Annotated in this window: 102 protein-coding genes and 9 pseudogenes (1 of these 111 running past the window's edge); 56 read left to right on the forward strand and 55 right to left on the reverse strand. The window is 59.4% G+C overall.

Annotation, left to right across the window (positions count from 1 at the left end):
- The 3 genes from repA (at position 1) to repC (ending at position 3,604) form a co-directional block, all read left to right on the forward strand.
- Entirely contained in the window at positions 1-1,215 is a 1,215-nt protein-coding gene (repA, locus tag N2601_RS32155; RefSeq protein ID WP_260305975.1) for a plasmid partitioning protein RepA, read from the forward strand.
- Positions 1,212-2,201 (forward strand): plasmid partitioning protein RepB, encoded by a 990-nt coding sequence (repB, locus tag N2601_RS32160; protein ID WP_260305976.1) that lies wholly within the window; start codon positions 1,212-1,214, stop codon positions 2,199-2,201. The genes repA and repB overlap by 4 nt, the downstream gene beginning before the upstream one ends.
- Before the next feature lie 188 nt (positions 2,202-2,389).
- Complete coding sequence (gene repC, locus N2601_RS32165; protein WP_260305977.1) at positions 2,390-3,604, forward strand: plasmid replication protein RepC; 1,215 nt, start codon at positions 2,390-2,392, stop codon at positions 3,602-3,604.
- Positions 3,605-3,786: 182 nt separating this feature from the next.
- On the opposite strand, the pseudogene N2601_RS32170 reads toward repC, so the two are convergent.
- A pseudogene (locus N2601_RS32170) lies at positions 3,787-4,822 on the reverse strand (IS5 family transposase); the annotation flags it as partial.
- A 779-nt stretch (positions 4,823-5,601) separates the two neighbouring features.
- Here N2601_RS32170 and N2601_RS32175 point away from each other — a divergent pair.
- The 5 genes and pseudogenes from N2601_RS32175 (at position 5,602) to tnpC (ending at position 9,563) form a co-directional block, all read left to right on the forward strand.
- A complete protein-coding gene (locus tag N2601_RS32175) occupies positions 5,602-6,039 on the forward strand; it encodes a transposase (RefSeq protein WP_260305979.1) in 438 nt (145 codons plus the stop codon).
- Positions 6,040-6,788: 749 nt separating this feature from the next.
- Positions 6,789-6,968, forward strand: a pseudogene (locus N2601_RS32180) (hypothetical protein); the annotation flags it as partial.
- 89 nt (positions 6,969-7,057) lie between these two features.
- Complete coding sequence (gene tnpA / locus N2601_RS32185; protein WP_260304103.1) at positions 7,058-7,501, forward strand: IS66-like element accessory protein TnpA; 444 nt, start codon at positions 7,058-7,060, stop codon at positions 7,499-7,501.
- Positions 7,498-7,851, forward strand: a complete 354-nt coding sequence (gene tnpB / locus N2601_RS32190) for an IS66 family insertion sequence element accessory protein TnpB (protein ID WP_260304104.1) — start codon at positions 7,498-7,500, stop codon at positions 7,849-7,851. The genes tnpA and tnpB overlap by 4 nt, the downstream gene beginning before the upstream one ends.
- Before the next feature lie 64 nt (positions 7,852-7,915).
- A pseudogene (gene tnpC, locus N2601_RS32195) lies at positions 7,916-9,563 on the forward strand (IS66 family transposase).
- 429 nt (positions 9,564-9,992) lie between these two features.
- On the opposite strand, the gene N2601_RS32200 reads toward tnpC, so the two are convergent.
- Positions 9,993-10,406 carry a DUF5615 family PIN-like protein gene (locus N2601_RS32200; RefSeq protein WP_260305980.1) on the reverse strand — a complete coding sequence of 138 codons (414 nt, stop codon included), beginning with the start codon at positions 10,404-10,406 and terminating at the stop codon, positions 9,993-9,995.
- Positions 10,403-11,053: a DUF433 domain-containing protein gene (locus tag N2601_RS32205; protein WP_260305981.1), complete on the reverse strand. Its 651-nt coding sequence runs from the start codon at positions 11,051-11,053 to the stop codon at positions 10,403-10,405. The genes N2601_RS32200 and N2601_RS32205 overlap by 4 nt, the downstream gene beginning before the upstream one ends.
- Before the next feature lie 734 nt (positions 11,054-11,787).
- Here N2601_RS32205 and N2601_RS32210 point away from each other — a divergent pair.
- The 4 genes and pseudogenes from N2601_RS32210 (at position 11,788) to N2601_RS32225 (ending at position 19,168) form a co-directional block, all read left to right on the forward strand.
- Positions 11,788-12,777, forward strand: coding sequence for a DUF3991 and toprim domain-containing protein (locus tag N2601_RS32210; protein ID WP_311319478.1), 990 nt, complete (start codon positions 11,788-11,790; stop codon positions 12,775-12,777).
- A 112-nt stretch (positions 12,778-12,889) separates the two neighbouring features.
- Complete coding sequence (locus N2601_RS32215) at positions 12,890-13,495, forward strand: DUF1419 domain-containing protein (protein WP_260305982.1); 606 nt, start codon at positions 12,890-12,892, stop codon at positions 13,493-13,495.
- Positions 13,496-13,513: 18 nt separating this feature from the next.
- A pseudogene (locus N2601_RS32220) lies at positions 13,514-13,914 on the forward strand (DUF3085 domain-containing protein).
- A gap of 130 nt (positions 13,915-14,044) precedes the next feature.
- On the forward strand, positions 14,045-19,168 hold the full coding sequence (locus tag N2601_RS32225) for a DEAD/DEAH box helicase family protein (RefSeq protein ID WP_260305983.1): 5,124 nt from the start codon (positions 14,045-14,047) through the stop codon (positions 19,166-19,168).
- A gap of 66 nt (positions 19,169-19,234) precedes the next feature.
- Here the strand turns inward: N2601_RS32225 and N2601_RS32230 are convergent, their stop codons facing one another.
- Complete coding sequence (locus tag N2601_RS32230; protein WP_260305984.1) at positions 19,235-19,438, reverse strand: hypothetical protein; 204 nt, start codon at positions 19,436-19,438, stop codon at positions 19,235-19,237.
- A 468-nt stretch (positions 19,439-19,906) separates the two neighbouring features.
- On the opposite strand from N2601_RS32230, the gene N2601_RS32235 reads away from it, so the two are divergent.
- The 12 genes and pseudogenes from N2601_RS32235 to N2601_RS32290 all read left to right on the forward strand — a co-directional run bounded on the left by N2601_RS32235 (position 19,907) and on the right by N2601_RS32290 (position 28,439).
- Positions 19,907-21,628 carry a ParB N-terminal domain-containing protein gene (locus tag N2601_RS32235; protein WP_260305985.1) on the forward strand — a complete coding sequence of 574 codons (1,722 nt, stop codon included), beginning with the start codon at positions 19,907-19,909 and terminating at the stop codon, positions 21,626-21,628.
- A gap of 92 nt (positions 21,629-21,720) precedes the next feature.
- Complete coding sequence (locus N2601_RS32240) at positions 21,721-22,197, forward strand: hypothetical protein (protein WP_260305987.1); 477 nt, start codon at positions 21,721-21,723, stop codon at positions 22,195-22,197.
- Positions 22,194-23,069 carry a DUF7007 domain-containing protein gene (locus N2601_RS32245; RefSeq protein ID WP_260305988.1) on the forward strand — a complete coding sequence of 292 codons (876 nt, stop codon included), beginning with the start codon at positions 22,194-22,196 and terminating at the stop codon, positions 23,067-23,069. The genes N2601_RS32240 and N2601_RS32245 overlap by 4 nt, the downstream gene beginning before the upstream one ends.
- A 9-nt stretch (positions 23,070-23,078) precedes the next feature.
- Positions 23,079-23,267 (forward strand): hypothetical protein, encoded by a 189-nt coding sequence (locus tag N2601_RS32250; protein ID WP_260305989.1) that lies wholly within the window; start codon positions 23,079-23,081, stop codon positions 23,265-23,267.
- 390 nt (positions 23,268-23,657) lie between these two features.
- Positions 23,658-23,840, forward strand: coding sequence for a hypothetical protein (locus N2601_RS32255; protein WP_260305990.1), 183 nt, complete (start codon positions 23,658-23,660; stop codon positions 23,838-23,840).
- Positions 23,841-23,855: 15 nt separating this feature from the next.
- On the forward strand, positions 23,856-24,335 hold the full coding sequence (locus N2601_RS32260; protein WP_260305991.1) for a thermonuclease family protein: 480 nt from the start codon (positions 23,856-23,858) through the stop codon (positions 24,333-24,335).
- A 770-nt stretch (positions 24,336-25,105) separates the two neighbouring features.
- Positions 25,106-25,693, forward strand: coding sequence for a hypothetical protein (locus N2601_RS32265; RefSeq protein WP_260305992.1), 588 nt, complete (start codon positions 25,106-25,108; stop codon positions 25,691-25,693).
- Positions 25,694-26,025: 332 nt separating this feature from the next.
- The gene (locus N2601_RS32270) at positions 26,026-26,952 is read left to right on the forward strand and encodes an ArdC family protein (protein WP_260305994.1); all 927 of its coding nucleotides are present in this window, start codon (positions 26,026-26,028) and stop codon (positions 26,950-26,952) included.
- Positions 26,953-27,116: 164 nt separating this feature from the next.
- Positions 27,117-27,323 (forward strand): annotated as a pseudogene (locus N2601_RS32275) (hypothetical protein); the annotation flags it as partial.
- A 56-nt stretch (positions 27,324-27,379) separates the two neighbouring features.
- Positions 27,380-27,661 (forward strand): hypothetical protein, encoded by a 282-nt coding sequence (locus N2601_RS32280; RefSeq protein ID WP_260305995.1) that lies wholly within the window; start codon positions 27,380-27,382, stop codon positions 27,659-27,661.
- A gap of 96 nt (positions 27,662-27,757) precedes the next feature.
- Positions 27,758-28,024 (forward strand): type II toxin-antitoxin system Phd/YefM family antitoxin, encoded by a 267-nt coding sequence (locus tag N2601_RS32285; RefSeq protein ID WP_260305996.1) that lies wholly within the window; start codon positions 27,758-27,760, stop codon positions 28,022-28,024.
- Positions 28,017-28,439 carry a hypothetical protein gene (locus tag N2601_RS32290; RefSeq protein ID WP_260305998.1) on the forward strand — a complete coding sequence of 141 codons (423 nt, stop codon included), beginning with the start codon at positions 28,017-28,019 and terminating at the stop codon, positions 28,437-28,439. Before N2601_RS32285 ends, N2601_RS32290 begins: the two co-directional genes overlap by 8 nt.
- Positions 28,440-28,562: 123 nt before the next feature.
- Here N2601_RS32290 and N2601_RS32295 read toward each other — a convergent pair whose 3' ends face one another.
- Positions 28,563-28,781, reverse strand: coding sequence for a hypothetical protein (locus N2601_RS32295; RefSeq protein WP_260305999.1), 219 nt, complete (start codon positions 28,779-28,781; stop codon positions 28,563-28,565).
- Positions 28,782-29,064: 283 nt separating this feature from the next.
- On the opposite strand from N2601_RS32295, the gene N2601_RS32300 reads away from it, so the two are divergent.
- Together N2601_RS32300 and N2601_RS32305 are read left to right on the forward strand one after the other, a co-directional pair.
- On the forward strand, positions 29,065-29,379 hold the full coding sequence (locus N2601_RS32300; RefSeq protein WP_260306001.1) for a DUF736 domain-containing protein: 315 nt from the start codon (positions 29,065-29,067) through the stop codon (positions 29,377-29,379).
- Between the two features lie 320 nt (positions 29,380-29,699).
- A complete protein-coding gene (locus tag N2601_RS32305) occupies positions 29,700-29,867 on the forward strand; it encodes a hypothetical protein (RefSeq protein WP_260306003.1) in 168 nt (55 codons plus the stop codon).
- 174 nt (positions 29,868-30,041) lie between these two features.
- Here the strand turns inward: N2601_RS32305 and N2601_RS32310 are convergent, their stop codons facing one another.
- On the reverse strand, positions 30,042-30,311 hold the full coding sequence (locus tag N2601_RS32310; RefSeq protein ID WP_260306005.1) for a WGR domain-containing protein: 270 nt from the start codon (positions 30,309-30,311) through the stop codon (positions 30,042-30,044).
- A 504-nt stretch (positions 30,312-30,815) separates the two neighbouring features.
- On the opposite strand from N2601_RS32310, the gene N2601_RS32315 reads away from it, so the two are divergent.
- The gene (locus N2601_RS32315) at positions 30,816-31,283 is read left to right on the forward strand and encodes a hypothetical protein (protein WP_260306007.1); all 468 of its coding nucleotides are present in this window, start codon (positions 30,816-30,818) and stop codon (positions 31,281-31,283) included.
- Between the two features lie 489 nt (positions 31,284-31,772).
- Here the strand turns inward: N2601_RS32315 and N2601_RS32320 are convergent, their stop codons facing one another.
- From N2601_RS32320 to N2601_RS32330, 3 genes are read right to left on the reverse strand one after another with little or no spacing between them, the layout of a single operon-like run.
- Positions 31,773-32,174: a hypothetical protein gene (locus tag N2601_RS32320; RefSeq protein ID WP_260306008.1), complete on the reverse strand. Its 402-nt coding sequence runs from the start codon at positions 32,172-32,174 to the stop codon at positions 31,773-31,775.
- Positions 32,175-32,216: 42 nt separating this feature from the next.
- Positions 32,217-32,597, reverse strand: a complete 381-nt coding sequence (locus N2601_RS32325) for a hypothetical protein (protein ID WP_260306009.1) — start codon at positions 32,595-32,597, stop codon at positions 32,217-32,219.
- A gap of 12 nt (positions 32,598-32,609) precedes the next feature.
- Positions 32,610-33,284 (reverse strand): ParA family protein, encoded by a 675-nt coding sequence (locus N2601_RS32330; protein ID WP_260306010.1) that lies wholly within the window; start codon positions 33,282-33,284, stop codon positions 32,610-32,612.
- Positions 33,285-33,816: 532 nt separating this feature from the next.
- Between N2601_RS32330 and mobC the strand changes: the two genes are divergently transcribed.
- The 3 genes from mobC (at position 33,817) to N2601_RS32345 (ending at position 41,064) form a co-directional block, all read left to right on the forward strand.
- Entirely contained in the window at positions 33,817-34,206 is a 390-nt protein-coding gene (mobC, locus tag N2601_RS32335; protein ID WP_260306011.1) for a plasmid mobilization relaxosome protein MobC, read from the forward strand.
- Positions 34,199-37,786, forward strand: a complete 3,588-nt coding sequence (locus N2601_RS32340) for an LPD7 domain-containing protein (protein WP_260306015.1) — start codon at positions 34,199-34,201, stop codon at positions 37,784-37,786. Before mobC ends, N2601_RS32340 begins: the two co-directional genes overlap by 8 nt.
- 509 nt (positions 37,787-38,295) lie before the next feature.
- Positions 38,296-41,064, forward strand: coding sequence for an ATP-binding protein (locus N2601_RS32345; RefSeq protein WP_260306016.1), 2,769 nt, complete (start codon positions 38,296-38,298; stop codon positions 41,062-41,064).
- Between the two features lie 2 nt (positions 41,065-41,066).
- Here N2601_RS32345 and N2601_RS32350 read toward each other — a convergent pair.
- Together N2601_RS32350 and N2601_RS32355 are read right to left on the reverse strand one after the other, a co-directional pair.
- Positions 41,067-41,156, reverse strand: a pseudogene (locus tag N2601_RS32350) (integrase core domain-containing protein); the annotation flags it as partial.
- A gap of 309 nt (positions 41,157-41,465) precedes the next feature.
- Entirely contained in the window at positions 41,466-42,719 is a 1,254-nt protein-coding gene (locus tag N2601_RS32355) for an ATP-binding protein (protein WP_260306017.1), read from the reverse strand.
- A 197-nt stretch (positions 42,720-42,916) separates the two neighbouring features.
- Here N2601_RS32355 and N2601_RS32360 point away from each other — a divergent pair, with 197 nt between their 5' ends.
- On the forward strand, positions 42,917-43,612 hold the full coding sequence (locus tag N2601_RS32360; protein ID WP_260306018.1) for a hypothetical protein: 696 nt from the start codon (positions 42,917-42,919) through the stop codon (positions 43,610-43,612).
- A 218-nt stretch (positions 43,613-43,830) separates the two neighbouring features.
- Positions 43,831-44,901 (forward strand): restriction endonuclease, encoded by a 1,071-nt coding sequence (locus tag N2601_RS32365; RefSeq protein WP_260306019.1) that lies wholly within the window; start codon positions 43,831-43,833, stop codon positions 44,899-44,901.
- A 56-nt stretch (positions 44,902-44,957) separates the two neighbouring features.
- Here the strand turns inward: N2601_RS32365 and N2601_RS32370 are convergent, their stop codons facing one another.
- Genes N2601_RS32370 through N2601_RS32435 form a run of 14 tightly spaced genes read right to left on the reverse strand, consistent with a single transcriptional unit; the run spans position 44,958 to position 58,750 of the window.
- Positions 44,958-46,151 (reverse strand): DUF1173 domain-containing protein, encoded by a 1,194-nt coding sequence (locus tag N2601_RS32370; RefSeq protein WP_260306021.1) that lies wholly within the window; start codon positions 46,149-46,151, stop codon positions 44,958-44,960.
- 21 nt (positions 46,152-46,172) lie between these two features.
- On the reverse strand, positions 46,173-48,557 hold the full coding sequence (locus tag N2601_RS32375) for a type IV secretory system conjugative DNA transfer family protein (protein WP_260306023.1): 2,385 nt from the start codon (positions 48,555-48,557) through the stop codon (positions 46,173-46,175).
- Entirely contained in the window at positions 48,554-49,630 is a 1,077-nt protein-coding gene (gene virB11, locus N2601_RS32380) for a P-type DNA transfer ATPase VirB11 (RefSeq protein ID WP_260306026.1), read from the reverse strand. The genes N2601_RS32375 and virB11 overlap by 4 nt, the downstream gene beginning before the upstream one ends.
- Positions 49,590-50,825 (reverse strand): type IV secretion system protein VirB10, encoded by a 1,236-nt coding sequence (virB10, locus tag N2601_RS32385; protein WP_260306027.1) that lies wholly within the window; start codon positions 50,823-50,825, stop codon positions 49,590-49,592. Before virB10 ends, virB11 begins: the two co-directional genes overlap by 41 nt.
- Positions 50,815-51,645: a TrbG/VirB9 family P-type conjugative transfer protein gene (locus N2601_RS32390; protein WP_260306028.1), complete on the reverse strand. Its 831-nt coding sequence runs from the start codon at positions 51,643-51,645 to the stop codon at positions 50,815-50,817. Before N2601_RS32390 ends, virB10 begins: the two co-directional genes overlap by 11 nt.
- Entirely contained in the window at positions 51,642-52,373 is a 732-nt protein-coding gene (locus N2601_RS32395) for a virB8 family protein (RefSeq protein WP_260306029.1), read from the reverse strand. Before N2601_RS32395 ends, N2601_RS32390 begins: the two co-directional genes overlap by 4 nt.
- 17 nt (positions 52,374-52,390) lie before the next feature.
- Entirely contained in the window at positions 52,391-53,395 is a 1,005-nt protein-coding gene (locus N2601_RS32400) for a type IV secretion system protein (RefSeq protein WP_260306030.1), read from the reverse strand.
- Between the two features lie 13 nt (positions 53,396-53,408).
- Positions 53,409-53,597 carry a hypothetical protein gene (locus N2601_RS32405; RefSeq protein WP_260306031.1) on the reverse strand — a complete coding sequence of 63 codons (189 nt, stop codon included), beginning with the start codon at positions 53,595-53,597 and terminating at the stop codon, positions 53,409-53,411.
- Positions 53,598-53,605: 8 nt separating this feature from the next.
- The gene (locus N2601_RS32410) at positions 53,606-54,349 is read right to left on the reverse strand and encodes a type IV secretion system protein (RefSeq protein WP_260306032.1); all 744 of its coding nucleotides are present in this window, start codon (positions 54,347-54,349) and stop codon (positions 53,606-53,608) included.
- Positions 54,349-55,005: a hypothetical protein gene (locus N2601_RS32415; RefSeq protein ID WP_260306033.1), complete on the reverse strand. Its 657-nt coding sequence runs from the start codon at positions 55,003-55,005 to the stop codon at positions 54,349-54,351. Before N2601_RS32415 ends, N2601_RS32410 begins: the two co-directional genes overlap by 1 nt.
- Positions 55,002-57,410, reverse strand: a complete 2,409-nt coding sequence (locus N2601_RS32420) for a VirB4 family type IV secretion/conjugal transfer ATPase (protein WP_260306034.1) — start codon at positions 57,408-57,410, stop codon at positions 55,002-55,004. Before N2601_RS32420 ends, N2601_RS32415 begins: the two co-directional genes overlap by 4 nt.
- A gap of 11 nt (positions 57,411-57,421) precedes the next feature.
- Positions 57,422-57,715 carry a type IV secretion system protein VirB3 gene (locus N2601_RS32425; RefSeq protein WP_260306036.1) on the reverse strand — a complete coding sequence of 98 codons (294 nt, stop codon included), beginning with the start codon at positions 57,713-57,715 and terminating at the stop codon, positions 57,422-57,424.
- Positions 57,715-58,059 carry a TrbC/VirB2 family protein gene (locus tag N2601_RS32430; protein ID WP_260306037.1) on the reverse strand — a complete coding sequence of 115 codons (345 nt, stop codon included), beginning with the start codon at positions 58,057-58,059 and terminating at the stop codon, positions 57,715-57,717. The genes N2601_RS32425 and N2601_RS32430 overlap by 1 nt, the downstream gene beginning before the upstream one ends.
- A 13-nt stretch (positions 58,060-58,072) precedes the next feature.
- On the reverse strand, positions 58,073-58,750 hold the full coding sequence (locus N2601_RS32435) for a lytic transglycosylase domain-containing protein (protein ID WP_260306038.1): 678 nt from the start codon (positions 58,748-58,750) through the stop codon (positions 58,073-58,075).
- A gap of 79 nt (positions 58,751-58,829) precedes the next feature.
- On the opposite strand from N2601_RS32435, the gene N2601_RS32440 reads away from it, so the two are divergent.
- The 6 genes from N2601_RS32440 to N2601_RS32465 all read left to right on the forward strand — a co-directional run bounded on the left by N2601_RS32440 (position 58,830) and on the right by N2601_RS32465 (position 62,229).
- Positions 58,830-59,339 carry a hypothetical protein gene (locus tag N2601_RS32440; RefSeq protein ID WP_260306039.1) on the forward strand — a complete coding sequence of 170 codons (510 nt, stop codon included), beginning with the start codon at positions 58,830-58,832 and terminating at the stop codon, positions 59,337-59,339.
- 48 nt (positions 59,340-59,387) lie between these two features.
- Complete coding sequence (locus N2601_RS32445) at positions 59,388-59,741, forward strand: hypothetical protein (protein WP_260306040.1); 354 nt, start codon at positions 59,388-59,390, stop codon at positions 59,739-59,741.
- Positions 59,742-59,746: 5 nt separating this feature from the next.
- The gene (locus tag N2601_RS32450; RefSeq protein WP_260306041.1) at positions 59,747-60,211 is read left to right on the forward strand and encodes a hypothetical protein; all 465 of its coding nucleotides are present in this window, start codon (positions 59,747-59,749) and stop codon (positions 60,209-60,211) included.
- The gene (locus tag N2601_RS32455; protein ID WP_260306042.1) at positions 60,208-60,876 is read left to right on the forward strand and encodes an acyltransferase; all 669 of its coding nucleotides are present in this window, start codon (positions 60,208-60,210) and stop codon (positions 60,874-60,876) included. The genes N2601_RS32450 and N2601_RS32455 overlap by 4 nt, the downstream gene beginning before the upstream one ends.
- A 3-nt stretch (positions 60,877-60,879) precedes the next feature.
- Positions 60,880-61,437, forward strand: coding sequence for a thermonuclease family protein (locus N2601_RS32460; RefSeq protein WP_260306043.1), 558 nt, complete (start codon positions 60,880-60,882; stop codon positions 61,435-61,437).
- A gap of 135 nt (positions 61,438-61,572) precedes the next feature.
- Positions 61,573-62,229 (forward strand): hypothetical protein, encoded by a 657-nt coding sequence (locus tag N2601_RS32465; RefSeq protein WP_260306044.1) that lies wholly within the window; start codon positions 61,573-61,575, stop codon positions 62,227-62,229.
- 71 nt (positions 62,230-62,300) lie between these two features.
- Here the strand turns inward: N2601_RS32465 and N2601_RS32470 are convergent, their stop codons facing one another.
- From N2601_RS32470 to N2601_RS32490, 5 genes are all read right to left on the reverse strand, one after another.
- The gene (locus N2601_RS32470; RefSeq protein WP_260306045.1) at positions 62,301-62,579 is read right to left on the reverse strand and encodes a hypothetical protein; all 279 of its coding nucleotides are present in this window, start codon (positions 62,577-62,579) and stop codon (positions 62,301-62,303) included.
- A 943-nt stretch (positions 62,580-63,522) separates the two neighbouring features.
- Positions 63,523-64,023, reverse strand: coding sequence for a nuclear transport factor 2 family protein (locus N2601_RS32475; protein ID WP_260306046.1), 501 nt, complete (start codon positions 64,021-64,023; stop codon positions 63,523-63,525).
- A gap of 127 nt (positions 64,024-64,150) precedes the next feature.
- Complete coding sequence (locus tag N2601_RS32480; protein ID WP_260306047.1) at positions 64,151-64,939, reverse strand: nuclear transport factor 2 family protein; 789 nt, start codon at positions 64,937-64,939, stop codon at positions 64,151-64,153.
- Positions 64,940-65,161: 222 nt separating this feature from the next.
- Positions 65,162-65,542 (reverse strand): glutathione S-transferase N-terminal domain-containing protein, encoded by a 381-nt coding sequence (locus N2601_RS32485; RefSeq protein ID WP_260306048.1) that lies wholly within the window; start codon positions 65,540-65,542, stop codon positions 65,162-65,164.
- Positions 65,539-66,387 (reverse strand): DODA-type extradiol aromatic ring-opening family dioxygenase, encoded by an 849-nt coding sequence (locus N2601_RS32490; protein WP_260306049.1) that lies wholly within the window; start codon positions 66,385-66,387, stop codon positions 65,539-65,541. The genes N2601_RS32485 and N2601_RS32490 overlap by 4 nt, the downstream gene beginning before the upstream one ends.
- A 158-nt stretch (positions 66,388-66,545) precedes the next feature.
- Between N2601_RS32490 and N2601_RS32495 the strand changes: the two genes are divergently transcribed.
- Entirely contained in the window at positions 66,546-67,442 is an 897-nt protein-coding gene (locus N2601_RS32495) for a LysR family transcriptional regulator (RefSeq protein ID WP_260306050.1), read from the forward strand.
- A gap of 397 nt (positions 67,443-67,839) precedes the next feature.
- Here N2601_RS32495 and N2601_RS32500 read toward each other — a convergent pair whose 3' ends face one another.
- Entirely contained in the window at positions 67,840-68,412 is a 573-nt protein-coding gene (locus N2601_RS32500; RefSeq protein WP_260306051.1) for a 5-formyltetrahydrofolate cyclo-ligase, read from the reverse strand.
- Between the two features lie 373 nt (positions 68,413-68,785).
- On the opposite strand from N2601_RS32500, the pseudogene N2601_RS32505 reads away from it, so the two are divergent.
- Positions 68,786-68,926: pseudogene (locus tag N2601_RS32505) on the forward strand (IS3 family transposase); the annotation flags it as partial.
- Positions 68,927-68,961: 35 nt separating this feature from the next.
- On the opposite strand, the gene N2601_RS32510 reads toward N2601_RS32505, so the two are convergent.
- The 11 genes from N2601_RS32510 to N2601_RS32560 all read right to left on the reverse strand — a co-directional run bounded on the left by N2601_RS32510 (position 68,962) and on the right by N2601_RS32560 (position 78,154).
- Positions 68,962-69,660 (reverse strand): helix-turn-helix transcriptional regulator, encoded by a 699-nt coding sequence (locus tag N2601_RS32510; RefSeq protein WP_260306052.1) that lies wholly within the window; start codon positions 69,658-69,660, stop codon positions 68,962-68,964.
- 60 nt (positions 69,661-69,720) lie between these two features.
- Positions 69,721-70,830, reverse strand: a complete 1,110-nt coding sequence (locus N2601_RS32515) for an epoxide hydrolase family protein (RefSeq protein WP_260306053.1) — start codon at positions 70,828-70,830, stop codon at positions 69,721-69,723.
- Positions 70,831-71,051: 221 nt separating this feature from the next.
- Positions 71,052-72,059, reverse strand: a complete 1,008-nt coding sequence (locus N2601_RS32520; protein WP_260306054.1) for a GlxA family transcriptional regulator — start codon at positions 72,057-72,059, stop codon at positions 71,052-71,054.
- A gap of 300 nt (positions 72,060-72,359) precedes the next feature.
- Positions 72,360-73,082 carry a CbtA family protein gene (locus N2601_RS32525; RefSeq protein WP_260306056.1) on the reverse strand — a complete coding sequence of 241 codons (723 nt, stop codon included), beginning with the start codon at positions 73,080-73,082 and terminating at the stop codon, positions 72,360-72,362.
- An 11-nt stretch (positions 73,083-73,093) separates the two neighbouring features.
- Positions 73,094-73,279 (reverse strand): CbtB domain-containing protein, encoded by a 186-nt coding sequence (locus N2601_RS32530; RefSeq protein WP_260306057.1) that lies wholly within the window; start codon positions 73,277-73,279, stop codon positions 73,094-73,096.
- A 35-nt stretch (positions 73,280-73,314) separates the two neighbouring features.
- A complete protein-coding gene (locus N2601_RS32535) occupies positions 73,315-73,641 on the reverse strand; it encodes a nitrile hydratase accessory protein (RefSeq protein WP_260306058.1) in 327 nt (108 codons plus the stop codon).
- Positions 73,642-73,651: 10 nt separating this feature from the next.
- Entirely contained in the window at positions 73,652-74,269 is a 618-nt protein-coding gene (nthA, locus tag N2601_RS32540; RefSeq protein WP_260306059.1) for a nitrile hydratase subunit alpha, read from the reverse strand.
- A gap of 18 nt (positions 74,270-74,287) precedes the next feature.
- Entirely contained in the window at positions 74,288-75,031 is a 744-nt protein-coding gene (gene nthB / locus N2601_RS32545; RefSeq protein WP_260306060.1) for a nitrile hydratase subunit beta, read from the reverse strand.
- A gap of 24 nt (positions 75,032-75,055) precedes the next feature.
- Positions 75,056-75,556 (reverse strand): DUF1097 domain-containing protein, encoded by a 501-nt coding sequence (locus N2601_RS32550; RefSeq protein ID WP_260306061.1) that lies wholly within the window; start codon positions 75,554-75,556, stop codon positions 75,056-75,058.
- A 37-nt stretch (positions 75,557-75,593) separates the two neighbouring features.
- Positions 75,594-76,568: a CobW family GTP-binding protein gene (locus N2601_RS32555; RefSeq protein WP_260306062.1), complete on the reverse strand. Its 975-nt coding sequence runs from the start codon at positions 76,566-76,568 to the stop codon at positions 75,594-75,596.
- 572 nt (positions 76,569-77,140) lie between these two features.
- Complete coding sequence (locus N2601_RS32560; protein WP_260306063.1) at positions 77,141-78,154, reverse strand: helix-turn-helix transcriptional regulator; 1,014 nt, start codon at positions 78,152-78,154, stop codon at positions 77,141-77,143.
- Positions 78,155-78,831: 677 nt separating this feature from the next.
- On the opposite strand from N2601_RS32560, the gene N2601_RS32565 reads away from it, so the two are divergent.
- Entirely contained in the window at positions 78,832-80,646 is a 1,815-nt protein-coding gene (locus N2601_RS32565; protein WP_260306064.1) for a methyl-accepting chemotaxis protein, read from the forward strand.
- Between the two features lie 204 nt (positions 80,647-80,850).
- On the opposite strand, the gene acs is transcribed toward N2601_RS32565, so the two are convergent.
- The 3 genes from acs to N2601_RS32580 all read right to left on the reverse strand — a co-directional run bounded on the left by acs (position 80,851) and on the right by N2601_RS32580 (position 85,501).
- Positions 80,851-82,824: an acetate--CoA ligase gene (gene acs / locus N2601_RS32570; protein WP_260306065.1), complete on the reverse strand. Its 1,974-nt coding sequence runs from the start codon at positions 82,822-82,824 to the stop codon at positions 80,851-80,853.
- A gap of 210 nt (positions 82,825-83,034) precedes the next feature.
- Positions 83,035-84,657 carry an MFS transporter gene (locus N2601_RS32575; RefSeq protein WP_260306066.1) on the reverse strand — a complete coding sequence of 541 codons (1,623 nt, stop codon included), beginning with the start codon at positions 84,655-84,657 and terminating at the stop codon, positions 83,035-83,037.
- A 13-nt stretch (positions 84,658-84,670) separates the two neighbouring features.
- Entirely contained in the window at positions 84,671-85,501 is an 831-nt protein-coding gene (locus tag N2601_RS32580; protein WP_260306067.1) for an alpha/beta fold hydrolase, read from the reverse strand.
- A 255-nt stretch (positions 85,502-85,756) separates the two neighbouring features.
- Between N2601_RS32580 and N2601_RS32585 the strand changes: the two genes are divergently transcribed.
- The 9 genes from N2601_RS32585 to gabT all read left to right on the forward strand — a co-directional run bounded on the left by N2601_RS32585 (position 85,757) and on the right by gabT (position 97,403).
- Entirely contained in the window at positions 85,757-87,106 is a 1,350-nt protein-coding gene (locus N2601_RS32585; protein ID WP_260306069.1) for a sigma-54 interaction domain-containing protein, read from the forward strand.
- Positions 87,107-87,991: 885 nt separating this feature from the next.
- Positions 87,992-89,146, forward strand: coding sequence for a PAS domain S-box protein (locus tag N2601_RS32590; protein WP_260306070.1), 1,155 nt, complete (start codon positions 87,992-87,994; stop codon positions 89,144-89,146).
- Entirely contained in the window at positions 89,146-90,579 is a 1,434-nt protein-coding gene (locus N2601_RS32595) for a sigma 54-interacting transcriptional regulator (RefSeq protein WP_260306072.1), read from the forward strand. The genes N2601_RS32590 and N2601_RS32595 overlap by 1 nt, the downstream gene beginning before the upstream one ends.
- A 2-nt stretch (positions 90,580-90,581) precedes the next feature.
- Positions 90,582-91,640, forward strand: a complete 1,059-nt coding sequence (locus N2601_RS32600) for an ABC transporter substrate-binding protein (RefSeq protein WP_260306073.1) — start codon at positions 90,582-90,584, stop codon at positions 91,638-91,640.
- 71 nt (positions 91,641-91,711) lie between these two features.
- Complete coding sequence (locus N2601_RS32605) at positions 91,712-92,809, forward strand: ABC transporter ATP-binding protein (protein ID WP_260306074.1); 1,098 nt, start codon at positions 91,712-91,714, stop codon at positions 92,807-92,809.
- On the forward strand, positions 92,806-93,675 hold the full coding sequence (locus N2601_RS32610; RefSeq protein ID WP_260306075.1) for an ABC transporter permease: 870 nt from the start codon (positions 92,806-92,808) through the stop codon (positions 93,673-93,675). Before N2601_RS32605 ends, N2601_RS32610 begins: the two co-directional genes overlap by 4 nt.
- Before the next feature lie 10 nt (positions 93,676-93,685).
- Positions 93,686-94,474 carry an ABC transporter permease gene (locus N2601_RS32615; RefSeq protein ID WP_260306076.1) on the forward strand — a complete coding sequence of 263 codons (789 nt, stop codon included), beginning with the start codon at positions 93,686-93,688 and terminating at the stop codon, positions 94,472-94,474.
- 21 nt (positions 94,475-94,495) lie between these two features.
- Positions 94,496-96,001, forward strand: a complete 1,506-nt coding sequence (locus N2601_RS32620; protein ID WP_260306077.1) for an aldehyde dehydrogenase — start codon at positions 94,496-94,498, stop codon at positions 95,999-96,001.
- 94 nt (positions 96,002-96,095) lie between these two features.
- Positions 96,096-97,403, forward strand: coding sequence for a 4-aminobutyrate--2-oxoglutarate transaminase (gene gabT, locus N2601_RS32625; protein ID WP_260306078.1), 1,308 nt, complete (start codon positions 96,096-96,098; stop codon positions 97,401-97,403).
- Positions 97,404-97,462: 59 nt separating this feature from the next.
- Here the strand turns inward: gabT and N2601_RS32630 are convergent, their stop codons facing one another.
- On the reverse strand, positions 97,463-98,359 hold the full coding sequence (locus N2601_RS32630) for a LysR family transcriptional regulator (RefSeq protein WP_260306079.1): 897 nt from the start codon (positions 98,357-98,359) through the stop codon (positions 97,463-97,465).
- A gap of 149 nt (positions 98,360-98,508) precedes the next feature.
- On the opposite strand from N2601_RS32630, the gene N2601_RS32635 reads away from it, so the two are divergent.
- Genes N2601_RS32635 through N2601_RS32655 form a run of 5 tightly spaced genes read left to right on the forward strand, consistent with a single transcriptional unit; the run spans position 98,509 to position 103,500 of the window.
- On the forward strand, positions 98,509-99,702 hold the full coding sequence (locus N2601_RS32635; RefSeq protein ID WP_260306110.1) for an acyl-CoA dehydrogenase: 1,194 nt from the start codon (positions 98,509-98,511) through the stop codon (positions 99,700-99,702).
- The gene (locus tag N2601_RS32640; protein WP_260306080.1) at positions 99,702-100,880 is read left to right on the forward strand and encodes a CaiB/BaiF CoA transferase family protein; all 1,179 of its coding nucleotides are present in this window, start codon (positions 99,702-99,704) and stop codon (positions 100,878-100,880) included. The genes N2601_RS32635 and N2601_RS32640 overlap by 1 nt, the downstream gene beginning before the upstream one ends.
- Entirely contained in the window at positions 100,877-101,752 is an 876-nt protein-coding gene (locus tag N2601_RS32645) for a 3-hydroxybutyryl-CoA dehydrogenase (RefSeq protein ID WP_260306081.1), read from the forward strand. The genes N2601_RS32640 and N2601_RS32645 overlap by 4 nt, the downstream gene beginning before the upstream one ends.
- A 15-nt stretch (positions 101,753-101,767) precedes the next feature.
- The gene (locus N2601_RS32650; protein ID WP_260306082.1) at positions 101,768-102,562 is read left to right on the forward strand and encodes an electron transfer flavoprotein subunit beta/FixA family protein; all 795 of its coding nucleotides are present in this window, start codon (positions 101,768-101,770) and stop codon (positions 102,560-102,562) included.
- Complete coding sequence (locus N2601_RS32655; protein WP_445945078.1) at positions 102,448-103,500, forward strand: electron transfer flavoprotein subunit alpha/FixB family protein; 1,053 nt, start codon at positions 102,448-102,450, stop codon at positions 103,498-103,500. Before N2601_RS32650 ends, N2601_RS32655 begins: the two co-directional genes overlap by 115 nt.
- A 425-nt stretch (positions 103,501-103,925) precedes the next feature.
- Here N2601_RS32655 and N2601_RS32660 read toward each other — a convergent pair whose 3' ends face one another.
- The 7 genes and pseudogenes from N2601_RS32660 to N2601_RS32685 all read right to left on the reverse strand — a co-directional run bounded on the left by N2601_RS32660 (position 103,926) and on the right by N2601_RS32685 (position 111,696).
- Positions 103,926-104,948 (reverse strand): AraC family transcriptional regulator, encoded by a 1,023-nt coding sequence (locus N2601_RS32660; RefSeq protein ID WP_260306083.1) that lies wholly within the window; start codon positions 104,946-104,948, stop codon positions 103,926-103,928.
- Positions 104,949-105,086: 138 nt separating this feature from the next.
- Positions 105,087-105,275 (reverse strand): annotated as a pseudogene (locus tag N2601_RS34360) (aldo/keto reductase); the annotation flags it as partial.
- Positions 105,276-105,438: 163 nt separating this feature from the next.
- On the reverse strand, positions 105,439-105,813 hold the full coding sequence (locus N2601_RS32665) for a COG4315 family predicted lipoprotein (RefSeq protein WP_260305873.1): 375 nt from the start codon (positions 105,811-105,813) through the stop codon (positions 105,439-105,441).
- A 26-nt stretch (positions 105,814-105,839) separates the two neighbouring features.
- Positions 105,840-106,469, reverse strand: coding sequence for a YbhB/YbcL family Raf kinase inhibitor-like protein (locus tag N2601_RS32670; protein WP_260305874.1), 630 nt, complete (start codon positions 106,467-106,469; stop codon positions 105,840-105,842).
- A gap of 54 nt (positions 106,470-106,523) precedes the next feature.
- Entirely contained in the window at positions 106,524-106,835 is a 312-nt protein-coding gene (locus tag N2601_RS32675; RefSeq protein ID WP_260305875.1) for a putative quinol monooxygenase, read from the reverse strand.
- Positions 106,836-107,403: 568 nt separating this feature from the next.
- Positions 107,404-109,488: an EAL domain-containing protein gene (locus N2601_RS32680; protein WP_260306084.1), complete on the reverse strand. Its 2,085-nt coding sequence runs from the start codon at positions 109,486-109,488 to the stop codon at positions 107,404-107,406.
- A 51-nt stretch (positions 109,489-109,539) separates the two neighbouring features.
- A complete protein-coding gene (locus tag N2601_RS32685) occupies positions 109,540-111,696 on the reverse strand; it encodes a putative bifunctional diguanylate cyclase/phosphodiesterase (protein WP_311319479.1) in 2,157 nt (718 codons plus the stop codon).
- Between the two features lie 612 nt (positions 111,697-112,308).
- Between N2601_RS32685 and N2601_RS32690 the strand changes: the two are divergent.
- Positions 112,309-112,488 (forward strand): annotated as a pseudogene (locus N2601_RS32690) (transposase); the annotation flags it as partial.
- 587 nt (positions 112,489-113,075) lie between these two features.
- Here the strand turns inward: N2601_RS32690 and N2601_RS32695 are convergent.
- Together N2601_RS32695 and N2601_RS32700 are read right to left on the reverse strand one after the other, a co-directional pair.
- Entirely contained in the window at positions 113,076-114,803 is a 1,728-nt protein-coding gene (locus N2601_RS32695; RefSeq protein ID WP_260306085.1) for a GMC family oxidoreductase N-terminal domain-containing protein, read from the reverse strand.
- A 154-nt stretch (positions 114,804-114,957) separates the two neighbouring features.
- A protein-coding gene (locus tag N2601_RS32700) for an aldehyde dehydrogenase family protein (RefSeq protein ID WP_260306086.1) crosses the window boundary here: on the reverse strand, positions 114,958-115,343 show its end. The gene runs 1,114 nt beyond the window's last position; only the last 386 of its 1,500 coding nucleotides appear in the window; its start codon lies beyond the right edge, outside the window — the gene reads right to left on this strand; it ends in the stop codon at positions 114,958-114,960.

Here is a 115,343-nt window from a genome sequence, read left to right on the forward strand (position 1 = left end):
ATGAAGCGGACGGCTGAACAGAAAACTGCAGCACAAGAGACGTTGGTCGACCTGATCGAACGACACTCGTCGGCGCTTGCGACCCAGCTCCAAGCCCACCACATGAGCACCTTCCCCCCTGTTGCGGAGAAGGGGATTCGTCATTTCCAGCCATCTGAAGCGGCCAAGCTCGTTGGTGTCAAGGAAGTCTATCTTCGTCAGATTGCCAACGACATTGAGGACCTGGAGGTCAGCACGACGGCCGGTGGCCGTCGTTCCTATTCCGTGGAAGATATCGACAAGATCCGACGCCACCTCGACCGCGTTGGCCGGGCTGACAGACGGTATTTGCCTCACAGGCGTGATAGTGAAGCACTGCAGGTCATCTCCGTTATGAACTTCAAGGGTGGCTCCGGCAAAACCACAACCGCCGCACACCTAGCGCAGTATCTGGCGCTGCGTGGCTATCGGGTTTTGGCGCTTGATCTGGATCCCCAGGCCAGTCTCTCGGCTCTTTTCGGCAACCAGCCCGAGCTGGATGTCGGTTCGAACGAGACGATGTATGGCGCCATCCGCTACGATGATGGGCGCCGGCCAATCCAGGAGATCATCCGCTCGACCTACATTCCGGATCTACATCTGATCCCGGGCAATCTAGAGCTCATGGAATTCGAGCATGACACGCCGCGGGCGTTGATGAAGCGCCAAGCGGGCGACGTGATGTTCTTCGACCGCGTTCGCCAAGTCTTGGACGAAGTCGAAAGCAACTACGACATTGTCGTGATCGATTGCCCGCCGCAACTTGGCTATCTCACTTTGTCGGCCCTCACCGCGGCAACATCGGTGATCGTCACTGTTCACCCCCAGATGCTCGACGTCATGTCGATGAACCAGTTCCTGGCGATGGTGGCCGATCTTCTTCGTGAAGTCGCGAGTGCCGGAGGCAACGTCGACTTTTCATGGATGCGTTATCTGATCACACGCTTCGAACCGGCCGATGGGCCGCAGAATCAAATGGTCGGCTATCTACGGTCGATCTTTGGTTCGCATGTTCTGAATTTTCCAATGTTGAAGACGACCGCTGTTTCGGACGCAGGACTAACCAATCAGACCCTTTATGAGGTCGAGAGAGGTCAATTCACGCGCAGCACCTATGATCGCGCCCTTGAGGCGATGAACAACGTCAACGAGGAAATCGAGACCCTGATCAAGAAATCGTGGGGGAGAGCCGCATGAGCCGGAAAAACCTTCTTAATCTCGTCTCTGTCGATGCCGCACGCCCGGCAAAGCCACAAGGCAGACCCCTGCTTTCACCGACCATCCAGTCCGAGGAAGCTTCTGCCGACAACAAGCTCGTCAAACAGGTCGGCAGCACTATTCGTGAAGAGAAGGCCCGTCAGGCGCGTGCTGATCAGATCGAACGACGGCTTGCCGAGGGGCGGACCATCATCGAGATCGACCCGGCCGAGATCGAACCTTCCTTCATACAAGACCGAATGCCCGGCGATATCGAGGGACTAATCGCTTCGATAGAGGAAAGCGGTCAGCAAGTACCTATTCTTGTCCGCCCCCACCCGGATCAGACAGGCCGCTATCAGGTCGCATTTGGTCACCGACGGCTCCGTGCAGTTCAGGCGCTTGAACGGCCGATCAAAGCGATCGTTCGTGATCTCACGGATGAGCAACTCGTCGTGGCGCAAGGACAGGAGAACAACGAGCGTCAGGATCTGACCTACATCGAAAAGGCACTTTTCGCGGACAATCTGCAGCAACGTTTCTCCAGGGATGTCATCATGTCAGCCCTGTCGGTCTATAAGAGCGATCTATCCTACATGCTGTCCGTGGTGGTCAGGATCCCTCGGGAAGTGATCAATGCGATCGGCCCTGCTCCCGGTGTTGGTCGGCGGAGCTGGATTGAACTTGCGGACCTACTGGCAAAGGACGGTTCGTTAGAATTGGCCCAAGTGTTTCTTGACACCGGCGAGGCCAAGGCCCTCCCCTCGGAGGCACGGTTCAAGGCAGTCGTCTCACGTTTGAAACCGCAGTCGGCTTCCGTGCCTGCTGACGTGTGGACGGCCGACAACGGAAAACGCCTTGCAAAAGTGCTGAACACCGACGGGAAACTGGAAATTGCCATCGACAGGAAGGAAGCACCTGAGTTCGCCGCGCTCGTCTTGGAGACGCTTGAGACGCTTTATCGCGAGCACAAGTCGACGAAATAGTACACTGGATCAACAAACCACGGAGTGAACCCCGCAAAAGAAAAGAGCCCCCTCAACGTTGCCGTCGTGGAAGCCCTCATCTGTTCTGTAGCAAGACAGAGAATCGCATTTCCATGAATCTTCGTCAAGAGTCTTTGGCACCGTTTTGGGTGAGCGGATTTCTTTTGCCTTCTGAAAGGTAAAAGACGATGCATACGGGAAGTGTGACGACGCCGTTCGGGCGGCGGCCGATGACGCTTGCCCTCGTGAAACGGCAGGTGGCCGCGACCGAGATCAAGCCGGGTAAGTCAGTTGAGAAGTGGAAGGTCTTCCGTGATGTTGCGGAGGCTAGGGAAACGCTGGGCCTGCAGGATCGCAGCATCGCCATCCTGGATGCACTTTTGACGTTCCATCCGACCAATGACCTTCAGCAGGACAAGCCCTTGGTCGTATTTCCTTCGAACGCCCAGTTGACACTGCGTGCCCATGGCATTGCCGGCGCGACGCTGCGCCGGCATATCGCCATTCTCGTGGATGCAGGACTTATCGTTCGAAAGGACAGCGCCAACGGCAAGAGGTTCGCGCGAAAGGATCGTGACGGAGAGATTGAGTCGGCTTTCGGTTTCGATTTGTCACCGCTCCTCGCCCGCGCCGAAGAGTTCGCGCTGATGGCACAGGAAGTCGTTGCGGCCCGCATCGCGTTCAGAAAGGCGAAGGAGGCCCTCACTATTTGCCGCAGGGACGTCAGAAAGCTGATCAGCGCTGCCATCGAGGAAGGTGCTGAGGGTGATTGGCAGGCGATCGAGGACATCTATCTTGACCTGATAGCCCGCCTCCCCCGGACACCATCGCGCGCCGACGTTGAAGGCATCTTGGACGAGATGCAGCTTCTCTATGCCGAAGTCCTTAGCCTCCTGGAAATTCAGAAAGAAACCGCATTTAATAGCACCAATGCTGCTCATGATGAGCGTCACATACAGAATTCAAAACCCGAATCCATCAATGAACTTGAACCAAGCTCCGAAAAGGAGCCGGGGGCAAAGCCGGGCGAAATCGAACCGCTAAGGCGCGAGCCGTTAAAAACATTTCCGTTGGCAATCGTCTTGAAGGCTTGCCCGCAAATTGCTGACTATGGTCCGGGCGGCGGAATTGGAGGCTGGCGTGACCTAATGTCGGCCGCCGTCGTTGTGCGATCGATGTTGGGGGTTAGCCCGTCCGCTTATCAGGATGCGTGCGATAGTATGGGACCGGAAAACGCGGCCGCCACGATCGCTTGCATCCTCGAGCGCGCTAATTTTATCAACTCGCCCGGCGCCTATTTGCGGGATCTGTCACGCCGAGCTGACCGCGGGGAGTTCTCTCTTGGTCCGATGCTTATGGCCCTGTTGAAGGCGAACAATGAATCAGAAGTTAGGCGCGCCTAACTTGTTAGGGCGCACTGTGATTCCAGCCAATCTTGCGTCGGATAGACCGACAACGTTACACCATAGGGGATTGTTGCATAAACGCGAGCGGAGACACGGCTTAAGGGTTGGGGCGGAGTTTTTGGGTCCGCTATGTTGGTGAGCGGGCTGTTTTTAGGTGGCTGTTTTGGTTTTGAGCGGGTGGCGGTCAGCGTCACCCAGCGGCGCATGTTGAAGGCGATTGCCGTCATCAGCACCTGGGCTTGCGCCTTGATCAGTCCGCGATAACGAATGACCGAAAGACCCATGCGGCGACTTCCATGTGGCAAAGGTCGTCTCGACGGCAGCGAGCCGACGGGCGATCAGATCATTCAAGCGTTGCAGCTTCGGTGGCAGTGTACGGTGATGTTTGTTGGGCCGGCGCATCAGCCGCGCCTTGATGCCCCTGGCCTTCAGCGTCTTCTCGCGGCATGGGTATGATAAGCGCTGTCGGCCAATACCGCTGTTCGTCACCGCAGATCAGATCATCGGCACAGATCGTATCGTTGACATTGGCCGGGGTGGTGATCAGCCGGCGGACCAGGCCCGAGCCCTCAACGCCGACATGGGCCTTGTAGCCGTAGGACGAGCCCCGCCGGCCCTTGCGCCGCGTGAAACGGGCATCCGGGTCCTCAGCTTCACCGGCGGCACCGTGTCCACGCCATCGTCATCTCCCCCACGCTCGCCAATCTCCTGTCCGGGCTCCCGTCCGGGCAGGCGCCACTTCGGCGGCCGAGCCGCTCCCGTCTCGATGATCGGGGCGTCCAGCATCGTGCCACGCCGCAGTATCAACCCGGCTTTGTCCAATTGACCGTCGAGTTCCGCAAACAGCGCCTCCAGCAACCGCGCCTCGATCAGATGGTTGCGGAACCGGCACAAGGTCGTGTGATCGGGAACAGTCTCTTCCAAGCTCAGGCCAACAAAGCGGCGGAACGACAGCCGATCATACAGCGCTTCTTCCAGCTCCATGTCCGACTGGCCGTACAGCGACTGCAAGAGCAGTGCCTTGAACATCATCAGCGGCGGATAGGCCGGGCGGCCGGCAGCCGCATCATTGCGCAGCCGCTGCAGCACCTTCTCGAACCGGTACCATTTGACAAGGCCCGATAACCGGTCCAGACGCTGGTTGCCGCCACCGGCCGGCATCAACGCATCCACAAAACTGAACTGACCTGTCCGCTTCAGCGCCATGACAATCATCCCCGTTCAACAACAGGGAATCATATCCACTCAATTTTGCAATAGTCCCTTGTGGGGACAGCTGAGACCTTCAGCGTGCGGAGTTTGAGGCATTCGAAAGCCGGGGAGGGTGAATTCCAGCCTTGGACCGATGCTAACCAAACTTCAAAGCGCGGGAACCGAACTCGGACAGCGCTCGATTTGGCTCGCGGGTGTACGGAAACCGCGGCTTTGGCCGCGGAGGAATTCTCGACAATTTCGTCTCCCCCAATCTCGTAGCTGCAGCGAACCCCGCGGTCCGGAAGGGCAGGAAACAGAGGGGCGATTTATCTCTTCGCTCAGCGTGACGGCGCAAGGAGCTCCAGAAGACTGACGGCAGATGGCTCCGGCCGCGTGAATAGCTCTTGAGATTTGTGCCCGGGCCGACGGACATCGTCGAGCGAGAGTTAATCGAATTGGGCTTGTGATGGTCGGCCTGAGCGACGTTTGGATAGCGGGTGCGGCACCGAGGGGCTGAAGGTCAGTGTTGGGGATTTGGGCCGAGTTAGGCGCGCCTAACTCGCGAGCTACCGTCGCGAGCCCTTCAGGGCTTGCGCTCGTTCTTCCTCAAGTTAACGTGAACGGGAAGGATCGATCCGCGCGCTACCTCGGAGCTGAGCCAGGATCCGACGGGCGATCGTACCGATGGACCTTATGCGCGGTCGAGGTAGATTTCGGCCCAATTTATAGCGCCGCAGGCCCGGAACGTTGACTCTTGGGTCGAGCTGACAGAGAAAGCGCTAATTCACAGAGGACGACCAATGGCTGACGAAGAGATTCAGACCCTGCAGGACGGTACCGTTTCCATGCCGGCTGCTCCGAAAAAGACTTCAAGAGCAAAGAACGCAGCGGCGGAAAAGGCCCGTGTGGACACGCCCAAACCGGCAAAGCCCAGAATCCGCGGGCTCAGCGATCAGGAGAAGATGGAGAAGATCGGCAAGATCGAAGCTCAGGTTGCTGGTGGGACAACTCTGAAGGATGCCGTTAAGAGCGCCGGGATTTCGGATCAGACCTATTATCAGTGGAAGAAAACTGCCGCTCAGCTTGTCACAGACACCCGGACCGTGTCTGTTTCGGTCGACGATGAGCTCGACGAGTTCATCCAGCTCGAGGAAGAAAACCGGCGGCTGAGAAAACTGCTCTCCGAGAAGCTGCGCGCGGAAAACGCTGATCTACGCAAAAGACTTGGAATGAGCTAGCGGGGCGACCCTGGCTAGTTCACCTCGACGCCGATCCTCGATATGAATGCCTTCAAAAATCTTTGCGCATTCTGATGGTCGCATCACTATCATCCAATCCCGATCGTCTGACACATGAGAACACCACGACGCAATTTCGTCGTCGAATACAAGACGAACAGGCGCCAAACCAAATCCCCACCAATCTCGATCTGGGGCAATCTGGATTTGCAGGCGGTAGCCCGCGCGGTCGAGGCCGACGGTGCGATGCCCGAGGTTGACCTGCCTCAAGCTCCTTCAGTCTTGGAAGGCGTAGCGGCAGTCGAACCCAGGGTGGTCGCTTCTGCTGCTCAGGTCGACGCTGACGGTCCTTCCGGGAGGTCCGCGGCAACCTCTTTGCGAAATGAGAGTCCCATCGCGCCGGCAGCTATTGGGGACGACGCGTTCGAAGACCTGCCTTCCTCCCCAGATCAACCGACTTTGACGCCGGCTGCGAAACCTCGAGCCAGAACCCGCGCAAGTACGTTACGCTCTGACGTCCCGGAAACGCTCGATGAGCTTCCGGGTCCCGCAAAGCACCCTGGCTCGCAGGAGGAACTCGCGGTTCTTGAGGCTGAGAACCGCCATCTGAAGCGCCTGATGGTCGTGAAGCTCCGAGAGGAGAACGAGAGGCTTAATTCCATGCTTCGGCGCGTTAGAGGCGCCTGAATACCAAAGACAGCGCGTTACGCGCGTCTTATTTCTCTCAAGCCAAATATCACTGCCCAAGAAGGGCGCGGTCTTATGACTGGGGATGCGAGGTAATCTTGTGCCTCTTCAATCCGGGGCGGGGCGACCCAAATGCCGAATGCCGGCTACCGATCCAGAAGCTTTGGAACGAGCTTGCAAAAGGGCACTCGTTTCCAACCTGCAGCGGCGTGGGGTTTCACAGTTTGAGGCCAGGTTACGAGGTAAGCGCCGCCTCCGCCCCATTGGATTGGCTATATTTTGAGGCTTGCTGCGTGTGCGAGAAGGTTTCCAGGACTATCTGGAGATTTGCATGGCAGATGATGGATTTGTTGGGCGCTACGAAGTTGTCCAGCCGCGCCGCGGAAACCGGCGTTGGCCAGATGATGTGAAGGCGCGGATCGTAGCGGAAAGCCTTGAGCCTGGTGCTCGTGTCGTTGATGTCGCGCGCCGTCATGACGTTGTTCCGCACCAGCTTTCCTTGTGGCGCCGGCAAGTGCGCGAGGGCACTCTGGCCCTGCCTTTTGAGTCTATGTCGGGGCTGTCGGAGAGCGGCGATGCCGAGCCTGCATTTGTGCCTTTGGCGATTGCGGCAGAGCCGAGCGCGGCTGTGAATGTTTTGGCGCCGCCGCTGCCGGAGGCGGCTTCGTCGGTCCTGACGTTGGAGATCGGCCCGGACGTTGTGATGCGGGTTCCCGACGATGTGCCGGTTGAACGTGTGGCGGCTCTGGTGCGAGCCATGCGAGGGGCGGCATGATTGTCGCGGGCCAACGACTGCCGATCCTGATTGCAACGCGTCCGGTGGACTTCCGCTGTGGGCATCAGGCGCTGGCTCTGATGGTGCAGACCGAGTTGAAGCTCGATCCGCATTCCGGGGTGACCGTGATCTTCCGGTCGAAGCGCGGCGATCGCCTCAAAATCCTGGTGTGGGATGGCACCGGAATGGTGCTGACCTACAAAATTCTGGAACAGGGTAGCTTTGCCTGGCCCAAGGTTCAGGATGGGACGATGCGTCTTTCCAGGGGTCAATACGAAGCCTTATTCGAAGGGCTTGATTGGCGACGGGTCATGGCGCAACGGGTAACAGCGCCGACTGCGGCAGGATGACTCAGCCGTCCTGTTTTTGTATTGTTTTATTGGGTTTTTCTGCTTCGATTTGCTATGAAGCTGCATGTCGCAGCCGATCGATCTTAGCCAGTTCCCGGACCTTCCTCCCGAGGTTTTGAAAGCCTTTGCGGACGTGCAGTTCGAGCTGTCGGTCGAGCGTGCGGCACGTCAGCATGAGCAAGCGGTGGTCGCCGAAAAGGACGCGTTCATCACCGAGCTGAAGGAACTGATCGAGAAGCTTGAGGGCAGGTTCACGACTATCGGCGCACGAAGTTCGGGCCGAAATCGGAAAAGCTCGATCCGGCGCAGATGGAACTGGCGCTGGAAGACCTTGAAACGGCGATTGCCGAAACACAGGCGCGGATTGCCGCCGTCGAGAAAAAGATCGAAGCCAGCGCATCCGATCCGGACAAGGCCGTTCCTCGCAAGGAGCGTAAGGCCCGTGCACTGCCCGAACACCTGCCGCGGGTCGAGAGAGTGATCGAGCCCGAGAGCATCGTTTGTCCCTGCGGCTGCGGCAACATGGTCCGGATCGGCGAGGATCGGACGGAACGGCTCGACCGGGTTCCGGCGCGCTACGAGGTGATCGTCACGATCCGCCCGAAATACGCATGCCCCAAGGGTCGAACGGGCGTCATCCAGGCCAGAGCGCCAGCGCATCTGCTGGAAGGGAGCTGGCCGACCGAAGCCCTTCTGGCTGAGATTGCCGTCGCCAAACATTCCGAACATATGCCGCTCAACCGGCAGGCCGAGGTCATGGCGCGACACGGGGTGCCGATCGACCGCACGGTCCTGTCCGACTGGCTTGGCGCACGGGCAGCGAAATCGCACCGGTGGTCGACCACATGGCTGAACGGCTGCTGTTTGAAAGCACGCGGCTCTATGTCGACGAGACAACAGCTCCGGTTCTTGATCCGGGGCGAGGCAAGACGAAGACAGGTTATCTCTGGGCCGTGTTGCGTGACGACCGTGGCTGGAATGGCTCCGCGCCGCAGGGCGTGGTGTTCCATTACCGGCCCGGGCGTAAGGGCGAATATGCCGCTGAAATCCTTGACGGGTTCAACGGGACAATCCAGGTCGATGCCTACGGTGGTTACTCTCACCTCGCCACGTCGGCCCGGATGGGCGGCGATCCCTTGAAGCTGGCTTTCTGCTGGGCGCACGGGCGCAGGAAGCTGATCAAGGCCACGCCAAAGAGTGGATCGCCCATCGTCGACGAGGCGCTGGTGCGGATCGCCGCGCTCTACAAGGTCGAAGACAGTATCCGGGGCTCAGATCCCGAACATCGCCGGGCAGTTCGACAGGACCTGTCCCTTCCGCTCGTGGACGAGTTCTTCACCTGGCTGGCAGCGCAAGCCAAGCGCGTCTCACGCAAGTCTGATCTCGGAAAAGCCCTGGCCTATATGCTAACGCGACAGGACGGCTTCCGGCTGTTCCTGGACGACGGCCACGTCGATATTGACTCCAACCTGGTGGAAAACGCCATCCGCCGACCGGCCATGAACCGCCGCAATGCGCTCTTTGCCGGGCACGATGAAGGGGGCCGAAATTGGGCCCGCTTTGCCAGCCTGATCGGCACGTGCAAAATGAACGGCGTCGAGCCATACGCCTACCTGTGCGACCTCTTCACCCGCCTCGCAAATGGCCACCTCGCCAAAGACATCGATGCGCTGATGCCATGGGCCTATGCCGCCCGCATCAAGGCCTCATAATGAGCTCGTCAGATACTATCCGGTGAGCTCACATCTGGCCCTTAGGCAGCCTTACCCGGTAGCTGAAACTCTAAAATCAATGGGGCGTAGACGGCGCATACGACGAGCCCTACTATTGTGACGCAGGATACAGGCTTTCGGGCAGCTACGGTCCGCGCGGCGAGCAGGCAACCTGCCTCGCTCCAACGCGTGAGCAACTCACTGTGCTCTAATGAGCGCGAAAACTACGGCAACGACTCCAACGCGCTATCGCTGCGAATTACTTCGCGCTCACGCAAACGAACAAGCATCGCTGCATCGGAGTTCGCAAACGGATCGCCTCGAACTCGATGACAGCGTCTCGTGGCCACCGGCATAGGATTGGAGTGCTGGATTTCCGATAGGTGCCGCGTCAATCTTCGCGAACGCCAACCGAGACTCTTGCGTGAGTCACTCAGGAAGCGAGAACATCTGCGCTTCGATGCCTTCCTCGGTGAGGGTGACTTCAATGAGCTTGTTTATGATTTCACCGCCATTAACCTCAATAACCTGCAATGCCGCATCGAGCATTTCGAGTTGCTCCTTTCTGCCGATTCCGTCGGGCGCGTTGAAGCAGATCAGGCCGGCATGAAGGTCGACATCCGCGTATTGGCCGGCCGCGCCGGGATTTGACTGGGGACCACGAAAATCGACCGAATTGATAGTCACGAACGTCCAGTCTTCACTCAAGATAAATTCTTTGAGCTGCCAGTCCTTCCAGCCTGCTTTGTTCATCCAGACGACGTGCGACGACTGGCCAAAGCCCGCTTGCTGTGCCCGAGTTGCCAAGTGAGGGCTCAGGCATTCGTCGATCAATAACTTCATTGCGCCTTGCTGCGCGGAAAACTCTTGCGCGTCTCCAGCCTCGTGCCACTCGGCAGCTTAAGTTGCGCGGAAGGACGACCACGCCGCGGATTGGCCTTAGCATAGATCGTTGCGAGATCCAGGCTTTCCTTGTTCAGGCTTGGATAGTCTTCCAGCATCTCATCGTGGGAGATGCCCTCCGACAACATTGCAGCAACCGTATATACGGGGACACGTGTGCCTTTCAGCACCGGTGTTCCGTTAAGGATTTCTGGATCGGATACGACCGCCTCTTGCGCGCGCTCCAGCGCAGCGAGCCTGCGTCTCGTGTCGGCAATGACCTCGTCGAAATCAATGATAACGAACTTGTTGTGCGTAGCCCACTTCTGCCAAGCGTGGTGATCGATGTTAACAGCCCAAAGATCGCGTAGCCGAGGTACCAGCGTAGCAATAGCTTTTCGGCGCAGTTGAGCGTCGAGCGTATCGGCCGTGTGGACATAGAAATTGATAGCGACGCATCCGCCCGGCAGCACACGTCGCGCATGGTTCTGCACGAAGAGCTCCGTTGGTAGAATACCCTCGTCGATCAACTTGTCGACTTGGCGTACGTCGACGTTGGCAACGACCGCAGCTTCGGTCGTTTTCAATAGCTTAGGTTCGTGGAGCATCTTGCTCTCCAAAAATATTCCCGCAGCCGAGAAGATATAATTTCTCGCGCATTTTTTCAACCGTCGACTCGCATACCGCAGTTGCAACGGTAAGGTGTGCGGCGGTTTGCGATGTCGAACAAATCGGGCTGACGGCGTTCCCATAGCAATCCGCCAGAAAAATAGGGCCGCCGGAAGACCGGGGCCCTTTAGGTGTGAAGGTCAAAACCTCCAGAGGGGAACAGCTAACGCGATGGCACTGGGAGGAGGCCATCAAATGCATCAGCTGTCCTCCGTATGTCTAGAAATTGTGCTGCGGGCAATCAATTATTGTGCATTGCAGATATGCGATCCGCAAAGGGCGGCCGCCAGCCTCCCATAAAGTGGCGGCATGGATCGAGCCATTCCACACAAATATGAAGCCCACCGTGTCACCGCTCGGCGACCGCGCCGACTAAAATCATCAATCTCTCTCAGCATATCGAAGGATATCGGACTGCTTCTTCCGGCCGTCCCGACTGGCCCCTTGGCAAGCCGCATCCGTTCGCGCTGACCGACATATCCTCCTTCCACTTTGCGGTTGCGTGCCGCTTGCGATCGGGCGGCCGCAAGGGAAGCTGCGCCGCGGCTCTGCCTGCGGTGGCGAGCCGCGCCCTTGCCCCCGCCGCTCTTCGCGGCTGGCTCAAAGTGTTCCGCGAGGTCCGCGGAGAAGAGCGAAAAGGGAAGGGCAGCCCCATTAGGGCTGGCAAGAGAACATGAGAAGGAAAGAAGTGGAAGACCTCAGGCAGCGAGTGCCCTGCGCCGCAGTTCTGGACAAGGCCGGCTTTGCCGTCGACCTCAGAGAAAGCACGCGTCGCGCCGTCAAATTCCGGCGTGACGGCGATATCATCATCGTCATCCATGACGGTAAGGGGTGGTTCGACCCTCTCGGCGATGCCGAGGCAAAGGGCGATGTGTTCTCGCTGATGAAATATCTCGACGGCGTGAGTTTTCCGGAGGGCCTTCGTCGTGTTGCCGAGCTGGTCGGCTATCGATTTGCCGAACCCGCATGGCAGCCGACGCCGAAGCAACGGGCGCAGATCATCCCGATCGGGGAGCGCTGGGGTCGACGGCGCAAGCCGTGGAGGGGATCGCCGACATGGAAATATCTCGCCGACGACCGTCTTGTCCCGGATGACATTCTTCGCGTGGTGATCAGGCAGGAGCTGCTGCGTGAAGGGCCATACGGCAGCGTGTGGGCGGCCCATGTCGATGATGCCGGCCTGGTTACCGGTTGGGAGGAACGGGGTCCGCATTGGCGTGGATTTGCCAGCGGCGGCGCGAAGGTGCTGTTTCGCATGGGCAGCTCGGATGCGATACGCGCCTGTGTGACCGAGGCCGCCATCGACGCCATGAGCCTCGCGGCCATCGAGGACGCTCGCATCGACAGCGTATACCTCAGCACCGGCGGCGGCTGGGCGCCGGCGACGGAGACCGCAATTCGCACCCTTGCGAATCGCCCTGGGATGCAGCTCGTCGCGGCGACGGACAATAACTTGCAAGGCGAGGTCTATGCCGGTCGCATCGAAGCGATCGCCGGAAGGTCTGGGTGCGCTTTTGAACGGTTGCGGCCGATGACCGGGGATTGGAACGAAGATCTGGGGACAAGAGGAAGAGCGGAGAAAAAAGAAGAGGGAAATTGGGCTGCCGCATGCCCGCCGGTCCGCGTCAAGGGTGAAGCTCCGCCCGGCTGCGCCGGCCCCTGACCCGGCCGGACGGGATGGCGGCCGCCGGGGAGGGTGAGGAAGGTCTGAAGAGAAAGATGGCATCCACGAGGACGAGCCGCGCTTCAGTCCGATGAGGCTGAAAGGAGCCGCTATGAACCCCGCATCCCCCATCCGCAAGATCTTCCAAGGCGTCGCGTCACGCCAGGACATGTTCCGGCTGTTCGACCGCCACAAGCAGCGTCCGAACAGGTTCGAGGGCGACGATAGCGCACTCTATGCCGGTGAATGGTTCGAGATCGGCGGGGCACAGTGCGACTACATGCTCGATGTCCTGCCACCGCTTTGGATCCGCGGCGAGATGTTTGCCATGCGCGAATTCCTCACCGGATTCGTGACGAGCGTGTTCTTCACGCTGAAGATCGACGGCCATATCCGTCACTTCCACAGCTATTGCGATCTCTCTGATCGGTCGTCTCCGGATCGCATGCGTTCCGCCATCATCGAGCGTGAATCCCGCCCGGTGAAGGCAATGTCGCACGAGGAGCGTCTGGAGCACATCTGGAGCAGCACGCACGACGACTACCGCGGCTATGCCGGCGAGCGTTGGCCCGAAGGCGACCGCGGCAAGCGCATGGTGCTGCTCTATGGCGGCAAGGAGGGGACAATCCTGAAGCTTCTCGACCAACTTATGGACGCCGAGATCTCGGCGAAGCTGCCAGTGCATCTTCGCTTCCTCCCCGATGCCATCGCGGCGTGACCAGAAGTGGAGAGCGCGATGTTCACTTTCCCGCTGAACGAGGTCCGTGCGGTGATCGAGCGTGGACGATTGGATGCAGCCGCCAATGGCGGCTTTCGCAATCCGCACTATGGCCTTGCTCCCGGCAAGGACGAGAAACCGGGCGCCTGGTTGGTCGGCGACGAGGGCGTGTATCTGCTCTCCAACGGCAATCTCGTCGAGGGGCAAAGCCGCTCGTTTCGTATGCCGAAGAATGCAATCCGACGACCAATACCGACTACTGGCACTACAAGCGTCGGCATTTCGGGGGCGACGACGGTGTCGAGTTTCTCGATGCCGAAGGATTGCTCGCGCTGATCGCGGACAATCCTGGCGGCACCCACCTGCGTGTCCACCTCACTCCGGAGAACATCGAGTTCTTCGTGGTGAAACGTCCTTAGCAACCCATCCCTGCCGGTCTCGATAGAGACTACCGACGCAGTTCCATCACCAACCTCTCGTGGCTCAACTCCCGCCGGATTGTTCCGGCCGGGGCGATGCCGCGCGCCTTTAGCACAGGAGACATATCCCATGGCGCAAAACGATCCCTTCACACTCAGTCTCTTCGGCGACACCACGCTGAGTTCGGGCCTCGGCCTTGGCATCGACTTCGGCACAGGCGGGTTTCCCGACTATGCCGCGAATGATCCCGGCGACGAGGATCCGGACCCGACATCACCCCCGTCAGCGCCGGCATTGCCGGCGCTTACCCCCACCCGGACGACGGCCCTTGCTGGATCGAAGGTGCGCAGTTCCGATTTCTACCTGGAAGCCGGCCGCGGTCTGGCGAAGGGCTGGAAGGAACGTGCCCACCACAATATCGAAGCGATCCGGTTGGCCGCCGAGCTTGAGGAGGCTGGACGTCCCGCAACCGCGGACGAGCAGGCGCGACTGATCCGCTTCACCGGCTTTGGCGCTTCCGAACTCGCCAACCAGGTCTTCCGCCGCCCCGGCGAGGTCGGCTTCCGTGACGGCTGGAGCGATCTCGGCGAGCAGCTCGAAGATGCTGTCTCTGAAACCGATTACGCGACGCTGATGCGCTGCACGCAGTATGCGCATTTCACACCCGAGTTCATCGTCAGGGCTATGTGGTCCGGCCTGCAGCGTCTCGGCTGGCGCGGTGGCCGTATCCTCGAGCCGGGTATCGGCACGGGCCTGTTTCCGGCGTTGATGCCGACGGAATTCCGCGACATCTCGCATGTCACCGGCATCGAGCTGGATCCTGTCACGGCGAGGATCGTCCGGCTGCTGCAGCCGCGCGCCCGGATCGTCAATGCCGACTTCGCCCGCATGAACCTGCCGGCAAGCTTCGATCTCGCGATCGGCAATCCGCCATTTTCCGACCGCACGGTCCGCTCCGATCGGGCCTATCGCTCGCTTGGCCTGCGGCTGCACGACTATTTCATCAGCCGCTCGATCGACCTTCTGAAACCCGGCGCGTTGGCCGCTTTCGTCACCAGCGCCGGCACGATGGACAAAGCCGACAGCACCGCCCGTGAGCATATCGCCAGGATTGCCGACCTTGTCGCGGCGGTCCGCCTGCCCGAGGGCGCTTTCCGCGCCGACGCCGGCACCGATGTCGTGGTCGATATCCTCTATTTCCGCAAACGCAAAGCGGGCGAACCTGAAGGAGATCTCTCGTGGATCGATCTGGAGGAGGTCCGGCCAGCAACCGTCGATGAGGGGTCCATCCGGGTAAACCGCTGGTTTGCCCGCCATCCGGATTTCGTGCTTGGCACGCATGCGCTCACCACCGGCCCCTTCGGCGAGACGTATACATGCCTTGCTCGCGCCGGCGAGGACCTGGAGATGGCGCTCACGTCTGTCATCGAGCACCTTCCCGAGGATATTTATGACGGTGAGCCCACCGAGATCGACCTCGATCTTGAGGACGATCTTGGCGAAATCATCGAGCTGCATCCCGACAATTCCAGGGTACGGGAAGGCAGCTACTTCGTCGACAGCAAGCGCGGCCTGATGCAGATGGTCGACGGCGCCCCTGTCCAGATCAAAGTACGCAAGGGCCGCTCCACCGACGGTGTTCCGGAGAAGCATGTCCGGATCATCATGAAGCTGATCCCGATCCGCAACGCCGTCAGGGAGCTTCTAAGAGCCCAGGAGCAGGACCGGCCGTGGAAGGACCTGCAGGTTCGGCTGCGCATCGCCTGGTCTAGCTTCGTGCGTGATTTCGGGCCGGTGAACCATACCACGGTTTCCATCTCGGAGGACGAGGAAACCGGCGAGGTGCGGGAAACCCACCGCCAGCCGAATCTGCAGCCCTTCCGCGACGATCCGGATTGCTGGCTGGTCGCGTCTATCGAAGACTACGATCTCGAAACCGATACGGCTCGGCCGGGCAAGATCTTCACCGAGCGGGTGATTTCGCCGCCGACAGCGCCAATAATCACCAGCGGCGCTGATGCACTGGCGGTCGTCCTCAACGAGCGTGGGCGCGTTGACCTCGAGCATATTGCCGAGCTGTTGCATCGTGACCCCGACGATGTCGTCGCCGAACTCGGTGATGCGATCTTCCGCGATCCAGCCGACGGATCCTGGCGGACGGCCGACGCCTATCTCTCCGGTCCGGTGCGAACGAAGCTTGCTACCGCCGAAGCAGCGGCGGCAGTCGATCCTGCCTACGGGCGCAACGTCCGCGCGCTGCAGGCGGTGCAGCCAACCGATCTCAGGCCGTCCGACATCACCGCCCGTCTCGGTGCGCCGTGGATTCCAGCTGCCGATGTCGTCGCATTCGTCAAGGAGATGATGAATGTCGAGATCCGCATCCATCATATGCCGGAGCTTGGTTCCTGGACGGTCGAGGCACGCCAGCTCGGCTACACGGCCGTTGGAACGTCCGAATGGGGGACAAGCCGCCGCCACGCCGGCGATTTGCTGACTGATGCGCTCAACAGCCGGATTCCGCAGATCTTCGACGTCTTCAAGGACGCGAGCGGTGAACGCCGCGTTCTCAACGTCGTCGACACGGAGGCTGCCCGCGACAAGCTGCAGCGGATCAAGGAAGCTTTCCAGAGCTGGATCTGGACCGATCCTGACCGTACCGACCGGTTGGCGCGCGTCTATAATGACCGATTCAACAACATCGCGCCCCGGGCGTTCGACGGCAGCCATCTAAAGCTGCCGGGTGCGAGCGCTGCATTCGTTCTTTATGAGCACCAGAAGCGCGGCATCTGGAGGATCATCGCCGACGGCTCGACCTATCTGGCGCATGCCGTTGGCGCCGGCAAGACCATGACCATGGCCGCCGCCATCATGGAACAGCGCCGGCTCGGGCTGATCGCAAAGGCCATGCTCGTCGTTCCGGGCCATTGCCTGGCTCAGGCCGCACGCGAATTCCTGGCACTTTATCCCGCCGCCAACATTCTCGTCGCTGACGAGACGAACTTCACCAAGGACAAGCGAGCGAGGTTTCTGAGCCGCGCAGCCACGGCGACCTGGGATGCGATCATCATTACCCATTCCGCCTTCCGCTTCATCGCCGTGCCGTCGGTCTTCGAACAACGGATGATCCACGATGAACTGGAGCTCTACGAGGATCTGCTGACCAAGGTCGAAAGCGACGATCGCGTCTCGCGCAAGCGCCTGGAGCGTTTGAAGGAGGGGCTGGAGGAGCGTCTGCAGGCACTGTCTACGCGCAAGGACGATCTCCTCACCATCTCCGAAATCGGCGTCGACCAGATCGTCGTCGACGAGGCACAGGAGTTCAGGAAGCTGAGTTTTGCCACGAACATGAGCACGCTGAAGGGGATCGATCCGAACGGATCGCAGCGGGCATGGGACCTCTACGTCAAATCGCGCTACATCGAGACGAAGAATCCCGGACGAGCCCTGGTGCTGGCATCGGGGACTCCGATCACCAATACACTCGGCGAGATGTTCTCGATCCAGCGGCTGCTCGGCTACGCGGCACTAGCCGAACGGGGACTGCATGAGTTCGACGCCTGGGCGAGCACGTTCGGCGACACGACGACCGAGCTCGAACTGCAGCCGTCGGGCAAATACAAGCCGGTGTCGCGATTTGCCAGCTTCGTGAACGTGCCGGAGTTGATCTCCATGTTTCGGGCATTCGCCGACGTCGTCATGCCGGCGGACCTGAAACAGTACGTCAAGGTGCCGTCGCTCTCGACCGGGCAGCGGCAGATCCTCACCGCCAAGCCGACGCTCGCCTTCAAAGCCTATCAGCGGGCGCTTGACGACCGCATCAAGGTGATCGAGCGGCGCGAAGGCCCGGCCCAACCCGGTGACGATATCCTGCTTTCGGTCATCACCGATGGCCGGCACGCGGCGATCGATCTCAGGTTGGTCATGCCGGCTATCGACAATGAGGAAGACAACAAGCTCAACCTTCTCATTGGCAATGCCTATCGCATTTGGAGGGAAACCGCCGACAACAGCTATGTCCGGCCCGACGGCAAAGCCTACGAGGTGACGGGGGCAGCGCAGATGATCTTCTCCGATCTCGGCACGATCAGCGTTGAGAAGAGCAGGGGTTTCTCCGCCTATCGCTGGATCCGCGACGAGTTGGTCCGCATGGGCGTGCCACCTTGCGAAATCGCCTACATGCAGGACTACAAGCGCACGGAGGCGAAGCAGCGGCTGTTCGGCGACGTTCGCTCCGGCAAGGTGCGTTTCCTGCTCGGCTCCTCAGAGACCATGGGCACCGGCGTCAATGCGCAACTCCGCCTAAAGGCGCTCCATCATCTCGACGTGCCGTGGCTGCCCTCGCAGATCGAGCAGAGGGAGGGCCGGATCGTGCGTCAGGGCAATCAGCATGATGAGGTCGATATTTATGCCTATGCCACGGAAGGGTCGCTCGATGCCCAGATGTGGCAGCAGAACGAGCGAAAGGCCCGCTTCATCGCCGCAGCGCTCAGCGGCGACACCTCGATCCGCCGCCTGGAGGATATGGGCGAAGGCCAGGCCAGCCAATTCGCGATGGCGAAAGCGATCGCCAGCGGGGACGAGCGCTTGATGCAGAAGGCCGGACTGGAGGCGGACATCGCTCGGTTGGAACGTCTGCGTTCTGCCCACGACGACGACCAGTATGCCGTCCGTCGGCAGATCCGCGACGCCGAGCGCGACATCGAGGTGTCGACGCGTCGTATCGGCGAGATCGGCCAGGACATCGAGCGTCTTGTGCCAACCACCGGTGATGCCTTCACGATGAGCGTCATGGACACGGCGTTAGAGGAACGCAAGGAGGCGGGCCGTGCTCTGATGAAGGAGATCCTGACGCTGGTCCAGCTTCAGCACGAGGGCGACCTCGTCATCGCCGCGATCGGCGGCTTCGATCTCGAATATTCCGGCGAGCGCTTTGGCAAGGACGGATACCACTACACCACTATGCTGTTGCGCACCGGCGCTGACTATGAGATCGAGCTTTCGATGACGGTGACGCCGCTCGGCGCGGTCTCACGCCTCGAGTATGCGCTCGTCGGCTTCGAGGAAGAGCAGGATCGCCATCGCCAGCGCCTGGATGACGCCCATCGCCGGCTCTCTTCCTATCGATCGCGCGAGGGCGGTGAATTCGCCTTTGTCAGCGATCTCGCGGAAAAGCGCCGTCAACTCTCCGATGTTGAGAAGGCGCTCGCCAAAGATGTCGAAGGCGCCGAGGGAGCCATCGCGATCGCAGCGTAGTCGCGGGCGCACCGGAGCCGGCGGGTTGCGGGAAACTTATGCCCGCGGTGTCGCCGGCTCCTCACCTCAAGACTTGTTGCGCTCGAACCGCGTGATCTTTGCATCGGGAACTGCCTCGTCCGAAGCGCAGCCGTCGGCACCCTGCTCGGCAATCGCGCGAGCCGTACCGGCGATATCGAGCTTTCCCCAGATGGAGCCGCGGTCCTTTTGTCGCCCCTTGGAGCGTGACGGTTTGATCTCAACGATGAACGGTCGCTTCGGCTGCTTCATGCTCTGACGGAATCCCCAAATTTTATCGAATGACAGCAGGCCAGAGCGGCTGGCGACCGGAGTGGGCCGAAGCTCGGCCTTGATTGCCGGCCTGCCTTATCCGGTGTGCGGCGATTGTTGCGGTGGCGATGATGCAGTTTTCGGCGGCCGTGGCAACCGGCGCTGTCGCGAAATTGGAGCCCACGGCTCGTCCGAAGCTGTCGTGGGCTGAAAATAAAATAAGAAAGGAGAAGGAAAGACCCGCTCGCAGATCAGCCGGGCCGTCAGCGCTCTCGCTCAACCACGGCCTGACGCGATCCCGGCCCGTCGTCCTTCGCAGGGCTGAAGCCCCGCTTGTCCGGCCGGGCAGGGATGCTCGGCCGCAGTTGTGCCGGCCCGGCCGCTCCGCGGTCCGGGAGATGTCTTCGAGAAGAAGACGGAAAAGGACCGGCAAAGGGCCGAGTCCGCAATCCCGAACAGGAGCATCCCATGCACCTCATGAAAGTCGATCCACGCGCTCTGCGCGACAATCCCGACAACACGCGCCAGACGAAGTCGACGCCACAGGCCGACGCACTGCTGCTGGCCACGATCAGGGCGGTCGGCATCATCCAGCCTCCGGTCATCTTTCCAGCGAAGGATGGCGGAAACGACTACGTCATCGAGGCGGGCCACCGCCGCACGCGCCTGGCAATCGCCGCCGGTCTTGAAGAGATCGACGTCGTTGTCGTCGAGGCCGCAAACGACAATGGTGCCATGCGCTCCATGGTCGAGAACATCGCCCGCGAACCGCTGAACCCTGTCGATCAGTGGACGGGCATCGAACGTCTAGTCGCACTCAACTGGACCGAGGAGGCGATCGCTGTTGCGCTGGCACTACCGGTGCGCAGGATCAAGCAGCTCAGGCTTCTCGCCAACGTTCTGCCGGCGATGCTCGATCAGATGGCAAAGGGGGACATGCCGGAAGAGCGCCAGCTGCGGACCATCGCCGCAGCGCCAATCGATGAGCAGAAGGAGATCTGGAAAAAGTACAAACCGTCGAAGGCCGATCCGGAGATCGACTGGTGGCGCGTGGCGCAGGGCCTGACGAAGACCCGTATGTTTGCGAAGGATGCCAGCTTCGGTGACGAACTCGCCCAGGCTTACGGTATCCAGTGGGTCGAGGATCTGTTCGCCCCCGCCGACCAGGATGGCCGCTATACCACGGACGTCGAGGCCTTCCTCGGCGCGCAGCAGGAATGGATGGCGCAGAACCTTCCTAAGCGCGGCGTGATCGTCGAAGCCAGCGAGTGGGGCGGCGGCAAGTTGCCTGCGAAGGCGGAACGAGTCCATGGCAAGCCGCAGAAGTCGGACAGCACCGCCATGTATCTTGACCGCGACGGCAAGGTCCAGACGGTGCATTTCCGGATGCCGGAGGGGAAGAAGGCCAAGGGCAAGAGCGCCACGGGGGAAACTGGAGCCGCGGGGGCTGATGGTCAGGATGTCGTTCTGTCCAAGCCGCGTCCGGATGTCACCCAGAGTGGCCATGACATGATCGGCGACTACCGAACCGATGCATTGCATGCGGCGCTCGGTCGCGCGCCGATCGAGGACGATACGCTGATGGCGTTGCTCATCCTTGCATTCGCCGGACTGAATATTCGCGTCAGCCTGGGTTCGGGCGATGACATGTCCAGCACAAGGCGGATCGCCCGCCACGCCGCCCGACTGTTCGATGTCGACGGCAAGCTCAGCTTCGAGATGGATACGCTGCGTATCGCCGCCCGCTCGATGCTGACGGAAGTGCTGTCGTGCAGGCGCGATGCCTCGAACAGCGGTATCGTTTCCCGCGTTGCGGGCGATACCATCGGCGCGGACAGTTTCCTTCCCAACATGGGGACGGACGACTTCCTCTCGTGCCTGTCGCGCCAGGCGCTCGAAGCATCGTGCAAGGACACCTCGGTCCTTCCGCGCCCGAAAGTTCGCGAAACCCGTGCCGCGCTCGCCACCCACTTCAAGGACGGCCGTTTCGTCCATCCATCGGCGCTGTTCGCCCCTGATATGGTGGAACTGACCGACTGGATCAGGAGGAACGCCGTCGTCGAAGACAACGATCGTGACGATGCAGCCGCGGAACCGAGCGAAGAGACAGCCAGCGGCGAACCTTCCGAAACCCCCGACGACAACTCGGCCGATGAGGAGGCGGAGGGCTTCCGCGAGGCGGCCGAGTAGTCGCCATCGACCATACACCGAACCTTCAGCGCCGCCGCTTTCCCCGGCGGCGCTTCCGTTTCCACCATCCTAAACCTAGCAGGAGAGCACGCATGTCTGCGTCCCTGATTTTCGATATCGCCCCTATCGGTTCGCTTGTGGCCTGGTCTGACGGCACTGTGCAGCCGCCCGAACGGCACAGGAAGAAGCTGTCGGCCTGGAAATCCCGTAACAGTCAGGGCCGGCTGATCCGCAAGCAGGCGGGCAGGACCACCGGCACCTATATCGCCCAGCCAGATTTCACTATTCATGAAGGCGATTTCGGCAGCGCCGGAACGATCGTCCTTCGCGTTTTCCGGACTTTTTCGATCGACAGCGACCTGACGTTCAAGGTTGTCGACCGTCCGGTGATCGGCTCCGTTCGTATCTTCGATCGCCCCGGCGCGGGCGCTGAACTCGTCCACCTCGCCGTCAGCCGCGCGGACGCGGAAACCTGGCTCACGCAACATCGCCATCCCCTCGCAGTTCTCGAAGAGGTGACGGCCGACGAGGCCGCAGCGACTGTCGTCGAGGGGAGGGCCGCAGCATGAGCGCGCTCGCCATCCCGCATCAAGAAGACTCCACCCCTGAAAATTCAGGGGTGGAGTTTGGCAGGTCCGCCGAAGGTTTCCCCGTCGCTCGCCTGGACGATATCGTCATGGCGATGCTTTCGAGCCGCGAAGGCGGCGGCCTCCTTGCCAGCGCCTGGCGCGTCTTCCGGCCGCTCGCCGACCTGACGCGCGCCGACTTCTATGTCTACGACTCGACACTGGCCGACGAGAATGCGTTTCGGGAGCGCGTCCTCGAGACGCTCGAACACAGGCGCGAATTGCGCGGGCTCGATCGTCAGCACATACGGGTTCATTGCAGCACTCCCTGGGGACCATCGCAGGGCGCAACGATCTATGCCGAAGGCATCGTCAGTCACAGCACTGCCGGTCATGGCGGTTTCAAGCTGACCGCCGAGCGCAACGGCAAGGTCCACCCGATGCTGCGCGCCGAGGGTGGCTGGTACGAGGAGGATGCCGCCTGGGCCATCGTCGCGATCACCTATCCGGACCTGTTCACCGGTTATGAGCGCCGGCGCGCGAAGCGCACGATCAAGGATAGCTGGCCGGACGCCTGGGAGACGATGTTCACCACGATCCTGCAGCCGGGCGAGTCCCAGGAGAAGGACCGCCGCGATTTCGACAAACGTCACGCCGGCGACTGGGTCGTCATCTCCGCGATCACCTCGGATCAAGAGAAAGGCTTCGTGCAGGTGGTCGCCACACTTGGCGGCCGGCGCGACGGGAAGGGGGAGGAGCGACGGTTTCTTGTTCCCTCCGACGAATATCGGGTCGGCCGCTTCGGCTTCGTCCTCGATGAAGCGCGCCACCGTCGTCACGACGGCCCGTCGAGTTTTCTCGGCTGGAGCAGGTAGGAGGCGGTGATGCACTGGAAGATCATCGCACTCGCCTTCGGATGGCGCCTCGCACGCGATAACGATGAGGAGGATCTCTTCGTCGTCTATCATCCCGGCCGGCGTGAGCACTTCAGCGGCGAGGGCGCCTGGAGACAGGCCGCGCTTCGCTCCATCCGTGCGCCGAGGACGGACCGGGACAAAGGTCCTCGGCCATGAGCGGGCTGGATGGGCGCCTGCCTTGCTCCCGCACGGAGACAGGTTGTCGGCAGACCCGCGAACATCTCCAGCGGATCGAGCGTCAGATCGAACGCCACGCCGCACGCATGGTGCTGACCGCTCGCGTCAAGAACCGTTCCTTCCGGCGGTCGGTTTCATCCTGGACGCGTGAGGACGAGCGGCGCCTGCAGGAGACCATCGATCGCCTGTGGTTCGAGCGCCAAGGCGAATTTGACATACTGTCGCGCGGGCTTGCGCGGCAGGAGAGAGCCATCGCGACGGGCGTTCCCGCGGGTTCATCCTCCGCGAAAGTGCGAAAGGCCCGGGAGATCGCCGACCTCTCGCTCGCATCTAATCTGAAAGAACAAGCCGAATCGCAAGGAGAGCGATATGAGATTCACGGTCATGGTCACGCAGGTCTATCGCGTCGAGCGAACGATTCTCGTCGAGGTGGAGGCCGAAGACGAGGAAAGCGCGATCGAGCAGCAAAGTCAGGAGGCGGCCCCCGATTTCGATGATCCGGGCTGGAAAAGTGGGTGGAGTCTGGAGAACGAAGCTGTCAGCGCTCGATAAGGGATATGGTTGGAAATGAGAAGGTTCTCGAAGGCCCGCGCCGGGTTTCGGCGTGGGTGCGCCGCCGTCTTCATCTTTGTCATCCTTTGCACCTTCGCTCTCGGCGGTCTTCCTCGTGAGACCAAAGCCGCAGGCGCTGTGCGGTTCGAACTCTGTGGCGGCGGGCCTCGCCAGAATTGCGTGGTCGACGGCGATACGTTTCATATGGATGGCGTCAAGATCAGGGTCGCCGACATCGATGCGCCTGAAACCCACCCGGCTCGCTGCGAGCATGAAGCATGGCTCGGCGCGCGGGCGACGCACCGGTTGCTTCAATTGCTCAATCAGGGGCCGTTTGAGCTGAGAAGCTGGCCCGGTCGGGACGAAGACCAGTATGGCCGCAAGCTGCGCGTTGTTGTCCGCAACGGGCGCTCCCTTGGTGACATGCTGGTCGCCGAAGGGATCGCCCGGACATGGACAGGGCGCCGTCTTCCCTGGTGCGATCAGGACATGTGACAGAGGATCCCGAGTCTCAAGCGACCACCGCCCCTTCAAAGGCAGCTTGCGGCATGCCGAAACCCTGCATCCGATTCATGTCGTCGGTTCTTGCGGGTGGTCGCTTCTCTCCGAATGGACCGTCGAAATTCTCCCGCAGGCAGGCGGATGGTCGTGTCGTCGCGCGCCTCATGACGCCGGCGAGTCGATCCCGCCTTTATGCTTTAATCCACGTGCCAGTCGCGCCGCCGGAGATGGATCCGCATGGCGTTACGGACGACGTCGGTCGTGCTTGCTGTCATCGGCAGGTTTCCTGTCATGCGTCTGTTGTCGTCACCATCGATGACCACGATGCCTCGTTCGGAAGGGCGGTGAGGGGCTCCGTGCGCGGCCGGCCTCCGGGAGGAGCGGGGTGGGCAGCGCTGCGGCGTGGCCGTCGGCTGGGGACTTGCATTCTCCCTCCTGTCGAAATCCGGTTTGCCTCGTCGTCACGGCGGCCAACCCTGCCGGCATCCCCTCGGGTTCGTGCGGTCTGAACCGGACGGCGGATCGGTTCAAGGCCGCGTGCCGCGCCGCAAAGCGGCCGGAGCCCGCCGATCGCGCAAGGCGGCCCGCGGTCCGCGCAGGGCCTTTGGCCCCGCTTTTCCCGCAGACCTGCCTTTCTCGCCTGGCAACCCCCGGACCCTGATCCGCTCCGCTTCGCCGGTTATTTTTTTTGACCGCACCCGAGGGGACGCCGGCAGGGCCGGTCGCTTTCGGGGTTTCGGCAAACTCAAGAAGGATTTTACGACATGACGAAGAACACGCGCCCCGCAAGACCCGTTGGCCGCCAGCAGGCTACCCGCCGCGGCCCGACCCTCGAAATGGTCCGGTTGACTTGCCCGGATACAGCCCAGGCGACCCTGATCTCCGAAAGCTTCGGCCTAGTGGTCATCGATGGCGCCGGCATCCGAACGGGTCACGAGAACCTGCTCGTCGACACCGCGGCTCTCCTCTCCGAAGGTCTCGGCGAGCGCGCAATGCAGATCCACCTCCAGCGGATCGTTGGCTCCTATGTCGGCTCGGCGCACGGGGCGGGGCAGTTCTATTCGCGGGCCGTCACGGAAGCGCGCGACGTCACCGCCAAGGCCGCCAACGATCTGCGCGACGAAGATATCGACGGGCCGGTCGGGTTCACCGGCAATGCCCAGCGCAAGCGCGAGTTCGCCGCCGACATGGGCTTGCAGGCCTATTCGCTCCGCATGGCGGCTGAAGGCGCGGTGGCCGCCTACGAAGAGATCGTCGGCGAAGCGTGGAAGCCGTTCGACCGGCCGATGGAAAACCCCGGCCAGAGCCTCGACCGCAAGGCGACCGAGGCGCAGATGGCTGCCTTCGGGTAACCGCCGCCGGCGGGGCTTCGGCCCCGCCAGCTCCTCCCTCCGATCACGTCCCGACAGGTCTGTTTCCCTCGAGACCGGCCTGTCGGCGTGTCGCGGCGTCGCCGCCGCCGAGGAAAGAGAAAAAGAAAGGAGAAAAGAGAAGATGGACTGATCGCCCGTCGCGGCCCGCCCCGGACGGTGGGCCTGCCGGGGCCGGCAACAAGCGCAACGGCTGCGCCGTCCTCCACATTCGTTGCGGCCCTGCGGGTGCGCTCGCTGCCTGAATTCCCCGGCTTCGGACCTCCGTGACGAGGCCGCGATGGGCGCGGCCTCTACAACGGAGGTTCAAGGAAATGAGCAGAAACGAGGAAAAGCAGCGCAGCGACATCCACGCGCGGGTCACCGAGCGCATCGTCGCCGATCTGGAAAAAGGCGTGCGCCCATGGGTGCAGCCGTGGAGCGCCGCCCGCGCCGGCGGCCCGGTCACCCGGCCGCTGCGCCACAATGGCGAACCTTATTCGGGGATGAATGTGCTGCTCTTGTGGGCGGAGGCGATGTCCCACGGCTTTGCCTCGCCGACCTGGATGACCTACCGGCAGGCGAGCGAACTGGGAGGTCAGGTCCGTAAAGGGGAAAGCGGCAGCCTCGTCGTCTATGCCGGCCAGTTCACCAGGACCGAGGTCGACGCCCGCGGCGACGAGGTCGAGAAGGGCATTCCCTTTCTCAAGACGTATTCTGTCTTCAACGTCGAACAGATCGAAGACTTGCCCGACCGCTTTTACGAACCGCCGACGGTGGTCGTCGATCCCGTGGAGCGGATCGAACATGCCGAGCGCTTCTTTGCCAATACGGGCGCAGTCATCCGCCACGGTGGCTCGCAGGCCTATTATTCTCCCGTCAGCGACCACATTCAGATGCCGCCGCGTTCCGCGTTCCGGGACGCCGCTTCCTATGTGGCCGTGCTGGCCCATGAGGAAGTCCATTGGACAGCGCGAGCCGATCGCGTCGGCAGGGATCTTAGCGGTTATGCCAAGGACAAGCGCGAACGCGCCATGGAGGAGCTCGTGGCCGAAATAGGGTCAGCGCTCGTTTGCGCCGATCTCGGCATCGTCCCGGAAACGGAGCCTCGTCCCGACCATGCGGCGTATGTTGCAAGCTGGTTGACCTTCCTTGGCAACGACACGCGCGGCATCTTCCGCGCAGCGGCCCATGCGCAGCGCGCCGTCAATTTCCTCCATGGCCTGCAGCCGCAGTCGGGCATGGCGCGGGAGGCAGCGTGATGGTTCACTCCTCTCACCGATTGCTGATCCTCGCCTGCTCGGCGACCAAGCGCGATAGCCCGAAATACATGCCGGCGATCGACCGTTATGACGGGCCGCTCTGGCAGACATTGCGCACGGTCGACCCTGCGGGACCGAAGGCGAAAGTTGCCGTTCTCTCGGCGCGGCAGATGCGCGACGAGGATCCCCAGGCATGGGCCGACGTCGTCGCGGTCGACCGGGCGATCCGCAGCGGACTACGCGGCATCCGCGGGCAGGTCTACCTGCACCGATCGGACGTGCCGCTCGACGTGGCCGATCTGTCGACCAGCGCGGATCATGGTCGGCTCGATCTCTGGCCTAATGAATGCGAGGGGATGTGCGGTGTCTGACCATCCCCATTCCCAAACCCGAACGCCTGCGACATTGCCGGGGGGAGGTCGCAACGATGGTTGAGCGCTCCTCGCAGGCCGACGTCCGAAATCCGCTGCTGCGCCTGCCGTCGGCGCGGCGAATCCAATCCCTGCCGCCGGAAGTCCGGCGGGAGCTCGCGGACTTGCTTCGCGAGCTTTCCATCGATGCGCGCGAGCGAGCGCAATGCAGCTGGGAGAAAAACAAAGCGCCGATGGCCGTCTACTGGAAAGCAGTGGGTGCCTATGCGACCCACCTTCATCGCGTCGTGCGACCACAACGCGGTGCAACAGATGATATGGCGGGAGGAACGTCATGAGCGGCCTCGTCTTTCCGGACGTTTCTTTCGAACTGCCGTGATTGCCGTTTTCTGACTTTTCTGTATAATACAGAAAATCTGACTATGGAGCCAGTCATGGATACCAAGACCATCAGCACCGTCGAATTCATGCGTCACTTCGGACGCTATCACGACGAAGCGCAGCGCGGCCCGATTACACTCACCAAGCACGGCCGTCCTTCGGTCGTGGTACTCTCCGTCGAAATCTACGAGCGCCTTCTGCGCGATGACCCGCGCCGCGTCTATGCCGCCGGCGAGACGCCGCCCGAGCTTGCCGACCTGTTGCTCGCCGAACTCGACCGTCAGTCGGCCGAGTATCAGGAAGGGGGCAAGGATGACTGATCGCTTTTCGAACGGGACCATCCTCAGCTATCCGTACCTGTGGCGATGGCAGGCCGAGGAGGGTCGCGAGCATGGCGAGAAAGATCGACCCGTCTGCCTGGCGCTGACGGTTCCCGATCCTCGTCAGGGGATCACCCATCTGGTGATCCTGCCGATTTCGGGCACGCCGCCGCGCTCCGATCAGACGGCGTTGGAAATCCCCGACCTCGAGTTGCGCCGCGCCGGGCTTTCGGTTTTCAAGCGCGGCTGGATCACGGTCAGCGAGTACAACTACGATATCGCCGAGCGGTCGTTTTATTTCGAGGCCGCACAGACGCCGCGCGGTCGCTTCGGTCCGAGTTTCCTCGAGGACGTCCGCCAGGCGCTAAGACCTGTCCTCGCCGCCCATCGAGGACGCATCGACCGCACCCGATGAGCGGCGGGTATGACCCCGCCTTGCGGGAGACCCGGGCACTGTCTCAGGAGTGCTCGGCGGGCGTGACCAACGAGGGGATTTCCGTCGATTTCGATCGGGCGCAGAGGGTGATCGGCGGGCAGGTTACGGCGGTCGGGCATGAGCGAGGGGCGCGGCCGATAGCGTCGAGATCGCCCATACCGGCAGGGGCTCGTCCGAGGGACGGGGAGGGCCGGGCGAATCCAGTGGCAAAGTGCGAGCGACGGCTTCAGGCGGCTTGATGTAAACGTGCCGCGCGATGAACCAGCAGCCTTGAATGACGTTGCCGTCGCCGGTGAGCAATTGCGGATGATATTGTGCCATGCCAGGTCCCTTGCACGTCGAATATCGGCGCACCCACGCAGACCTCGATGGACCTGGTGTGACCGGAGGACGACTGCGTCTCGCCCGCCTGACCGCAACGGCCGGCCCGGACTATTTTCCGCCGGCGGGACGAGCCCGCCTTTGCATCGCGAAGCAAAATAGCCCTGTCCGCCCGCCTTCCACGCTGTTCCAGCCCTGCGGGTGCGGTGGCGATCGCCCCCGGTCCTCACACCGCCATCGAGGCCGCGATGGTGCGACCCGAGCAACGGAAAGGAACCAAGTCATGGCAGTCATCGGCGAATTCACCACCAACGGCAACGTCATTCAGGGGACGGTTCGGACCCTCACGGTCGGTACCAAGGTACGCCTGACCCCGATCGAACGCACCTCGCGCGACGCCCCCGACTTTCGGGCGCTCGCTCCCAACGGCGCCGAGCTCGGCGCGGGCTGGAAGGCGGTCTCTGACGACGGCGAGCCCTATATCTCGCTCAAGCTCGACGATCCGAGTTTCCCGGCTCCGATCAGCGCGGCCCTGTGGCCGGCTGAAACCGACGGAGACTACGCCCTCGTCTGGAACCGCCCGCGCAAGGCGGCCTGATCCGGGCTCCCGAGGCCCCGCCGAAAGGCGGGGTCATCCCCGTTGATGAAGCAGAAGCCGGGCATCGAGCCCGGATTCTGCTTCTCGGGTACCATGCGGAGAGGGGATGTCTGCTCAGTCCGTCCGAGGATGCCATGTCGGGACGAAGGCCTCAAGGACGAGTGGTCATCCCCCAATTTTGCCTCCGCTCCGGTTCCCTCCGCTCCGACAAAATCGGTTCCCCCACTCGCCGGCTCCGCCGGTCGCGTTCCGCGATCCTTGACCCCTCCATCCCGCCATGACCGCGGGGGTCGTCTTTCACAAACGTCACGGAGACGACAATGACCTACGACCTCGACCTGAACATCGACGAACTCAAGGCCGAACTGCGAAATGCTGACCCTGACGAGCGCCGCCAGATCAAGGCGGAACTCGAACTTGCGCTGGCCGAACGCGAGGTCTTCATAGCCGAGCAGGAGGGCCGCGTCAGCGCCGCGCCGCCCTTCTGAGGGCGGCTTCTGCCATGTCCACTGGTCCGACGCGCCGGATTGACCGGCGCGTCGGCCGCGAAGCATCGCTTCGCCAACGATGATTGCCCAAAACAAGATCCCGTTCTTCGTCGAACGCGAAATCTTGTTGGAGACCGATTGGAGCCGGGACGGAGGCCGCCATTCCGCCAGCGATCAGCCCGTGCCGCCTTGCTCGACCTGAGATTTCGGTCTGTATCCGTGCGAGCGTCTTTTCCTGAGCAGTTCAAGGAAGAGCTTGACCGCCTCTTCCTCCCGCGTGAAATGATGAACTCGCTCCTGGCCGTTTGCGCCGATGCGACCCCATCGCCGAACGAGACAGGCTTGGCCGAACAAGTTGGGCTCGATCGACATGGCATAGAAGCGGGCCATGTTTTTCGTGGCGTCCGTACGTTCAACATAGAGCTGATAGGGTTGCGTGATCATGGTAGGCAGAATCGGACAAGGCGGACTTTGCGTCCAACGAGATATTTGAATCGGTCCGTTCTGATCGATTCACGACGGTGATGGGTTGTCGGGCATGTGATCCGGGCGAGCCGCCTGTGGCGGACGGTGCTATTCGCTGGCGCTCACGGAGCCCGCAAGCGGTCTCCGCCCATTCGGGTGACGCCCCTCTCGCGACTGCGGCACCGTCAGCGCGATCGTCCGGCGGGGCGTGGCGGCGAGGAGAAAAGGCCGGCTGCGCTCGGCACACGGACACGGCGCCTCCGGCGCCGTGGGCTATCTCTCTCTGACGTCCCATTGTCGCATCAGCCCTTGCGGCCTCAAGGACGAGCGGTTATCCCCCAATTTTGCCTCCGCTCCGGTTCCCTCCGCTCCGACAAAATCGGTTCCCCCACTCGCCGCCGCTGGCGGTCGCGTTCCGCGATCCTTGACCCCTTGGGGCTACAATGCGGGCTCCTTTCCGTCAGAACGAAAAGGAGGCTTCTTATGTCTGATATCGATTTTCTTAAACTCTATGCCGACGCCGCAGCGCTGCGAATCGACGTGCTGGTGAGCCGGCTCGAATGCAACACCGCTCTGGAGAAGGCGCTTCACGATTACCTCGAAAACTTCCTCGCCCAATTCATCAACTACACGCGGGAGGCACTGGCGGCCGAGCGCCGGTTCGTCCGAAACACCGATCCGACCAAGTTGGCAGAACTGGATGAGAATTTCGGCAATCACCGCGAAAACTACGAATACTACTGGTGCGAGACGAGGGGCAACGACCTGTGGGATTACGTGCCTTTGCAGATGGCGGGCTTTCGCCGCATCCTCAGGGCAATCCACCGGAAACTCGGCATTTCGATCGATGGAATGGATCTGGACATTCCCGAAGAGTGGGGACTGTTGAGGCCCGTCGACTACAATCAGGTCGACCTCGATCCCGACTGCTACGAGGACGAGACGGAGTGAGACCCGGACGATAGACGGCATCCGCCGTCTATCGTCTTTGCCTCGACGGAGAGCCAAGCCAGCTGGATCGACCGGCCAGCATGGCTGATGAAAGAGGGCTGAGCCCCTCTCAACACTCTCCCCATGAAGGAAGGGCAAGCCCCTCCTTCACAAAGGAAGGGGTACTCCCTCTCTTGAACCCAGCCGGGCGGAAGAAGGCGGCGGTTCCATCGGCCTCCTTGTTCCCATCAAGCCCCATCCTCTTCTCCCGGAGGGGGAGGGTCAGGCATAGCCCGGCAGAAATATCCGAGACCCACGAAGCCATTCTGCCCTCTGCGATGGTCTCTGCAAGCGCAGATAGGCAGAATCGGCATCATCGCGGTCGATGAACGCCGCTGCCGGCCGTTCCTCGAACCGGCTGTCGCCACCATTCAGGTCGGCTCCGCCAATACGAATGCGTCGGGTCATCGTGTCGTCGTTCTCGAATCCAGCATCGGATCATCTGCGTGCTCAGATAGTTGACGGCTTAGCGTTGGCGGTCCCCGTGCTCTTGCTCTCCTCCCGCCGCTTTCGCCTTCCTGTGGTCGAGCGAATCCGGTTCAGAACCGGGGGCAGGAACGGCACGTCTTCCCACTCGACGTCGCCCTCGAACAGCGTCTCGCTATTCCGGTTGCGCCAGTTCACCTCCACCCTGGTAACAAAGGGCGGCGCGATTTCGGCGAGCGCCGCCAGCGGCGCAAGGATCATGACGCAGAAAAGACCTACGGTCTTTACGAGAGTGTCACCGGTCGGCGGCAGCACACTCAGGCTGACAATGGCTCCGGCAAGGAGGAAAGGCACAAAGATAATGAAGACAACCCAGATCCACAACGGCCCTATCAGCGTGTACCAGGCCTTCTTCCAATGATGCATCATTGTTTCCTTGTTTGCGTTCCAGTCTCGGAAGCACGTGTCTTAGTTGGCCGCAAGGTTCAGATAGCGACGAAGGGCGCGCTCGACGATCTCCGAGGGAGATGTTTTCTGCTGAACGGCGAGCATCTTGGTCGCCATGATGACTGAGGCATCGATGCTGATCCTGAACCGCTCGGGTTTTTGCTCTTCCGATGCGGGGCCATCGTTTGACAGGCTCGGCGTTGGCGCGTCCAGCGGTTCGAATCTATCAGGGGAGGGTGCTGTCTCCTTCATCGAATTCCCAGCTTCAGGATCGGGCTTCGCCTTCTCGCGGGCCGATGTAGCAGCGCCGTATGTGTCGCTCTTGCCGATCGACGCGTCGATGAGAGAATCGAGATCGTTCAGGTTGCGGCGTGAGCGCGGAATGGGTGGCGATTGCGTCATGGGTGTCTCGGATCAGGCCGTCTGCTCTATAGTGGAAGTCATGTCGGTGATGAGGCCGATGATATTGTTCTGCGCCTTCGCGACCTGTTCGGTTTTGGATGGATCCCGCGCGATCCCGCTCAACGTTCCGGCGTCGCGGGCAAACTGCTCGTAGACCTTTCTCGATCGCACGAAGGTCGGCAATGTCGGGAGCTTGTTGTCGCGGATCATCCGCACAGCATCCTGAAACGCCGCCGTGTTCGTGTCGATGCCGTCGACGCGATTGAGCACGAGGCGAAGCGGTGCTCGCTTGAGATTGGTCTCTGCCCATTCGAACAGCTTGACCGTCTCGACCATCTCAATGACGTTGGCCTTCGTCGGGACGAGGGTGAGATCGCTTGCCACGATCGCGGCGATAAGGAGGTCGTTCATCGATCCCTGCACGTCGATCAGAATGACGTCGGCGTCGGTGCGCTTCAGGGCGGACTTCAGCTCTTCCGTCTTGGTCACCGCGACAGCCTGCAGGGTCTCCGGCAGGGTGCCGGCTTGCCTGCAGCGATTGACCCATTGCAGACATGATTGCTGTTTCTGATCGGTGTCGACGATCAGAACATTCGTGCCGCTTCTGGCGAGTTCCGACGCGATGAGGAGGCAGAGGGTCGATTTGCCGACGCCGCCCTTGGTGTGTGCGAATGCGATAATCGTCACCTAATGCAACCCATTTTGCCAAGCATACATATATATCAACTTATCAAGACCGGTTCCGTCTGCCAAGGCCAGAATGGCCGGCTAGCCACAACAGGCCCAGAGGGCGTGTTAGCTATTTTTTTGTCCTCGTGGTCTCCATGCCACGCGGGCCAGCAAGACGTCCTCTGGCTCTGAGGCCATGACTGCCACCGATGGCGTAAGGGCCATTTCCGCGCTTGATGGTCAGCATGGCTGATGAGCCGCGACGTGCCGTCGAGCCTTGATGACCATCTGTGGCCCATGGGTTCGAATGGCCACGAGTGGCAGTCATGGACGCTGTACCAAGCGGGTCATTTTGTCCATCACAGCCACGCCAGCCGGCATAGCCACTAGAGGCCAAATGGCCACTTAAGCCATTGAAATAACATATGTAGTTGGCAGGATAGCAGTTTCCGTGATACGAAAACCGAACAGTGCCCGAAGCGGGCGGTGAGGCTCTCCCGGCAGTCGCAAGACCGCGACCGGGAGAGAAGAGAGGCAGCGGCAAAAGGCTATGGCAAAGCGAACCTCCCGGCAGAAAGTCGTGCATGTCAGGATGAGCGAGACCGAGTTCCTGGCGTTTGAAGCCTTCTGCGCGGATGTGAACCTGACCGTCAGTGAAGCTCTGCGCCGTCTCGTTCGGCAGGCCGCAGGCCTGGGGCCGGCATTCGATGGCGATCTGAAAGAGATCGTGCTCGCCCATGCCGAGGAGTTACGCCGGGTCGGCGTCAATCTCAACCAGATCGCCCGCGCGCTGAACGGGGGGAGGGAACCGCGGTTCGAGGCGCTGCTGGACGGAGTCGTGCGGCTAGCCCGGGTGGTCGGTGCGCAGGCGTCCGATATAAAGGATATGTGCGAGGCTGGCCGCGCCAAGGCGCAGTTGCAGGTCAATGCCGATGCTTGACCTTGATGCCTTCATCACGTTGGTGGACGATCTCGAGCGGAAGCGAACCGCACGATCTGCTGGGGCGGCCGTAAGCTCGAAGCCTGCGGTGTCGCGTCAGACGCCTGGCCCCCGCCCGAAGGGTAGGCGCAGGCAAGCCGATGCAGGTGACACTGGTCTGCCTGCCGTTGGCGGACGTCCCTGGACGGGTCCGGCCGCGCCCCAAGGGGTGCCGCTGGAGGACGAGATGCGCCGCCGTGCCGCGGGTGCTGCCGGGAAGAAGCTGTCGGCTGCCGGTCCGCGCTTTGGAAATGGGCATGGCGGCGAGGCGTCATTGGATCGCACGGGATCGGCGTGGCCTCCTGGTAGCGCCGTCGGCGAGCGTATCGCCCTTGCGTCAGGGTCGCAGCCTGCCGTGGTGAAGCTCGTGAGCTTTGCCGCTGGTCGCGCCCGTGTCGGGAAGCTACTGACCTATCAGAGCCGCGGCGGTGAACTATCCGTCGAGAACGAGAACGGCGGTACATCAGAAGGACGCGACTGGATCGGCCAGCTTGCCGACGACTGGTCGGAAGCGGACGGGCGTGAGCCGTCGAAGGATGTGTTACGCTTGTCAGTGACGGTCGATGCGTCCCGTTTTGCCGACGACGAGGCCGTCGGCGAAGCCCTCGAAACCGTGCTGGCCGGCCATCGCATGGCCTGGCACAGCTCGGCGGCTCGCTCGGGTGAGGGGAGGGAGATCGAGCTGGTGGTGAGTGCCGCGCGCCGCTGGCAGTCCGGAGAGGAGAAGGCCTGGCGCATCTATGACAACCGGAAATCCTTAGCCGCCCTGGACGACCGGCTGATGACCGCCTTCGGCCCGGATACGGCGGTTGACGTTCATGGGTTCGCGCATGGGGTGGAGGGTGTCGCCCGATATATCGGCCAGTTGCGAAAGGGCGGCAGCCGCCGTGTCACGGTCAGCCGCATGGACAAGGCCGGTCAGCCGGTCGGCAATCATATTGTCGACGGAGAGCGCTCTGTTCTCGACGAGGCGAAGGACTGGAAGCGAGATCTGAGATCCCAGGAGCGCCGGGACGTGGCCCATATCGTTCTCAGCGCCCGGCCCGGAACCCCGAAGGCCGCCTTCGTCGACGCCGCCCGGGCCATGCTGGCCCGCGAGTTTGAGGGACATCGCTATCTGTTCACCACGCATGAGGATCGCCGCCACATCCATGTTCATGCGGTGGTGAAGATGCTGTCGGAAACGGGTGTGCGCCTGCATCCGAAGATCGAGGATCTGCGTCGCTGGCGCAGGACGATCGCCGAAGAGGCGCGCGAGCGGGATATCCCGATGGATGCGGTGAGCCGTTTCGAACGAGCGAACCCGCCGGGCTACAAGATGAAGGACATCCGACGCGTCGAGCGCGGTGAGGCCTCGGAAAACACCCGGCGCCGGGTCGAGGCAGTGCGCAACGGCGTCATCCACATCCCGAGCCGAGACGAAGGAAAGCGCCATGCGCAGGCGGTCGCAATCGGCTGGAATGGCGAAGTCGAACGGGTGGCAGCAACGCAGTACCGCCCGGAGCCGCCGCAGCGCCCGGGCATCGTTCGCCTCTATCGGGCGGAGCGGCAGGATGCGCGTTCCTCGGCGCCCCTGTTCACGCGTGACCGTCATGTCGCTGCGCAACGGGTTGTCCGCGACGGCGGGGTGCTTCGTTATATCGATTTCCCCGTCGATGCGATGCAGACGCTCATGCCGTCGCGGCAGGATCCGGAAAATGTCTTCGTCGTGCCCCAGGCGCTTGCCGCGGGCAGCAGGGCGATCGATGTGACAGATCCTGCACTCGTTCGAAATTTCCGCGATCGGGCCGAGGTTGCCGTCGCACAGGGCCGCGAAACGGCGGCCGAACAGAACACCACCAGCACCACGACATCCGCAACGACCAGGGAGCAGGATATGCCGGACCTCAATGTGATGAACACCGCCTTCACCGAGATGGAAACCAGTCTCGACCAGATTGGCCAGAACCTGCCGCCGGAGCGGCTCCAGGAATTCGACGGGTTGCGCAAAAAGCTGAAGGTCAGCCAGACGAAGATGCTGGAAACGCAGACGGACATCGAGAAGAAGCGCGGCAACATCGAGGGCGAAACCTATGTGACACCGGTCCCGCATCAATTCGCTGGCTTCGTCGCGGAGAAGCGCGGTGAGGATGTCCGTTATAGCAATCGCAAGGCCGATGGCCGGGTCGGCGCCGTCGCTTTCACCGATCACGGCGACCGGGTCGAAATCGGAAACTGGAGAGACCGCGAAACCGTGCTTGCCGCCATGCAGCTCGGCGCCGAGAAGTGGGGCGCGCTCACCGTCAATGGAACCGAGCGCTATAAGGCGCTCGCTGTCGAACTTGCGGCGGAGCACGGGTTCAGGTTGACCAATCCGGAGCTGCAAGATGCACTGGCTGCTGCCCGCGACCGGTTTGCGAGCCAGCGTCCCAAGGAGGCAAGTATCACTGCCGGTACCCAGACGCCCGCTGAAACAGCGGTCGAGGCGCAAAAGGCAAATCCGGCTTCCGCCGGGATGCCGGCGCCGGAAACCGCCGCAGCATCGAACGCCGGAGAGGCAGCTCAGCCAGCGCCCACCTTCGTCGACGTCGGCGACAAAAACAGGCTTTCGGATCGCGATCGTGCCGCCATGCTGTCGGCGATGCAGGAAGCTGCGAAGAAATGGGACACGGTCGCGGTCACCGGAAGCGACGGGGACAAGGCGTTCGCTGTCGAGCTTGCAGCGGAGCACGGTTTCAGGATCACCAATCCCGAACTTCAAGACCAGCTAAAGGCCGCACAGGCGGCGTTCGAGGAGCGCCGCGCCCGCGAGGAGGTGTTGGAACAGCAGAAGCTCGGCTTCATCGACGGCGCGAGGATCGCGAAGGAAACGGAGCCGACGCAGGCTGCTTCCGCTCCGGTCGACGTCCCGAAACTCCCCGTCGATACTGGTGACAAGGTCAAGCCCGCCGACCGGGACCGCGACTCCATGCTGGTCGCCATGCGCGCGGCCTCGGAGAAGTGGGGTGCGATCACCGTCAACGGCACCGATCGGGAGAAGGCCGTCGCAGTGGAACTGGCGGCCGAGCACGGCATCCCCATCAGCAATCCGGAGCTTCAGGATCGGTTGAAGGATGCACAGGCGAAGGTCGAGGACCGCCGGGCCAAGGAGGAAGCTCGCGAGCGCAAGCAGCTCGGTTTTGTGGCGGGCACGAACGAGGCGGCTGCGGCTCAGCGCACCGATGCGGAGATAGCCATCGCGCTCGACACCGTTAAGGAGAACACCAGGACCGAAGCGATGCGAGAGACCAGGCAGGCCGAACGTTCCGAACGCACGAACGAGCGCCCGTTCGACGGAGGAGGGGAAGATCACGCTTATCGGACAACGGCAGAATCGTCAGCGGCAAGGCGAGCGGAACGATCGGTCGAGCAGAACCCCGCCACGCCTATCCCGACCGATATCAACCAGTCGCCCGAAATCGAACGTCAGCGGCAGGTGCAGGACGAGCTTCTGGCCGAGAAGGAAGCCAACAAACAGGCTAAGACGTCCAAACAACGGCAGAAACCCCGACAGAAGCAATGAGGGGAGCGCCATCTTCGCGCAGAGACCGTAAGAGTTACAAGTCTTCAGGATGGCGATCAAGGAGTTCGATCAGACCGATTGCCGCGTCGCTTGGTGGTGTAGCGGGTCGGTTCCAGCATGCGAGCCTTACCCCCGACAGTCATTTCGAAGACGAGGTGAAGGTGTGGCTGAGATTGTTCAAAATCGACTTTGATCGTGCCTTCTCTCGGTCCACCGTCCAGAGTGTGGGCGGATGATACCTGTTAGTGCTGTCCGCGACGGGAATCGGCAAACAGGTGGCGTGGATTGGTGAAAACAACGACAAGTCCCATCGTCGCCATGACGGCCGACAGCCATGCCCGCACCTTCTCGGGAGCGAGATGAACTTTACGAGAGACTTCGACTCCTATTACATCCCAAGAAATCCGCGCACGTTGCAGCCGATCACATTTTTTCGTTTTGCGCGATCAACGGCGAGGGGAACTACCACTTCTGCTTCAAAACCTCAGTCCGTAAGGTGGGATGGAAACATGGCGTTCAGTCAGTTGGCGAAAAGGCTTGTTTTTAGCGCCGTCATCGGCGGGCTGGTGGGATTAGCGACCTGGTATCGTCAACCCTCGACCAGCGCACAATCGTTCGTCACCCAGTTTGTGGGCTACCCGGTCGATCTCGCCATTTTCGCCGGAGACTTACTTGGATACGGCGACCAGCTGAGCAACCTGAGGGAAGCGCTCCTTGGTCCACTGCTCGGGCTGACGGTCGGAGTCGTGGTTTTTGTTGGGCTTGCCCTTTCCGGACTACTCCAGCGATTTGTCACAGAAGCCTGGCCATCAGCTCCGGACATCCTGGATAACGACCTTATCCGACAAATGTCGGGCGATCTCAGTCCCTTTTCCAAGGCAGTGCCGTTCATTGGTCGCGAGAAGGAGCTTAGAGAGCTGATGGTGTTCGCGGGGCAGGCGAGGAACGAATCGCCTCGGATAAGGTGGGTACTCGGAAGAGAAGGGATAGGTAAGACGCGATTGGCTGTGGAATGGCTGAGAAAGCTGGAGGCGTCCGGATGGGATGTTGGCGTTTTAAGGCCGGATGTCACGGCAAGGATTATCGCCCGGACAAGGTTTCGCAAAAGGACGGCTATCCTTATCGACGAGCCCGACACATGGCCCGACATCTGGACCCTTCTCGATGCGATCGCCCGAAAAAATAAGACGATCGCTGTGCTCGTGACCGATCATGTCTATCGGGCAATGCCCACGAGCGTTGATACGACCATCTCGATAACCCTAGGCAAGGCGACCGAACCGCCGATGATGTTGTCCGGACTTGATGACAACGCGATCTCGTCCCTGTGGGATGCTGAAGGCGACATGACGATCGAGGATATCGACGGCCGCCCGCTCTACGCGGTTCTGTCGAAATTCGACAGTCAGGAAATTGTTCGCCGCGTTGCCAAACGCATCGAGACAGCAGAAAGCTATGGCGGAACGCGTTCTCTGCTTGTCGCCTGTCTCGCCGCACCGGTCAGACGGGACGCGGGCCTCTCGCGGATCGGAGCTTCTGTGGCCGTTTCGGCGCTCCAGAAAATATTCGAGAGCGAGGATCGCACGTTTTTAAGAGGGACATTGCCGCGCGTTACGCCGTCGCTGGTCGCCGACGAAATAACCTTGCGGCTTGCCAGCGAAGAGGGGCGGCCGGATCTTGAAGCCATACTCTCGGTGTGCGTCGCTGAGAACGTCTCGGCCGTGGAGCATCGGATCGGGAGTCTTTGGCAACGGGAGCTTCCCGCCGAAATGGCAGAGGTGCGGGCGCATCTCCAAGACACTTTCGACGCGCTCGTGCCAGGTCGGCTTCAAGAACTTGTCGCAACGACCGGCGGACTGGTATTCGAAGTCAGCCAGGCGGCCGGGCGGGCCAAAGCCTCGGAAGCTATTTTCAAAACCGCGGTTTCGGTGATCGCCGACGCTGCCGATCGCCGGCCCACCAGCCGTGCCATCCGTCTCTCCGAAATCCGGATGGCTCCCTATGCCGTCGAGTATTTTCTAAGGAGTGACGATTTCCAGAGCATACGTCACTGGGCGCGTAGGAGCATGAGGGTGCTCACCGACCGGCAGCTATCGTCGGACATCGAAATACTATGTAGCGGATTGGAGGCATTGAGGAGCGTGGTCGAGGCGTACGGTCGATCCGGACGGCTCACTCAAATGGAACTCTGGGCGTCGCGATTGCTGGCGGTGGTCCGCAATAGCGAGTTGCGTGATGAAGCGAAGGTCGCGACGTGCGTAGTCAAGTGCTCGGCCGACGTCCTCCGGTTTCTCGATACCGAAGATCCGGACCGGATAAAGGAATGGGCCGAGAGGCTATCGACGATCGGTGACCAGCCGCGGTTCCGGCTCGACAAAGATGTTCGAATGATACAGGCGAGCGGCCTAGGCAACGCCGCTTACAGGCTGGGTTTTCTAAGGCGTTGGGACGATATGGAGACCTATGGGCACCGCGTTCTCGATGTCGCGAGCACTCCAGGGCTTCAAGATGTCGGCAGCCTCGCCTTCGCGCACGGGCAGGCCGCAGTCAACGCGATGTTCCATTACGGCCGGAGCGGAAGGCTTCAGGATTTGGAGCGGTGGTCCAAGATTCTGTCGCCCTTGGTAAAAGACAAGACCCTGCGAACCGTAGAGTCGATCGCGCTACTGATCGGCGAGGCGGCCATTGTCATGACCTACGCCTATCGGAAAACCGCCAATACTAAGGCAATCGATTGGTGGATCGGAACGGCGCGGGATCTGGTCGCATCCCCGGCCTTGAAAGGCTCCGACGCTGTCCGGCTTAAATATTTGCGCGCCGCAACCAACGTACTGGAGCACTATGGCCTCCGCGGCGACAAAGTCCAATTTATCCGCTGGGAGCGAGAAATTCTTCGACTTGTCGACCTGCCACAGTGGAAGGACACTCCGGAGGTTCTCCGGTCTGCCGCAACCACGGGATCACACGCCACTTTCTGTTACGACGATTTCAGCGATTTCGGAGCGATCGAAGCGTGGGAGACCCGGCTCGTCGCCATAAGCGAGCACAATTCGGTCGTAAATGACTCCAAGACTCAATTTCAAATCGCGAACGCTTTCGCGAACGCGATCCATAGTTTTGGTCGCGCCGGACGACACGGCGGCCCGCAGACGGCGAGATGGCGTGAGGCGCTGACGAAAATCGGGAGCCGATTTCCCGCCGACAGCGATATTCAGGCGCTGCTGACAAAATGGAACCTCAGTTCGGTCGATCAGTTCTTCGACAGGAATAGGGATTGAGGCAGTGACGAGAACAGTCTTTCGTGGAGGCACTCGTCGCGGAAACTTCCATTGAAGCTTTCCATGAAGCCGTTTTGCATCGGTTTTCCCGGGAGGAAGTTCAGAGGCTCAGGTCAAGTCATCTGGCCGAGCGACGCATGAGCCATGCCATCACCCTGCAATGCCTCGGCCTTGTACGCGGAGGCGGGAAGGTGAGTCTTCCCATGACCTCAAATACTTTCTGTTATACCAGAGTGGCATCTAGGTGACGAACGGTTCCCGTAAATCGATCCACTAACCGAGCCGGAAACTCCGTACTTCCAAAACTCAAAAAGTCTGAAATCATTCGTGACGAACACCATCGAGAAAACCGGACGTCATTTAATAACGGCAAGCGGTTCCATAATTGTTATTATGTAATGTTATAACGTCCATAAGGAAGAGAGTGGGACCGCTGAAATATTTTCCTCAAACGGCGTGATCCGGTCGTGATCATGCAAGACAAGCCCCCGCAGGAAACGGTCCCCTGTCGCAGCCTTGAGTTGGCGCAATCCCTTGATGTCCGAAGGACGTATAGTCGCCGACGCCTTCACCTCGATGCCGACAATTCGGCCGCGACGGTCCTCAATCACGAGATCGACTTCGTCTTGGTCCTTGGTGCGATAATGGGAAAATGACAGCCGGAGGTCCGTCCAGGCTGCGATCTTCAGGGTTTCGGCGACGATGAAACTTTCGAGCAAGGGACCAAAGCGCGCCCGGTCCCGGCGCAACCTTTCCTCATCGTCGTCGCGGACTGCGGCAAGCAGACCGCTATCGATGAAGTGCATCTTCGGGGTTTTGATCAGACGGCTGAGGCTGTTTGTCGACCACGGCGAGACAAGTTTGAGAAGATACAGTCGCTCCAGTATCCCGACATATTTCTGAGCCGTGACGCTGGAGATTGCCAGCGCCGATCCAAAACTCGAATTGTTTGTGAGCTGGCCCGCGTGCTCGGCCAAGACGCTCAGCAACCTTGGCAGGCGGTCGAGTTGGTCGATGTTTGCAATATCGCGGACGTCACGATCCAAAATCAAGGAAATGTAGTCATCGAGCCAGGCTCGCCGGCGACTGGGGCTCTTTCGCCGCAAAACTTCCGGATAACCGCCTTGAAGAACGATCTCAATGAGGTCGCGGGTATTGTCGGGGCGGCCTGTCAGCGCAAAGGGTTCATCCGAAAATGCCCGACGCAGAAACTCTCCGGGCGCGCGGAGAATTTCCGCCTGGGCTAGTGGAAGGAGCGAGATCACGGCCATGCGGCCTGCCAAAGAATCTGCGATGGCGGGCACCGTTGCAAGATTGGCAGAGCCTGTAATTAGGAACCGACCCGGTCTCGTATCGACGTCGACGCTTTCCTTGAGCGCCAGCATAAGCTCCGGTGCCCTTTGGATCTCGTCGATGATTGCCCTATCGAGCCCCCGGACAAACCCGACTGGGTCATTGCGGGCAGCCGCCAAGGTGCCGACATCATCGAGCGTTAGGTATGGCCGATCGTCTGCGACGAACTGCCGTGCAAGAGTCGTCTTACCAGCCTGTCGTGGGCCAGAAATGAGGACAACACGCGTATCCTCAAGTGCCTCGGCAACTTTCGGAGCGACTTTTCGGTCATAATATTGGAGCGACGAATCTTCAGTTATCATTCGTCCATTCTTAAATCAAAATCCGACCGATTTAAAGTGCGGCATCGACTAGTTTGAATTTACCTGGATTTGATGGTAGCTAAGGATCTATTATTCCCCAAGATTTGGCGCCTGTCGGCTGTTTGACTGCCTGCCGCCAGCCGAGCGCGTAAAGTTCTAATATTATGGGCGAAAACTGGCCGGAGGGTGGAACTAAGTTGAACAAGGAAATCAACACGCGGCAAGCGTTCGATCTTTTCGCCGTGGCAAGAATCGAAAACAACAAGCGTCTGCGAGATCTCGTAAGGCGGTTTCATTCGGCGCACTCGGTGGAACTTGACCTCAGGTCGGTTCAAGCATCTTTGGGGTCGATCGATCGTCTCGATCGCGAGGGCATGGACGATGACTCGTCGCATATGGCGGCTGCACTCCTGATGAATGCGATCGTAATCTACTGCCGCGCAACCCATAATGAGGGTAAAGGGCGAAGCAAATTTGATTTCCAGAAGGCCTTCGATGCTCGACAACGGGGTCTGCAGAAGGAGCTAATTGGCCTCCGGAATGAAGCCTTCGCGCATTTTGGTTCGGACACAGCGGATTGGACCTATGAGGCACCGATCTATATGATGACTGAACGCGGAAATGCCGTCACAGTCGTACATCGACGCACAAATTATCGTCGTAAGACAATTGATGACCTTTCCGAATTGACGCGCGTAGCGCTACCCTTCGCTCAAAAGGCCCAAGTGGAGCGTGCCGAAGAGCTTCACGCACAACTACGAGAAATAAGACTATGCGACAGCACCTTTGACAGGGCAAGATTTCATCCCGACGATTTCCTGAAAGATACGCCGGAACTGATTGAAGAATTTTGGATCGGTGCAAATTTCGAGAACACTATTCGGAACGAATAGTGCAGACGCTGAAGTGGGTATTTGTCGATGCGATTTCATTGATGATAGCGTGCTATTCCGTAAACGTTCGCACATGCTCGCCACCTCAACGGATCGGTGGTGATCATGAGCAGTATACTATACCTAACATATCTAGGGCAGGCACACGGCTCACGAGCGTCGTCGAGATCGACTGAATTCGCACTGCCGATGCCGACCGCTTCACTATAGGCGATACTTTGACAAAATCATGGGAAGAATTTGAGAAATTGCAGAGCCGTATTTTCTCGTTGATCGAGGCAGATGCTCAGAAAATTGAATGGAATCACCTGCAAAAAGATCCTGATACCGGGGAAATCCGGCAGATCGACGTCCTCATTATTGATGCCGCTGGGCGACGTATCGATGTCGAATGCCGGCTGCACACATCTCCGCAAGATGTGACTTGGATCGAGGCGCTCCTCGGACGCAAGCTGAGCTTGGGTTTTGACGACATGATCGCGATTTCCGCGTCGGGATTCACTGAGAACGCCATAAAAAAGGCCTTGCGATTTGGAATAAAACTTTACGATCTGTCCGTCCTTTCCGACAACGACATAAGATCGTGGGTAAACAAACCGCTCGTTACAGCGCATTTCCTTACTTTCGATCGACTTAATATCGTCTCGGTAGTTTCAGAATCCGCTGAAGCATCTATTTTGAAGGACCCATCGTTTCGGAGACACGGACAGGACGGATTTATTGCCGTCATGGCATATATTAGGAAAATCGCCGAACTGTATCCTTGCCATGGCCAGAAGATGCGCTTGACGCTGCCGGTCGACCATTTCCTTGTTGGTGGGCAGCCGCTTCGATATCTTCAGTGCCAGTTTCTCGCCACTCAAACAGCCCAAAAAGCGGAATGCACGTTAGCAAGACTGCAGGGGGTGGCGGGCGAGAAGCGGGACATATCGATCGCCTCTTTCGATCATAGCGTGCCTGAGATTATTGAGTTTGAGGGTAACGTAAGCGTCATCGGTTCCACCGAAAAACTAACTGTGCCGCCAGATAGCCTTTTTGATCGAATTCAAATCCTTGTCCCGAAAGGACGAGAGCTGGCGCGAGAGGAGTTTAAATGCACCCGCGTGATTTCAACCCTAGATCCAGAAAAAATTCAACTATGGGGACTGAAGTCCGACGAAGAGCTCACGCCTGATGAAATCTGGGCGTTGGCAGGCAATGCCTCCACCGAGGGGGTACCAATTGTGGATGTCGATGTCAGCGCGGCGGATTTTGTCACTTCTTATCGGGTCGCCGCGTGCGAGATATGAGAGTGCGATGGGAATCCTCATCATCGATCAACTGATAACCCGAAAATAAATCCGCCTCATGGCATCTTCGGTATGTCCCCCTCACCCACATGCCAGATCCATGCCCGCATTTCCGGCCGGGCCTCGATCATGCCAGCGAGCGCGACCTCGTAAGACTCGTCGGCATCCGCCGGCACGATGAACATGGCAACGGGATCCGGCCGCGGCTCCGGCAGGGTGACGCTGACCACGGGCTTGTCGGGGGACAGATTGAAGCGCAGACCTTTCACGCTCTTGCGGCGCAGGCGGGCCAGGCGTTCGAGCAGTTGCCGCTCGTGCGCCGTCTCGAAGGGAATCCAGTTTTCCGTGGTGATCATCAGCGCCATCTCCTCGACCACTGCAAGACCGGCGGAATTGAGCCCGAAGGTCAGGATGGTGACAAGGTGAAGGGCCGGATCGGCGTTCCAGAAGGCGAACTCGGTCGCAAAGGTCTTCTCCAACCGCTTCCATGCTCCGTCCTCAATCACCAGCGGATAGTCCGGCATGTGCTTGACGACAAGCCGCCGGCCGCTGCGCGCCTCGGCAAACTCCTTCACCTCTCCGACCAGAACCATGAGCTTGCGCTTTCCGGTCCCGTTGTTGGCGAGACCGGCCAAAGCAGTCGCCCGCCGACCAGCGATTGCCGATTTTTCCTCCGGATGAAACACTTCCGGCACGAACAGCACTTCGGCGAGCGAACCGCTGCCCACCGTCATGCGTCGGGCGGCCTCCACCAGACTAGCGCGAACCCTGCCCCAGCCCCGCTTTCCAGCCCAGGCGGCCGTCCATTCGGTCAGCTCGCCCTCCTGCCAGAGATAGTGAAGCAAGGCGCGCAGGGAGAGCCGCTTGCTGACATTCTTGACGGTATCGGCAACCGAGGCTTCTGCAGCGGGCGCCGGCCGAGAGCCGGTCTTCGCCAACGGAAAATCCAGCCGTAGCGCGGCGACGCCGTTCTCTTCATCGATGCGGATCGCATCGCCGATCAGGGGGCCGAGACCGGACAGCTCGTGCGGAGGCTGATAGGCGCCGCAGGAGGGATCATGGCTCGCTCCCGAGGACGGCATGCGCTTGACGAGATGCTGTCCGTCGAAGCGGGCGATATACATCGCAACGCCATCGGGCCTGCAAAGGCAAAGCGGCCGGCGTTTCCGGGCAAAGGCGTCGGCGAGCGCCTTTCCCAGCTCCGGAGCATCCTCGGCGTACTCGATCCCATCGATCCGGTAGCGACGCATGACTTCTCCTTCCGACCCCGATCAGAGGGTTTCCCTGGCGGTCGCGACCTCCGCGATCCTGATCTCGTTGACTTCCTGGGCGTCGTTCATCGATTGCTCGTAGCCGGTGCGCAGATTGACGAGGGCACGCGACAATGCGCCGGCGTCTGCAGCGCGGCCGGCATCGATGTCGTCATCCACAAGCTCTTCGATCTCGGCGACGACGGCGCTTCCATCCTGGAAGAAGAGTTCGAGCCGATTGTCCTCGTCGTCTTCTGCCTCATTGCCAATCGGAACTGGGGGCAGAGGCGTGCCCGGAGAGAAGAACAGTTCCGCCCCATTCGCCGTCAGTTCGAGACGTGCGGCGATCGCAGCCCAGCGAGCGGCGGTGATCGCGTCGCGCAAGGGCCAGACGGCATCGAGGGCGGCGGCGCGCACTTGCCGCCCCCTGGCATCGAGCCTGCCACGATTGCCACGCAGGGGGGCGATCGTCTCAGGGGCGGTTCGCAACCGGAACAGCAGATCGGCGACCGCTTGATCGTCGGCCGCCATAATGGCGTGTCTATAGGCGTGCATCAGGGCGGCGGGGTCGGTGAACACGGCCCGCGCCTGCGTCAGCACAATGGCATCATGATCGGGGACGGCGCTCTCGGCCTGCGGTACTTGCTCCGCCTTCGTTGGTTCCGTCGCCTTTGGTCTTGTCTCGAATAGCGGCCATTCCGGCAGCAGTACGATTTCCGGAATGGAGAGGTCCCTGGCAAAAGGCTCGACCTGCCGGCGTCGGGCGATGAACCGGTCCTGGGTGTAGAAGTTCAGTTTGTTGAGGATGGCGCCATAGCCGCTGCGGATCTGCAGGATGGTCTTCTCGTCGTCGAGGCGCTGAACCGCGTCGGGATCCATAAGCGGAACCAGTTCGAAGCGGCCCTGTGATGCTGTCTTCGAGGTCAGGACGCCTCGATTGCGCCCCCACCCTTCCCGCTCCTCGTATTTCCGGCCGAGATGAGTGGAAACGAAGCGAGCGGTGGTCTCGTCGCCGACGGCAATGAATAGCTTGATGTCCATATTGCCGATCAGGGCATCGCGGGTCTTCTGTCCGTAGCGCTCGTCGATCTGCGGGATGTTCTGGGCAACGAGCGCGATAGTGAGCCCGTAGCCGGCCACCAAGGGTGCCCGTCTGACGATCTCCGGAAGACGCTCGAACTGGTAGAATTCGTCGAGCATCATGAGGATCTTGTGCGGCTCTTGCCGGTCTGGCAGCCGGCGCAGCATAACGTCGTGGATCTGCTGGATCAGAAGCCGGATCAACGGTTCCACCGTCCCGAAGTCCGATACGGGACTGGCGATAAACAACGAAAACGGTGCGCGCCTGAGATCTCTGACATCGAAGTCGCTCGCCGCACAAGCCTCGGCCATCAGCAGATTGTTGAAGGGCGCGAGCACCGTAACAATGTGCCCCTCGAAAGACGGCCGCTGATCCTCATCCCGCCCGAGATGCTGCCGAAAACCGGCGAGGATGAAATCGTTCAACCCCGGCTCGTTGGCTATGATCGCTTCGAGCACCTCCGAAAACGGTTTCCCAGTCGAAAACAACCGCAACGCCGAGCGCAGGTTTCGCCGGCCCTCCATCGTCCCGGATTCAAGGACATAGCCGATCAACGAAGCCATCAGGCCGCGGGCCGTCTGCTTCCAGTAACCCTCCTCCTTCTCGCCGATCGGCAGAAGCGTGGTGGCGAGATTGATGAGGTCGGTCGAGCGCTCCGGCCAGTCCCGCACAAAATCCAGCGGGTTCCAGCGGTGCGAATTCTTTGAGCCCGGCGCGAAGACGAAACATTTCTGGCCCATTGCGAGACGGGCTGCACCGGTGAGCGCAAAGTTTTCCAGTTTCACGTCGAGAACGACGACCGAGCCCAGATATTCGAGCAGGTTCGTCATCACAAACCCCCTGCCCTTGCCGGAGCGCGACGGACCGTTGACGAAGAAATGGCTGTCGCCTCTATAGCGGATGTCGACCGCTTTCTTGCCATTGCCGATGGTGCCGAGGAGGATGGATTTTCCGGGCTCGCCCTGGGTCAGTCCGCTCTTTTCCAGATCCTTCAGCGTTGCGAAGCGCGAACCGTCGCCCGGCGGGCGGACCTCCCAGGGGCGGAAGAGCAGCAACAGGATGCCGCCGGTGGCGATAGTCGCTTCGACCAGCGTCGCGATGGTGGCCACGCCGATCAGACTGCGGACCTTCGGGTTTCCCAGATAGACCCAAGCCTGCTTGGCCGGCATAGCCAAGTCGTCAGTCGTAAAACTCTTCCACATTGCTGTGCTTTTCAGGAGGAAGAAGCTGGCCGCCGCATAATTGGTGGACCACGCGAAGAACAGGGCAGCAGCGGCAAGGAATGGACCGGCGACGATCAGGGCGATCTTTTCATAGCGCTTCATGATGCCGGCCATTTGTTGAAATAGATCTCCGTGACACCACGCTTCATCGTGACGGGATCGCGGCTGATCTGCACTACGACGGGCGCGACGAAGCGGACGAATTCGAGAAGCTCGGCCTTGGAAAGACCAAGGCCTGCCTGCATGGTTGCCATCGCCAGACGCTCATAGGCGCCGACGGGATTGTCGGCGTGCAGCGTCGACATCGAGCCGGGATGGCCGGTATTGACGGCCTGCAGGAACGAGAACGCTTCCGCCCCGCGGATCTCGCCCATGAAGATGCGATCCGGCCGTAGGCGCAGGGCGGCTTCGAGGCAATCCTGGATGGTGGTCTTCGCCCTGCCCTGCGCACCCTTGGAGGCGATCAGCGCCAGTGTGTTCGGCTGGGGCGGCCTGAGTTCGCGCGTATCCTCGATGGAGATAAGCCGTTCCCAGAGCGGGACATCCTTCAGGAGGCCGTTGAAGAACGTGGTCTTGCCCGAGGAGGTGCCGCCGGAAATCAGCAGAGTGACGCGGTTTTCGACGGCGAAGCGGAACCAGTCCCGCCTTGTCTTGGGCGAAGGATCGACCAGACGCTCGACCAGCTCGCGATCGAGGTCGGAGAGATCGGCGACGGTTCCGGCCGGGCCGGACACACGAACGCTGTCGAAACCGCCGAGCGCGACATAGTCGTCGAGGCTCATGTCGCGGATGACCTGCTTGCGGATCGCAAAGGCACCGCCCGCTGCCGCAACCGGAGCCAGCACCGCCTGAAACCGTTCGCCATGCGGCATGGCGGCAGACAGCAGCGGTGTTTCCTCATTGACGCTTTGCTGAGTGGAGCCGGCGATCATCTGGGCGAGGCCGCGGATCGCCCGTTCGTCGAGGCTAGCTACCGCATGCCGGACCATCCGTGCCTGGTCGGTGCGCTCGACCCAGACTTCTCCGGGACGATTGCACATGATCTCAATGACGGCGGGATCCTCCAGCAGGAAGCGAATGGGTTGCGCGACCTGCCGGAAGAAGATTGGAAGGGATTGCCAAAGCGAGGCGCCGTCAGCGCCGTTTGCTGGAGAGCTGGGCGCGGCGTAGCTCATTGACGGCCTCCTTCACGGGATCGGGATAGAGGGAAGAGAAATCGAGGTCGCGGCGCACGAAGACGACGATCTGGCTGCCCTGATCGACATAGATGGTCGGCGGAATATTGATCGAATCCTTCAGGGCAGTGTTTGCCATCTCGGCCATCGTCTGGGAGATGGTCTGCTGCGCCTGGCTCTGCGCGTCGGACGCCGTGGATGACGACGATGAGGTCGAACTGCTGCCATCGGTATTGAGGCCGGCAATGAAGGAGGACACTCCGCCCACGAGGCTCAGCACGGAGGCAGCACCGAAACGCTCGAGATAGTGCTTGTCGACGATACCTGGCAGGCCCGACCTGCCGAGATCGTCGGCGCCGTAGGAGCCGAGAGCAACGGAGGTGCCGTCGGCTCTCAGCGCCCGTGTCCAGACGATCAGCACCCGAGTCTGGCCGCGGGCGATGCCGCTCTTGTATTCGCCGGTCAGCATCGTGCCCTTCGGCAGCAAGATGCGGCGACCGTCGAAGGAATAGACATCGGTTGAGATGACCGCCCGGACCATGCCGGGAAGATCGGACTGGATCGCGGTTTCGAGGACACCGCGGATGAGCGTGCCCTGTGGGATCAGCGCATCGATCCGGTCGTTGCGGGTCGCCTTGGCGGTCTCGATGTCCTGGGCGCCGACGGCGGCGACGAATTTGCGGTTCGGATCGTCGTCCGCCGCCCCGACATTCGCTGTTGTGTTCGATGAATTCGCGCCCATGAGGGAGTCAGACGCTTGCCCTTGGTCGACGACCAGCATGTTCGAGCGCAACCGGGCCTGCCGCAGCTCTTCGGCCTTTCGGGCGCGCTCTGCCTCTTCAGCCGCCCGACGGGCCGCGCCATCGTCGACCGGAGGCGCGGCGATGATCACCGGCTCAACCTTTTGTTCAGTCTCGACTGGCGGCGGCGTGATCACCAGCTTGTTGTCTTCCGGTTCGGGCACAGCCTTGGGATCGAGGTTCAGATGACCGGAACGGCTTGCGGTCTTGAACTCTTCCCGTGCCTCTGAAGAAGCCGGCGCCTTCTGGCCGCCGAACGAGACATAGGCGGCGTAGCCGAGAATGGCGAGTGCCGCGGAGCCGAGCAGAAGGGGTGCAAGTTTCCCGCCCCTGCCGCGGGCAGGACGTGCCACGGTTTCGGTGATCTTTGCCTCTTCCTCGAAATCAATGGCCATTGCCGCCTCCGTGGTGATCGTCGGCGACGGTGACGACGGGCTGCCGATGCGCGGTTTTCTTGAGATTGAAGACACAGGTGGCGACATCGCCGTTGCGCAGCGTCCACTGGTCCGCCACCTTGTCGATGACGATATAGTCCCCCTCGCGCCGGAAGTTCACGAGGCTTTCATGACCATCGGATTTCACGGCAAAGAAGGCGGGCAGCTCACCGGAGAACTGGAAAAAGGTCTTGGTGCCGTCGTCGAACATGGCGGTCGGTCTGTTGTCGACCGCGCCCTTGTAGCCATAGTCGTAGTTGAGCCCCGCGGGGTTCGCGAGCGCTGCCTTGATGTTCGGCATGGAAGCATTTTCCTTCGCCGTCGCTAGGAGTTTTACGCTGGCCGCGTCCTCGGGATAGGAGAACCGCAGCTTGATGACGGCATTGCGGGTATTGCCCGGCGTCGCACCCGTCAGCATGAAATTGTAGACCCGCTTCGAGGTGACGACATTCATGTTGGTGACGGCGTTCGGTTCGAGCGGCTTGATGAAGAGATATTGCTTCGACTGGTCGGGGACGGCCTGCCAGGCGACGCTGTCGCCCATGGCGACCGTCGCGATCTTCTCGTCGTCGTTAAAGACGATCATGGTGGATACGCCCATCATGCCGGCGAGATAGATGATATTGTCCCTCTGGAAGGGGACGGTGCGGATCCTGACGTCTGCCTTCACCGCCTGGGGCAGGCTTTCCGCCTTCACGAGGGGCGCACCGATCGCAAGCAGCAGCGTGGCAGTGACGAGGAGTTCTCTCTTGCGCTCGATCCATTTCTTGCACTCGATCATTGGCGATCCTCCGTCGAATTGACGGTTTCCTGGTCACGGCGGTATTCGGTGACCTGGAATCCGAGCGGATTGTCAAAGCGCCAGTCGTTGCGCATCGGCTCGGATGTATACTTGAAGCGGACGTTGGCGACCCAATGATTCGTCTCTGTCTGTCCCGTTTGGCCACTGCGGGTCGTCGAAAATCGAACCGCGGCCGTCCTTTCGTTGAGGAAGATGATGCTCTTGATCGCGACCGAGACAGTGGTGTCGGCGCCATAGACTTTGACGGGATTGTCGGGATTGGAGCCGGAATAGGTGTTGGCGAGATCCTGCGCCGCCTTGCCGGTCGCATAGAGCGAGGCCAGGTCGAAATTATCCCTCAAGCCCTTCGGATCGTAGGCTTCCCTCGCACGGATGAAGCGAACGATGTTGGCGCGCGTCACGGCCTCGTTCTGGGTGAGGTCTCCCGCTTCGGAGAGCGGGCGGCTTGCCTCGACATAGCCGGTGGTCTTGTCGACCTCGAGCACGACGACGTCGAAACTCTTCAGCGGCAGGGTGGCCCATAGTAGCCCGATCATGGCGAGGAGAGCGATGCTGAGCGTGATCGCCACCACCCGCCAGACGGCGCGTGACGCGGCGACCGAGCGATAGACGGCTTTCTCCCAGCGCTCGCCTTCCTGATAGTAGCGGGGGTCTATGCCTGGCGACGCCGATGACGCCGTCGCCCCGGCATTGTCTTCAACTTGCATTCAATATCTCCTGGAAATCACTTGCGGGCGTTGAGCGCCGCCGACATGACCTGAGCGGCCGATGCGCTGCCGTCCGAAACGGTCGCGGTCTGCCCGTAAAAACGGCTCCACAACGCGCGGCTGCCACGCCAAGCGCCTGTCGCGCCGAGAAGGGCGCCGGTGCGCATCATGAGCAATCCGGAGCTGGTGGAACTGTCGATGCGCGGGCCGCCGCCAGCGATCGCTGCGGCAAGGCCGACGACCTCCTTCAACATCAGGGTCGTGGCCATGCACATGAAGATGAAGGGAGTGACCGTTCCGAGCGTCGGTGATCCCGATTGAAGGGCGGTCACGGTATTGCCGAGCAGGGTCGTCATCAGACCGAGCACGGTATAGACGAGGATCGGCAGCAGCGAGTAGGTCGCAAGCGACCGGATCCAGCCGTCGACCACACCTGACGTGATGTTGAAGAGCGCGCAGCAAATTACGATTGGACCGATCCCGAGCAGGATGAACATAGTCATCTTCCCCATGATCAGGATCACGGCCGCTGTCGCGCAAAGGATCAGCACGAAGATGATGATCGCGCCGGCAATGAAATACAGCCAGAAAGCCGTCACGCCACCCTGCGAGGCGACGGCGGATGCGCCCGCCATGCCGGCGTGCCAGATGTCGGAAAGGCTCTGGCCCATCGATGCCCCGCCCGTCCCGCAGCCCTCACCGCCCGCTGCCTCGCAGACGACGGTGGCAACCGCATTCGGCGCCTGAACCAGTGGTGTCACGATTAGCGGCTGGTAGGTCGCCCAGGAGACGATCAGGCTGTAGGCGATGAAGGCGCGGCCGAACTTCCAGACGAAAGCGCCGGCGGTCATCGGCGCCCGGCCGAACAGCATCTCGTAGCCCCACCAGACGACATAGACGGTGAGCGCGGCAAGGAAGAGCGGGCCGAGATAGGTTGCGAGCGCCTGGTACATGCTCTGCACGGCCGAGGTTCCCATGCTGTCGACCTTGCCGAACAGGGTATCGAATATGTCATTGGCCATGGGGATCGCGCTTTCAGAACATGGTAACGCCGTCCTGGCGGATCAGCGGGCCGCAATCAGTCTCTGCGGCATAGGCGGCGGAAGAGAAAAAGCTCGGGCTCAATTGCGCCGAACACGGCGCCTTCAGCTCCTTGTGGCCGGCGCAGCCTGAAACGGACGCAAGAAGTGCGCCAAGCGCGAGGACGATAGTGCATCGAAGCATGGGGATTCCTATTGGCCCGTGAGGGTTACTTTGCTGCTGTCATAGGTCATGAACTCGGCGATGGCGGCTTCCGCGGCGATCTGCTGCATCTGCTGGGCGTTGAGCGCCGCGTTGCCGGCATTGACCGCGCCGACCAACTCGTTAACAGTTTGCGCTGTCTGGGTCTGGACCTGCGAATTCTGGTCGATCGACCCCTTGATGTCGGAGGCCGTGCCGATCTGCCTCTCGACCCCCTGAAACGTCTGGACACGCTGCTCGGTGCTCGCCTGCGTGCCGGAGATCGCCGCCGTCAGTGCGGTCGCGGTATTGACCAGCGCCTGGTAGGATTTGTCGCCGCGCGTGTAGCTCGCGCTATTCGTCTGTCCGGAGAGCGTCTTCACGAGGTTGAGGCCGTTGAGGATCGTCGAGGCGGCCGCTCCGTAAGAGCCGAGCTTTCCCCAGGCCATCTGGCCGGAGAGAAGCGACGAGAAGTCCGGCGCGTTGCCCATCGTGAAGCCAGAGCCCAGCGCCGTGCCGGCGATTTCCGCAGTCGAGCGATTGCCGGTGACGGCAGCCAGCGTCTTGTTGACGGTCTGCAGGATATCGCTGTTGCTGCTCATGATCTGGGCGGTGTTCGAGGCCGTCTCCTTCGCCTGTGACAACGTCGCTTCGTCGATGACGGGCACCTGCGCGAACACCGTTCCGGTGGAAGCCAAGATCGAGAGAATGAATAGTGCTGCGCTGGCGCAGCGGCGAACGGGCAAGACCTGCATTATTGGTTCCCTTCCTGGTGTTGCGGATTGGTCAGCGTCACCTTCGACGGATCGTAGGTCATGACCTTGGAGGTCGCGCTGGCGGCTGCGGCCAGATCGAGGAGCCGCTGGTTGCGAAGCTGATTGGCGGCTGCAACCGCCTGGATCGCCTGATTCCACACCTGCGCGTGGGTGAGCCGGGTGACGGCATTCTGCTCGAAAGCGCCCTTGATCGTCGTAGCCTGGCCGATCGCGCTGGACTGGGTCGAAAGCGATGTCGAATTCGCAGAGATCGCAGCGGCGACAGCCGCAAGCGAGGCGACAGCCTGCCCGACATTCTTCGTCTTGATCGCCTGGATCGTATTTGCAGCGCCAAGCAGTAGCGCGAAGTCATTTCCGCCGATCGTGGTTCCGGTGAGCGCCTTGCCGATCACGGACTGGCCGGACACAGAACGGATGCCGCCGGTGTCGCTCTGGACGGTGACGCTGCCATGAATATTCTTCGTCGGCGTGACCGATCCCTGCTTGAAGGTCCGGGCGCGCTGCATGCAGACGGCGGTATTGGTCTCGGACTTTGCCCGTTGGGCGTCGTTGACCGGCACCTGGGCGAAGGATGGTCTGGGAGCGAGGAGAAGGCTCGCGCCGACAAGGACGGTGAGCGCAAGACGCATGGTCATTCCTCCTTCCAGCCGCAGAAATAGGGAAGCCAGTCTTCGGGCGCGTCGCCGAACTTTTCCCGCAGGCGCTCGCATTCGGCCACCGTCTCGGTGCGCCCCGACAGGACCTTGATGAACTCAGGGAGCGCGGAGAGATCGAGCCTTGCGATCACGCTGTCATGGTCGTGCTTCACGAGGAATTGCCGGCTGGTGGACGAGGTCGACTTCACCCAGTCGAATTCGGTTTCCGACAGACCGAAGGCGCCCATATAGCTGTCGCGATCGGCTTTCGGATTCGGAAAGAAGATATTGGTCGGGCTCTGCTCGAGCAGCGTATGGGAAATCTTCGCCGTGGTGATGTCGCGCGGCGATTGCGTTCCAAGCCCGATGATGCCGTTCTTTTTACGGATCGTCTTGAGCTGATCATTGAGAAACTCGCCGGCTTTTTCGTCGACGACAACCTTCCAACCCTCATCGATGAAGAGCATCATCGGCCGCACGCCGTCGAGCATTCCGCCGATGCGGAAGAAAATGTAGCCAAGTGCGGCGGTGCGGATCTCCGGATCGTCAAGAATGGCGGTCAGATCGAAACCGAAGATACCGCGATCGGCATCCCAGCGGTCGACGGGATTGTCGAAGAGCCAGCCATGCGTGTCGCACCAGACCTCGAAGCGCGATGCGAGATCGTCCCGGCCGGCCATCTCCGCGCCGCGCAGCAGATGGATGACGTCCCGGAACTGCCGCTCGCGGATGGGCGCTGCGAAGATCTGCTCGACGGCGATCGTCAGGATCTTCTCCTGTTCGGCGGAGAGCTTGTCGCCTTCGTTGCGCGGCCGGACGAGATAGGCCAACAGGTCATGGAGGAAGGTCCGGCCTTCGGGCGTGTCTTCGAGCTGCAGGGGATTGAAGCCGGTGGCAATGCCGGGCTTGAGGACCTCGTATTGCCCGCCACAGGCGCGGATGAAGATCTCCCCGCCTCGATCCTTGTCGAAAAGCGCGCAGCGCGGTTGCGGGCTGGTGCGCATCGCCTGGGACAGCAGGAAGAGCAGCCCGACGGTCTTGCCGGAGCCGGTCGGGCCGGTGACGATGAAGTTGCCGACCTCGCCCTTGTGGAAATTGAAATAGTACGGCGTCATCGACGTCGTCTGGAGGAGCGAGATCGCCGGCCCCCAGCGATTGCCGTCCGGCCTGCCGAGCGCGAAATTGTGATAGGAGGCCATGCCGCAGAAATTCCGCGAGGAGATCATCGCGCGTCTGGCAATGTAGCTGAAATTTCCCGGAAGCTGCGCCCAGAAAGCCGGCTCGGCGTTGAGGTCCTCACGCACCACCACCATGCCGGCGTTCTGCAGCTCCTTGGTGACCGCTTGGCCGCAGGCCTCGGTCTCCTTGATGGAATTGCCGAGCGCCATGACGGAAAGATGATGGTAGCCCATCACGGCGCGACCGTTGACCAGCTCGTCCTTGGCGATCGAGATTGCACTTTCAAGGCTGGTGCCGCGCTCGTCGGAGACGCTGATCTGGCGCTCGATCCGGTCCATTTCGGAAAGGACCGGTGCCCGGTCCTGCAGGGCAAAGCTCTGGCTGACGATGAGTTCGCCCGGAACCTTCAGGAGCCCGTCCAGCATCCCGGCAGCGGTATAAGGCGGGTATTCGCGCACCGAAAGCATGGCGCCGAAGCGAGTTTCCGCGTCGTTGCCGCCGCGCATTTCAAGCATCCGCCGCCCGAAAGTGATGCGCCGGGTCGGTAGATATTCGTCGAGCGGCATTCGGGGCAGAAGCATTTTGACCGGTACGCCGCCGTTCAGAAGCTGGCCGAGAAACTCGAGCGGTTCGGAAAAAGCGCTGCCATCGCGCATCGTCGCCTTCAGGAGGCGCGCGCCATAACCTTCCATCCCCTTGACGATGTTGGCGACATGGTCGCGCAATTCCTGCCGCGCCTCGAGATCGAGCGCTCGGCCGGAGATGCCGCTCACCTGGCGGAACCGAGACAGCACGTTATCGGCAAGGCCGACCTTGCCCTGGAAGCCGCGGCGGATGACGGTGAGATAAAGTTCGTTCGAATACATGCGCGTGTTCGACAGCGCCTGCATGTAGCGCTCGTCGAGCGCCTTGCAGAAGGGGAGAGAGAACGCACCGTCGATATCAGGCGGGATGCGCCGGCGTATGATGTGGGAATAGACAGCGAACCGGCTGTCCGAAAGAGCCCGCAGCAGGGTGTTGCGATTGGCGGCTTCGTTGTCGATGAAGGCCTGGTCGGCAGTCTGATGGCAGAAGCCGTCGAACCGGATGATCGAGACCAACATGCCCTCTTTGGTGCGCAACGTCTCTTCGTCGACGTGGCGCAGATACGGAACATGCTTGGAAACCGGCTTTTCCCGGGCGATCTCTCCACCAAAGCGGAGACCCTGACGAACGGCGCTCTGCATGACGTCTCTCCTCAGGGTTGGTAGGAATTACCGCCCCAGAAATGGCGGTTCCGGACCCAGGGGCATTTCGCGAAGCGCATCCTGACCACATTGGCCAGGTGTGGATCACGAACGGTCATCACATAGGCTGCCGCATGAAGCGGCAGGAAGAGCAGGAAGGTCGCCAGGTTCTTGGTGTTGAGGAAGGTCATCACCACGATCATCAACTCGCCGACGAAGAGACCGATCGGGACGCCCCACATCATCCTGGGACGCGTCAGCGCGATAACGAGCGGTGCGATCTGAGGCTTTTCGAGCTCGCTCATCAGTTCCCCAAGCCAGAGGACATCGAGGTGACGAGCTGCGAACCGCCAAAGATGAAGGCGATACCGACGATGATCGAAAAGCACCAGGACCACGGGATCCTGCTTGTGAGCGCGAGATAGCCAACGGCGGCGCACGCGATCGTCGCCGCTGTCGTCGCGAAGGTGCCGGTCATGAAGTTGAGAAGCGTCGTGAACACCGATTGGATCGGCTGGAAGACATCGCCCGCGGCAAAGGCAAGATCCGTCTGGCCGAACAGGATGGCTGCAAGCGCAAGAGCGTGGACGGCAAGCAAACGGTTGCGAGGGGAAACCAGCATCTTCATGGTGCGGCGGACGGTGTTCATCGATGACTCCCTGCTATTGGACATAAAGGACCGAACCGCCGATCCAGGTGGGGACGGCGGGTTCTGTTCTGCTTCGATTGATGGGGATCGGCTGGCCTGAGACAGAGCCGGTGGCGAGAAGGTCGACGCCCGCGGAAGCCTCAGTGGGGGCCACAGCGTCCTTGCGATGGCGGCCGCCCTTCAGCGAATTGTCGAAACCGTAATAGGCATTGGCGACCAGCGCGGTATAGTTCACCGTCTCGGCGATCGCCGGCACCCCGCCAGACCGGATGATTCGGTCTTCGCCGGCGTTGTAGGCGGCGACCGTCAGGAGGATATTGCCGCCGAAGAGACCGCCGAGATCCTTGAGATAAGCAATCCCACCGCGAATGTTCTGGGCGGCATCACATATATCGACCACGTTATAGCGGGCCGCGGTGGCGGACATGAGCTGCATCGGACCACGCGCGCCGGCGGGCGAGTTGACGTTCCGACCAAAGCCGGACTCTTGATCGGAGATTGCCATCGCCAGCCGCGTATCGACGCCTTGCCGCTCACTTTCCTGACGAATCATTTCCTTGATCGCCTCGGGCGCGACGGCGCCGTCGATGCAGGTGGCAACGCCAGGAACGGTGCCATTCTCGGCGGAGACGGCCGGCGTCACAGCGACAGACAGAGCTATGAATGCGAGGGAGAGGAGGTGGGTGTTCATGGTATTGCCCGTGTTATTAACTTTATATATACAAACTTAAAGTGCATAATCAATCGGTAAAAATGCTGTGGAGCAACTAATGGTGAACAGGTGGCAGGCCGGTGTTCTCGGCGCACTATCATTGGCGGCAACGTTTTCGACGCCGGCGCCGGGGCGCGCGGCCGATGCGGAATGGGGATGCCAGGTGCTGCTGTGCGCGGCTTCCGCGAATCCGTCCTGGCATGGCGTGCCCTATTGCGTGCCGCCGATGGTCAAGCTGATCACGGCGATGGCAGAGCCTCACTTTTCCTGGCCGATGTGCCCCAGCGCTGGCACAAAAGCGCCCGGTTATGAAAAATATGCCGACTGCCCGCCGGGTTACGCGGTCGGTTACACCTCATCGGGCGGAGACAACAGCTCCTACAGCGAGCCCAATCTTTGTGTGAAGACGATCAATCATTGCGGATCTCGCGCCTATTTCGGCCACGACGGCGATAGCTGCGTCGAGACGATCTCGCAGCCGCGCCCGGTTCGAGGCCAGCCGTATTATTTCGATATCCGGCAGTCGTCCGGGGGCAAACAACGTTTCTGGTTCGACTTGAACCATTGAGCAAAATAACTTTATATATGTGAAGTTGATTTACGAGGGATGACCGATATGCGCGATCAGAGGATCGTGACCTACGAACCGGTCCGGAAAGCCGATCCGGAGGGCGGGAAATACTGGGGCCTGCTCTGGCTCGCGGTCATCGTCCTGCTGCTGGTATCGTGGGGATTGAGCTGGATGTGGCGGGAGGCCGAAGCCGTGATCCACCACCCGTTCGATGCACCGTTCTACACGTTCGTCGTTCTTGCGATCTTCGCACTCGCCCACGGCATGCTCGTCTGGAGCGCATTTCGAATTCTCCGTCGGCTCTTTAGCTTCGGTCGTGCGGTGATCCTCGCCCTTGCCGATCTCGTCAGCGGTCTGCTGCGCGGGGTCCGTACTCGCCTCTCCAGAATCAGGGATTGATCCGCATGAGACCGAACCGCTTTCTGTTTGCCGGCGCTATTCTTGCCGGTATCGTTTCCGCGATCGTTGTTCCCGCCCGGCAAGGCTATGCCCAGCAAGGCTATGCGTTCAAACTGGAGCGGACGACGCCGGATGCCCGTCACGATCCCGACGGAGTCTGGAGCGATGACGATCTCGCGTTCATCCGGCAACTGGGTCAGACGCCGGCGATCTACACTGCCCGGATCACCACGCCATCAGGGGAATGGCTGCTCTCCCAGACCAACGGTGACTGCAACATGCAGGGCATGTGTACCGCCCTTCTCATCCTGAAGAAGGCGGGTGCTGCGGCGGTTACGATGGCCAACCCCCAGCTCCCGCTCGGCGGCACGGCCATGCTATCGCTCAACTACAAGAAACTCGCCACGAAGGAAGTCGACCAGAACGGCCGTCCCCTCGACGGCTCCTATGACGTGGCGCCGATCCCATGAGCACGTCCCTTCCCTTGTCCATTCTCCGCTGGTTGCGGCCCGGCAGGCGCGATGTCAGCGCCAATACCGGCCTCGTCCTTGGCTTCATCGCATCATTCGCCTTTGCGGGCGAATCCGCCGTCAGCCTGATGGCCGCGGGCATGCCGGCCGACTGCGCCGAATATGCCGCCAACGTGACGCAGAGCGAGGGAAGCTTCGGAAGCATCTCGCCGGCCGTCAACGGCACGCGCTGCTACGGCGCCTTCCAGTTCTGCGATAGCGGCACATTGCAATCTTACTGGTCGGGCTCGACGGAGGACTTTCTCGCCAGTCCCTCCGCCCAGGTGGCAGCCTGGGAGAAATATGAGAACAATCAGTGGGTCCAAGCCAACCGGCTCGGCCTAGCCGGCATGGTCGGCCAGCAGGTCTGCTACAACGGTACTTGCGCTGTCATCTCGCAGTCCTCGATCCTGAAAGCCTGCCAGTTTGGCTGCGGCAAGGGCGGCAAGCTCTATAATCTCATGCAGTCCGGGCTCGATTGCAGCGCGCCGGGAACGAAGGACGGCGCCGGAACAAGCGTCTGCTCCTATTTGATCTCCGGCGCCGGCTACAATGTCAGCTGTATCACCAATTCCAATGACGGTGTGGATTGCCTGCCCGTCGAAGGCGGGACAAAGAGCGAATAGGCCATGGGCAATCAGCGTCGCTTCCTGTGCGTGCTGGGCACGAGCCTCCTGTTCGCCTCCTCTGCATTAGCAGACAATGCCGACAAAACCTTCGTGATCCCGCAGACCGGTGTCACCTTCCTGACGGGCGATAGCTGGCGGCAGGCGGGCCGACGCTTCCGGCTCTATGGTGTTCAGTCGTGCCTGCGAGGCACATTCTATACGGACAGGGTGGGCGAGCATCAGGATTGCGGCGCTGTCTCCACCGCGATGCTCGCGGCCTTCGTCCGCGACCTGAAGCCGGTCTGCGCGCCCGTCGTACAGATCGCCGCCGGACAATCGCAGCCGGCCACCCTTCTGGTGATCTGCACGGGCGATGTCCATGGAAAGAAGCTCGATCTCGGAGCCACGATGATCACCCAGGGCTTTGCCTTTGCCGCCGTCGATAACGAGAGCCATCCCGTCTACCTGCCCTATCTCATCGAGGAAGGCATTGCCCAGCAGGCCCGTAAAGGCCTCTGGGCTTTCGCCGACCTCCCCCACCCCAACAACACTCTCCTGTCCACAACGCCCATGCCTTGAGTTTCCGACTGCGCCCTCTTCGCGATCGATGCCGAATTCCAAGCGTACCCAGAGGCGCCTCGGAAAATGGAATAGCGCGTCCTGCCGAACTCTATTACAACGGTCGCCAAGCAACACCGCGCCGATGGAATGGAGATGACTGCAGGTTCCCATAAACTGGACATTCGGAAGAAATGGTGGTCCGTGACCCTCGACGAGAATCTCGTTGAGTGCCGGGCCACCGTCCCCCGGGAAGGCCACGACCGTATCAAGGTCCTTGCCGGGCTTCTTGGTGAAAAGCTCCCGATCCTGGTCGGTAAGCTCGTGATTTCGGCGCTGACGATGTACGAGCGCGGCGTTGAGGAGGTTCCGGAGATCGCGGCAGCGCCTCAGGCCGCAATGGCGCACCCCGCGTCGAAATCGTCAGTCGGCAATTCCGCCGACGATCTCTGTCGAGCGATCCTCAGCTCGCGCTTCCCGGATGACAATGGTGCGGCCCGCATGCGCCAGTGCGCCATGGTGACAGCGATTGCCGTCGAAGCCGCCGCCGGCCATATGCCCAGCGTCTCGACCATCGCCAGGCTCACCGGCAATCATCCATCCCAGATCATGCTGCTCGCGCAGGTCCTGGAAGATCGCAATGTGTTGCTGCGCATCCACACGCCGAATGTGAAGAAGGGTCGCGCCGCGAAAATGCTCCAGATCCGGGCTGACGCAGTGGTTGCACTGGATAAAATCCATTTAAAGGCGACCGGACGGTCGATATTCCATGAGGCGGAAAGCGGCCCGGTGCAAGATGACGCATCGAAGTAGGTGCATTCCGGAAGGGCCAAGCGGAGGCCGCGCTCAAAGCAATGCCTCATGGAACCGAGCCGAAACAAAAGTCATTCGTCATCGGACGCGTTGACCCACACCGTCACCTCATAGCCAAACCCTGTGCTGGTCCGACCGGGGTCAGGGCCATACGAGGTATCAAGCTCGTCGGACTTCACGACCGAGCCTGTGATCGAGCGACCCTTCTGAAACTGTGCCGCCGCCCATTCCGCGAAACTGTGGAATCCCTGCGCGCGCGCGAACTGGTCAAGCGCAAAGCCCATGCCCGCAATACCTGAAAGACCGTCATATGGAACTTCGAGCGTTAGAGTCGCGAGAACCTCTAGCATTGTGGCAGGCATCCCATGCAGATTAGCCGGTTAAGTCGGTGCTGGGATGCATCGGCCCGCATAGACCAATTTCCTTGATAGAATCGCATGGATTCGACGTCATTCCGCACTCTATAAGCTCGGTTGCCGTCCTTCGCAGCCTGAAGGCGCGCGCTTGAGGCAACTGGCTCGACCATTGTGGGACTGGCGCCTCGCGTTAATCTGCAAAATCGAGTTTCGGTGAGGGCCTAGGGACATCTCGATGCACGCAGGTTCTAAGATTGTCCATTTTTGCAAGGTGTTGGATTTTTCGCCAATGGGTCTCAACATGGCTGCGGCTCCTTGTCGCTTGGGCAAGAGGCACTCCGAGGCGGATAAGCGTCGAAGCTGGTCAAGGTCGCTAAATCGCTTCCCGATTGATGCCCTAAAATCTTTCCTGGTCTTATCGAAGCCATTGCCAAGCCTCCCCTGGCCGATGAAGAAAGGGCTGGCCTCTAACTCGCCAAGCACCCTCCCCCTCGGTGACAACTTTATATACGGAGAAAGCAGATGTGGAAAGAAAAAACATCTATTACGTGTGGGAGAATATAAAAAATATTATCACATATTCGTGATTTATTTAGGATAATGAATGGCTTATTCATCGAATCTTTCGCCAAAAGGGAAAAGCGACAATCCTGAACTTAAAGCTTAAAATTGTAAAATTTAAATCTGGTTATGGAACTGCATGGGTCTGTGTCCGTTCCTGTAGGAGCCCTCATCTTAGAGGTCGATCATCCCACAGCCCAGGAACGCAGCGACAACGCAACTTGTGTGACGCAGGTTAATACTCGCTTCACGCTTACTCCGTCAGATAAATTGTGCCATGCAGACAGAGTCATGGTCCGGATAGTGCTCATATGGCTTTAAGGTGGGCATTTCTGTAAAACTCTGCTGATTGTATGCCTGGGTCGCGACCCAACAATCAGTATTTAGGCGACGAATCCCAATGTTCATCGGCCTTACCGTCAACAAAGCGCCATGTGTCGTACCAAGTAGTGGTGTAGGACTTCGACGCGTCCCTAGGGTCCTTCTCGGTCCTGACGGTCGCCACCGTCACAAGGTCGCCTTCCGCCGTCACGAAAGCAACCGGCAGGCTGATCTTCTCTGGAATTGACACCTTCTTCATTTTCAATACGTTGGTGAAGAAATTGATGACGCCAGTGCGCCCAGAAGCGGCGTTCGGATTATGCTGAATATAGCGTTCAGTGAGATATTTGTCGGCAAGTTCCCAATGATTTGCCTCCAGGAGATCACGCACGATATGATAGGCGGCTTGCTTGTTCGCATTCAGCTTTGGGTCGGGGCTCGTAAATAAGGCTTCCTTGTCGGCCGCGGGAACAACGGCCTCCTGCGCGCCTGCAGAACCGGTCACCGCAACGAACAGCGCGACTACTGCAACATAGGGGAATTTCGCTAATTTCACTGTTGGATCCTTTCAATTTGAAAGCGTCTGGCAGTTTCCAATGTTGCCGCCTGTTGATCGACAAGACGGCAACACGTGGATTCTCTTTGCCGGACGCAAACTTGCGTGCCTTTGCCCCCGCCTTGCATCAAAACATGGTGTTGGTGTTGCGCGAGGTCTCAGGGACGGGCTGATTTGCGTCCCAGTGCTCGACCACCTTGCCGTCGCGGACGCGGAACAACTCAATCACCGCCATGCCGCGGTCGTCCGGGTGAGGCTTGAAATTGGCGTGCACGGCAACCATGTCGCCATCAGCGATGACCCGCTTCACGTCGATGGAGAGGTTCGGCATGGCGGCAAAGGCTGACACGAATCCTTCCCTCTCCGCTGCAACGCCGTTTACCCGCTTCGGATTGTGCTGATAGTAGGGGTCGAGCACGTACCGGTCATATGCGGTGAGGTCGCGCTTGACCGTCAATTCATCGATCAGAGCCATGACCACTTTCTTGCTTTCCGTGGCAGAGCCGTTCGGGTCCGGAGATGACCCCGTCGTTGCGCTGAGCGTGGTGAACATATCATTGCCGCTCACGGTGGTCTCCGGAACCGGCTGTATGACATCCCAATGCTCAACGATCTTGCCGTCAAGCACACGGTAAATATCGATCACGGCCTGCCCGGCGGTGCCAGGTTCCAGAATGGCGTGCGAATGCAACAGAACCAGGTCGTCTTCGGCGAGAACACGATGAACGGTGTGGGTCATGTTCGGATGGGCTGACTTGAAGTACTTTATGAAACCGCGCAGTGATTCAGCGCCGTCGCCTCCGTTTGGGTTGTGGTTGATGTATTCATTGCCGATATACTGGTTGATCACCTCGAGATTGCCGTGAGTGAACAATTGGTCGTAGAAATGCACGACAATTTCCTTGTTGCTGGTCATGGGGTACTGCCTTTCTTTGGGGGATTAAGCTGGTGGCACCTGATGCAGCAACAGTCTGTGGTTGCGGCACGTGCGGATTTTTTCAATGCCTGATGACGACCTTGCCGGGAGCGCCGGCTGCGAGAAGCAAGGCGATGATGCGCAAGGCCGAGAGGACATAGGGCGTCCGTTCGCTGGCAACAGACATTTTGGGCTCCAATGAATGTGATGTGGTGTAAGGAATCAAGCGCTTGAAGCCGCCTTCTTGAGTTCCATGTTTTCCTTCCAGAGTTGCATCGACATGGAAAAGACGCCATCGACATAGTTCCGGTAGACGGTCATTTCTTTCGGATCGCGGCCTGCTATGGCGGCGAAGAAAGCCACGATATCGTCGGACTCGCTTACGTAGCCGCCAGGTTCAAGCTGCGCCGCAGGGAACGAGATCTTTTCCATATGCGGCTGAAGCTCCGCCCGGATCTTCTGTTCTTCATCCGAGCCGGCCGCGAAGTCACGGGTGTCGACCTGTAGCGCCAGTCCCGTTTCCAAAAGAGCGATACGCACCTTGAGGCAGAACGGGCAGTTTTCTTTGAGGTAGACGACTGGCTTGAACGTTTTGCGGGTCATTGAATTTCTCTATTCGTTGGGTTGGCTGACGGGAGCGGGCCAAATCGGAAGCTCGAGGCGGTCAGTCCGCCGAAAAGGTCTTTCTGGTGATAGATGGTCGCGCCCGGCTCTTCCTCAGCAGCGCCGACCACCACCATCAGCGGAATGAGGTGATCTTCGCGGGGATGCGCCGCACGGGCGGCGGGCGCTTTTTCCCAACCGATGAGCCGCTCGGTGCGCGTGTCAGTCGGGCATCGCACGAGCGTTTCATGAAGCCAAGCGTCGAAACGGCGCGACGCGACAGCGCCGCTATTGTCGAACATTGCCGACAAGTTGTGGTAGCTGAGCCCGCTGCCAATGAGGAGCACGCCTTCGTCACGCAGAGGGGCGAGCGCCCGGCCGACATTGAGGTGCAACGCCGGATCGTAGCTTGTGTCCAGCGACAGTTGCACTACCGGAATATCCTCCTCTGGATAAAGCGGCTTCATAATACTGAAAGTGCCGTGGTCGTATCCGCGCGTCGGATCAAGCGCGGCATCGACGCCGATGAGACGAAGTAGGTCCCTCACGCGCGCGGCGAGTTCCGGCGAGCCAGGAGCCGTGTAGGCGATCCGGTAGAGATCGTCCGGAAAACCGTGATAGTCGAACAGCATACCGGGCTTAGTACCCGACGAGATCGCAAAGCCCTCCTCTTCCCAGTGCCCGGAAATGACGAGGATGGCCGTTGGCTTGTCGGCAAGCTCGATACGCGTGTCAATGAGTGACTTTTCGAGTTGATCGAAGTTTCGACGGAACTCGCCCGTCATGTAGGGCCAGGGGCCGCCGCCGTGGCTGATAAAATAGGTCGGCAGTCGAAGATCGGTCACCGGGCTATCCTTCTTGCTGTTCACTTCAAACTCGCCGCTTGTGGTGCGGCCGAGGGTGAGCTTTCAGGGAATATCTGATAACGGGGAAATTGATTTTTCCCCTCTGATTGATCAATGTAGTCGTTATTGACGAACCATTTCCCAAATGTTGATGATTCATGGATACACTGACCAGTCTCAAGGTGTTCTGCGCTGTCGCCGAACTGAAAAGCTTCACGGCTGCCGGAGACCGCCTCGGCATATCGAACGCGATGGCAAGCAAACACGTCATGCATCTTGAGGGTCGTCTCGGAAGCAGGCTTTTGAACCGTACCAGCCGTACGGTCAGCCTTACCGAACCCGGGGCCCTTTATTTCAATCATGCCAAGCAGATGCTTGAAGGCTTAGACGAGTTGGAAGCCGCTATCGGCAACGTCACGGTCTCGCCCCGCGGAACTCTTAAGGTCAGTGCACCGGTGTGGCTGGCAAGTCCGAGTTTCGTGGATCTTCTGAAGGAATATGGCCAGCGGTATCCCGATGTGACCCTGGACCTTGATCTAAGCAGCCGGGTCGTCAACCTCGTGGACGAGGGATTTGATCTGGCGCTACGCGCAATGTCATCCAGCCGACTTGATCCGGGCCTGATCGCCCGTCCTCTGGCCCAAATAGACTTTCTTTTGATGGCGGCGCCCGACTATCTGGACCGTACAGGGCGCCCTCAAACGGTGGCCGAGTTGAACGGGCATGCGCTCCTTCGGTTCAATGGCCTCAACATTAGCGACGGTATTTTGCTCAACGACCATAAGGACAGGGATAAAGTTACGTTTCGCAATGTGTTGCTAAGCAGCAACGAGACGGTTCTTCACTTAGCCGCCTTGCGCGGTATGGGCTTGGTTTACCTGCCCAGATGGCTGGCTGAACAGGATTTGAAGGATGGTCGTTTCGAAGTGGTGCTTCCAGGGAGCATCGGACTGAGCAACACCCTCCATGCCGTTTATCCCAGCCGGAAATACCTTTCTGCGAAGATTCGGACTTTCATCGATTTCCTGACCGTGCGTGCACCCAAACTATTCTAAGCCGTAAGCATGCCGTCACCGTTGCTATCTTAACTTAAGCCCATTGGGCCGTGGACCAGTCGCATGAACTGATGATGTCAGATCGCGTGCGCGCCACCGCATAGCATCAATCTTTGCCACACGTCTGTTTAGCATAGTATGTGATACCGAACACAGCGGCCATTCTCGGAAGATCTTCAGACGGGGCTCTGCTCTCCCTAGTCTCACGGTCTTTACATCTTTCGGCAATGGTTGGAAGGTTGGTTCGGTGAACGCGAGCGCTCCTGTGACGCCGGCAGTCCTCTTTGTAAGCCGCAGACGATCGACGCCCGCAGTGCCATGCGCTCGCGAAGCGAGCTGAGATGGTCATCTCTTAGTTTCGTGGCGCGGCAAGAGAACCCTTTCCGTCCCGAATGTGCTAGAAATGCCGGAACCCACTCTCCGTAAGGACAGCGTCCAGCGCCATGTCGTGCGGTTCATCAGGCACTGTTGCCACTTCTTGGCAGTCGAATGCAATACCAATTAATTTCGGCAGATGGCCTTTGTTGCGCAGCCGATTTATGGCCCTGTCATAGTAGCCGCCGCCGTAACCGATCCTGTGGCCGGTTGCGTCGAATGCCGAAAGTGGCACGAGCATTATGTCAGGGTCTAGCTCCGCTGCCTCTGGTCCTGGACCCGTAGTGCCCAAGCCGGTTTCGACGACCGCGATGCCATCGAGCAGTTCCCGGAAGACGATCGTCTTCTTGTCGACGATCGCAGGTAGGCACAGCCGGATGCCGTAATTCTTCAGCCGTACCATCAGCGGTCGGATGTCGGCCTCTGAGCGGATCGGCGAGAAGCCGGACACGATGTTTCCGCGGCCCATCGCTATGACATCGCCGGCATGATCGGCCATCATCAGGCTTGCTTGGATCCGTGCCGTCGGCAGCATCGCATCGCGCAATGCGAGTCGCTCCCGGCGCAGCTTCGCTTTCAACTCCTTTGGTGACATCACGTCCTTTCCTGCCAGTCTTTTCGCTATAGACAAATTAACGGAACCATTTTCCTAAGTGGCACCAAAGTCCATTGCGGGTCAGACTGGTGAACTTATCTGCCTGCTGCAAACCATCATTCAGCGTTTAGGCTTCTTGCAGCCCAATACATCGATCAATTCGATAGAGGGCGGGATTTCTCAACTTCAGCTTCTTTGCCCTCCGGAGGGGCGAACGACGCAAGCTCCATCATGGGTCAGTCTCCTTCGGTTGGCGTCGGAATTCGACTGCTGTCTCTGTAGGGCAAGACGAGATTTGGAGGTATTGCCGCGAGTGTCAGTTTTGGTATCATTCACGCCATGAAGATTGCTGTACTCACCGTCGGTGGCCTCCGAAGTGGTTGAGTTCGCCACCCTGGAATGGGTCGACTGGTTCAACCATCGACGACTTCTGGAGCCCGTCGGCAACATTCTGCCAGCCGAAGCCGAGGAGCAGTATTACACCACGCTGGACGAACCAGCCATGGCCGCATAACTTAAACCGGCCTCCAGCAAACCCGGCGCGGTTCACTATTTGGTATGTTGAGTGCCCCCGCTGGCGACCTGCAACCGCCATTGCTTGACAAGATCTCGCCGATCGCCTGGATAGTGCTCGGACCGGATATCGGCATGGTCAATGCGATCGATGCGGAACGTTCGGAAGTCATGCCGCATTTCGCACCAACTGGCGACGTAACGCTCGTTCTCGATAAACCCCAGCGAGATTGGCCAGATAATGCGTTGCGTCGCTGCACCGCCGACGTCACGATAGAAGATCAGCACTTTGCGCTGTTCAGACATCGCCTGTCGCAGCATCCCCAGATCAACAGGATGAAGTTGCAGCTGCCGTTGGCCAACATAAAATCCGATGTCGTGGAGCTGATGTTGTATCCCCGCCGGGAGCATAGCATCGACCTTCGCAAGCAAATTCTGCGCGGCTCGCGCGAGGCTTTCGTCCGTCTGGTTGCGGACCCATTCGGCACCAAGCTTCAGAGCGTGGAGCTCTTCCTCGGAGAACATCAAGGGGGGCAATAGAAAGCCAGGCTTCAGAACATAGCCGACACCCGCCTCCCCTTGTATGTCTGCGCCCATCGCCTGCAAGCTTGCGATGTCGCGACGGATGGTCCGCAAAGAGACCCCGGCTTCGCGCGCAAGCGCGAGTCCCGCCACCGGTCGGCGGTGGCGGCGGAGAATCTGCAAGAGGTCGAATAGGCGATGGCTCTTTGACATTCGGCAACACTATCGCCACAGGTGCCAGGCGATGCGAAGTATGGTCCGTTTCATGGATACTTATTCGGTACTACCTACCGCGCGAGCGGCAAAGCTACGCAAGTCCTGCGCCAACAGGTCAGGGACTTCCCAGGCACCAAAATGCCCACCATGCGATGCTTCGGTCCAGTGCACAACGTTGAACCAGCGCTCACCCCAGGCGCGGGGTGCCGGAAGGATATCTTTGGGAAATACGATCACGCCGACCGGCACAGAACCGCGTTCGGTCGGCGTCCGCATCTCCGGATCTGCAAAGACCTCGGCATAGAGCCTCGCTGACGAGGTGATCGTCTCGGTTGCCCAGTAGAGGGTGAGGTTGGCACAAAGGCCATCTAATCCATAGGCCTGCTCGATGTCGCCGTCGCTCCAGCTCTGGAACTTCTCAACAATCCACGCAGCGAGGCCAGCAGGACTGTCGTTGAGGCCGTAGCCCAACGTCTGCGGTTTGGTGCCTTGGATCATTGCATATGCGCCCTCAGTGAAATTCCACCACTGCGCCTTGCCCAGAAAAAGCTCCTCATCAGGCGTCGGATCCTGCGGGGGGGGATATTGCGAATGGACGTTGCTGAGATGAACACCAAGGAGTCGGCTCGGGTGACGGCGCCGAATTCGGTCGACGACGAGTCCACCCCAGTCGCTGCCATGTGCCAGGAAACGCTCGTAGCCGAGTTCACTCATGAGGGCAGCGAAGAGGTCGGCTATTTTCGTGCCGTTCATGCCCGGCTTGGTCGGCCGGTCGGAGAAGCCGTACCCCGGCAGTGCAGGCGCCACGACATGGAAGCCGGCCGCCGTAAGGCGCGGGATGACGTCGATGTACTCGAAAATCGAGCTCGGCCAGCCGTTAACCATCAGAAGCGGCACGCCGTCCGATGTCTTTGAACGGGCATGAACTAGATGCAATCCGAAGCCCTCAATGGTGGCGCTGAATTGCGGCAACGCGTTGAGACGAGTCTCGGCTGCACGCCAATCGAAGTGCTCCGCCCAATGATCACACAATCGTCGAAGGAATCCCACTTCCGTGCCACGTTGCCAGCCTTGCTCCTCGACTTGATCGGGCCAGCGCGTGCGCCTCAGGCGCGAACGCAGATCATTGAGGACCTGATCGGGTACGGCAGCTTGGAACGATTGCATGGCGGCTCTCCTTGCCCATGTACTCTACGTTGTTTCGTCCGATGCAGCGGCGGCGGGGCCTGCCGACGGGATGCCGGCAAGCTAGCGCAACACCGGGACAGAATCTGTCACTATATGTTGCGCGGAATATTCAGCTCGCGGCATGGATCATCGAGAAACACTGAGCTGCTTGGTGTGCGCTGTCTGGGGGCCGATCCGCTCGATCGGAAGTCCGGATCCTATCAGCCAATATCGATGGTCTGCCGAAAATTGGTGACTTGTTGACGCGCAGCAGCCGGTTTCGTGCTTTGAAAACGCGAGCGATACTCACCCGGACCGACGGAGATGGTCTTCATAAACGCCCGTCGCATCGCATTAACATCGCCGAAGCCGCACTGACGGGCAATTTTCTGCAAAGGCTGCTGCGTATCCTCCAGCAGCCGCCGCGCCATGTCCGTCCGCGCGGCGGTAATGAACTCCGCCGGTGTGACATCCAACTCCTGTCGAAACACACGCCCGAAATTTCTAACGCTCATCCCCACCTTGCTAGCAATGGTTTCGATTGGCAGCGGGGCGTGAAGGTTTTCCAGAATATAGGACTGCGCTTTCTGAATCAGTGTCGTCTCAGACATTTGGCCCGCCAGATGCGCACTGAATTGCGACTGTCCGCCGGGCCGCTTCATGAACATAACCATGTAACGAGCAACAATCAGAGCCACGTCTCGGCCATAGTCCTCCTCAACCAAAGACAGCGCCAAGTCTATCCCGGCCGTCACCCCCGCAGCGGTAACGAGATTGCCGTCGCGCACAAAAATGGCGTCCGCCTCCAGGTTTATGTCGGGGTAGTCCTTCCTGAACTTCGGGGCACATTCCCAGTGCGTGGTGACCTTCTTACCTTTCAGCAATCCCGCTGCACCAAGGAGGAAGACGCCTGTGCAAATGGACCCGTAACGTCTGACCGTCGGCACGCGGCGGCGCAGCCAAGAGATTACATGCGGATCAATCGCCTGAAAGGAAGGATCTCCTGCGACCAATAATGTATCGATCGGTTCGTCTCGGTCGAAGATCGTTTGGTCCGCAACAAATCGCAACTGACCTGTTCCACCAATAGAAGGTGCGCCGGTAGATATGATCTGAACGTCATATTTCGACATGTCGCCGAGCCTGCGCGCCGCCTCCCAGAACACCTCGGCAGGCCCGACAATGTCGAGAGACTGAACACCTGGAGGTGATAGGATGCCGATTCGCATTAGACCTCTCGTCGTTAATTAGAATGATAACTCATATAGATTGCGGTCGGAATCTGATGATTCCCATTGCTCGCCGAACCTGCCGGCTGTTCATATGAAATGATCGCCGACCAGGTACTCTTGACCAGGCTGCCGCGTGCACGAAAGCTGCCGTATTTGCGAGAAAGAAACTCTGGCAATCTTCAGGCATCGGATTTCTGCCAATCAGACATCGGAACGCTAATCTATGAATGAAACATAGTGATCCATTTGGTGCATCAAAGCAAAGCGCATCAACATCATCGCGCCAAACCGCAATCGTCACCGCGATTCCATCCGGCGGAAGAAGGTTGCCCCAAGGGAACCAATCATTATCCAGAGGAGCAGACTTGTGAGCGCCGCCATGGCGACAAACTGTCTTTCTAAAGCTGCCGGAGCGAGCCCGTGCGAGCCTTCCGGGGCTTGGGGTGCCCCCACGAGATGGGGAGCGGCGACTACAAGCATGGCCAAGGCCACCGTCCATGGCTTTCGCTGGAATATGACCAGAGCGATGGCGACTGCAGTTGAAACCACCGTCGCGATCCACCAAAGTTGGCGTTCCGCTAACGGAGCCGATGGCGTGCCCGGCAACTCGGGCGGCAGTCCGAGCATAGGGGCCAACATCACGCAAGCGAATGCGGCAATACCCCAGCCAAGGCCCTCTCGCCATGTCGGGGTCCTCCCGCACAGAGCGATCAAGCCTACAAGCACCAGCGAATAGCCTATCGAGGTCAGAATGTTGGCGGCGAGTGTGAAAGCAGTCCGCTCGAAGCCGTCCGACGGCTGCCAGCCACCCTCTTCATGCTCATGTTCAGATGCTGCATGCCCGGAGATCGGACTGTCGGCTACTGCGGCTTCGTGGTGATGTCCCTCCCCTGCTCTTTCATAGACTTCTGCCTGAGCGATCAAACGGCTCGTTCCGAACGCTTGAACAGCGGTGATGGCTGGGCCGGCAATCAGTCCTACAAGAACCGATGTAAAAGCGATCGAGCGGAAAAGGGACATTCGGGCCTCCCTCAGTGGCAGGGAAACGCGTTGGCGTGACGGGTGTCATGCGCGGCGTTGTGAACGACCTCGAGATGCGAAAAGCCAACAAACCCGACGATCAGAAAACCGAGGCAGGCAGCCATTGCAGATTGAAGAAGGCGGCTGGTTGAGCCAGACAGAGAGGCCGTATTTACGGATGCAGAGGAAGTCGACATAGGAGTACCCATCCTTGTAAGTTCAAGTTGATTGATCAAGCCGCGAAAGCGGCCATGATCTCTTCAGAATCGACGATACCTGCTTTAACGACCGCCGTTTCGAGAGCAGAGAGGAACTGGTCGTAGTAATTCCATGATGACCTATCTGCCGGATGACTTGCTTCCCAGGCCCCGATTGAGGCGATCAATTCGTCACGAAAATCGTCCCACTCGAAGTAACCGTTCTTGGCAAGCGCAAGCGCCATGCCGAACGACTTCTTTTCCCATTCCGAGCCGAAGCAAAGCGTTCCGTTCGCCCTCGGAGGACTGTCGGATTTCCCCATCATCTCGGTAACTGCGAAATGTTCGAACTGCGTCAGCATGGCTTTTTCCTCATGTCGCTCTGGATACTGCTACGCCCATCATCGCCTCGGGGGTCACGAGCGTCTCCAGTTCGGTCTCGGACATTTCCTCGGTGCCTTCCGGCCGCTCCGGGATAACGAACCAACGAATTTGTGCGCTGGAGTCCCAAACCTTGATCTCGACGTCATTTGCGATCTGGAGGCCGAACTCGTTGAGAACCGCGCGTGGCTCCCTTGCGGCCCGACTGCGGAAGGTGGGGTCCTTGTACCAATAGGGCGGGAGGCCAAGGACCGGCCACGGGTAGCACGAGCAAAGCGTACAGATGATAAGATTGTGAACACCGGAACCGTTCGCCACCGCTCGCATGTGCTCACCTTCAGCGCCGGCCATGCCGGCTGGCAGGTCCAACTCGGCAATTGCCTGTGGCGTGTTCGTAACGAGCCTTTCCTTGAAGGCCGGATCCACCCAAGCGCGCGCAACGATCTTGGCGCCATTGAAAGGGCCCATCTTCGTTGCGAAAAACTCGAGGACGGTATCGACGGTTTTGTCGGTAATGATGCCCTTTTTGATCAGGAGTGCTTCTAAGGCGCGCACCCGCGCGGCGCTGTAGGCCTCTCGATCTTCTCTGTATTTGAAACGGTCAATCATACGATTTCTCCAGGGTGCTCAGGCCGCCTTTGCCGGGGCAACGGCCTCGGCAGCTTCCACATAGTGGGCGTAGAGGTCGGCATAGATTGTGAAATTCGTTTCAGTATTGCCGGGCCAAAGCTCGGAAGGTTCGAAACGGACGCAGTAGACTGGCATTGCAGCGCCGATACCGTCGGCATTGGTGTCACAGAGATAGGTAAAGGCGCCGTCATAGACAGTCTCGACCACGCCAGATTTGTGACGAAGGAACCCGGGGAGACGGGTATGTTCAACACTAGGAACATCCTTGACGGTGACCCGATCGCCTTCGGCGAAAGAATAGGTCACATCGACATCGCGTTTGGGGCTATCGCCTTCCACTAGATAGCGAACAATCCGCGCATCAATCTCTTCAGCGCCTGCAACCGGTAGGGCGGTGTCCGGATTCTGGTAGTAGACTTCGGTGAGGGCGTCGAGCTCCTCGTCGGTTACGTAGCCGTTCGCGATGAAGTAGCCGGAGATGCCTCCAAGCCATTTTTCGTAGTAGCGGTACTTGAAATAGTCGAAGGGATTGAGGGCTTCCGCCCCCTTGCGTAAGTCAGCCCACGTCCAGATCGTTGCAAAGGTTGAGGGTGTCGCCGGCAGCGCTAGCTGCGTCGAGAGCGCCATCATAGCCGTGTGGATACCGAAAATTCTTGTTTCCCACGGTTCGACGAAAACCCGTGTTTCGGTACTGACTGGGCCGAGTCCTTCCAGACCGCCAAGATAATGTTGCAATTTCACTTCTTTGTTCCTTTCTCGGACGGGTTATGCGGCAGCGGATTTGCGGGAGGCCAGCAGGTTTGTTCCCATTTCAGAGATGCGCCCGAAAATTGCGCCAAGAAGCATCGCTGCCATGGCGACAAGAGTGGGCTGGCTGAATCCGGAAGTGGTGATGGTCGTACCGGTCGCGGCGGTAGTGCCAACGAGCGATGCGAATCCGAATACTATCGCGGGAGGAAACCCCAGGATTGGAACCGCCGACACGAGGACCATGGCAGACGTACCCGCCCCGACCAGAATTGCCGCGAATAGTGGATGAGACGGACCGAACTGAATGATCAGCAGCGTGATCGATGCGATGACGATCCCCGTCCAGTTCGATACGATACATTTGATTAGACCGTTCTGCCCACCACCACAGACAAAAAACGATGCCCAGGCTATGAAAGTAACCCAGACGGGCACGGGACAGACCGTAGCGGTGATGTAAGTGTCAATGGCGCCGAGGGCACCAAGGCTGATCATTGCGGCGACAAGTGGAGGCATCGTACTGTTCCCTTCATTATGGTTGGCCGACCCCATTTCAGGAGGCGATGGCGTTTCGGGTCTCCAGGCAGGCGGCAAAGCCGTCACGCAACATGGATTCATCCAGATTGCGACCGATGAAGACCATTTCGCTCAAGGGCAGTTCGGAAGCTGCCCAAGGCCGTCCGGGACGCCCCTCCAACGTCATATGAACGCCGTGAAAGACGTAGCGGCGAGCCTCGTCCACGAAGTGAATAATGCCTTTCAGCCTGAACAGATCTCGTCCCCTCTCCTGAACGAGACCATTGATCCACATATTGAATGCGGCCGGGTTCAGAGGTGCGGTTTCGCGGATCGCGACGCAGCTCACGCGCGGATCGTGCTCATGTTCATGGTCTTCCAGAATCTGGGGATCGATCGCCAGGATATTCTTGAGATCGAAGGCGCCGCGGTCCAGAACCTTCGCGACGGGCACAGCACAGGAAGACGTCCTGATAATCTCCGCTAACGGATTAATCTGGCGGAGCCGACGCTCTGTTTCGGCGAGACTCTCTCCCGGCTCCTGATCAATCTTGTTCAACAGAATGACGTCTGCGAAAGTGATCTGCTCAACAGCTTCTTCTTGAGACAATTGCCAGCCGACATGTCGGGCATCGACGACAGTGACGATTGCATCCAATTGAAGTCGCTGAGACATCTCATCATCAAGAATGAACGACTGGATGACCGGCGCGGGATCTGCCAGACCGGAAGTCTCGATCACAAACCGGTCGATCGGCCGATTAGAGTTCAGAATATTCTTGATCGCGACGATCAGATCTTCGCGAACAGTACAGCAAATGCAACCATTGTTGAGCTCCACAATCTCGTCGCGCGTCTCGACGATCAACTTACCGTCGATCCCAACTTCGCCGTATTCGTTTACGATGACCGCGATGCGTTCGTCGGATCGCTCTGACAATATCCTATTCAAAAGAGTGGTTTTCCCAGCGCCCAGAAAACCCGTCAGGATTGTTGCTTTCAATTTCGTCATGCCCTGCCCTCGCGTACAACTCGGCTATCGCAGGGCACGTAGACCCAGCGGCTAGCAACCTTATTGTTTTCCAGATCTGCCGGTATCGGCTCGGTGAAGGTATTAAGAGGCAAAGGCTCCAGAGAAACAATTAGCCCATCGCATCATCTCCGGCCAATTATATTTCAAAATACGCCAATATATGCCTAAAAATCATGCACGATTAAAAAATAATCTGATGCATAATTTCTAGTCATGCCTTAGCTTGTTGTTTGTTCAACCAATCAGACGAATGGCTCGTTGCATTTCTGGGTAAGATTACCCCTATATACCCGCTTCGAAGTTGCGCCATACTTGACCTAAACCGAGCATCTGCGCCGTGTTGCCGATCTTGGCGGCGATCAAGCAAATCGCTGCCCGCAAGGGAATGCCCACCTTCGCGTTTCAAAACCACCCGCGCGGCTCGGACACGGGGGTTCAGGTCCAATGCATTGGATAAAAAATATTGCTCTTAAAAGGATTTGAACGGGCCGGTGGTGACGCAACCCGATTTGTCCGCTCCATAGTGAGGGCAGCTAAGGAGACCGAGACAATCATTGATGAGTCGATTCGCTGCCAGTGTCTCGACCGGCTACCGCCGGGATGCTCTTTTGAGCCAGAACAGTCGCGGATGGAGTTTCCCCATAAGCTTTTCTATAGGCTGCAGCAAAGCGTCCCATGTGAGCGAATCCCGCATTCCGCGCGACGTCGGAAATCGAAGAGGATGACGTGTTGTTCAATAGCGCGTCTCGTGCAACTTCAAGCCGGATCGTTTGAAGATAAGAGATAGGCGTGGTGCGTCTAAACCGCTTAAAGGCTACCTGTAAGGCCCTTACGCTCGTGCCAACCTCGCGCGCTATGACTGCCACGGCAATGTGGCTTGCGAGATTTGCGCGCATGAATGCGATGGCCCTTTTTACGTGCCAAGGCATCGCGGGCGAGGTGGGCCGCGACTTCCGTCGAAAATGGCTGGCAGTAATGGAATGAAAAAGTGCAATTATCACTGCCTGGAAGAGACTTTTAATAGCCTCCCCTCGAGGCCCATGTCCTTCCGGGGCATCGAGACAATTCCAGATGAACTCAGCGAGCGCCGCCAAGTGTGATCCGCTTGCCGTGGCAAGATCGATCATGCCGTCAAATTTGAAGCCGTCTAGCGCAGATTCCCCGACAGATGCACTTAATTGCCGCTCCAACGTACCCGCCTCGAATGCCAACATGATGCAGTTGGCTTGCTCATGGGCCAAGCGCTCTTTGACGAGGTCGAGATTACTTGAAAAGAAAGCTTTGTTCCGCCTTGTCGAAACGCGTTCCTCGTCGGCTGCTGCTTCAGCATCGTTAAATGCGGGCAAGCACAGGATGAAGATCTCCGATGCCCTGCCAAAAAAAACCTTTGTGTCTAAAATGCAACCTCCACCAGCGACGCCGGTGCGGCCAATGAGAAATTTGTTCCCCTCGATTGAGATCTCGTGTTTACAGCCCCGCGGTTTGATGACGGCTTGATTGAGGCCCGATCGCCCACACAATTCAGGCTGCCCACATCCAGCGGCAGCAATGTCGACTAGCTGCAAGATCTCTTCCTAACGATAAGCAGATATTCGGGCTGGCAGGTGACGTTCTGGCCGCAGCCCCGGCGATATCGTGTCCGTTGCGGATCTCAAGGCAATGATCGGGCCAGTTTGAGGCTGATTTACTACACCGTTGAAAAATATAGACAATACAGCCGACAATGTATCCATTACATAGTCAATTCGACTGACCTTTTGTCGCCTTTCAGAGACGCACAGTCTCATTGTTGGGACGGTGTCAAATTGCAGGAGTGGCATTGTCACACATAGCTGATCCTGGATGCTGCAATTTGGTACACGCTTATGAGGAAAATTGCAGGCAGGTACATTGCTGGCTTTTATTTAATGAATTAAGCGGCCAGTTCTCAACAGTGCACCCGGCTTCGAAATGGAAGCGACACGCTGGAATAGCTTCCCAGCTCACGTTTGAGTGCAAATCCGGCAGCATTTGCAGCGCCTATTGGCGTAACTTCTATCCACATTGCGAGCGTTGTCCACATAGCGTCGTTAAACGATCCGACAATGCTGGCCTCTATCTCTTGTTAATATTTTCCAACTCAACTCTTCGAAGATTGACGGGATGGACTGTGCCGAACTGGATAATTTCCGTGTCAACGGTGTTGATGAAGTCATCCAGGGGGCTGCAAACTTTCTCGAACATTTTCATACCGGAGGGAAGCATGCGTAATATTTCGCTGCGCAGCAAGTTGGTTCTTTTTATATGTGGCCTGACATGCGCGTTGTCTATAACTGCGGCCAGTTTGGTAAAATCTGCTATGGATAACGTGTCTGTAGAGCGGATCAATGCATTAAAGAGCCAGGTGGATATTGCGTACTCCATCATGGATCACTTCTATCAATTAGAAAGCTCGGGAGCGTTGAGTCATGATGCAGCGCTTTCGTCGGCCATCAACGCCATTGAAGCAATCCGCTACGAACCCACCGGCTACATTTTCGGGTATGACTACGATGGTGTGCGCGTACTAATGCCGGATAAAAAAGACGTCGGGACGAACTTCTTGAACACCAGAGACAAGAACGGCACACCGGTCGTTAAAACATTAATCGAGGTAGCCCGTCATGGCGGCGGCTCTTTGCAATATTTTTGGCCGAAGCCGGGATTTCCTGCTGACGAGCAATTTGTGAAGACAGCCTATGCCAGGGACTTTGCGCCATGGAAGATCATATTGGGGACCGGGAGCTACATGGATGATATTCAAAGCAAGATCCAACAAAATTATGAGAAAGCCGGGGTCATTGGCTTATCAGTGCTCGCGGTCAGCGCAATAATCGCTATTTTTCTCCTTAGAAGCATCACTGTACCTTTTTCCGAGATCCGGAAGGCGCTTGGCGCAATAGCTGCGCAAGATATTTCCTACGAAATTCCCTACACCGATCGACCCAGCGAGATTGGCATGATGGCCACGTCGATCAAAACTCTTCAGGACAGAGTTAGAAGGCGGCTGGAGCTGGAGCGGCGCGACACGGAGAACAAACACGTTATCGAAGCCGAACGTGAACAGAGAATGCGTCTCGAAGCGGAAGAGCGAGCCATTCAAGCGCATGTCGTTTCCACAATCAGCAATGCTTTGGAAGCACTGTCCTTGGGCGATCTTACGGTGCGTTGCGCAGACATTGGTGAAAGATATGGTGCGTTACGTTTGAACTTTAATACCGCGATGGAGCAACTTGAATCGGCAATGGCTGTTGTGAATGAGAAAGGCGGGGTTATCTCGACGAGTAAGGACGAAATCTATCGCGCGTCAATCGATCTTGCGCGCCGAAGTGAACTTCAAGCAGCCAACCTCGAAGAGGCATCAGCAGCAATTGATGAACTGGCTGTTGCCGTTCGCGAAACAGCCCGAGGAGCCCATAGTGCAGCATCGAAGGTGAACGCCATCAGTGTGGAGGCCACTCAAAGTGAAGCCATCGTTGTAAAAGCGATCAGCGCGATGGCTGGAATTGAAGACTCCGCGAGAGCAATTTCCAATATCATCAGTGTCATCGATGAAATTGCATTTCAGACTAATCTGCTTGCACTGAACGCAGGCGTCGAAGCTGCTCGAGCAGGCGACAGTGGGAAAGGTTTCGCCGTCGTCGCTCAAGAAGTACGCGAACTGGCACAACGTTCTGCCTCAGCAGCGAAAGAGATAAAAGACCAAATTTCAAAATCGTCGCTTCAGGTTTCTGAGGGAGTAAGTCTCGTTGGTGACGCGGGACAAGCGCTTCAAAGGATATCGAGGCAGATTGAAGAAGCAGATCAATTCGTGGCGAATATTGCTCGGAGCGCCAAAGAACAAGATACCACAATCTCTAGTGTGGCAAGCTCCATCAATCAGCTTGACGTTGCGACACAAAAAAATGCTACGATGGCACAAGCGACCACCGAAATCGCTGCTACTCTTGCAACCGACACTGAAGGTTTCCTCAATCTCATTGCCAAGTTCCGGACGGACACCAGCAACCGATCTGCTGCGTTGAACAAAGCTGCATAGAGCTCCGACTAGGCGACCCCTTGAAGCGTCTCCGACAGCTTCGAGCTGTCGGAGACGTTTGAACGACGACAGAAGGAATTATGCATGCGACCTGCGCACGTAGGGTTTGATTGTACCAACGGCGAAGCTGTCCTGTGCGATATTGTCTTGATCTCGGTGGGATAGATACGGGCCAGCCGGAGCAAACCCTTATCCATTTTAAGTTCAGATCGTAAGCAAGCCCACGGCAGTCGCCTTGTTTTGCCGGTTGGCGATCAGATCGTCGACAACGGCCGGGTCGGCGAGCGTCGATGTGTCGCCAAGTGCGCCGAAATCGTCTTCGGCGATCTTGCGCAGGATGCGGCGCATGATCTTGCCCGAGCGGGTCTTCGGCAGGCCGGGCGCGAACTGGATCTTGTCGGGTGCGGCGATCGGGCCGATCTCGGCCCGCACATGTTTCACCAGTTCCTGGCGAAGCGTGTCCGAACCCTCGTGGCCGGCCATCAGCGTCACGTAGCAATAGATGCCCTGGCCCTTGATCGCATGCGGATAACCGACGACCGCGGCCTCCGAAACCAGATTGTGCGAGACGAGTGCGGATTCCATCTCCGCCGTTCCGAGCCGGTGGCCGGAGACGTTGAGCACGTCGTCGACGCGGCCGGTGATCCAGTAATAGCCGTCCGCATCGCGCCGGCAGCCGTCGCCGGTGAAATATTTCCCCTTATAGGTGGAGAAATAGGTCTGGATGAAGCGCTCGTGGTCGCCGTAGACCGTGCGCATCTGGCCGGGCCAGCTGTCGGTGATGCAGAGATTGCCGTCGGCCGCCCCTTCCAGCACCTTGCCTTCATTGTCGACCAGCTGCGGCTTGATGCCGAAGAACGGCGTGGTCGCCGAGCCGGGTTTCAGGTCGGTGGCGCCGGGCAGCGGCGTGATCATGTGGCCGCCGGTTTCCGTCTGCCACCAAGTGTCGATTACAGGGCAGCGCTTGTCACCGACGACATTGTAATACCATTCCCAGGCTTCCGGGTTGATCGGTTCGCCCACAGTGCCGAGCAGGCGCAGCGACGAGCGCGAGGAGCGGGTGACGAAGTCGTCGCCGGCGCCCATCAGCGAGCGGATCGCCGTCGGCGCCGTATAGAAGATGTTGACCTTGTGCTTGTCGATGACTTCCCAGAAACGCCCTTGATCGGGGAAATTCGGCACGCCCTCGAACATCAGCGTCGTCGCGCAATTGGCGAGCGGCCCATAGACGATATAGGAATGGCCGGTGACCCAGCCGACATCGGCAGTGCACCAGTAGATATCGCCGTCGTGATAGTCGAAGACATATTCATGCGTCATCGCCGCATAGACGAGATAACCGCCCGTCGTGTGCAGCACGCCCTTCGGCTTGCCGGTCGAGCCTGAGGTGTAGAGAATGAAGAGCGGATCTTCCGCCTTCATCTTCACCGGCGGGCATTCCGCCTTCACCGTGGCGATCTCCTGGTGATGCCAGAGATCGCGGCCCGGCGCCCAGCCGGTCTTGCCGCCGGTGCGGCGCACGACCAGAACCTTCTCCACGATCACGTGCTGGCGTGCGGCGATGTGAATCGCCGTATCGGTGTTGTCCTTCAGCGGCACCGGCTTGCCGCCGCGCACGCCTTCGTCGCAGGTGATGACGAAGGTGGATTCACAGTCGACGATGCGCCCAGCCAGGGCCTCCGGCGAGAAGCCGCCGAAGACGATCGAATGCACCGCGCCGATGCGGGCGCAGGCAAGCATCGCGTAAGCCGCTTCCGGGATCATCGGCATGTAGATGGTGACGCGATCGCCCTTCTTGACGCCGTGTTTCTTCAGAACGTTGGCCATCCGGCAGACGTGCTCGTAGAGCTCGTTATAGGTGACCTTCTTGTCGATATAGGGATTGTCGCCTTCCCAGATGATCGCCACCTGGTCGCCATTGGTCTTCAGATGACGGTCGATGCAATTGTAGGAGACGTTGGTCTGGCCATCCTCGAACCATTTGATCGAGACCTTGCCGGTAAAGGAGGTATTCTTGACCTTGGTATAGGGCTTGAACCAGTCGATCCGCTTGCCGTGTTTGCCCCAGAACTTGTCCGGGTTCTCAATGCTCTCCTCGTACCATTTCAGGTACTTATCCTTATCGATCAGGGCGCGCGCCTTTACCGGCTTCGTGACCGGATAGATCTTCTCCGACATGGAACTCCTCCTCCCAATTTGATTTTTTTGTTGGCAACTGCTCTCATGTCCGCCGCAGCTCTCTCGTCGCTGGGCACGATTGCACTGGCCAAACAATTTGCTTTACGGGCATTTTGATAAGAAGCCCGGAGGGCTCCGGGCTACTCAAGAGTGATCAAAGGCGGTTAAACCGGGTTGACGCCTTTGCAGTCAGGCGCGACCTTGCAGCAATCACGTTCTCAGGTCGCGCCCGCGCGTCTCAGGCAGAAGGAAGGCACCGACCACGGCCGTCAGTCCGGCAAACGCCACTGTATACCAAAGACCGCCGAAAATGTTGCCGGTCGCGATCACCACCGCCGTGGCGACGAAAGGCGCGAAGCCACCGATCCAGCCATTGCCAAGCTGCAGGGCGACCGACACGCCGCTATAGCGGATGCGGACGGGAAAGAGCTCGACCAGAAGCGCTCCAAGAGGCCCATAAACCATCGTGGCCAGGAACACCAGCGTGAACAGGATCGCGACCACCATTGGTCCGTTCGGTTGAACCGGTGCTTTAGCATCGGGCATTCCGCTTGCGGTCAGAGTGGAAAGCAATTCGGCTTCGTTGAATGGCTTCATTTCGCTATCGTTCACTTGAACCCGAAGGGGCTCCGCGTCGATCTTAACCGTGTAAGGAACCGCACGAGCCGTCAGAAGCGCCTTGACCTTCTGGCATCCACTGGTCGCTTGCGGGCTGAACAACTGCCCGATGAACGATTGATCATGGTTGCAGTCGTTGCCAACAAGCAGAACTGACGTCTTTGCACGGAACTCCGCCAGTGCCGGATTACCGTAGGTTCCGAGCGCCTGGAACAGCGGCATGATCAGCAAAGCAGACAGCGCGCAACCAGTCACAACGATCCATTTGCGCCCTATCCTGTCGGAAAGCCACCCGAAGAATAGGAAAAATGGTGTGCCGAGGGTCAACGCGACCAGAAGATAAAGGTTGGCCTGATCAGCTGTCATCTTCAGCGTGGTTGTCATGAAATAAAGGCTGTAGAAGTGGCCTGTGTACCAGACGACCGCCTGACCCGCGACGACGCCGAAGATCGCGACGAGCACGAGGCGCAGGTTCCTCCCATCACCCAAGGTCTCGGCTATCGGGTTTTTCGATCCTTTGCCTTGAGCCTTCATCTCCTGGAAGACTGGCGATTCGTGCAGTTTCAGCCGAATGTAGAGCGAGAGGATCAAAAGGAGCATCGAACCGATGAAGGGCAGGCGCCAGCCCCAGCTTGCGAAAGCCTCGGGCGACATCGAAGACCGGCAGAGGACGATGACGATCAGCGAAAGAAACAATCCGAGCGTCGCCGTGATCTGGATCCAGCTCGTCATAAATCCGCGCCGATTGACGTCTGAATGCTCCGCGACATATGTCACGGCGCCACCAAACTCACCGCCAACCGCCAAGCCTTGAAGCAATCGCAATGAGACCAGCAAAGCCGGTGCAGCCCATCCGATCGACTCGTAGGTGGGCAACAGGCCGATCGCGGCCGTTGCAAGTCCCATGACCAACATGGTCACAAGGAAGGTCTTTTTTCGGCCGACAAGGTCGCCGAGCCGGCCAAACACCACGGCGCCGAACGGCCGAAGGACGAAGCCGGCACCAAAGGTGGCCAGGGCCGCAAGCAGGGCCGCAGTTTCATTGCCTTTAGGAAAGAACAGCGTACTGAAGAAGGCAGCAAGCGAGCCGTAGATGAAGAAATCGTACCACTCGAAAACGGTGCCTAGAGCTGCCGCAAAGACGGTGCGAACCGTATTGCGATCCCGATTGGCCGCTTGCGGAGCGGCCTTTGAAGTAAGGTCATGAACGGACATGTGAGCCTCCCACTCAGATGGCTGGCTGCGAGAGGCTTTTACCCCTCACCAGCGATGATTGATTGACGTGGTCCTCAAGAAAGGTCTCGAGAACGCGATTGAACGCCTGCGGCTGTTCGAGCATCGGGAAGTGACCGGCATCTGCGATGATCTCCAGGCGGCTTTCGGAAATTCCCTTCGCGAGAACGACGGACTCGGAAGGAGGCGTGATGATGTCCTCGTTTCCGACCACTACCAGAGTGGGCACGCTGATGTCGTGGAGATGGGCGCGGCTGTCCGAGGCGTTGAGGGAGGCAATGGCCTCCCGCGCGACGAAAGCCGGCGTCTGGGCAACCTCTCCCTTGGCAAAGGCAACCAATTCATGGCTTGCCCCCCTGCCGAAGGAGCGCTCGATGACATTCTGGCTTGCCTGGACGACGCCAAGTTCATCGATTGCCTTAAACACATTGTCGACGTTGACGTCTTCTCCAAGTCCGTGTGGCGTCGCGCCGACGAGCACAAGCGCCTGCACCCGTTGGGGATGGCTGAGAGTGAAGCTCTGTGCCACCGTTCCACCCATGGAGAGGCCTATGAGAACGGCATTTTCCAGCGCGAATTCCCGATAGACGCCGAGAACATCATCCGCAAAGGCCTCGATCGTGTAGCTGCGAGCGTCTGGCCTTGGCGAAACACCATGGCCCGGCAGATTGATGCGGATGACCCTATATTTGGCCGAGAAGGCCTCAACTTGTTCGCGCCAAAATTCCGCTGTCGTCGTGAACCCGTGCACGAAGATGAGCGGCGAACCCGCTCCCGATACGTGAACTATCGTATCGCCAATTGTGTAAGTTTCGGTATGTACCATATTGCTCCCCATTCTAGGTTTCTACGCCTTTGACTTCGCAAGGCTTGGGCCAATTCGAAAGCACGAACGATCTGATGGCGTAAATAATTAATATCGCTTTTGAATCCCTCTCTCCTTTGGGACCTGGTACGACCGTGACCAACTGGATCGTTTCTGACTGTCACGATGCCGCGACATATTTTGTCTCGCCTTTGAGACATATGGGCAGTATGCTGCTCTTCATAAAAATCCATTGAGACGCCTAGGCAGGTTTAGATGACACTTCCGGAGTGGTTCGCGGGCTCGCCAGAAGAAGCCGATTTCCTCCGACTGGTGCTGGATCATGTTTCGGACTGTCTCGTTGCCGTCGATACGGCAGGGACGATCGTTTTGATCAACGAGCCCTACTGCCGCCTACTCGGCGGCGAGGCGGACCACTTTCTGGGGCGACACATAACAGAAGTAGTTGGGCCGCAGACCAAGCTTCACCATGTCGCCCGCGGGATCGGTACTCATGTCGGCTACCCGCTCGACGTTCGCGGGCATAAACTAGTGACGAAGCAGGTTCCGGTCCTGCGGGATGGTAGGATCATCGGTGCCGTCGGCCTGGCGTTGTTTTCCGACTACGATGCCTTGAAGAAGACGTACAGCCGAATCTCGAAGGCAGAGCTTGCCATGCCGCAAAGGCCGAAAGCGTGGCAATCGCGCTTCGGCTTGGATGATATCTTTGGGATCGGCAAGCTTATGGAATCCTATCGGGATACCCTCAAGCTGGCGGCGGCTTACGACCTGCCTGTCATAATCCGTGGCGAGACAGGCGCCGGCAAGGAATTGGCCGCGCACGCCATCCATGCGATTTCGGAGAGGAGCACCGCCCCCTTTGTGTGGGTTAACTGCGCTTCCATCCCGAGCGAACTTATTGAAGCCGAGCTCTTCGGATATGAAGGCGGAGCCTTCACGGGTGCGCGCAGCCAGGGCAAGCCTGGAAAATTCGAGCTTGCGACCGGTGGCGTACTTTTGCTCGACGAAATCGGGGACATGCCGCTCGCGCTCCAGGGGAGTTTGCTCCGCGTCCTGCAGACCAACGAAATCGTGCGGGTGGGTGGCGTAAGTCCCGTGAGCGTCGATTTGCGCATTATCTGCGCCACCAACAAACCCCTTCCCGAGTTGGTTCAAACGGGTCGTTTCCGAGAGGACCTTTATCACCGTCTTAATGTGCTGCCGATAGACGTGCCGCCGCTGCGAGCAAGGCAAGATATCCTGTACCTTGCAGAACGGTTGCTGACAAGCATCGCGGACCGGCTGGGAAAGCCGGTCCCAGATCTGACGGCGCAAGACTGCAAACTGCTTGCCGCCTATGCATGGCCGGGTAATGTTCGTGAACTGGAAAACGCGCTGACGCGGATGATCGTCACCGGCAAGCTGTCGCTACCCATGGCCTACGTCTCGACCACCACGCCTCCTACCGATCCAATGAATCTGCTAAAAAGCAGGCTTCGATCGCAAACCGTTTCCGAAATTGAGTCCGCTCTTACAGAGACTCAGGGAAATAAACGGCGCGCGGCAGAACTGCTCGGCATCAGCCGTGCGCACCTTTATCGCCTGCTGAAGGAACGGGTCGACTAAATACGCAGCTCGATGTCACACCTGTGGAAGTGCGTCATTGCCCGCGATAAGAGGGTTGCCACCGTCGGGCTTTACAATGCTCATCCAAAATTCATTCCTGCGCTTGGTTGAGCTGCTGCTGCACTGCTCGATATGCATATCTTGGCAAGCTAGGTTTACGTGTTTGCGACGATGGCTCACCAAATCGTTTTCTATAGGTTTCCCAAAACCGCCCGAAATTGCGAAAGCCCCATTTCATTGCGACGTCTGTAACCGCCTTTCTGGATACCCTTGAAGAAGTTCGTAGCGGGCCTGCACCATTCTTATCTCCCGGAGACGGCGCCGTATTTCGGAGCGGGCGAAATCCTTGCTGTAGCGTGCGAATGTTCACGTTCGCTCCGAGGGCGACTTCGTTGATAAGCGTCCGGTGAACCTGCCTTTGAGTTTTCCGGCGAACGCCGGAAGTTACGTCACTATTCTAATTCCGTCATTAGAGATGTCGTCAGGGATCTGAATCTGGCGTCGAAGCTGCGCATTCAGCCGATCTCATCGATCCCATTGGACCCCCAGGCGTCTCAGGCCGAGGTTTGTACTATCGGTGAGCATGGCCGGCCGGATCGCTTTCGATGCGGGAGTCGCCGGAGGTGGACGCCCCAGCAGTGTACCTGTCGTAACGAAGGGCGCTAATTGATCACTTCAAGCCGATTTGAGCGCTATAGTCCAGAAAGCCGCAATACCGCAGCATTTTGCTGCAATATTGCGCACATTGCGCATATCAAGCGCCTTTTTACGCAACGACCGGGATTTTTTGGATTGCATCAGCCCAATTCAGCGGCTGGATTGCTGCGATATCGCAGCCAGCCGCTGTGGGAAGGAGACGATCCCTTTCAACAGCAGGACGACAAAATGACCAAACCAAAACTATCCGCCACTGAACTCGATACCCTCCTGATCGATTGGATCGATGGAGACGGTCACCTCGCGGCGATTAATGAGGTCGAAGCTCGCGAACTGGGCATCGAGGTCACGGGCAATGTGCCGTTGGAGCGCGTCTACAGTAGCACTTCCGCCCAACTGCTGAGAGCTATTGCTCGCGGCGAGCAGCCTGCTGACGCAAGCTTTCCCGTTTGGGTAAACTCCCCGCGTTACAATGAAATTCCGATGATCGCGAGTGTGTTGCCTGACGGGCCGCGGGGCCTTGCCGTCGTCAAGCAAGCCCTTTCTCCAAGCGTTCTCGGCATAGGTCCCGAACTGATCGAGCGCGTGGAAATCCTGTCCCAGATGATAGGCGCCGCCACCGAGGCATGCTGGTGCATCGAGTTCCTAGAGCCAGTGGACACGTCCCTTGCCGAAGAAGAAATCGTTGACCGGATCTTTTCCAATGAGAGCCGCTGGCGGGCCTGTAACGAGGCGATGGCCAGGCTTTATCGCGTGCCGGAAGGTCTCGATTTCAACATCCAGCCCGTGTCGCGTTATTTCCCCGATACCGACATCAACCGTCAGATGATCCGCGATCTGGTTCGCTCGAACTACAGGCTCGACCATGCCGCCGCCGTCGACCGTCGGCACGACGGCAGCGAGATGATGGTCGAAAACGATTTTCGCGCCGCGATCAAGGACGGGCTTCTCGTGCGGCTGTGGGGAACGACACGCGATATCGGCCCCTACAAGCAGCGCGAGCAACAGCTTTCGGACCGAGCCGATACGATGCTCGATATCCTGAGTGCCACACCAGATCCCATTCTGGTCATCTCGGAAAATGGCATCGTGCTGGCGGCCAATCCGGCAACGGAGGCTGCCTGGGGGCGCAGCGCCGAGCAGATTCTCGGTCGCCCTATTCAGGAATTCGTCGAGACGCGGAACGCAACCGACAAGCTCAGGCAAGCGGCCCTCGACGCTGACGAGAGCGAACTCGATCTCGGCATGATTTCGGCCGATGACAACCGCGACATCTGGCGCTTTCGCTCAGCCTTGATGGAAGGTGAAACCAGACGCTACGTCTTGACGGCCCGACGCAAGACGAAACGCCGAACGCGCCGACTCGCAGAGGAGGCCGTGTGATGAAATTCTATGCCAACGACGTCGCCAGCCTTTCCCACCGCCGCCTGCGTCCCGCCTTCATCGATGATTCCCAGTTCGGGAGCTTTCTTGAGGCGCTACCGGATGGCGCCGCCGTTATCGAAGCCGATGGCCGCATCAAGTTGGTCAACGGCAAGCTGGAACTTCTGCTCAATCTTGCCCGTGGCGACCTGGTCGGCTCCGAGCTTGCAAAACATGCCAGGACCGCTGGCCCGGTAATCCAGAAGCTTTCGACTGCGCTGCAGCAACTGAAGCGCATCGAGGTTTCAGGAACGCTCACGTCGCAACGCAGCGTCGTTGCCACCCTAAACATCCTGCGCACAGCCGACGGCGGCGCGTATGGCGCCCTGCTCACCATGCGTGAAGCGGGTCGCCAGTCGCGCAACGAAGTCTCGGAGAACTTCCGGTTCCAAGCCGAAACCGGCAGCGTGACGCGCGGGAGTTTCGTCAGGTCGCCGGATATCGATGCGATCGTCAGAAAGGCTGAAACCGCGCTCGACCGCGGCGCAAACGTGCTTCTGACCGGCGAAACAGGAACCGGCAAAAGCGAAATCGCCCGTCGGATCGGAACGGACAAGGAGGGTAGGCCCTTCGTGCATGTCCGTTGCGGCCTGCTTTCGGACGGACAGTTCGATGCCGAAATGTTCGGGATCGAGCCGGGCTCCACCCTGGACACATCGACACGCGGGAAACTCGGTTATGTCGAGGCAGCCGATGGCGGCATTCTCTTCCTCGACCAGGTGAGCGATCTTTCGATTGCTGCCCAGTCCAAGCTGGTCGCCTTTCTCGAAACCCAGACCTTCAGTCGGCTGGGATCGGCTCAGCGGCGTCAGGTACGCATCAGGATCATCGCCGCCACGAACGAGAACCTCGTCGATCTCGTCTCGGCTGGCATCTTCCGCAGCGATCTTTACTATCGCATCGCCGTCATGCCGTTCGAGTTGCCCCCCTTGAGGGAGCAGCCGAACCTGATCGACGCTCTCATCGACCACCACCTTCGCAGTCTGAATCTCGGGCGCAAACCGCAACTGCGACTGTCTGCCGAGTTTCTCGCTAGGCTGCGCGGCCACTCCTATCCCGGCAATGTTCGGGAGCTCGCCAATATTCTCGAACGGGTCGCAGCCATTGCCACCGATGTAGCACGCGCCGAGCATTTCATCGCCCCGGTGCCGCTTGTGGAGGCCCGGCTGCCGGCAGCAGGGCCGGTGACGCCGTCTACATCTCAATCTGCAGAGATCGCCACGGCGAGCTTCAAGGATCTGGTCCAGGAGTTCGAAGCCTGGGTCCTGGAAAAATCCATCACAGAAAATGGAAGCAAGAGAAGTGCCGCGAAGGCGCTCGGCATCGATATCGCCACCGTCATCAGGAAGACGAGACGGAAGGCGATGAACGTCAACACCACTAAAGGGGAATAAACATGGGAACACTCGGCAAATCCGCCATACTCTTACTGACCAGCGCAAGCCTCCTGTCGCAGGCCTTTGCCGCCTCGGCCGCCGAACTCAATATTCTTACCTGGGAAGGATATGCGGCCGAGAAATTCATCTCGAAATTCGAGGCCGGTTCAGGCTGCAAGGTAACGGCATCCTATGTTGGGTCCAATGACGATTTCGCTGCCAAGCTCGCAGCCGGCGGAGGCGTCTATGACATCATCACCCCCTCGCTCGACACCGTCCCGATGATGCGGCTCGCAGGCTTCGTCCAGCCGATCGACACGTCGAAGGTCGAAGGTCATGACAGCATCTACCCGGAATTTTCGAAATCCGGCGACGTCGTGGCGGACAACGCCACCTGGGCCGTGCCGCTGATCTGGGGTTCTGTGTCGCTGATCTATCGCCCCGACAAGTTCACGGGCACCCCGGATTCGATCGGCGTCCTCTTCGATCCTGCCAACAAGGGCAAGATCTCGATGTGGGACGACAAGTCGGCGATCTATTGGACCGCCCGCTACCTCGGCTACACCAATGTCTTCGATCTGACCGATGAACAGTTGGAAGCGGTCAAGGCCAAGCTCGTCGAACAGAAGCCGCTGGTGCGCAAATACTGGGCGTCGGCAGGCGAGTTGACCGAACTGATGGCAAATCAGGAGGTCTTCGTTTCCAACGCTTGGACCGGCCTCACCAGCAAGGACGTCAACAACCTGAAAAAGGGTTTCCAGGTGGCGGAATTCACGCCGAAGGAAAAGGCCGAGGGCTGGATGGATTCGATGATGCTGGTGAAGGACACGCCGAACGAAGACTGTGCTTACAAATTCATGTCCTTCATGCAGTCGGCCGACGGCCAGTGCGGGATTGCCGAATCCACCGGCTACTTCCCGGTCAACCCGAAAGCGGTCACCGGCTGCATGGACGACCAGATGAAGAAGGAGCGGCAGGTCGGCAATGTCGAGTTCGTGAAAAGCCTCGTCATGTGGCAGCAGCCGAAGCGCCTCGACAAATATCTGGAAGTCTGGAATGCCGTTAAGGCGGCTCCCTGATTCACCACAGGAGGCGCCATGCCTCGCGCGCTGGCGCCTCCAAAAACAAACGAAAAGCTCGTGGGGAACGCATGACCTCCAAACCGATCGTGGCGCTGGCCGACGTCACCAAGACCTATGGAATTTTTACGGCGCTGCACGCCACCGATCTCAATATTGCCGAGGGCGAGTTCGTCACCCTGCTCGGCCCTTCCGGTTGCGGCAAGACGACCACGCTGCGGCTGATTGGAGGCTTCGAGCAGGCAAGCACCGGTCGGGTCGCCATCGACGGGAAGGATGTCACCAACAGCCCGCCCTTTCACCGGCCGGTCAACACCGTGTTTCAGGATTATGCGCTCTTTCCGCATATGAGCGTTGCCGACAACATCGGCTATGGCCTCAGCGTCAAATCCAACAGCGTACCGAAATCCGAGCGCACCAGCCGAGTGAGCGATGTGCTTTCCATGGTCGGGCTGGAGGGCATGGCGCACCGCCGTCCTGGTCAGCTTTCCGGCGGCCAGCGCCAACGCGTCGCTATGGCCCGCGCTATCGTGAGAAGGCCACGGGTTCTGTTGCTCGATGAACCCCTCTCGGCGCTCGACGTCAAACTGCGCGAAGGCATGCAGGTGGAATTGAAACGCCTGCATCGCGAGCTCGGCATCACCTTCGTCATGGTAACCCATGACCAGACCGAAGCCCTGGCGCTTTCCGACCGCATCGTGGTGATGAATCAGGGCCGCATTGCCCAGATCGGCTCGCCCACCGATCTCTACGACAACCCGGCAAGCCCCTATGTCGCCGACTTCATTGGCGCGACGAACCTTATCGACGTCGAGATCAGCGGTCAGGATAGTGGTGCGGCCACCTTCCGCCTCGGCAACGGCTCAAACATCCGCAGCAACCGCGGTCGGTCCGTAAAGTCCGGAAAAGCAACCATCGGCATCCGCCCCGAGAGACTGCGGACCACGCCAACTGACGGTTTCAACGTGCTGGATTGCACCGTGCTGGAAAGTCTGTTCCACGGCGACCGGCTGCGGTTGGAGCTTGGTATCGACGGCATCGGCAAGCAACTGTTTGCCGAATTGCCGCGCTTAGCCGCCTCGTCCGCCCAAGACTTCGCCCCGGGCAGAAAAGCGACTTTTTACGTCGATCCGGCCGACGTGCTGGTGTTTGCGGGGGACGTGCCATGATGCTGACGCGCCGCACGTTTCCGGGCTTTGCCGCCCTCTTCTCGTTTCCACTGGCCTGGGCTCTGCTGCTTCTGATCGTGCCCTATGGCATCATGATTTCGGTTGGCTTCTGGACGCGGCAATTCCCGCTCTTCTACCCGGATTTCCAATTCGGAAACTACGCCCAGATCTTCTCCGATCCGCAATATACGACGGTCATCCTGCGCACGCTGAAGATCGCCTTCATCGTCACGGTTTGCGCGCTGATGCTCGGCTATCCGCTCGCGTATTTCCTCGTTTTCACGATCCGTTCGGCAGCGCTTCGCAATGGGCTCTACATGCTGGTGATCGTGCCGCTCTGGGTGTCCTACCTGCTGCGCGCATATACCTGGAAGATCATCCTCGGCACAGACGGCGCCCTCAATTCGCTTCTCGTCTCGACCGGCATCGTCGATGCCCCGCTTGATATCTTTCTCTACAACCAGACTGCGATGGTAATCACGCTGGTCTATATCTTCGTGCCCTTCATGGTGATGCCGCTGTTTACGGTGCTGGATAATATTCCAAAGCGCCTGATCGAAGCCTCCGAAGACCTCGGCGTCGGGCCGTTCATGACATTCTGGAAGGTCATTTTTCCGCTTTCCCTCGGCGGTGTGATTGCTGGCGCGACCATGACCTTCTGCCTTTCTTTCGGGGATTTCGTGGCACCCGTCCTCGTCGGCGGCCCGGACGGCACGATGGTCGCCAACCTTTTGCAAACGCAGTTCGGCGCGGCTCTCAACTGGCCGCTCGGCTCGGCGCTCGCCACCCTCGTCCTAATCTTGGTGCTGGTGCTTTTGCAGATTTCGACCCGGCTCGATCGGGCCGGCCATATCGATCTGACGTGAGGAAAAAACCATGCATTCTCTGAGATGGTGGCAAAAGGGCATGGTTGGTGTGAGCCTGGGTGTGCTCGCCTTCCTCTACCTGCCGATCGTCATGTTGGTGATGTTCTCCTTCAACGACAGCAAGGTGACATCCTTCCCCCTCGCCGGCTTTACGCTGCATTGGTATGAGGCCTTTCTTGCAAACGACCAGATCCTGCAGGCGCTTTGGAACAGCCTGATGGTCGCCGTCTTCGCAACGGCCCTCAGCATCGCCATCGGGGTTATGGCGGCCCTGGCGCTCGACCGCTATCAGTTTCCAGGAAAGCGGCTTTTCCAGAACGCCATCCTGCTGCCGCTCAGTCTGCCAGGTATCGTTACCGGTATCGCCATGCTGAACTTCTACAAGCAGATCGGCATTCCGCAGAGTTTGGCAGCTGTGATCATCGGCCATGCGACAGCCCTTCTCGGCGTTGTCGTCTCGCAGGTGATGGCGCGGCTTGCCAAGATCAATCGCCGTCAGTTTGAAGCCTCCGCCGATCTCGGCGCTACGCCGGTCGAAACCTTCCGCCGGGTCACGTTGCCCGCCATCCGCAGCGCCGTTATCGGTTCGGGCCTGCTCTGCTTCACGCTGTCCTTTGACGAAATTCCGGTCACCTACTTCCTGACGGGCCGCGAAGTGACATTGCCGATCTACATCTACTCCACCCTCAGGCGCGGCATCACGCCGGAGATCAATGCGATCGGCACAGTCATCGTTGCCGTCTCCTTCATCCTCATCATCCTGTCGATCACGCTGCTGCGTGAGCGCGATCAATCCTAGTTCATCCAAGGGAGAAACATCATGGACGCATCGACCTACACTCACGATTTCTGGCGTGGCAAAGCCTCGTCGCTGAACTTTCGCACCCAGCATTTCATCGACGGCGCCTATGTCGCCTCGGCCGACGGCCGCACCTTTCCGAGCATCAACCCGGCGACCGGCCAAACCATTATCGACGTCGCCCGCGGCGCGGAAGCCGAAATCAATCGCGCCGTCGCCGTCGCACGCAAGTCGTTCAAGTCGGGTTCCTGGTCACGCATGGACCCGCGCGCCCGCATGGCCGTGCTGGAGAAGTTCTCTAGCCTCATCGAAGCCAATGCCGAGGAATTCGCTGTCCTGGACAGCCTCGACATGGGCAAGCCCGTCATGGACATGATGAACATCGACATCCCCGGCTCGGTCACCAGCCTGAAGTTTTTCGCCGAGACCGTCGACAAGATCGAGGGCGCCGTCACCAACACTGCTGCCAACGCCCTTCACTATATTCTGCGCCAGCCGCTTGGCGTCGTCGGCATCATCGTGCCGTGGAACTATCCATTGATGATGGCCGCCTGGAAGCTCGGTCCGGCCCTGGCCACTGGCAACTCCGTGGTCTTGAAGCCTGCCGAGCAGTCGCCGCTTTCGGCCAATCTTCTCGCCGAACTCTTCATTGAGGCGGGCGGCCCTTCAGGTGTTCTCAACGTCGTCCACGGCCTCGGCGAAGAAGCGGGCAAGGCGCTGGCGCTGCATAACGACGTCGACAAGATCGCTTTCACCGGCTCGACGGAAGTCGGCAAGCTCCTGATGATCTATGCCGGCCAGTCCAACATGAAGCGGGTGACGACCGAATGCGGCGGCAAGACCCCGCAGATCATTCTCGGTGATTACGACGATCTCGACACGGCCGTCACCTACGCCGTCAACGGCATCTACGGAAACCAGGGCGAGGTCTGCAACGCCGGATCGCGGATCCTGGTCGATAAACGTATTCACGATGATTTCGTCGAGCGCTTCGCAGCCCGGACCCGGGAGAATTTTGTGCTTGGCGATCCGCTCGACCCGTCGACCACCATCGGCCCGCTCGTCACCGCCTCGCATCAGAAGCGTGTGCTGAATTATATCGATATCGGCCGCAAGGAAGGCGCCGCGCTCAAGTTCGGTGGCGGCACATTCAGCTCGGCCCCGGCCGGCGCCTATGTCGAACCGACACTATTCACCGGCGTCAACAACACGATGCAAATCGCCCGTGAAGAAATCTTCGGCCCCGTGGCTGCCGTCATCCCGGTCAACGGCGTGGAGGATGCGATCGAGATCGCCAATGACTCGATCTACGGCCTCGCCGCCTCGATCTGGACCCGCGATATCTCGAAAGCCCATATCTTCGCCCGCGATATCGAAGCCGGCGTCGTCTGGGTCAACTGCTTCGATCACGGCGACATGACCGCGATCTGGGGCGGCTACAAGCAGACCGGCAACGGCCGCGACAAGTGCCTGGAAGCGCTTACGCAATACAGCCAGACCAAGTCGGTATGGGTGCACCTCGGCTGACGACTGCCATATCGCCTGGGCAGCGCGCTCTGCCCAGGCGGATTCAAATTGCCGGACCCGGCCCGATCCCGATCAACGACACTGGACTTCAACCATGACCGCTTCAGCAGACCTGTACTCCCGTCAGAAGGCCGCCGTCGCCGCCGGCGTCGGAACGCGTGCCATATTCGCAAAAAATGCTCAAAACGCCGAGCTCTGGGATGTGGACGGCAAACGTTTCATCGATTTTGCCGCCGGGATTGCCGTCAACAATACGGGCCATCGCCATCCGGCCGTCATGCGCGCCGTCGCCGATCAAGCCCAACAATTCACCCATACCTGCTTTCACGTTGCCCCTTATGAGGGATATGTCAGGCTTGCCGAGCGACTGAACAGGATCGCGCCGACAGGCCATGACAACCGCACGATGTTGGTAACCACGGGCGCCGAAGCGGTGGAAAACGCGGTCAAGATCGCCCGCGCCTATACGAAACGGCCCGGTGTTATCGCATTTTCCGGCGCTTTCCATGGCCGTACCATGCTTGGTATGGCGCTGACCGGCAAGGTCATGCCCTATAAGAGGAATTTTGGCCCCTTCCCTGCCGAAATCTATCACGCGCCGTTCCCGACCCCCTTCCTCGGCGTCTCCACGGAGGAGGCGATCGCCAGCCTTGAGCGCCTGTTCGCAGCCGATATCGACCCCGAGCGGATTGCGGCCTTTATCGTCGAGCCTGTTCAGGGCGAGGGCGGCTTCAATATTTCTCCGAATGAATTCCTTGTCCGCTTGCGCGAGATCGCAGACAGGCACGGTATCGTGCTGATCGCCGATGAAGTGCAGGCCGGCATGGCGAGAACGGGCAAGATGTTCGGGTTCGAACACTCCGGCGTCAAACCCGATCTCGTGACCATGGCAAAAGGCCTCGCCGGCGGCTTCCCGCTGTCGGCCGTTACCGGCAAGAGCGAGATCATGAACGCTGCGCACGCGGGAGGACTGGGCGGCACCTATGCGGGAAATCCGCTGAGTGTCGCGGCCGCCAACGCAGTCCTCGACGTCATCGGTGACGAGCAGCTTTGTGAACGCGCGACCGAAATCGGTCGTCGCATCACCGACCGCTTGACGTCTCTTGCATCGCGACAGGGAATGGAACGGATTGGCGACGTGCGTGGTCTTGGCGCCATGGTCGCCTTTGAGCTCGTCGAGGATCGCCAAACGAAAACAGCAGCGCCTGCAATCACCAACCGTATCGTCGCGGAAGCCGAAGCACGCGGGCTCATCCTGCTCTCATGCGGAACTCGCCTGAACGTGATCCGTCTGCTGCCGCCCCTGACGATCGAATGGGATATCCTTTCGGAAGGCTTGGACATCCTGGAGGCGTCGGTCGAGGCAGCATTCTCCGCGTCGTTGAGCCCGGTGGCAGCATAGGGCTCGGGACCTGGATGTCGGCAAATAGCCGGCATCCTTTCCCGTCTCGCTCCGGAGATTCAGGAAATTCCCGATAGGGTCTCGGTCGCCAACCAGACGCGGAAGGCTTCAAGCGGCGGGTAGTTGGCCCGTGATTGCGGCCAGACCAGCCAGTAGGATCCAGAGCCCGGCACCGATCTTTTCAGGACCGGCGCCAGCCGCCCTTCGCTTATCTCGGTATCTGCGAGATAGTCCGGAAGAAGAGCCACGCCGAGCCCGGAGATCGCCGCCTGCGTCATCGTCGCGAACTGGTCGAAAAGCATCCCCGTCACGCTTGCCGGTTCCGCTCCCTGAGCGGCAAACCAGATCCTCCAAGCGGTCGGCCTGGTTTCCAGTTGCAGAAGCGGCAGCCTGGCCATGTCCGCGGCGTCGGCAATTGGATGTTCAGCCAGGAGCGCCGGCGATATGCAGGCCGTCAGGCGCTCCTCGAATAATTTCATATGGTCGGCATCCCGCCAGTCGTCTGCTCCAAAATGAATGGCTGCGTCAAAACCCTCGGCGGCAAAGTTGAAGCGCTTGAGCCGCGTCGCGAGGTTGATCGTGATCCCTGGATGTTTGACCAGGAATGCGCCCAACCGCGGCGCCAGCCATCGTGTGCCGAAAGCCGGCAGGATCGCCAGTGACAAGGTGCCGCCGCCTGGGTTGGCGGCGAATTCCATACTGCCCCGCTGGATGAGATCGAGCGCGCGGCTCACGTCCCGCCCATAGGCGTGGGCAGCCTCCGTCGCAATGAGCTTCTGCCTGTGTCGCTCGAAGAGCGGCCGGCCAAGCTGCTGCTCCAGATTCTGCACGAGGCGGCTCACGGTACTCTGCGTCAAATCAAGTTCACGCGCCGCCGCAGCAGTCGAACCGGTGCGCAACACGGCTTCGAATGCGGACAGGAGGCTCATGGAGGGAAGGAACCGGCGCGGGCGCATCAAACCTATGCATTTTATGAATTAGATAACGTCTAAATAGGGTTATTTCTCGCAAATCACAATCGGTAAATACATGAACAAGCAGCTTCGATATCCGAGGTCGCATTTTCATTTGAGGGAAATCCGTGCCGACAAATTCCGCCAGAACCATGTCTTCCGCACATACGAGCGCGTTCGCATGGGACGATCCCTTCCTCTTGGAGGAGCAGCTCTCTGAAGAGGAACGCATGATCCGCGATGCCGCCAAGGCCTTTGCAGAGGCCGAATTGCTGCCGCATGTGGGAGATGCCTATCTTGAGGAGAAGACCGATCCGGGTCTCTTCCGGCTGATGGGCAGGGCGGGGCTTCTCGGCGTAACGTTGCCGGAAAAATATGGGGCGGCCGGTGCCAACTATGTTGCCTATGGGCTGGTAGCGCGCGAGGTCGAACGCGTCGATTCGGGCTACCGTTCGATGATGAGCGTCCAGTCGTCGCTGGTGATCTATCCGATCTATGCCTATGGCTCGGAAGAACAGCGCGACAAGTATCTGCCGGGCCTCGTATCCGGGGAATTGATCGGCTGCTTCGGTCTGACCGAGCCGGATGCCGGCTCCGATCCCGGCGGCATGAAGACCCGCGCCGAGAAAATCGGCGGCGGGTATCGCCTGCGCGGCTCTAAGATGTGGATATCCAATGCGCCGATCGCCGATGTCTTCGTCGTCTGGGCGAAGTCGGAGGCCGATGACGGCCAGATCCGCGGTTTCATTCTCGAAAAGGGCATGAAAGGCCTGTCGGCGCCGAAGATCGGCGGCAAGCTGTCGCTGCGTGCCTCGATTACCGGCGAGATCGTGATGGACGGCGTCGAGGTCGGCGAGGATGCCCTGCTGCCGAACGTTTCGGGCCTCAAAGGGCCGTTCGGCTGCCTGAACCGCGCCCGTTATGGCATTTCCTGGGGCGTGCTCGGTGCTGCCGAGGATTGCTGGTTGCGTTCGCGGCAATATGGACTGGACCGCGTTCAATTTGGCAAACCGCTGGCTGGCACTCAACTCTTCCAAAGGAAGCTGGCGGACATGCAGACGGAGATTGCACTGGGGCTGCAGGCTTCACTCCGCGTAGGGCGACTGATGGACGAGCACAAGTTCGCGCCGGAGATGATCTCGATCGTCAAGCGCAATAACTGCGGCAAGGCGCTCGATATCGCCAGGCAAGCCCGTGACATGCACGGCGGCAACGGCATCCAGATCGAATACCATGTCATGCGCCATGCCCAGAACCTTGAAACGGTCAACACCTACGAGGGCACGCATGATGTTCATGCACTGATCCTCGGCCGCGCCCAGACCGGCATTCAGGCGTTCTTCTGATGGGCGGTCCGAACAGTGCGCCGCTTGCCGGCCTGAAAGTCGTCGAACTTGCCCGCATCCTGGCGGGCCCCTGGATCGGCCAGACGCTCGCCGATCTCGGCGCCGAGGTCATCAAGGTGGAAAGCCCGCAGGGCGACGATACCCGCAGTTGGGGCCCGCCCTTCATCGAACGCCCGGACGGTAAGGGCAGCGCCGAGAAGGTGGCGGCGTATTTTCATGCAGCAAATCGGGGCAAGTCGTCGGTCACTTGCGATTTCGGAGATCCCGAAGATCTTGACCGCGTCAAAGCCTTGATCGCAGAAGCGGACGTTGTGGTTGAAAACTTCAAAGTCGGAGGACTGCAAAAATTCGGTCTCGATTATGAAAGCATCGGCGCGATCAATCCGCGGATTGTCTACGCTTCGGTGACCGGTTTCGGTCAGACAGGCCCGCGCGCGCATCAGCCAGGATACGATTTCCTCATACAGGGTATGTGCGGAATTATGGATTTGACTGGCGAGCCAGACCGCGAGCCGCAGAAAGTCGGCGTCGCCTGGATCGACATCTTTACCGGACTTTACGGCGTCATCGGCATTCAGGCAGCGCTTGCCGAGCGGGACCGCTCCGGTGTTGGCCAGCAGGTCGATCTGGCGCTCTTCGACGTCGGGGTTTCCGTCCTTGCCAACCAGGTTATGAATTATCTCGCAAGCGGCAACGTGCCTCGCCGTATGGGGAACGCTCATCCGAATATCGTACCCTATCAGGTATTCCCGGCCCTCGACGGGCACCTCATTATCGCTTGCGGCAACGATCGGCAGTTCGCGTCCCTTTGCGACCTGCTGGATCTCGCCGCGCTTGCCGGAGATCCGGCCTATGCCACCAACCCCGCCCGGGTGGAAAACCGAGAGCAGATCTGCGCGATGATTGCGCAAAAGACGAGCCTTCGACGGAAAGCAGACCTGATCGCCGCCCTCGAAGGAGCGGGCATTCCGGGAGGGCCGATCAATAGCGTCGCCGAGGCGATCGACGAACCGCAGATCAAGGCGCGCGGGCTTAAGATCGCTCCGGAAGGCTTGCCCGGCCTGAGAACGCCGATCGGCCTCTCGCGCAGCCCTCTCACGCTCGGCAGGGCCTCGCCGCTTTTAGGTGCCGGACGCTGGAGCTTTTCTTCCGAAAAGTCGGAGGTAGACACGAAATGACGATCGAAACCATTGGAGTGATCGGCGCCGGGCAGATGGGCAGCGGCATTGCCCATGTACTTGCGATTGCGGGATACGAGATCTCGCTGATGGACGTCGATGCAGATCGGCTCGCCGCTGCGGTCGCCAAAATCGGCAAGGACATGGACCGGCAAGTGATGCGAGCCGTCATTACGGAAGAAGGAAGGGCTCTGGCGCTCGCCCGTATCCGGACGACGATGAAGCTGCCTGAACTGGGCGAAAGCGATCTCGTCATCGAGGCGGCGACGGAGAAGGAAGCGGTCAAACAGAAGATCTTCGACGATCTGGCGGAGCATCTGCGTCCCGAAACAATACTCACGACCAATACGTCATCGCTTTCGATCACACGGCTGGCCGGGGGCACGAGCCGGCCCGAACAGTTCATGGGCTTGCATTTCATGAATCCGGTTCCCGTCATGCAGCTCATCGAGCTGATCCGCGGAATTGCAACCAGCAAGGAGACCTTCGAGGCGGTTCGCGGCGTCGTCGACAGGCTCGGCAAGACAGCAGTCGTTTCCGAAGATTATCCTGGATTTATCGTCAACCGCATCCTGATCCCGATGATCAACGAGGCGATCTATGCTCTCTATGAGGGCGTGGGCTCGGTCATTGATATCGACAGAAGCATGAAGCTTGGAGCGAACCATCCGATGGGGCCGCTGGAGCTAGCCGATTTTATCGGCCTCGACACCTGCTTGGCTATCATGAACGTGCTCCATGACGGCCTTGCGGACACCAAGTACCGTCCATGTCCACTGCTGGTGAAATATGTCGAAGCGGGCTGGTTGGGACGCAAGGTCACCAGAGGCTTTTATGATTATCGCGGTGATACGCCGGTTCCGAGCCGCTGAATAGGAGTGCTGCATATGAAGATCCTCGTGCCCGTCAAGCGCGTCGCCGACTACAACGTGAAGATCCGGGTTCGTCCGGATGGCACGGGTGTCGAGCTTGCGAATGTGAAGATGTCGATGAACCCATTCGACGAGATCTCGGTCGAGGAAGCGCTGCGGCTGAAGGAAGCCGGCAAGGCCGAGGAAGTGGTGGTGGTGTCAATCGGCCCCGCCAAGGCCGAGGAGACGCTGCGCACGGCGCTGGCCATGGGCGCCGACCGGGCGATCCTGGTCGAGACCGAGGATCAGGTCGAGCCGCTCACTGTGGCCAAAATCCTGAAAGCGGTGGCCGATGCCGAGCAGCCCGGCCTTGTCATCGTCGGCAAACAGGCGATCGACGACGATTCGAACCAGACCGGCCAGATGCTGGCGGCCCTGCTCGGTTCGGCTCAGGCAACCTTCGCCTCGAAGATCGAGATCGAAACCTCAGGTTCTGGCGGCAAGGCTCAGGTGACCCGCGAAGTCGATGGCGGCCTGCAGACGATCGAGATCAAGCTGCCGGCGGTGATCACCTCGGATCTGCGTTTGAACGAACCGCGTTATGCCTCGCTGCCGAACATCATGAAGGCGAAGAAGAAGCCGCTCGACAAGAAGTCGCCGGCCGATTTCGGCGTCGACACGACACCGCGGCTGAAGGTGCTGAAGACCGAGGAGCCATCCGGCCGCAAGGCCGGCGTCAAGGTCAAGTCGGTCGCCGAACTTGTCGACAGACTGAAGAACGAAGCCGGCGTGACAATTCGAGCCTTTCCGACCAGACCGCCAAGGCGCTGACCGCGGCAAGCCAGATCGGCCCCGACGTGCACATCCTCGTTGCCGGCAAGGGCGCCAGGGCTGCGGCCGATGCGGCGGCCAAACTCTCCGGCGTTTCGAAGGTGCTGCTCGCCGAAAGCGACGCACTCGCCAACAATCTCGCCGAACCGCTGGCCGACCTGATCGTCTCGCTTTCTGCCGGTTACGACACGATCATCTCGGCCGCCACTTCGGTCGGCAAGAACGTGCTGCCGCGCGTCGCAGCCCTGCTCGACGTCGCCCAGGTCTCGGAAATCATCGAAGTGATCTCCGCCGATACCTTCAAGCGGCCGATCTATGCCGGCAATGCCATTCAGACGGTGCAGGCAAGTGATGCCAGGAAGGTCATCACCGTGCGCACCGCCTCCTTCGCCTCCCAAGGCGAGGTGGGACCGGCAGCCACCGTTATAAGCGTCCCGGTGGCGGCCGATCCCGGCCTTTCTTTCTTCGTTAGGGATGCGCTGTCGGCTTCCGACCGTCCGGAACTGACCTCTGCCAAGATCATTCTCTCCGGCGGCCGGGCGCTGGGCTCGACGGAGAAGTTCAAGGAGGTCATCCTTCCCGTCGCCGACAAGCTCGGTGCTGCCGTCGGCGCCAGCCGTGCGGCCGTCGATGCCGGTTATGCGCCGAACGACTGGCAGGTCGGCCAGACCGGCAAGGTGGTCGCGCCCGATCTCTATATCGCCGCCGGCATCTCCGGCGCCATCCAGCATCTGGCCGGCATGAAGGATTCGAAGGTGATCGTCGCTATCAACAAGGACGAGGAGGCGCCGATCTTTCAGGTTGCCGACTATGGTCTGGTCGCCGATCTGTTCGAAGCTCTGCCGGAATTGCAAGAGGCGATCAGAGATCGTGATAACGATACAAAGTTGTTCCTGAATTTGGGGGGGTATGTGAGGTCGCATCAGTTGTCGCGATGAACTCAGGCGACCTCATATAAGCCGGATTGAGCGAAGCCGCCTGCTATTTGGGACTGTTATGGGAATAGTAGATCGCCGGGCAGGCCGCTTCGTGCCAGCGTCAGGTGCCGGGCACTTGTGAGTTGGACCGAGTGGCAGATGAACCTGCCGACCTAGGTAAAGTTATCGCCGGTGCGAATTAAGCTAAGCCGACCGAGCATTTCGCCTGCTGCTGAACGTCTCCCTGGTCATGCGTCCGTCTTTCGCTCATCTTCACCTCGACTGTCCGGAGATGTTTTTCCACGAAAGACCGATCCACACCCGACTCACACAAAACGCCGTTTGGTCTTTGAGCGCTGGTGCAGCGCCGGTGCCAAGCAGCGGCAGAGTGTCATCCCCCCAGGACAGGCTACCGCTGCGTTGCTTGATAAGCATAGCCTGCTAAGCTAGCGTTTTCGAGTTTGTGACGGTAGCTCACCAAATCGTCTTCTATAGGTTATTGCAAACCGCCCCAAATGGTGAAAGCTCCATTTCCGCGCAATGTCTGCAACCCCCGTTTCTGGGTCTCCTTCGAGGAGTTCTTGGTGAGCCCCTGCCAGCCTTATCTCCCGGAGATATAATAGGGGAGTCGTATTTCTGAATTGGCGAAATCCTTCCTGTAAGCTGCGAATGCTGACCATTGCCGCGAGGGCAATATCGGTGAGCGAAATCTCTTCATGAAGATGTTCATGCATGAACTCGATAGCTCGCTTTACATGACGAGGCAGGGGCGCAGGACCGGGATTTGCTAGGTCGTCCGAATAGCTGTTTGGGCAGGTTTCCAACAATATAGATATCGCAGCATAGCAAAGAGAGTGTATTGCTAGCGGCGATGACTGAGCCAGTCCGTTTGTCTGGAAGTAACTATTAAGGTCTCCGACAATCTTGGCCAAAAGAAAACCTGGGCCGTCGGCAATGTCGACATGAGGATGAAATTTGAAATCTTTTTTAACGGGCCTCTCAAGTAAATTTTCTAATAAATCAACAATTTTTGCCCGGTCGATGAACAGGCCGAGGTGATGCCTGATGCCGGTGATGCGAGCGATTCCCGACGTTGCCGGCCCCTCCAATATCGTCGCTTGCCCGGGGGCAGAGACTATCTGTTTTTGACCAAGCTCAAAGGACGCTGCTCCTTCTGTCGGCAAAAAAACTAATAGCTTTTCACTGGGTACCTCGCGTTCAGCAACGATAGTGCCTTCGTATATACAGTCCGCAAGCGTGATGCCCCCGGCCGAAACAAATCGACCACGAAAAGCAAGGGGTTCCCCCTCTTGGGTTCGGATCTTGATCGGCGAGGCTGAGGATGACATCATTTCTGACAACTCATCAGGGTTCGCCCCCCGGTAGGCGGTCTCCGAGAAGAGCGGAGAGCCTGTCGCAAGCGGCCAACTACTCTCTTTTATTGGCTTTACCAGCTTATTGCCGGACATGTCCCACCTCGATATCACCCTTCCGTGGCTCGCAAATCGTTGGTTGTTCAAAGCCATGCTGCGTTTAGGAGATCGTGGTCCGCAAGCCCGCTATGCTATGCTGATGAGTTCCCGACATTGCCGTGGCGTCAAAGCGCGTCAACCTGCGGCCGCCACATCATCGATCATCGACTTCGGATTGCCTGTTCCAGGTATCACGCTGGTAATCGCCGGATGTGCGAGCACGAATCTCAGGGCCAGTTGCGCCCAAGAGCTGGCTCCTACCTCTTGTGTCCAGGTCAGCAGTGGCGTCGAACACAGGCGGCGAAGCAGATTACCGCCGCCGAATAGCTGCCGAGCATGACTCGAAACTGCGGTAGGTTCCCAGGCCAATGACGAGCAATGCTTCCAGAGTAGAAGGAATAGTGCGGGTCAACATCGAACGTTCTCTAAGTCCACAGGCTCACACGGTGCGGAAGCCTGTGGCTCCCGCACCGAAAGATTGGGATGGTCAGGGCTTCGCGACGTCCCAAACACCACCGACGCCGTCTCCGGTGACGTCGCCTTGCTTGGCGTCCTTGATCCAGTAGTAGAGCGGCTTGCCGTCCTTTGCCCATTGCTTCGTGCCGTCTTTGCGGGTCACGATCGAGTAGGCGCCATTGGCCTTGGCGTTGTCGGCGGCAATAGCCGGGGGCCAGTTTTGGGCGCATTCATCGTAGCAATTCGAGGTGCCCGCTTCGTCCTTCTTGAAGGTATAGAGCGACCGACCCTTTTCGCCGGAAAGTACCTCCCCCTTCTCCGTCTTTACCGTCTTGAAGGGAGTGGCGGCAAAGACAACACCGGTCATCGAGGCCAGCAGGATTGGTACGAGAATAAGTTTCTTCATGATGATCTCCAGGTTTTGATGATTGATTAGCGGCCGTAGGCGGCTGTAAAGGACGCCTTGCCCAGCAGTTTGTCGCCGAGGCCCTTGTTCAGGACGAAGCCATGCAGGGCTGCCGTGCCGGTTTTTGGAACGCCCGCTGCCGCGTCGATGTCATCGACCGCGAGTGCAAAAAGCGTAAATTCGTACGGGTGCGGCTTGTCGCCAGCCGGCGGGCACGGGCCGCCATAATTGCCGTTGCCGCCGGTTGCACCCGTGTCCTGGTAGTCGTTGACGCCGCCATAGGCGCCCGCCGGCAGATTTGCCGGGGCATTGCCGGCACCCTGGGCCAGCTGCGTGACGTTGGCCGGGATATTATAGACCGTCCAATGCCAGAAACCGCTGCCGGTCGGGGCATCCGGGTCATACACTTGCAAGACAAACGACTTGGTGCCCGCAGGCGCGTTTTTCCATTGCAGGGCCGGTGAGATATTTCCGCCCTTGCAGCCAAAGCCATTGAGGACGAATTTGTCGTCGATCGTACCGCCAGACGCAATGTCAGGGCTCGAAAGCTCGAACTTGTCTGACGAACCGGCAACGGCCGGCACTGACGCAAGGCCAGTCGCGCTAACGAGGAGCGCGGCAAGCAGTGAGAAGCGGGTAGATGCTTTCAGGGTCATGTGATTGCTTTCTAAATATTGGCCGAGGCCTTTGCCTGTCCTCGACGCAATGTGTCAGTTTGCCGTCGTTTCGTTCTTCAGGCCCAACACCTGGATCAGCTCGATGGCGGGCGCCATCGCGAATAGGTCCGGTGCCTTTGCCATCAGAGTTTGCGCGATCGGGCCGGACAGGTGGTCCTGCCGCGCCTTCTCGTCATGGAACGCGTCAAATATGGCGAACGTCGAATTCGACAGTCGCAACGCGAACCAGATCGGGGTCGAGCTTTCGTCCCTCGCCATTTCGAGCGCGGCTTTCAGGAAGTTCTCGACTTCCGCCTCTTTGCCGGGCTTGGCTTCGAGACGGGCAAACAGGGCGTACTGGATCATTGAATTGATCTCCTTCACAGAGCGTCGAACATCCGACGAAGACCAGAGTAGGTGCGGAGTTTCCTAAACGGTATTGCCGCAAATGACATTTTCGGTATCATAAGCGCCATGAAGATTTCCGTACTCGCCGTCAATCGCGTGTTCGATATTGAGCTAACGGCTGTGTTTGGACACGCTGGCAACCGCTAATGAACTGGCCTCGTTACAAAATATGTCATCACCCCGATTTGAGTTTCACATCGTCGGGGTCCGAAAGTCAGTCAGCACGTCGCGCGTGCCGGCGTGGCCGGTGTCAAACGTCGGCAGCCCGACTGGGTCGTTGTGCCTGCTTTGGGAAGTAAAATGCCTGAACCCCTGCTGCCGACACTGTAATCGCGCGAGGCGCAGGACGCGGCAAAGCAATTGCGCCACTGGCACGGCGGCTGCGCGCAACGCGGCTGCTTGCATGGGGGCTTCTGCTCGCCGAATCCGGACGACTGGACGGTCGCGAGGCCACTACCGCACGGCCGCGCATGCCCGTTAAGACTTCCTTTGCTAACAGAACCGTGATCAAGTCACGCCGTCGATCCTATTCCCGCTCAGTGACGATCTCGTCGGGAAACTGATAAAACTCATCCGGACGGTGGCCCTTGGTCGCACGAACTCCATCGAGATGAGGCGCGAGAAGGCGGTCAGGCGCGACATCGACGAGGGTCTCGAGGATTGCGCTCTTATTCCGTAGCTCCCGTTGCACCGCTTTCAGCTCGGAAATATCAGTACCAGTGCCGACGAAACCCATCCGGCCTCCATGCAGGAGCCGACTGCCGGTGAACAGGTAAGGTCTACCTTCTCCGTGCTTGTCGAGAAACGTCGCTTCGATCTGCGTATGCCCTTCCGTGAATACCTGTTGCATCGCTTGTGCGATCTGTTCTTTTCCCTCGTCGTCAAAAAAATCCAACGGACTTCGGTTCATTAGTTCCTCGCCAGTGTAACCAGTGGATTTCTCATGATTTTGGTTCCAGCGCCTCAGGCGCATTTGGTCGTCGTAGTAGAAGAAGATGCCCGGCAGGCTGTTAATCACGGCGTCGGCGTAGTCTCGCTCGTGGCGCAACCGCTGCTCCAGCCCCTTGCGCTCCGATATATCCATCGCAACGCCAACGAAACCATCCGCCCCCTTGTACTCGAAGCGCACGCCGGTAAAGACATACGGAAGATGCGTGCCATCCTTGAGCAAATATTTCGCTTCAATCATGCCGGAGCGATTTTCGAAAACGCTTCTGATCGCATCTTCTACAATCGGCCTCTCTTCCTCGACGAAGAAATCTAGCAGGTCGAAGCCGTGAAGTTCGGCGGTTTTGTAGCCGGTAACACGCTCAAGATTCCTGTTCCAGCGCTGGAGCTTCAAATCCGGCCCATAGTGATAAAAGGTCCCCGGAAGGCTGTCCAAGATTGCGTTGGCATAGTCGCGTTCTTCGCGAAGCTCCTGGGACAGCCGGTTTTCCTCGGTAGTATCGACGGCAACAATGGAGAACCCAATCACATCGCCTGCGAAGTCTTTCACCCTCGTGTTGAAGATCAGCATATTCCTGCCGCCGAAAACGTATCGCTGAATTCGAGGTTCGTCAGACGAAGCCGATTCACGCAAGATGCGTTCGGCTGTCTCGAGGTTTCCTCCCTCCAATACTTCGCGGAGGGTTTTACCTTCCAACTCCGCTCCAGTCAGGCCGTGCATGCTAGCGAAACGATCATTTGCGCGGACGTGACGAAGGTCCATATCCACAAAGCACAAGCCAACGGGGGCCTGATCGTAAAGCGTGGCGAGTTGATGGAACTGCTGAAAGGGTGAGGTATCGAGCGGCCGGCCGCACTCACCCGAGACACCCCGGTGCTTAAGCTTGCCCAATGCCTCGTCGGACCGTTCCCCCTTACCGTAGAGCCAGCCTTGGCCGAGATCGCATCCAAGGTTGCGCAGGATGGCTTCTTGGGCAGCCGTTTCGATCCCCTCCGCAACGGTCGTAATACCGAGGCTTTTGCCAAGCCCGATGACCGCTGCTGCTATCCGGCGCTTGCTCGGCTCCACATTGAGGCCATCTACAAACCGCCTGTCGATTTTGATCTTGTGGAAGGGAAAGGATTCCAGGCGGGCAAGACTGGAATAGCCCGTCCCGAAATCGTCAATGGCGATCTTCACGCCGAGGACGTTCAGAGCGTGCAGGATGGCATAGGCTCGATTGTCGTCGGAGATCAGCGAGCCCTCCGTTACTTCCAACTCCACCCGGTTTAGTGGAAAGCCAGTGCTGGCGACAAGTTTGGCAAGCCGGTGGGGAAATTCCTCGCACGTAAGCTGAACTGGAGAGATATTGAAAGCCAGAGAGAATTTGCCTGGCCACATCACCGCCTGGCCACAAGCACGGCCGATCAATGCTTCAAAAAGCATATCGATCAACCCATGTTGTTCCAACCGCGGTATGAACGTCATAGGGCCGATTTCACCGTTGCATGGATCGCTCCAACGAGCGAGAACTTCAAAGCTGGCAACAGCACCGGTACGGATATCCACGATCGGCTGAAAGGCGGGCCATACCTGCCCTTTTTCGATGCCTAGTTTCAGCAGCTTACGCAGGGCGGCCTTGCCGGCGTTTTCGACCGTGACGAATTCGAGTTTGTTGAGCATGACGCTTGCTTCTCGCTGTGTTTTCGTTGTTTAGATCGGTTCGCCCGACCGTTAAATTAACGTCTGATCCGGGGATCGTTCGGCTTCACGCTCTACAGCGACATGGGTTGCGATCGACGGCTGCTTAGGCGGGACAATCTTCGAGAACGCAACCGGTTCGCCGAACAGGAAGCCCTGCACTTCCTCGCAACCCGAGGCTTTGAGCAACGATAATTGGTCATACGTCTCGATAGCTTCGGCTAAAACGGGAATTCCGAAGCTTCTGCCAAGGGCCAGCGCGGCTTGGACAACCGCCGCGGTTTGTTGGTTTGCGGTCGAAGTAGAGAAGAGGGAGCGGTCTATCTTGATCTTGTCGAAGGGGAAGGCGCGCAGCGTATCGAGCGAACTATATCCTGTTCCGAACTCATCGAGAGCGATGGAAACCCCGAGTGCCTTGATTTGGCGCAGTGTATGCAAGGCTCGCTCCCGATCCGCAAAAATAATAGATTCGGTCAATTCCAATTCCAGCCGCTCGGGCGCCAGACCAGTTTCCATAAGAACCTCCATGATGTTGCGAGGCAGGTTTGGCTGCCTTAACTGTTGAGCTGAGAGATTCACTGCGACCTTGTGGGGTAGCTCCCATGTTGCGGCCTCCGCGCAGGCAGTGCGCAGTACCCATGCGCCGAGTGGGATGATGAGGCCATTTTCTTCGGCGATCGGAATGAATTCGGTCGGGGCAATCTGGCCGAGGCGCGGATGCTCCCAGCGCAAGACTGCCTCATAGCCCCGTATCTCGCTTGTCGCTATTGTAGTCTGCACCTGATAGTGCAGCGAGAGCTCGTTGCGAAAGAGAGCCTGACGCAGATCGATGGAGAGCCTCCGGCGTGCCTGGATCTTGTCATCCATACCCACTTCATAGAAGCAGACATACCGCGACGGATCAGCCTTGGCCCGATACATGGCAAGGTCTGCAAGGTTGATGAGGGATTCCTTGCTTGCGGCATCGTCTGGATGAATCGCTACTCCCAAGCTTGCGCCCGGCATGATTTCCGTTCCGTCGAATTGGATTGGCCCGAAGAGCGCGGTCTGAAGCCGGGCGAGGAAATCGGAAAGGTCCCCGGTGTCGGTCATGCGATAAAGCGCAATAAACTCGTCTCCGCCAGTTCTCGCAATGAACTCCCCTTCATCCTCACGAAGCAGATCCTTGATACGTCGACCGAGCGCGCGCAGGACCTCATCTCCGGCAGCATGGCCGCGCAGATCGTTGATTTCCTTAAAGCGGTCTAGGTCAATACAGACTAAGGCGAGCCTCCCAGCGCGTTCTCCGGCCAGAGACATTTCGAGATCGATACGTTCGTTGAAGTTGACACGGTTCGGTAGCCCGGTGAGAGGGTCGTTCAAGGCCAGACTGCGAAGCCGCTCCATGGAGTCAGCGCGTACGCTGTCGTCGATGAGGTGGCTCACCAGTCCCGACCCAATGATCACGAAGGACATGGCTGCGATAGCAACAGCAAGGGTGTGCAGAGCTTCGGGAGTAGAGAACGACTGGGCCACCAGCAACGGCTCAACGCGAAATGCAGTCATGCCGGTGAAATGCAACGAGACAATCGCCAAGGCGAGTGTACCGGCCATCTGCGTCGTTGCCGACGCCCGAGCCCGCATGCCAAGGTGCAGCGAAAGCGCAGAAAGGACAACCGAAAGTACGAGGGCGACCGCGAGATAAGACTTATTCCACGACACAATGCCCTGCACCCTGTAGGCCATCATGCCGGCAAAGTGCATGGCTGCGACGGCTAGTCCGACAATCGCCCCGCCGAGGGCGGGCATGAAGCGCGCCCGACAATCGCTGGCAACCATGAAACCAAAAGTGCTGCCCAAAACTGCAACAAACAGGGAAACCACGGTTAGAATAGGGTCGAAGTCGATGGGAACATGTGCATCGTAGCCGAGTATGGCCACAAAATGGGTGCACCAGATCGCCACTCCTGCGGCGAGTGCGGTCATGAATAGCCAGCCGTATCGCTGGCCACCGGCCGCGCTGCTTGTCCGCTGGAACAGTCGTGCCGTCACCCATGAGCCACTGACGCAGAGCAGCGCAGCCAAGATCACGAGCCACGGGTTATGATATTCGACAATGCACCCAATTATCGTCTGCATCTGTAGATGCCCCCTAGGCATCACCTTCAAAAAATCGAGAGCAGGCGTTTCTGCCTCTTCGCGGAAGAACATGATTTCGTCCCTGAGAACGCCAGCGGTTGCTTATACGAGCAGCCCGCGAAGCCTTCAGGGCGGCGACTGCGTTGTTAATCTTGGAGGGAAGAGTTACAGCTGCTAAAAGTTGGCGTCAGTATTTCGACAATGCGGAAGCAGGCGCCGCCAGGCGCCAAGAAATCTTGACTCGAAGCAATACTTTTCATTCTGACAGTCCTCTGCAATGATATGCAGGAAGACGTCATGGCTCCTGAGCAATCGAAACTGACGTGATCCGATCGATTCATTCGATCAGCAGCATAGGACGCGCACAATTACACAGACCGGCTCGTCAAAACTTCCAACCAGATCTGGCCGTAAGTGGTACTGACGATCTAGCTATTCGGAAGATTACTAAATTATTCCCATGTCGCAGCTGCGTGCCGATTTCGCGCGTCACTCGGATAGTCGCCGCCAGAAATGGACATGTCAGTTACTCTATAGAATGAATCCTATCCCCTTGCGACTGCCGTTCAACGGCTTTGTCCAAAAAATGGATCGTGCCCCTTAAAGCGGACAGCAATTAGGCTGCGGTTTTGCACGTCTGCCGATGTGTTGATCCTCAAACTGTTGTGAGCCGAGGACGGACGAATGAAGAAGCACAGATTTACCGAAGAGCAGGTTATTGCGGTGCTGAAGGAGCAGGAGGCTGATGGGGCAAAGGTGTCCGACCTGTGCCGCAAGCACGGGATTTCAGAAGCGACGTTTTACAACTGGAAAGCCAAATACGGCGGCATGGAAGTGTCCGAGGCCAAGCGGCTGAAGGCGCTGGCATTCAATCCTCCCAAGTAGCAAATCAAGCGCGAGTCTACGCACTCGGTTCGAAGGCTATCAGGAGTTGGCTGTCAGGATGAGAAATGGCAAGCCCACGGATGATTGCCGGTGTACTTCGGTCAGATTTGTGCAACGTCGTTTTCGACAGCGCAGCGATCTGCTGGGTAGGTCCCGTGAAGTGACGATGACACGCGGATCGCATCGTCGACCAAGAAATCGTGCTGTAGGTTGATGTTCTCAACCAAGGCCTATCCCTTGCCAACCCGCACAAATAAGGCAAATATTCGTAATGCTACCCACGGATCAGACCCGACCAAGCGCCGATGCTTGAAGCATCAGGCACATACGAGAGTGCCCGTTGTTTTGCATCGACTGGCGCTAAAACGAAATGGGCTTCTCCCTCAACGAGCTCCCCACGCCCGCCACTGCTGTCCGGCAGGATCGGCGTCAGCGCAGGGACCGGCACGTCAATGTGGAACGCCGATGAGTGGGCGAGGGACCATGCAATGCGATTTGAAAAGATAGCCCGGAATCTTGCATCGTTCCGCCCTGCCGGGGTCAACATATAACGCCAGTCTACAGCCTCATGTTACCCCCAGTAGAATGTCAGCAGCCCGTTCGCCAATGATGACTGTCGGGGCCATCGTGTTGCCCGTCGACACTTGCGGCATCACCGAGGCATCCGCGATGGTCAAGCCTTCAATGCCCCTGACGTTAAGAGAGGCATCAACCACGGACATTTCGTCAGTGCCCATCTTGCAGGTGCAACTTTCATGGAAATATGTCCCGGCGGCATCGCGGATGAAGCTGGTCATTTCCGCCTTGCCCAGATTACCCGGCATGATCTCCCGCTTGACATAAGCCCGCATCGGCGCGGAGTTGCCGATCTCTCGGCAAAGCTCGATGCCGACAAGCAAGGCTTTCATATCGTCCGGATGCCTGAGAAATCCGCCGTCGACCTGAACCAGATCCAGCGGATTGGCAGAGCGCAGCGTGACGCGCCCGCGGCTCTTGGGCTTCACTAGACCGGGAGCAATCGTCCATGCACCAGGCACGACCGGGAACTTGGTGCTCGTGACCTCGGACGCATAGGGCACCTCAATCTGAAACGGCTGTAGGTCCGGCCGGTCCAGGGAAGCATCGCTTTTCCAGAAAAACGTTGCCTCAGCGAGGTTGTTTCTTGGCGGCAGCGCGTCCTTGTACTCCCAGATGCACCCGGCTACGAGTACGTGATCTTGGAAATTGCGTCCGACGCCCATCGACTTGACAAGCGTCTTGATGCCGTGGCGTGCAAGTTCATCGGGATCGCCAATGCCGGACAGCATCAGCAGCTTCGGCGTATTGAGCGCTCCCGCGCTCAGCACGATTCGCTTGGCCGAAACCGTGTGATTCTGACCATCCTTGCGGAATTTGACAGCCCTGGCAGTGGTTCCCTCGAAGCCCAAGCCCATGACCTCCGCTCCGGTCAGCAGCGTAATATTCGGCTTGGAGAGTTCTCCATAGAGATAATCGGCAGGTATGTTCCGGCGCTGGCCATTCTTTATTCTGAGGTTGGCGATGGCCGCCCCGCCATCCCCCTCCATCATCGCCCCATTCATGTCGTCGAATGTGGGGATTCCGACAGAGTTCGCCGCCGCCAGCATCGCGGGTGCGATGGCGGCCGGATCCTGCGCGGGCTCGATCCAGAGCCGGCCATTCTTGCCGCGCCGGACGGCGTCCTCCGCGCCGCGCCAATTTTCGATGCGGCGATAAATCTTTAGGACATTCTCATAGGACCAGGCAGGGTCCCCTGATTCGTCGGCCCAATGGTCGAAATCGCCCTTATGGCCCCGTGCCCAGACGGTCGCGTTGACGGAAGAGCCGCCCCCCACTGCCCTTCCCATCGGCAGGATCAGCGCGCGGCCGTTCACGTCCGAACTGGGATCGGCCGTAAATCCCCAGTCGCGCTCGGAGCGGATATTGCTGGGCCACATGCCCGGCTTGAGCACGGCATCCACCTGATCGCTGCCACCGGCTTCCAGCAGCAGCACTTCGGCGCCGGCGGCCGCAAGGCGTCCTGCCACAACCGCGCCACCGCTTCCGGCGCCAACGACAATGTAGTCATAAGAGCCCTTCAGGTTCTGCCTGTTGTAAAGCTGGCTAATCGCCGCCATTTCGCCTGCGTCAGCCAGCGCGTGTGTCGCCGCGAGCGAAACGCCGGCCGCAAGGGCCGCCTTTATGAAGGCGCGTCGCCCGATCTGGCCCCGATAGAGCCCGGCTTCCAGCCGATTCAAAGCATCGCCCTGAGCCAGATCATGATCATTCAAATACATTGTTTCCTCCTCTCGATTTTTGGTGCGCGCACGGGACGGGACAGACGGACGCCCTCTTAGCATCCGAACAGGCATGCGCTCCGGTCGACGTCATTCTTCACAGAGAATGCAACCGACCGCGCCGCAGCGGTGGCGCTGACTGGACGTGCCCGCGTCAGAACGGGTATTGACGGTTCACTACCTGCGTGGAGATCCATTGCTGATCGGTGAAGAACTCGATGGCGCCGCTGGCGCCCCACTTTCCAGTCCAGCCGGACGCCTTGAAGCCGCCGAACGGGCAGTGAGGTTCATCATGAACGGGAGAGTCATTGACATGAACCATGCCGGCCTGAATGCGAGATGCCAGCATCTGGCCGCGAGCGGCATTGCCCGTTACGATACTTGCGGAGAGCCCATAAGGCGTGTCATTCGCCACGGCAATCGCTTCGTCTTCCGACTCGACGGGAATGACGAGCGTGACCGGACCGAAAATCTCTTCGTTGTAGATATCCATGTCCGGGGTGACCCCAGTGATGACGGTGGGCTGGAAGAACGGCCCCT

Origin of the sequence: Rhizobium sp. CB3060 (assembly GCF_025200735.1) — a bacterium.
Taxonomy (GTDB): domain Bacteria; phylum Pseudomonadota; class Alphaproteobacteria; order Rhizobiales; family Rhizobiaceae; genus Rhizobium.

Coding starts and splice junctions, on each gene's coding strand:
- N2601_RS32305 (WP_260306003.1), top strand. CDS start 29,700: ATGACCTACGACCTCGACCTGAACATCGACGAACTCAAGGCCGAACTG.
- N2601_RS32665 (WP_260305873.1), bottom strand. CDS start 105,813: ATGAAGAAACTTATTCTCGTACCAATCCTGCTGGCCTCGATGACCGGT.
- N2601_RS32685 (WP_311319479.1), bottom strand. CDS start 111,696: ATGTTCTTCCGCGAAGAGGCAGAAACGCCTGCTCTCGATTTTTTGAAG.
- N2601_RS32260 (WP_260305991.1), top strand. CDS start 23,856: ATGAGAAGGTTCTCGAAGGCCCGCGCCGGGTTTCGGCGTGGGTGCGCC.
- N2601_RS32640 (WP_260306080.1), top strand. CDS start 99,702: ATGGGCGGTCCGAACAGTGCGCCGCTTGCCGGCCTGAAAGTCGTCGAA.
- N2601_RS32250 (WP_260305989.1), top strand. CDS start 23,079: ATGCACTGGAAGATCATCGCACTCGCCTTCGGATGGCGCCTCGCACGC.
- N2601_RS32460 (WP_260306043.1), top strand. CDS start 60,880: ATGGGCAATCAGCGTCGCTTCCTGTGCGTGCTGGGCACGAGCCTCCTG.
- N2601_RS32395 (WP_260306029.1), bottom strand. CDS start 52,373: ATGCAAGTTGAAGACAATGCCGGGGCGACGGCGTCATCGGCGTCGCCA.
- tnpB (WP_260304104.1), top strand. CDS start 7,498: ATGATTGTCGCGGGCCAACGACTGCCGATCCTGATTGCAACGCGTCCG.
- N2601_RS32255 (WP_260305990.1), top strand. CDS start 23,658: ATGAGATTCACGGTCATGGTCACGCAGGTCTATCGCGTCGAGCGAACG.
- N2601_RS32435 (WP_260306038.1), bottom strand. CDS start 58,750: ATGAACACCCACCTCCTCTCCCTCGCATTCATAGCTCTGTCTGTCGCT.
- N2601_RS32590 (WP_260306070.1), top strand. CDS start 87,992: ATGACCAAACCAAAACTATCCGCCACTGAACTCGATACCCTCCTGATC.
- N2601_RS32520 (WP_260306054.1), bottom strand. CDS start 72,059: ATGCGAATCGGCATCCTATCACCTCCAGGTGTTCAGTCTCTCGACATT.
- N2601_RS32390 (WP_260306028.1), bottom strand. CDS start 51,645: ATGATCGAGTGCAAGAAATGGATCGAGCGCAAGAGAGAACTCCTCGTC.
- N2601_RS32450 (WP_260306041.1), top strand. CDS start 59,747: ATGAGACCGAACCGCTTTCTGTTTGCCGGCGCTATTCTTGCCGGTATC.
- N2601_RS32455 (WP_260306042.1), top strand. CDS start 60,208: ATGAGCACGTCCCTTCCCTTGTCCATTCTCCGCTGGTTGCGGCCCGGC.
- N2601_RS32280 (WP_260305995.1), top strand. CDS start 27,380: ATGGTTGAGCGCTCCTCGCAGGCCGACGTCCGAAATCCGCTGCTGCGC.
- N2601_RS32605 (WP_260306074.1), top strand. CDS start 91,712: ATGACCTCCAAACCGATCGTGGCGCTGGCCGACGTCACCAAGACCTAT.
- N2601_RS32345 (WP_260306016.1), top strand. CDS start 38,296: ATGGCGTTCAGTCAGTTGGCGAAAAGGCTTGTTTTTAGCGCCGTCATC.
- repC (WP_260305977.1), top strand. CDS start 2,390: ATGCATACGGGAAGTGTGACGACGCCGTTCGGGCGGCGGCCGATGACG.
- N2601_RS32600 (WP_260306073.1), top strand. CDS start 90,582: ATGGGAACACTCGGCAAATCCGCCATACTCTTACTGACCAGCGCAAGC.
- N2601_RS32310 (WP_260306005.1), bottom strand. CDS start 30,311: ATGATCACGCAACCCTATCAGCTCTATGTTGAACGTACGGACGCCACG.
- N2601_RS32440 (WP_260306039.1), top strand. CDS start 58,830: ATGGTGAACAGGTGGCAGGCCGGTGTTCTCGGCGCACTATCATTGGCG.
- N2601_RS32565 (WP_260306064.1), top strand. CDS start 78,832: ATGCGTAATATTTCGCTGCGCAGCAAGTTGGTTCTTTTTATATGTGGC.
- N2601_RS32295 (WP_260305999.1), bottom strand. CDS start 28,781: ATGGCACAATATCATCCGCAATTGCTCACCGGCGACGGCAACGTCATT.
- N2601_RS32230 (WP_260305984.1), bottom strand. CDS start 19,438: ATGAAGCAGCCGAAGCGACCGTTCATCGTTGAGATCAAACCGTCACGC.
- N2601_RS32485 (WP_260306048.1), bottom strand. CDS start 65,542: ATGACCCGCAAAACGTTCAAGCCAGTCGTCTACCTCAAAGAAAACTGC.
- mobC (WP_260306011.1), top strand. CDS start 33,817: ATGGCAAAGCGAACCTCCCGGCAGAAAGTCGTGCATGTCAGGATGAGC.
- N2601_RS32510 (WP_260306052.1), bottom strand. CDS start 69,660: ATGTCAAAGAGCCATCGCCTATTCGACCTCTTGCAGATTCTCCGCCGC.
- N2601_RS32405 (WP_260306031.1), bottom strand. CDS start 53,597: ATGCTTCGATGCACTATCGTCCTCGCGCTTGGCGCACTTCTTGCGTCC.
- N2601_RS32575 (WP_260306066.1), bottom strand. CDS start 84,657: ATGTCCGTTCATGACCTTACTTCAAAGGCCGCTCCGCAAGCGGCCAAT.
- N2601_RS32610 (WP_260306075.1), top strand. CDS start 92,806: ATGATGCTGACGCGCCGCACGTTTCCGGGCTTTGCCGCCCTCTTCTCG.
- N2601_RS32675 (WP_260305875.1), bottom strand. CDS start 106,835: ATGATCCAGTACGCCCTGTTTGCCCGTCTCGAAGCCAAGCCCGGCAAA.
- N2601_RS32235 (WP_260305985.1), top strand. CDS start 19,907: ATGCACCTCATGAAAGTCGATCCACGCGCTCTGCGCGACAATCCCGAC.
- virB11 (WP_260306026.1), bottom strand. CDS start 49,630: ATGAGCTACGCCGCGCCCAGCTCTCCAGCAAACGGCGCTGACGGCGCC.
- N2601_RS32315 (WP_260306007.1), top strand. CDS start 30,816: ATGTCTGATATCGATTTTCTTAAACTCTATGCCGACGCCGCAGCGCTG.
- N2601_RS32290 (WP_260305998.1), top strand. CDS start 28,017: ATGACTGATCGCTTTTCGAACGGGACCATCCTCAGCTATCCGTACCTG.
- repA (WP_260305975.1), top strand. CDS start 1: ATGAAGCGGACGGCTGAACAGAAAACTGCAGCACAAGAGACGTTGGTC.
- N2601_RS32515 (WP_260306053.1), bottom strand. CDS start 70,830: ATGCAATCGTTCCAAGCTGCCGTACCCGATCAGGTCCTCAATGATCTG.
- N2601_RS32430 (WP_260306037.1), bottom strand. CDS start 58,059: ATGAACACCGTCCGCCGCACCATGAAGATGCTGGTTTCCCCTCGCAAC.
- N2601_RS32525 (WP_260306056.1), bottom strand. CDS start 73,082: ATGTCCCTTTTCCGCTCGATCGCTTTTACATCGGTTCTTGTAGGACTG.
- N2601_RS32410 (WP_260306032.1), bottom strand. CDS start 54,349: ATGCAGGTCTTGCCCGTTCGCCGCTGCGCCAGCGCAGCACTATTCATT.
- repB (WP_260305976.1), top strand. CDS start 1,212: ATGAGCCGGAAAAACCTTCTTAATCTCGTCTCTGTCGATGCCGCACGC.
- N2601_RS32585 (WP_260306069.1), top strand. CDS start 85,757: ATGACACTTCCGGAGTGGTTCGCGGGCTCGCCAGAAGAAGCCGATTTC.
- N2601_RS32630 (WP_260306079.1), bottom strand. CDS start 98,359: ATGCGCCCGCGCCGGTTCCTTCCCTCCATGAGCCTCCTGTCCGCATTC.
- N2601_RS32470 (WP_260306045.1), bottom strand. CDS start 62,579: ATGCTAGAGGTTCTCGCGACTCTAACGCTCGAAGTTCCATATGACGGT.
- N2601_RS32670 (WP_260305874.1), bottom strand. CDS start 106,469: ATGACCCTGAAAGCATCTACCCGCTTCTCACTGCTTGCCGCGCTCCTC.
- N2601_RS32695 (WP_260306085.1), bottom strand. CDS start 114,803: ATGTATTTGAATGATCATGATCTGGCTCAGGGCGATGCTTTGAATCGG.
- N2601_RS32595 (WP_260306072.1), top strand. CDS start 89,146: ATGAAATTCTATGCCAACGACGTCGCCAGCCTTTCCCACCGCCGCCTG.
- N2601_RS32555 (WP_260306062.1), bottom strand. CDS start 76,568: ATGACGAAATTGAAAGCAACAATCCTGACGGGTTTTCTGGGCGCTGGG.
- N2601_RS32550 (WP_260306061.1), bottom strand. CDS start 75,556: ATGCCTCCACTTGTCGCCGCAATGATCAGCCTTGGTGCCCTCGGCGCC.
- N2601_RS32660 (WP_260306083.1), bottom strand. CDS start 104,948: ATGTCCGGCAATAAGCTGGTAAAGCCAATAAAAGAGAGTAGTTGGCCG.
- N2601_RS32680 (WP_260306084.1), bottom strand. CDS start 109,488: ATGCTCAACAAACTCGAATTCGTCACGGTCGAAAACGCCGGCAAGGCC.
- N2601_RS32285 (WP_260305996.1), top strand. CDS start 27,758: ATGGATACCAAGACCATCAGCACCGTCGAATTCATGCGTCACTTCGGA.
- N2601_RS32465 (WP_260306044.1), top strand. CDS start 61,573: ATGACTGCAGGTTCCCATAAACTGGACATTCGGAAGAAATGGTGGTCC.
- N2601_RS32205 (WP_260305981.1), bottom strand. CDS start 11,053: ATGCTCCACGAACCTAAGCTATTGAAAACGACCGAAGCTGCGGTCGTT.
- virB10 (WP_260306027.1), bottom strand. CDS start 50,825: ATGGCCATTGATTTCGAGGAAGAGGCAAAGATCACCGAAACCGTGGCA.
- N2601_RS32645 (WP_260306081.1), top strand. CDS start 100,877: ATGACGATCGAAACCATTGGAGTGATCGGCGCCGGGCAGATGGGCAGC.
- N2601_RS32500 (WP_260306051.1), bottom strand. CDS start 68,412: ATGTCACCAAAGGAGTTGAAAGCGAAGCTGCGCCGGGAGCGACTCGCA.
- N2601_RS32375 (WP_260306023.1), bottom strand. CDS start 48,557: ATGAAGCGCTATGAAAAGATCGCCCTGATCGTCGCCGGTCCATTCCTT.
- N2601_RS32320 (WP_260306008.1), bottom strand. CDS start 32,174: ATGCATCATTGGAAGAAGGCCTGGTACACGCTGATAGGGCCGTTGTGG.
- N2601_RS32300 (WP_260306001.1), top strand. CDS start 29,065: ATGGCAGTCATCGGCGAATTCACCACCAACGGCAACGTCATTCAGGGG.
- acs (WP_260306065.1), bottom strand. CDS start 82,824: ATGTCGGAGAAGATCTATCCGGTCACGAAGCCGGTAAAGGCGCGCGCC.
- N2601_RS32535 (WP_260306058.1), bottom strand. CDS start 73,641: ATGCTGACGCAGTTCGAACATTTCGCAGTTACCGAGATGATGGGGAAA.
- N2601_RS32425 (WP_260306036.1), bottom strand. CDS start 57,715: ATGAGCGAGCTCGAAAAGCCTCAGATCGCACCGCTCGTTATCGCGCTG.
- N2601_RS32495 (WP_260306050.1), top strand. CDS start 66,546: ATGGATACACTGACCAGTCTCAAGGTGTTCTGCGCTGTCGCCGAACTG.
- N2601_RS32200 (WP_260305980.1), bottom strand. CDS start 10,406: ATGAAGTTATTGATCGACGAATGCCTGAGCCCTCACTTGGCAACTCGG.
- N2601_RS32240 (WP_260305987.1), top strand. CDS start 21,721: ATGTCTGCGTCCCTGATTTTCGATATCGCCCCTATCGGTTCGCTTGTG.
- N2601_RS32270 (WP_260305994.1), top strand. CDS start 26,026: ATGAGCAGAAACGAGGAAAAGCAGCGCAGCGACATCCACGCGCGGGTC.
- N2601_RS32355 (WP_260306017.1), bottom strand. CDS start 42,719: ATGATAACTGAAGATTCGTCGCTCCAATATTATGACCGAAAAGTCGCT.
- N2601_RS32245 (WP_260305988.1), top strand. CDS start 22,194: ATGAGCGCGCTCGCCATCCCGCATCAAGAAGACTCCACCCCTGAAAAT.
- N2601_RS32615 (WP_260306076.1), top strand. CDS start 93,686: ATGCATTCTCTGAGATGGTGGCAAAAGGGCATGGTTGGTGTGAGCCTG.
- N2601_RS32620 (WP_260306077.1), top strand. CDS start 94,496: ATGGACGCATCGACCTACACTCACGATTTCTGGCGTGGCAAAGCCTCG.
- N2601_RS32635 (WP_260306110.1), top strand. CDS start 98,509: ATGTCTTCCGCACATACGAGCGCGTTCGCATGGGACGATCCCTTCCTC.
- N2601_RS32580 (WP_260306067.1), bottom strand. CDS start 85,501: ATGGTACATACCGAAACTTACACAATTGGCGATACGATAGTTCACGTA.
- N2601_RS32175 (WP_260305979.1), top strand. CDS start 5,602: ATGGCTGACGAAGAGATTCAGACCCTGCAGGACGGTACCGTTTCCATG.
- nthA (WP_260306059.1), bottom strand. CDS start 74,269: ATGATTGACCGTTTCAAATACAGAGAAGATCGAGAGGCCTACAGCGCC.
- N2601_RS32415 (WP_260306033.1), bottom strand. CDS start 55,005: ATGACCATGCGTCTTGCGCTCACCGTCCTTGTCGGCGCGAGCCTTCTC.
- N2601_RS32225 (WP_260305983.1), top strand. CDS start 14,045: ATGGCGCAAAACGATCCCTTCACACTCAGTCTCTTCGGCGACACCACG.
- gabT (WP_260306078.1), top strand. CDS start 96,096: ATGACCGCTTCAGCAGACCTGTACTCCCGTCAGAAGGCCGCCGTCGCC.
- N2601_RS32210 (WP_311319478.1), top strand. CDS start 11,788: ATGAGAAGGAAAGAAGTGGAAGACCTCAGGCAGCGAGTGCCCTGCGCC.
- N2601_RS32215 (WP_260305982.1), top strand. CDS start 12,890: ATGAACCCCGCATCCCCCATCCGCAAGATCTTCCAAGGCGTCGCGTCA.
- N2601_RS32420 (WP_260306034.1), bottom strand. CDS start 57,410: ATGCAGAGCGCCGTTCGTCAGGGTCTCCGCTTTGGTGGAGAGATCGCC.
- N2601_RS32650 (WP_260306082.1), top strand. CDS start 101,768: ATGAAGATCCTCGTGCCCGTCAAGCGCGTCGCCGACTACAACGTGAAG.
- N2601_RS32370 (WP_260306021.1), bottom strand. CDS start 46,151: ATGCGTCGCTACCGGATCGATGGGATCGAGTACGCCGAGGATGCTCCG.
- tnpA (WP_260304103.1), top strand. CDS start 7,058: ATGGCAGATGATGGATTTGTTGGGCGCTACGAAGTTGTCCAGCCGCGC.
- N2601_RS32480 (WP_260306047.1), bottom strand. CDS start 64,939: ATGACCAGCAACAAGGAAATTGTCGTGCATTTCTACGACCAATTGTTC.
- N2601_RS32400 (WP_260306030.1), bottom strand. CDS start 53,395: ATGGCCAATGACATATTCGATACCCTGTTCGGCAAGGTCGACAGCATG.
- N2601_RS32445 (WP_260306040.1), top strand. CDS start 59,388: ATGCGCGATCAGAGGATCGTGACCTACGAACCGGTCCGGAAAGCCGAT.
- N2601_RS32325 (WP_260306009.1), bottom strand. CDS start 32,597: ATGACGCAATCGCCACCCATTCCGCGCTCACGCCGCAACCTGAACGAT.
- N2601_RS32265 (WP_260305992.1), top strand. CDS start 25,106: ATGACGAAGAACACGCGCCCCGCAAGACCCGTTGGCCGCCAGCAGGCT.
- N2601_RS32340 (WP_260306015.1), top strand. CDS start 34,199: ATGCTTGACCTTGATGCCTTCATCACGTTGGTGGACGATCTCGAGCGG.
- N2601_RS32530 (WP_260306057.1), bottom strand. CDS start 73,279: ATGTCGACTTCCTCTGCATCCGTAAATACGGCCTCTCTGTCTGGCTCA.